Here is a 109,600-nt window from a genome sequence, read left to right as displayed (position 1 = left end):
TCCGACCGACGAACTGTTGAGTTAACACGCGAAATCAGACAAATAGTCGCCGACATAGCAGACCAAGTCCCAGCAGCATCCATTACAGTCGATATCCCCGAGTCGATCGACTATTTTGCACGGCCAACACTCCCACTCGCCATTCGAGAAATCATCGAGAACGCAGCCGAATACGCCGGAGAAACACCCGATATCTCTGTCAAGGTAACCGGAACCGACGAGGTCGTGACGGTCAGCATTCAGGATGATGGACCAGGGATCCCAGAAGAGGAACAGGCCGTCATCGCTGAAGGCACCGAAACACCACTCGTCCACAGTATGGGGTTAGGCCATTGGATCGCCCGCACGATTGTTACGAAACACGACGGCGACATCGATACTGACGTTTCCGCTGAAGGAACGACAGTGACCATCTCACTTCCCCGTACAACGCCGGACCTGACGACACCCGGTTCCGACGACCAATTCCAAACGGAGTACGACAAATTCAGACAGGTCTTCGATGCTGCATTCGAGGCGATCGTGGTCGTTGACGATGATGGCCGAATCATCGAACGTAACGAACGGGCTGCCGAAGTGGCCGGAATCGACCCGGAGGAACTCGTCGGACGCTACATACAGGATTTCATCACTACAGATACTGAGCAGACCGATTTACTCGATGAACTCCTGCAAGAGCAGCAAGAGATTATCAAGTTGAGTGACACGGAGGGGGACGAATACGTGATGGAATACTCGGCATCACCTGATGTCGTCCCTGGGCAGCATCTACTGATCGGACGGGACGTGACCGAGGAGCGCAGTCGCCAACGCGAACTCCAACAGACGAAAGAACGGATGGAGTTTGCGCTCGAGGCGACCGAGACTATCGTCTGGGAGTGGGACGTGGATGCAGATGAAGCGACGTTCTATCCAACCGAAACAGAGCTGTACGGGACGAGCGTCCAGACCAGTCAGGACTTTCTTGAGGTAATCCACCCCGAGGACCGTCAACAAGCCCGCGAATCGGTACGGCAGGCATTGGAATCTGGCGAGGACAAACACGAGGAACTCCGGATCATCGTCGACGACGAGGTGCGGTGGATCGAGGCGCCGGGAAAAACCGTCGTCGGTGCAGATGGAACCACGCGGATGATCGGCGTGGTGCACGACATTACCGATCGAAAGGAACGCGAACAGGAGCTCGAACGAATGCGTGAGTTCTTCAGAGAAGCCGAAGACCTCGGGAGCCTCGGTGCCTGGGAGTTCGACGCGGACGGCGCCCACGTGTGGACGGACGGCACCCGCCGTATTCACGAGGTCAACGACGGATTCACCCCAACTATCGAACAAGCTATCGAGTTCTACCACCCCGAGGATCGAGAGGCAATCGAGCAGGCAGTCGAAACCGCACTTGAGAATGGCGAGTCGTTCGATCAAGAACTTCGTCTGATTACTGCCCAGGACAACCAGCGATGGGTCCGAGTGCGGGGCAAGGTGCTTGGTAACGAGGAACCGCGGACGGTTCGGGGGTTCATTCAGGACATCACCGACCGCAAAGAGCGCGAACAGGAACTCGAGCGGACAGAAGAATTACTCGAACACACGGAGCGGATTGCTGACGTTGGGGGCTGGGAGATCGATACCGGAACGATGGACGTGTTCTGGAGCGAGAACCTCTTCGAGATCCTCGGAGTCGATACCGACGAAGAGCCATCGTTGGACGAGGCGCTGGCTGTCTACCACGAGGACGACCGTCAGATCGTCGAAAGAGCCGTCGAAGACGCACTCGATTCGGGGGAGCCATTCGACGTTGAAGTACGGATCCAGCGACCGGGCGGCGAGATCCGCTGGCTCCGTGTCCAAGGAACCCCGACCGTTGAGGGTGGTGAGGTTGCCACGCTCCGGGGCGCAGTCCAGGATATTACCGAGTACAAAGAGAACAAAAAAGAACTCCAACAGGAGCGGGATCTCGTCGAAGGAATCGTCGAAACCAGTCCGATCGGTATCACCGTCATCGATGCGGATGGGACGCTTGCATTCGTCAACGAGCGGGCCGAAGCGATCTATGGACGATCCAGCGAGGAAATCAACGACTTCACGCACGATGATTCCCGCTGGGGACTGGTCGATGAGGATGGAGAACCCCTCGAAACAGGTACCACACCGTTCGATCGGGTGATCTCCCAAGAGGAACCGATATACGATCAGGTTGTTGGCCTTCGCCAGCCATCTGGAGACCGTGTGTGGGCCTCAGTGAACGGAGCCCTACAGTGGGACGACGATGGAGATATACAGCAAGCGATCTTCGCGTTCGAGGATATCACTGAACAGCGCGAACTGGAGACGAGATTGTCAGAGATTCTCGGCCGGGTGACTGACGCGTTCTATGCACTTGATGACGACTTACGCTTCAGCCACGTAAACGACCGTGCTGAAGAGCTACTCCAGGCATCCGAAGAGGAACTTCTCGGTGAGAAGTTGTGGGAGCAGTATCCGGAGGCTGCCAACCTCGACAAGGTGCGGGATGCGTTTCATACAGCGATGGAGACCCAGGTTCCGCAGAGCTACGAGGTGTATTATGACCCCCTGGATTTCCGCGTTGAAGCGACGATTTATCCATCGACAAGCGGTGTCTCGGTGTACTTCAGGGACGTAACCGACCAGAGAGCGTATGAGCGGGAGATCGAACGGCAAAACGAACGGCTCGAAGAGTTTGCCCGTGTCGTCTCTCACGATCTTCGCAATCCGCTGAATATCGCTCGCGGGCGACTAACGCTCGCTCACGAGGAGTTCGAGAGTGAGAATCTGGACGTGGCCGACAGCGCACTCGACCGGATGGAGCGAATTATTGAGGATATGTTGTGGTTGCTTCGTGAAGGGCAGGTCATCGGATCGACAGCGTCTGTGGATTTGAACGAGGCTGTCGAGTCGGCTTGGACGATGATCGAAGACGAAAGTACTGATGCTGAATTTCGTATTCCAAAGCAGACTGGACTCCAAACGATTGAGGCGGACTATGACCGACTGTGTCAACTCTTGGAAAACCTATTTCGGAATGCCATCGAACACGGGGGAGAAGATGTAACCGTTCGTGTTGGGGATCTGGATAACGGATTCTATATCGAGGATGATGGACCCGGAATTCCAGAAGACGCTCGTGAAGAGGTCTTCGAGGTGGGCTACTCGACCTCACCGGACGGAACTGGGTTTGGTCTGAGTATCATCAAGGACGTCGCTGAAGCGCACGGATGGGAGATTACACTCACTGAGGGAACTGCTGGGGGGGCGCGCTTCGAGATTACGGGTGTCGAAACCGGTACTGAATAGACTCTCTGGCTCTGTTTAAACACCTACTACTTGACAAAACTGGTGTCCTGAATAGAGAGAGTGCAGTCAGCAAGCAGGTTTCATACGCCAGTGGCTACCAGTGCGAACCCATCGCTGGACGGGAAGACAGATCGACGGGTTCCTACCGTGAGTTCGGATCCATTTTTCCGCTCTCGGTGAACGTCGAAGTGGTGTCACTGGAGAGAGCAGCCTTTGCGGCGCGGTCATCTTGCCAGAGGAGCCAGAGGCCCATCACGCCGACGAACAGAATGAAGCCGAGTGTCGTGAGGGTGTAGGCTTGTGACTGGCCGGCACTGAGAAGCCCTGTTACGTCGACAGCGAAGTGCCAGACAATTAGTGGCCAGATGCTCTCGAGGCGGAATGCAACTGCCGCGAGTCCAATACCCAACGGAATGATGAGAATCATCGATGGCAACCACTCGGCGACGGAGCCCCCGAGAACGATCTTCGAGACGTGAGTGAGGCCGAACGCGGTGGCGGTGACGACGCCAGCAAAGAGGTGTCCTCGTGATTCGAGTGCCCGAAGCAAGACTCCCCGGTATAGGATCTCTTCGAACAGCGCCGCACCGAGCGCAACGCCGACAATGACCACGAGGAGGGTTGCCCAGTCCGGGAGAACTTCGCCCCGAACGAGCGACACCTCGGGGATGGTGAGTCCGAATACGACCGGAATGAACACGGCAATGGCGAACGGTAGCAGGTACACCAGTGCCCGGCGGTTAACGCGAGCGGTGAGGCGAATCTTCTCCGACCATCCTAACCACGCGACCAGTCCGAAGGTTACTCCGACGAACAGCCAATTCAGCAGGAGTCCAACCCCATCGAGCGTGAGTTGCGGCAGGAGTGGAGCAAGTACGAGCCGTCCAGCGACGGCCATCCCGATCAGTGCGATAGTTAGGCCGAGCGTGAACGCTATCGGGCGACGTTCGACAATCGTATTCATACCCTGGTAACGCTACCAGATCACTTATAGAAACACTGACATTTGTTAACATCGATATCCTCTGGATCCAGTTGGCATCAGATCGAACTCCCCAAGAGGGGCTCGAAATCGAACTTCCGGCTCGAACGCACTGTGTCGAAACGGATCTTCCCTCCGTCCCCGTCAAGATCGAACTCGGCGCCGTACTTGTCCATCCAGCGCTGGATCGCCGATCGGTTCGCCGCAGAGTGGACACCCGACGGTGTAGATTCGGACGGTGCCGCCGGCGTCGACGCTCCAGCGTCACGGCGACCACCCACCTGTGATTCGAACCGACAGACGGCAGAGGGGGCCGTCAGAAATTTCCTTCTGTTTCGAAGAAAGAGGCCTCTGTTTGTTTTCGTTATCGCACGAGATTAGGTGGCTGGGGAGTTGTGGCCCCGAATTTCGGTTGGCAAAAGGCCAACCGAATTGGGGATGGGCCAACACGGATTTGAACCGTGGACCTCCCGGTTATCAGCCGAGCGCTCAACCTGACTGAGCTATTGGCCCAGGCGAGCGCATCTACTCGTAGTTCGATGAGTAGTTTAAGAGTTTCCTTTCGACTGCAGTCAGGCACGGAGTCCCGGGGTTAGGATCGATCGGTCCCGCCCGAAATCAGGAGTTGTCGTCGCCCGAGCGGCCGTACTCCTCGGGGTCGAGATTCACCACGTCGTCGTCGCCGGGGAAGCCGCCGACCCAGACGTTGCCGGAGACGAAGCCGCCGGTCTGTCGGTCCAGATACGGGCGGACGACGTAGCGCTTCAGCACTTCCCGGATCGGATAGCGCGTGACCGGGAGCGCGAGCGCGAAGCCGAGCGCGTCCGTGACGATGCCGGGCGTCAAGAGGAACGCGCCGGCGGCGATCAGGAGACCACCGTCGAGCAGTTCGTTCGTCGGGGCCTCGCCCGTCGCGGCCTTCCGCTGGAGTTTCGAGAGGGTGTGGCGACCCTCCGCGCGGACGAGCAGCATCCCCACGAGGCCGGTGAGAACCACCAAGAGCACTGTCGGGACGAAGCCGATCCGCCCCGCGATCGGCAGCAACAGGAGCGTGTCGGCGAGCGGAATCGCCAACAGAAGCGCGATGACCCAGCGCGTTCGCATACGCCATCGTTTGCGACCACCGTTGATAGCCCTTGTGTCGCGCAGCCGACGCACGAGGGTCCGGAGAACCGCACCTCGAAGGCCTTACCCGCCGGCCCGTCCGAGTACGGGTATGAACGACGACCGGACGCACGTCGAGTGGCGCGAGTGGGGGCCCGCGCCGTTCGAGGAGGCCCGCGCCGCCGACCGCCCCGTGCTCCTCTCGCTCACCGCGACGTGGTGCGACAGCTGTCACGAGATGGACGCCGAGACCTACGCCGAACCCCGGATCGCCGCGAACGTCAACGACGGCTTCGTCCCGGTTCGCGTCGACGTCGACAGACGACCGCGCGTCCGCGAACGGTACAATATGGGCGGGTTTCCCTCGACGGTGTTCTGTACGCCCGAAGGAAGGGTAATCACCGGCGCGACGTACCTCGGCCCCGACGGGATGCGACAGGTGCTCGACTCCGTCCGCGACGTCTGGAGCGAGCGCGGCGCGGAGGCCGGACGGATCCCGCGCGCGCTTTCGGGCGATCCGACCCCCGCGGGCCCGGTCGACGAGCGGATCGAATCGCACCTCGCCGGCCAACTCGACGAGAAGTGGGACCCGCGGTTCGCCGGGTGGGGCACCGACGCGAAGTTCCCGCTCCCGCGGACCATCGAGTTCGCGCTCAAGCGCGCCCGCGAGCAGGCGACCGAGACGCTCGGCGTGATCGGGGAGTCGCTTTACGACGAGGAGTCGGGGGGATTCTACCGCTACGCGGAGGGTCGCGATTGGTCCGATCCGCATACCGAGAAAGTGCTCGACGCGAACGCGGCGCTCGTGCGCGCGTTCGCCAACGGCTACCTCTACACCGGCGACGACGATCTGCTGGCCCCCGCGTTCGGGACCCGCGACTTCCTGATCGACCGCCTCTGGAACGGCACGGCCTTCGGAGGGAGCGTCGCGCCCGAGGAGAAGGACGCCGGAGCGTCGGCCGACGGCGACGGTGCGGCGGTCGGTAGAGGCGGTTCGTCGGGAGGCGACGCGGCGACGGACTTCGGGCCGCGTCGCGACCTGACGGCGTACGCCGGTGGCAACGCCCTGGCCGCCGACGCCCTTCTGACGCTCGTCTCGTACACCGACGACGGCACGGCGCGGGAGTACGCCACGCGCGTCCTCGACGCGCTCGATGAGAGATTCGTCGCGGCGGACGGCAGCGTCGCACACTTCGAGACGGGCGCGGGGTCGGGCGACGGGAGCGGGCAGGATCCGAGCCGCGGCGGAGAACCGGCGGGAGCGCCGCAACTCCTGCTCGAAGACCACGCTCGGATCGTCGCCGCCTTCGCGCGCGCGAGACAGGTCCTCGGGCCGAACGCGCTCGCGTCGGGGCGTGATCCGCTGGAGGTCGCCCGCACCGTGGCCGACCGAGCGATCGAGGCCTTGCAGGAACCGGACGGCGCGTTCCGCGACGGTCCCGAGGCGGGCGTGGGTCTCCTCGACGAACCGCTCAGGCCGCTCGACGGGGGCGTCGAGATGGCGGCGGCGCTTCTGGACCTCGGCGCACTCATCGGCGAGCTGGAAGCCGAAAGCGCGGAGTCAGCGGCGGCGGAGCAGTACGTCGACGCGGCGCACGCGGGCGTCGCCGCCTTCGCCGGCGCGTGGGACCGCATCGGCGTCCAAGTCGCCGGCTACGGATCGGTCGCGGCGCGGCTCACCCGTCCGGACCTCACCGTCGCCGTCGGTGCCACCGCCGGGAGCGACCTCCATCGGGCCGCACTGCGCGTCGCCGACCACGAGGCCGTCGTGTTGCCCGAGGCCCCCGCAGTTTCGGCGGACGTCGCGACCGTCACTCGGGGAGCGGAAACTCGCGAAGTCACCACGCCCGAGGAGTTGATCGAGGCGGTCTCGGTGCTCACACGGGGGACGTGAGGGGGATCGCGGGAACCACCCACCCGTGTAAACCTCCGATTCGTTTTTATTCGTGGCCTCTCAGCGTGTGGTATGGCGAGTCTCAGGGATCTCGGACTGTCCGAATACGAAGCGCGAGCCTACCGGTCGTTGCTTCGAACGGGTCCGACAACGGCCAAGGAGTTGTCTCGTGCGAGCGACGTCCCGATGGGGCGGATCTACGACGTGCTGAACAGCCTCGAACAGCACAGCCTCGTCAGGAGTCAGGCCGCGAGTCGCCCGAAGAAGTACGTCGCGGTCGAGCCGGACACGGCGCTGGATCGGTTGCTGGAGAGCAAGCGGCGAGAGCTCCAGGAGAAGGCCGAGCAGTACGAGGGCGTCGTCGACGAACTCACCGAGGAGTTAGAGACCGCAGAGCCGGTGCAGAGCCAGTTCTGGACGGCCGCGGTCGGGACCGACGAGTGGATCGAACTCCTCGTCGAACGGCTCGCGGCGGCCGACGACTCCCTGATCGTGGTCGCCAGCGGCCTCTCCCCGCAGTTCGACCTGGGAACCGTCGGGGACAGGGTCGTCGCGGAACTGGAGGACGCGCTGGACCGCGGCGTCGACGTCTCCGTGCTGATGGCTCCGGATTTAGTGGAGTCGCTCCCGCGAAGCGTCGGCGAACGATACACCGAACGGCTCGCGGACCATCCCGCGTTCTCCGTCCGAACGGCTCCCGAACTCTCGGGAACCTTCGAACTCATCGACGACGTCGAGGTGTGCATCGAGGTCCCGAACCCGCTCGACCCCGGTGAGGCGTTCGCGATGATCGACCTGAAGGACCCCGAGTTCGCCGCGAACGTCCGGGAGATGTTCGACCCGCGGTGGGAGGCGGCGGCGCCGCTGTCGCTGTCCGCACTCACAGAGGAGTAGCGCGTCGGCGTCGGGTTCGACGTGCGGCCGGCGGTCGGAAGTGTCAGCGGTCGGGTCGCTGCCGGTCGATCAGTGCAGTTCTTTCCCGTTCAGTTCGGCGCGGAGTTGTTCGAGCGTGACCTCGCGCTCGGCGTGGGCGTTGTGCTGGTGGATCGACTCGTCGTTCGACTGCTTCATATGGACGACGGCGTCGTCAGCGAGGTGGTCGAACTCGTCGACGACCTGCTCGGCCATCGACCGGACGCAGTCCTCGACGAACTTCGCGTCCGCGTGGGCGTGGTAGGTCATGAAGTCCTCGTCGGGCCGCTTCGCGAGGTTGTAGATCCGCGCCGACATCGAGTCCCGGGCGATCTCGACGATGTCCATCAGGTCGACGTCGGGGGCGCCGTCGGCGGTGACCGTCAGAGTCGCGTGACCGCGCTGGGAGTGGCCCGGCTGGGGGACCTGATCCAGAAACTCCTCGATGGTCTCCTCGTCGACGTCGAGATCGCGCATCACGTCGCGTGCGCGGGAGGCGGACATCCCCTGCGAACACGGGCAGACCGTCATCCCGACGACCTCCGCACCGATCTCCTCGCGGGTCCCCTCGTCGGTGGCCGTCGCGCTGGCGACGATTTCGATCGTGCTCTGCGTGGAGAGTTCGCTCGCCGGCGTGTCCTCGCGGACCACGAAGTCCGCGGTCATTCTGACCTCGGCGGTCGAGGTGTACTCGTGCTTTTCGAGCAGGCGCTCGGCGACGTCGCCGCAGATGTCCTCGACGCGGTAGGCGGGCTCTGCGACGGCGGCTTCGAGCGTCTCGTCGATGACCTGCATATTCCGGCTCATATCGATCCCCTTGCGGCCGCTCGGCAGGTCGACGAACACCTCGAACTCCGCCGTCAGGATGAACGGTCGCTTGTCTTCCCGGGCGAGTTTGACGAGTTTCTCGACGCCGGTGACACCGACCTGACTCAACCCGACCGTGACGTCGGGTTGGCTGGCTTGTACGTCGGGAAGCTGGTGACTCATTGTCACTCGGGAAGGACGCAGTTTGATTAACGCTTTCGTTAGCCGAAGTCTGTCACGTTGACCCTCGCACACAGGCGAGTCACTGGTTCACCTTTCCAGAGTGCGTCACCCTCGACCTCGTCGTCTGAGACGAACAGTGAGAGATCGCCGACAGTGTCAGTCGGCCCGCCGAAGTTCGACGACGAAGACCGCTCCCTCCGGATCCGCTTCTTCGGGGCCGACGAGCACGCTCTCGGTCCCCTGTTCGACCCTGTCCTCGACCCACACGTCGCCGCCGTAGCCGTCGACGAGCGTTTCGACCAAGTAGAGACCGATCCCGGTTCCACCGCTCTCGAGACCCTTCTCGCCCTTCCCGAAGATCGCCTGCTTCTGACTGTCGGGGACGCCGGGGCCGTTGTCCGCAATGCGGACGGTGACGGTCTCTTCGTCGTCCGCGACGTCGACTCGCACGCTCGGGATCTCCTTGTCGTTGTGCTGGATCGCGTTCGAGAGCAGGTTCCGGAAGACGGAATCGAGCATCTCGTCGGCGTACACCGACACCGCCGGGATCGAGCCGGTGACGGTGACCACGGCCTCGGAGTGTTTCGACCGGATCTCGTCGATCTCGCCCTCGAGGGTACTTCTGAGGCCGATCGGCCGCTGTGTCGTTTCGGGCTCGAGCATCACGTCGGCCATATCTCGTGCCGTTCGCGTCAGTTCGACCGCGTGGGAGGCGCTCTCTCTGATCTTCGAGACGTACTCCGCACCGTCCTCGTCGACGTGGTCCGACAGGAAATCCGTGTACGCCGTCACGATCTGGAGGTCGTTCCGAATGTCGTGGCGGACCATCTGGTTCAGGATCTCGAGGCTGTCGCGCTGTTCTTCGAGCCGATTTTCGTACTCCTTGTGCTCGGTGACGTCCTGAACGACCTTGTGGACGCGCTCGGCTCCCGTCTCGTCGGTCGAGAGCGAGGCCGTGACGTTCACGTCTCGCGTCTCCCCGTCGAGCGTCTCGAGTCGTACCTCCCGGCTGACGTGGTCGTCGTCGGTGGCCCGGAGTGCCTCGACGAGCTCTTGGCGCTCGGAGGGCTCGACGTAGAAGTCGTCGACGGGGTGTTCGCGGAGCTCTTCGGCCGACCCCGCCCCCAGGAGCGACACGAGCGCGGGGTTGACGTATCCGAACTCGCCGTCGGGCGTCGGGTCGGTCGTAAAGACGCCGCTGCGGACGGTCTCGAGCAGGTTGTAGGCCAATTCCAGTTCCTTGCGGTTCCGCCGCTGCTCGGTGACGTCCTCCTGGAACCCGACGAAGTTGACGACCGTCCCGTCTTCGTCGCGAACGGGCGAGACGGTGACGCGGTTCCAGAACTCCGTCCCGTCTCGGCGGTAGTTCCGGAGTTCGACCGTGACCGGCTCTTCGGCGTCGATGGCCTCGCGTATTTCGGCGACGCGCGCGGAGTCGGTCCCCTCGCCCTGGAGGAACCGACAGTTCCGGCCGATCACCTCGTCGGTGTCGTACCCGGTCAGTTCTCGGAACCGCTCGTTCACGAACACGAGCGGGTTGTCTTCTCTGTCGGGATCGCTGATGCTGACGCCGAACGGCGCTTCGTCCATCGCGCGTGACTTCCGTTCGAGTTCCCGTTCGCGGTGCCTGCGGTCGGTGACGTCCGTCACGCGAACCAGGAACCGTTCCGCCTCGATCGCCCGCTCTTCGGACGGCGCTGTCCCGATGGTCCCGCTCTCGGCGGACCGCTCCACGGCACTGTCAACCGTCGAAACGCGCATCTCCACAGGGACAGAGACGCCCGGTCCCGTCCGGAGTCGAGACTCGACGGACCCCCCATTACCGGCCGCTTCGCGGAGCCTGTCGAGCAGATCGGCGTCGGCTCCGTCGGTCACGACGCGGGTCGAAAAGCCCCGGCCGACGAGGTCCCCACGGTCGACGCCGCACAGGTCGCAGTACCGCTGATTGCACTCTCCGATCCGTCCGGTCTCGGGATCGACGACGACGAGTGCGTCGGGGGCCGCATCGAAGAGCGCCCGATAGGAAGCCGATGACAGCGACATATCCGATCGAACCACCGTACGGAATTAACTATTCGGTCCGACCGCGACACGTCCGCTTCGGGAATCGGACCGCGTCCTAGGGCCAGTCGTCGCGGCCGCTCGACTCGAAGTGGTCCTCCGTCTCGGCGTCGCCGGCGAGGGTCCACCCTGCGGCCTCGGCCGCCTGCTCCAACGGGAGGTACTCCCAGTCGGCCGCCGCAGCGAGTTCGGCGTCCGCCTCGCTCGTCCCGACGAAGACGTGTCGATCGGTGTCGAACTGTGCTTTGACGTTCTTCAGGCTCTCTTCGACGCCGCGAGGGCCCGAGAAGAAGTCCTGTCTGACCCGGTGTTTCCGCGTGAAGTTGGTGACGACGTAGGTCGGTTTCTCGCTCACGACGCCGACGTATTCGGTCCACTGCCGCGCGTCGTTGAAGACCGCGTTCGGATCCGCCAGCGCCTGCAGCGCCGCCAACTCGAACGCCAGCGTCATATCGGCGTCGCCGCCGGGGCCGCTCGGGGACGAGGGGTCGTCGCTCATACCCGACTCTATCGCCTACCCGCCGAAAACTGCATCGGTCGCGCACGGCACCGCTGCCCGCGATCGGGAGGAACGAGAGTACTCCGTATCACACGACGCGGTAGTATTCGGTGAAGCGAACGACGTCGCCGGCCGCCAGCCCCGGGGCATCGATCAGCCGCGTGGTCCCGTCGACCGCGTCGAGGAAACTGCGGCGCTCCGACGGCGACAGTTGATCGAGGTCCCGGACTCGATCGCCCGAGTCGACCTCGGCCGGATCGCACTCGACGACGACGCGGCCGACGCTGGTATCCCCTCGCGTTCGAACGGATCTTGACATACGGTACCAAACAACAAGAAAGATCATAAAGATTTGGGCGAATCGGGGGACCGAATCGGCGCCGCAAACCGATGACGACGCACTCAGAGGACCAACCAAATCGTACACAGCCAACTCAGGCCGACGCTCAGTGCGGCCCCGGCGTGGGATACCGTCGGCTCGGTCGGCGGGTTCCGAAACAGCGCGTCGAAGAGAAACGCCGTCGCTGCCAGGCTCCCGATGCCGAGCCCTTGGTAGAGCGCTACCGCCTCGTGGACGCTCGCGAGCGCACCCAGCAGGATCGCTGCGGGGATGACGAGGAGAATCTTGTCGTAGTAGTTGACCATCTATCAAGGACCGATTCGCGGCCATCGCATAACCAATCTTTGCCGGTTCTCACCCGCTTCGAACGCTCACTCGCCCGTCGGCGGATCTCCCGATGTCATAGTGTCACTTCGGCACAGGGTGTTATCCGTGCCGAGCGCTGTCGGACCGACGCACAGGCGCCACAATCGCTGTCCCGTCGAGGTCTCAGTGAAGGGGGGAGAAAGAAACCCGCGGTCACCCGGCGAACGGCGTCCGTCTCACTCCGCCGGCGTCTCTTCGAGGTCGAGTTCGTCGAGTTCGAAGGTCTCCTGCATCAGGACGTCCTTCTGATCGGCGACGACGCGCTGTTCGCGCATCAGCTGCTTGAACTTCGTCTGCGGGGAGAGGTCGCCGATGAGGACGCCGCCGACGATGCGGCCGTCTTTAAACGCCAGCCGCCGCCACTCGGTGTCGGAGTACTTTGCCTCGGCCTCGTCGTCGCCGAGCGTCGGATGGCCGAAGGAGAGGAACGGGAAGTCGAAGTGCGTGATCGAGTACGAGGAGACCCACTCGAACGGCTCGGAGCCGTAGTCGACCATGTTCTGCGCCGCGATCGACCCCTGCTCCTTGGCCGATCCCCACGCGCCGTTCTGCGCGCGCTCGCCGAGGATGAGGTCCTCGAACTCCGTGATGTCGCCCGCGGCGAAGACGTCCTCGTGGTTCGTCCGCATGTACTCGTCGACGACGATCCCGGTGTCGGTCTCGATCGGCGTGTCCTGCAGGATTTCGGTGTTGAAGTTCAGCCCGATCGCGATGCCGACGAAGTCGGCGTCGTACTCGTCGCCGTTGGGGTCGACGGCGGTCGTCACGCGGCCGTCGCCGTCGGTCTCGAAGTGGTCGACGCCGGACTGGAACACCGGCTCGACGTCGCGTTCGCGCAGGGCCTCGTGGATGATCTCCGCGCCCTCCTCGGAGAGCGCGTAGCGCCACCAGCAGTCGCCGCGCATCAGGTATTTGCCCTCGACGTCCTGTGCCGCCGTGATGGCGGCGAGGTCGATGCCGAGCAGGCCCGCGCCGACGACGACGGAGCTGTCCGCCTCCTCGATATGGGACTTGATCGCGCGCGCGTCCTGGAACGTCCAGAAGTGGTGGACTCCCTCAGCGTCGGAGTTATCGACCGGGAGCTGTGTCGGCGTGCCACCCATCGCGAGGAGCAGTTTGTCCCACGAGACCACGTCGCCCTCGTGCGTCTCGATCGTGTGCTCGTCGACGTCGATGTCGACCACGAGCGTGTTGAGTTCGAGATCGATCTCTCTCTCCTGGTACCACGATTCGTCGTGGATCGAGATCGGCGCCTCCGGGAGCTTCCCCTTGGCGAACTCCTTGATCAGGATCCGATTGTAGAGGGCCTCACCCTCGTCCGTGATGACGGTAATATCGGCGTCGGGCTCCTCCTCGCGGAGGGTCTCGGCGGCGGAACTGCCGGCGACACCGTCGCCGATGATCACGTACGACTGAGTCATATTCGAGCGATTCGGCTTCGGGGTTAATGTGGATTGCTATCCGGTCGGCTGCTGGATCGTCACCGTTCCACGTCCAGTCTCGGACGCGTATTGTGAAATCCGTACAAGTAGTTGCCAGTCCGTCCAGCGGCCGTCGGACTCTCACGTCACTCTAGCTTTCCGAGCGCCTCGAAGAAGTCGGCGGTCGGCCCGGCCATCCGAACCGGTCGATCTGCCGTCTCGACGGTGACCGCCGCGGGGGTCTCGACCCGTTCGCGGATCCGGCCGTCGACGACGACGACCGCGTCCTCGGCGTCCGAGACCGTGACCGTGACGGTCGCGTCGCGGTCGACGACGAGCGGCGGCCTCCCGCCCGCGGCGGCCATCCCGGTGACGACGATGCCCGAGACGCCCGGATGAATCAGCGGCCCGTCCTCGCTGAGGTTGTACGCGGTGCTGCCCGTCGGCGTCGAGACGAGCACGCCGTCGGCGTGGCAGTCGGCGTACCGGGAGCCGTCGATCGACACCTCGACCGACGCGCCGCCGCCGTGGCCGCGGCGCGGCCCCTGCACGACGATCTCGTTGACGGCGGGCGGTAACGTCCACCCTTCGCCGCTCGCCGCGAGTCGGGGCATCGACCGCGTTGGGAGTTCCCCGTCGGCCCGGAAGCGTCGGACCTCCGTCAGGACCGCGTCGACGGCGTCGTCTGGGGAGACCGCGTTGAGAAAGCCGACTTCACCGAGGTTGACCCCGAGGATCGGCGTGGTTCCCGCGCCGTGGGCGGCGAAGAGGAACGTCCCGTCGCCGCCGATGCTCACCACGAGGTCGGCCGCGTCGAACTCGTCGATTTCGCGTCCCGCAACGTCCAGTTCGGCGGCCGTCGCCGCGTCGACCCACACCGTGACGCCCTCCGAAGCGAGTCGCTGCCGGATCTCGCCCGCCAGGCGGGTCGTTCGGTCGTTTCCCCACTGCGCGACGATGGCCACCTTCATCTCCGTCGCAGGGTTCGACGCGACGTCAAAAAAGGGCTCCGTCACGTGTCGTCGACGCGGAACGTGTCGGCGCTCGACCTCGATCCCAAGAGGGCCTCGACGACGCGGCCGACGGGCAACATTGATAGCCACCCCGGCCGAGGTGGAAACGACGGCGATGGAAGGGAGCCGCCAGGGCGCAGAGCGCCCGAGTCGGATGTCGAGTACAGCGCCACCGTCGCGTGGGGTGGCCCACCGTGAGTGACGACGACGATTGGTTCGAGCAGGCGCTGCGGGAGGACGCCGACGCGCCGGCCGACGAGGAGTCGGCGACGACGGAGTCGGAGTCCGACGATTCGAGGCTCGACGAGCAGGCGCGCGAGGAACGAGACGGAGACCCGGCACCCACGGATCCAGAGTCGGAACCGGACGCGGAGACGCCGGCGGACGTCGAGACGGCGAGAGACGTCGGGTCGTCAGCGGAACCCGCCGCCGACAACGTCGATCCCGCCTCCAGCACCGACGAACCAGCGCCCGATAGCGACGAAGGCCGCCCTGGCACCGACGAAGGCCGCCCTGGCACCGACGAAGCGCATCTCGGTGCAGACGAAGCGCCTCGCGATTCCGACGAGGGAGCCCCCGGCGAATCGACGCCCGACATCGGCGCAGACGCGGCCGACACCGCGTTCGGTTCCGACGAGACGACCGAATCGGAGCCAGCCTCGGGTTCCGAGGACGAGAATCCGTTCGACCAGGATTTCGCCACGGCGCTGGAGAACGCTCCGGACCCGGGCACCGATGGGCCGTCGGGGCCTGGCGACGGAGCGAACGGCGCGTCGTCCGCCGGGTCCGCGCCCGACGACCCGTTCGGCTTCGGCGGCGGGGAGTCCGGCGACGACGCGTTCGGCTTCGGTGGCGGGGGCGAGTTCGAGGGCGACGCGTTCGGCGGCGGCGCAGAGGAGGAGTTCGACGAGGCGGCGTTCGACTCCGATCTCGAACGGCTCGACGTCGGGATCGGGGGGCTGGACGATATGATTCTCGGTGGCGTGCCGCGCCGGTCACTGATGGTCGCGGTCGGCTCGGCCGGGACGGGGAAGACCACGTTCGGCCTCCAGTTCCTGAATCACGGCCTCGAAAACGGCGAATCGGCGGTCTACATCACGCTGGAGGAGAGCCACGACCGGATCCTCGACACCGCTGCCGAAAAGGGGTGGGACTTCGAGAACTACGTCGACGAGGACCGACTCGCCGTCGTCGACATCGACCCCATCGAGATGGCCAACAGCCTCGACAGCATCCAGAACGACCTGCCGGACCTGATCGAGGAGTTCGGCGCCGACCGGTTGGTGCTCGACTCCGTCTCGCTTCTGGAGATGATGTACGAGAGCGCGCCGAAGCGCCGCAGCCAGGTGTTCGGGTTCACGCGCGCGTTGAAGAACGCCGGCATCACGACGCTCCTGACCTCGGAGGCGAGCGAGGACAACCCCTACACCTCGCGGTTCGGGATCGTCGAGTACCTCGCCGACGCCGTGTTCGTTCTGCAGTACGTCAGGGGGAGCGACTTCCGGGAGACGCGCCTCGCTATCGAGATCCAGAAGATCCGGGACGCGAACCACTCGCGGGCGACGAAGCCCTACGAACTCACCGAGTCGGGCATCAGCGTCTACCGACAGGCGAATATCTTCTGACGGGGCGTGTCGTAATTCTTGTCTGTGACGACGCGATCAGTACAGAAGACGTCGTTACCAACCGAAGATACTTGACCGATCTTGAGTTATCCAAAAAAGTGGATCAAAACCTGTTCACGTATCTGAAGGGGGTTGGGTTGGTTCTCGCGCTGTTTCTCGCCCTGTATCCGGCGATCCTCATCGCTCAGTTACTAACCAACACAGTTACCGAATCCCTCGGACAAATAACGATCCTCTTGATTCTGTCTGGTATCGCGTGGATCTGGATACTTCGTCTGTATCGCGCGTATCGTTCCGTTGGATTGCGGATGAAAGCCTCTGAGTAACCGCACCAGTACGGAAGCGCCCGTTAGCGGTCAGTTCGGACGTCTATCGATCACCGAGTTCATTCAAGCTCTGCCCGTCGAATTGCTCTGATTGCTCAGTACAGCAGTTCGGCGTCGTCCTCGATCATATACAACGCGCGTGCGGCGATGTTGACCGCGTGGTCGCCGACGCGTTCGAGGTCCCGAACCGTGAGCAAGAGCCGCGAGATGTCCTGCAGGTACGACTCCGCGTCGGCGTCGTCCTCGCCGAACGGGTCGTGTTCGATGAGGTCCCGGACGACGGTCGAACTGGCGGCCTCGCACATCGCGTCGAGGTCGTCGTCGCGCTCGGCGACGGCGTAGCAGGCCTCGGGCTCCTCGTTCGCGTAGGCGGCCATCGCGGATTCGAGCATATCCAGCGTCTCGACGCCGATCTGCTGCACGTCGACCTCGGGGAAGACGTCGCGGTCGGCGTCCATCGCGTACTGCGCGAGGTTGACCGCGAGGTCGCCGATCCGTTCGAGGTCGGTGATGATCTTGAACGACGCCGCGATGAAGCGGAGGTCGGAGGCGACGGGTTGCTGGAGCGCGATCAGATCGACGCACTCGCCCTCCAGGTCGAGGTACATCTGGTTGATCTCGTCGTCGCCGCCGACGACCTCTCGCGCGATGTCGCGGTCCTTCTGTTCGAGCGCGTCGAGCCCCAATCGAAGCCGTTCGGCGACGAGTTCGCTCATGTAGAGGACGTCGTCGCGGAGGTTCGAGAGGGACTCCTGGTATTCTTGTCTTGGCATAGTGTGTTACCCGAACTTCCCGGTGATGTAGTCTTCGACCCGCTGGCTCTCGGGGTTCTCGAAGATCTTCTGGGTGTCGTCGAACTCGACGAGTTCGCCGCCGGTCAGGAAGACCGCGGTCTGATCGGAGATGCGGGCGGCCTGCTGCATATTGTGCGTGACGATGACGACCGTGTAGTCCTCCGCGAGTTCCTCGATGAGGTCCTCGATCTGCGAGGTCGCGACCGGGTCGAGCGCCGAGGCGGGTTCGTCCATCAGGAGGACCTCCGGGTCGGGCGCGATGGCGCGGGCGATGCAGAGTCGCTGCTGTTGGCCGCCGGAGAGTTCCAGTCCCGACTCGTCGAGTTGGTCTTTCACCTCGTCCCAGAGCGCGGCGCGCTTCAGCGACTCCTCGACGATCTCGTCGTAATCCCCCGCTTTGTCCTGGATCTTCAACCCGTACGTGACGTTGTCGCGGATGCTCTTCGGGAACGGGTTCGGCTTCTGGAACACCATCCCGACGCGGCGGCGCAGCGCCACGGGGTCGACGTCGTCGTCGTAGACGTTCTTCCCGCGGAGGTAGAGGTCGCCCTCGACGCGGGCGCTGTCGATGAGGTCGTTCATCCGGTTGATACAGCGGAGGAAAGTCGACTTCCCGCACCCCGAGGGGCCGACCATCGCGGTGACGCTTCGTTCGGGGATGTCCATCGTGATGTCCGAGAGCGCCTGGTCGTCGTCGTACCAGACGTCGATGTGCTCCGCGCGGACGACTGTGTCGCGCGTCCGCGACCCGCCGGCGGAAGCGCCGACGCTCTCGCTGACGTCCGTCTGGATGTTCATCCCGTCGGCGGTCGGATCCGCCGAGTCGTCTCGTTCCACCGGTTCGTTCCGCTCCCGTTTGCTCGTTGAATTCTGGCTCATTGGGTTCTGACTCACTGTGTTCGCTCGAATTTGTTCCGCAGTACGATCGCGACCGAGTTCATCGCCAGGAGGACGGCGAGGAGCACGACGACACCGGCGGGGACCGCCTTCGTGTAGAAGTCCTCACTGGCGAAGAGGCTGGACCACGCGTACACCTGCAGCGGCATCGCGCTGACCTTCGCGCCGAGCGCGTCCGGGAGACTGAACACGACGTTCGGCGCGCCGATCATGATGAGCGGCGCGGTCTCGCCGATCGCCCGCCCGAGCGCGAGGATCGTCCCGGTCAGGATGCCGGGGAACGCCTCCGGAAGGACGACGTTCTTCACCGTCTGCCAGCGCGTCGCGCCCATCCCGTAGGAGGCCTGCCGCATGTCCGAGGGCACCGAGCGGATCGCCTCTCGCGCGGAGATGATGACGATCGGGAGGATCAGAAGCGCCAGCGTCGCGCCCCCGACGAGGACCGTCCCGGCGGAGCGGCCGAGGTACGTCACGAACACGCCGAGGCCGAGCAGCCCGTACACCACCGAGGGGACGCCGGCGAGGTTCGAGATGTTGACGTCGACGAACCGCGTGAGGGCGTTGTCGGCGGCGTACTCTTCGAGATAGACCGCCGCGCCGACGCCCACCGGGAACGAGAGCGCCGCCACCGTCGACATCAGGAGGATCGAGCCACCGATCGCGGGGTACAGCCCGGCGCTCTCGGCGGTCCCGCTGTGGGCGCTCGTCAGGAACCCCCAGTCGACCCACGACTGCGGGCCGGCGAACCCGAGCGCGTCGACCGCGAACGCACCGAGTAGCGCGCCGCCGACGACCGTCGCGGCGAAGGCCAGGCCGGCCGGAGTGCCCTCCTCGGTGAACGCCCCGCGCCAGGCGTACGCGCCCGTCGGGACGAACGCGACGGCCGTGACGACGACTGCCGGAACCGAGCCGAGGCCGACGAACGGCCCGGCGACGCCGGCGACGACGACGGCCGCCAGAGCCGCGCCGGCCGCGTACAGACCCGCCGACGCGTCGCGAACGCCGGCGACGTACGCGCCGGTCGACGCCGCCGCCGCGCCGCCGACGACGGCCGCGATCATCATCCAGTCGACCGGAATCACGGGGATCGACTGGATCACGTCGACGAGGCTGGGGACGATCCGCGGCGCGCCGACCGCGTCGCCGATCGGCCCGGGGAGGCCGAACAGCGAGAGGTAGAAGACCGCCGTCGTCGCCGCGAGCCGAGCCGTGAACGAAACCCGGTGGGCGTAGCGGGTGAGGCCGACCGCCGCGGCGAGGGGCACGACGAGGCCGATCGCGAACGACAGCGCGACCAGCGGCGGGACGACGTCGATCACCAGGAGCGCCACGCCGCCGCTGAACATCAGCGAGACGACGAGCAGCCCCACGAGCATCGCCCCGAACGTGAACGCGTCGCGGTCGCGTCGGCGGACGGTCCAGCCCACGAGGGCCGTCGGTGCGACGAGCGCGAGGAAGAACGCGAGGTACCAGCCGGGATCCGCGGTCAACGGACGGATCGCGTCGTTCGCGACGTAGAGCAGCAGGACGGCCAGCATCACGATGCCGAACATCGTCGCCGCCAGCAGCAGGTAGCGGAAGACGGTGCCGACGGTCCGGCTGACCTGTCCGAACCCCTCGATCTCACCCGTGTCGGTGTTCGTCGCCATCTCAGTACTCCTCCCGGTACCGCTGGGCGACGAAGTCGCTGATGACGTTCATAACGAGCGTGATGACGAAGAGGACGAGCCCGATGGCGAACAGGCTGCGGTAGGCCAGTCCCCCGCCGGTGATGTCACCGAGGAGCAACTGGACCATCGCAGCCGTCATCGGGAGCGAGCCCTCGAGGAACGACGCGGGGTTGACCGGGTTCAGGAACTGCGCCCGCGACCCGGCGGCGATCGTGACGGCCATCGTCTCGCCGATCGCCCGCGAGAGCGCGAGGATGAACGAGGAGAAGATGCCCGAGAGCGCGGCGGGAACCACGACGCCCGTCGCCACGTCGAACTTCGTCGCGCCCATCCCGTAGCCCGCCTGCCGGAGTTCGTCCGGCACCGCACTCATCGCGTCCTCGCTGATCGAGGCGACCATCGGGATGATCATAATCCCGACGACGACGCTCGCAGACAGCATGTTGAACGTCCCGATACTCGGGAGGACGACGGAGAGCGCGGGCGTGATGTAGATGAGCGCGAAGAAGCCGTAGACGACCGTCGGGACGCCCGCGAGGATCTCCAGCGCCGGCTTGAGCAGCGACCGGGCGCGCTCGCTGGCGTACTCGCTGAGGTAGATGGCGGTGGCGACGCCCAGCGGCAGGGCGATGACGGCCGAGCCGAGCGTGATCATCACCGTCGCCGAGACGAGCGTGAGGACGCCGAACTCTCCGCTGTTGATGTTCCAGGTCGTCCCGGTGAGGAAGTCGACGATCGACGCCGTCGGGCCGGTGACCCCCAGGAGCGGTGCCGTGAGCGAGAAGAACTTCGCCGCCTCCGTCACCAGCAGGACGACGATGCTGATCGTCGTCACGATCGAGAGCGCGGCACACAGGAAGAAGAACGTCCGTGTCAGTAGCTCTCGCGGCGAGTTCTCCGTCTGTTTCGTGATATCTGTCGTCAGTTCGTCCGTACTCATATTGTGGGTGATCTCTCAGTCGAACGGGTTGATGGAGCGAGCGCGTCGGCGTCGACGGCTCTCAGGCCGACTCCTCGACGGCGTCGTCGATCGTGTCGAGCATCTCGTCGCGTTCGTCCTCGCTGAGCGGGACGTATCCGACCTCGTCGGCGACGATCGCTTCGTCGGTGGCGTTCTCGATCCAGAAGCGCGCGAACTCGGCGATGTGCTCCTCCGCGAGCGCCGACACCTTCGGGTAGGTGAAGAGCGGCCGCGACAGCGGCGTGTAGTCGCCGGACAGCGCGGTGTCGAGCGACGGTTCGACGTAGTCGCCCTCGCCGTCCTTGATCGGAACGGCCTGGACGGTGTCCTGATTCTGGCTGAAGTACGCGAAGCCGAGGTAGCCCATCGCGAACTCCGAGCCGGCGACGCCCTGGATGATCGTCCGATCCTGCTCAGTCGGCGCGTAGTCCTGGCGGTGCCCCGGACCTTCCTCGCCGAGCACGGCTTCGATGAAGTAGTCGTACGTCCCCGAGGCGTCCGAGGGGCCGTACAGCTCCAGCGGCTCGTCGGGCCACTCGGAATTGACGTCGGCCCACGTCTCCGGCGGCGACTCCGCCGACCAGATCTCGTGGAGCTGCTCGACGGTGAGTCCCTCGCCGAGGAAGTCGTTGCCGTTGTTGACGATCACGGTGAGCGCGTCGGTCGCGACCTTGAGTTCGACGGGCTCGACGTCGTTGCTCGCACACTGTTCTTCCTCCTCGGGCTGGATCGGCCGCGACGCGTTGTTGAAGTCGGTCTGCCCCGTGCAGAAGTAGTTCGCGAAGCCACCGCCCGACCCGGTCGACTGGAGGCTCGTGCTGACGCCGCTGTGCTGTTCCTCGAAGCGCTCGGCCATCGCGCTGGCGAGCGGGAACACCGTCGAGGATCCGGCGATCGAGATCTCTCCCGAGAGCGCTCCGGATCCGCCGTCGTCGCCGGAGCCGTCCGAGTCGGCTTCGGTGGGTTCGGCGGTCGATCTGTCGTTCGGATTGCTCTGCGTGCAGCCCGACAGACCGGCGATTCCGAGGCCACCGGCGGCGGCGAGGAACGTCCGACGTGAGAAACGACTGTTGCGCCCGAGTTCGCGCGTCATTACCTCTCCGTACCCGTAGGTAAAATAAAACCGCTACTAATATGACTATATAGAAGAAATAGCGTTCTATACTGAATAGTAGATGTGCGGTCCGAAGTCGCGTTCAGTTTCTCTGTCGCGGGATCAAAATCTGAATGCGTTTCTATCCCACGTTCTTCTGATTTATTCCGGAATAACCAGACATATCGAGCCTCTGTTCTCCGCCCTCCTCAACTGGAGAAAATACTCGGATCCGAATCAACCGTCAGGAGTACATACTTTTCGACGCCGCCCGGATCCGATCGGGACTCTGCAGAGCCAGCCAGTCTGCTATATAGTAATAGCCAAATTTATATTCCGATGATCGCTACGGGCACTTATGGTGGAAACGCGGAAAGTCCAGGTCACCGGGGGCTCGACGTTCACAGTCTCCATTCCGAAGGAGTGGGCGACCGAGAACGACGTCTCGGCCGGGAGCGTCGTCGAGTTCTATCCCGAGGGCGACTCGCTGTTTTTGGCGCCCACGAACGGTGAGGAGCGGACCGAGGGAAGTCTCGACGTGACAGACCTCGCGGGCGACGAACTCACGCGCGCGGTGATGACGATGTACGTCAGCGGCTTCGACATCATCACGCTGGAGAGTTCCCGGATCACGACCGACCAGCGGCGGACGATCCGACAGGCGACGCAGAGTCTCGTCGGGTTGGAGGTCCTAGAGGAGACCCGCGATACGGTGGTCATTCGAGACCTCCTCGATTCGGCGGAGCTGTCGATTCACACCGCCGTCCGACGGATGCGGCTCATCTCGCTGTCGATGCTCGCCGACGCCGTCGAGGCGCTCTCGGAACTCGACGACGACATGGCCCGTGACGTGATCCAGCGCGACGACGACGTCGACCGGCTGTGGATGGTCGTCTCGCGCATCTTCCGGTCGACGCTCCGAACCCCGAAGGCCGCCGAGGAACTCGGGTTACCCCGGGAAGTCTGCTTCGACTACCAGTCCGCCGCGCGCCAACTCGAACGCGTCGCCGACCACGCGACGAAGATCGCCCACCTCACTCTGGAGTTCGAGAAACCGATCCCCGAGGAGGTCGTCGACGCGCTCGACGAACTGCACGAGGAGGCCCGGCGGATCATCGACGACGGGATGGACGCCCTGCTCGCGGACGACAGCGACGAGGCCACCCGCCTGGCGAACGAGGCCCGCGAGGGCGTGCAGGTGATCGACGAGCGCGCCCGGAAGATCGACGAACTACTTCGCGACCTCGACCCCGCACGCGCGCAGCTCCTCGGACTCATCGTCGATTCGGTGTCGCGGAGCGCCGACTACGGGGGCAACATCGCCGAGACGGCGCTGCAGAAGGCCGCGCCGACGCCGTAAGTCGAGAGAGAAGGCGTTACTCGTCGTCGACGAGGACGGCGTTGACCTGGCCGGTCTGACCGGGGCGGGACGTCACGCGGGCGCGCCCCTCGCTCGTTTCGATGACCGCACCCTTCGTGATGATGTTCCGGCGGACGTAGTTGACGTTCGCGGGGTTCTCGACCACGTTCTCGATCGTCGCTTCGGCGACCTCACCGTCGATAGCGACCTGGGCGGTGTTCGCCGAGAGCGCGCGCACCTTCTCGTTGTTGCCGCGGGAGTCGATGACCTGGAACCGCGGTTCGCCGACGGTGGTCTCGGCGGGCTGTCGACCGAGCTGATGTCGGGTCTTCTTGTGCGAGCGCCGGCGTCGACCGCCGGTGCGCTTCCGCTTGGAACGTCCTTGGTCCTGCATACGGGACAACTGGCCGGGTGAGTACTTGAATCGCACGAAGTGACGGCGCGGCGGTCTCGAACCTGTCGATGCGGCGGTAGAGCGGACGTCGGCACGCGCGCGGCTCACGACGGTGACATCGCGGAAAAGGAAGCAGCCGTCCGGGAACAGCCCGGACGGCCGCTGCCGCCCTGAATTGGTCCCCGCTGACGCTTCGGCCCTCCAGACGAAGCGTCACTTACGCGAAGGGGTGGGATGCACTTAAACGTGCCGTACCCGCACAGAAGTTTCCGCAAAACCCGGACCAGTCGTCGCCGGCGATCCGCCACGCGAGACGTTTTTGTCGCCGTGGATCCTCCCATCCCACAATGAGTGAGTCCAGATGAGCGGGAGTGACGCTGCCGAGCGCGCACGACGCGCCGCCGACCGCCACGAATCGCTCGACGCGAGAGCGGACGACCGCTACGCGGTCACGACGACGGCGTTCGACGCGGACGTCGCGACTGGCGCGGCCGACGGCCACGCGACGTTCGCAGTCACGGCTCGGGTCCCGATGCTCGACGCGGTCACGGCCGACCGGGTCGCGCCGGTCGTCGAGGACGGCTGGTTCGACACCTTCGCCCTCCGCTTGGAAGACGTCGACGGCGTGCTTCGCGGCAGCGACGACGTCGACGTCGCGGTCGAGCGGGCCGGAGACGAGGCTGTGGTCCGCGTCGAACTGGCCGACCTCGACGCGGCGCGGGGCGCCGCCGACTCCGTCGCGGTCGTCGAGTACGTCGAGGGCACGTACGTCGAGGGCGTCATCCCCGGCTACGACTACACCGAACCGGTGACGAACCTGCTCCAGCAGGCCGCCGACGCGGCGGGCGGGAGCCGAGGCGGGACGCCGCTCTGATCGCCGAACCCCCCGCTGGTTCGCACGATCGAACGGACACGGACGTCGTCAGTCCATCGCGATGTACGTCTGGGTGTCCTCGATGTCGCCCATCTCGTGGATCGTCGTGGCGATGTCCTTGACGTCGGCCGGACTGTCGACGCGTACCTTCACGATGTAGTCGACGTCGCCCGCGACGACGCTGACCGACTCGACGCCGCCGTCGATGGCCGACATCTCCGACTTCAGCCGGTCGACGTCGCCGGTCGCGGCCTTCACCATCACGTAGGCGGTGACCATCAGGCCGCACCCTCCTCGGGGTCCGGAGCCAGCGTCTCGCCGACGATGAGCTGTCTGACCTCCTCGAGGACGTCGAAGTCGGCGAGGACGGCGAGGCGGTCACCGACCTCGAGGGAGTCGTCCGACAGCGGCAGCCCCATCGGCCTGTCGGCTTTCCCGAACGCGACGATCCGGGAGTCGCCCGGGAGTGCGACCTCCTCGATCGTGTAGCCGCGCATCGGCGACTGCTCGGTGACGGTCATCAGCACCACCTGGAGGTTCTGGGCGACGTCCGCGATCGCGCGTATCGACCCGCCGAGGAGCGCGTTCTTCGCGCCGATCGCACCCAACCGTTCGGGGTAGACAACCTCGTCGACCTCGTCGGCGTACTTCTCGTAGACCTCCTCGCGGTAGTCCTCGTCGACGCGGAGCACCGTCCACGTCCGGTGGTGCTTGGCGATCGAACACGCGGCGAAGTTCACGTTCAGGTCGCTCGTGAGCGCCCCCAGACCGTCGGCGTCCTCGATACCGGCCTCCGCGAGGACCGTCTCCAGGGAGCCGTCGCCGTGGACCACCTCGAACCCGGCCTCCCGAGCGCGTTCCACCCGATCGCGGTCCTGCTCGACGAACGTGATCTGGTGCCCCTCGTCTCTCAGGACCCGACCGGTCCGGAGCCCGACGCGACCTGCACCAATGATAACGAACCGCATACACAGCCGTACACCGGCGGGCGTGAATAATGTTTCTCCGGAACGTTCGTGTGGTATCTCTCGGCGACGGTATCCGAAACGTCCGTGGAGTGTTTCTCGACGTCCGTCTGCGGAACCTCCGTCTGTGTCTCCCGACGGCGGCCCCCGCCGACGGCACAAACGCTTTGGGACGGTATTGCGTACCGTGGTAGTATGGTTCGCGCATACATTATGGTGAAAACCGGGCCGGGGAAGTCAGAGCAACTCGTCGACTCCATCCGCGGGCTCGCGGACGTCGCCGAGGCGCACGTCGTCGCCGGCGCGTACGACATCATCGCCGAGACCGACGCCGAGGAGGTGTACGACCTCCTCAACGCGTCGTCGAGCGGAATCCAGGGGCTGACCGGCGTCACCGACACGAAAACGTACATCGCGATGGACTGATCGCCGTCGGGACGGGGCCGAGCCGAACCCGTAAAGGCCTCGGCGTCCCTACCGAACGTATGGTCTCGGTCGTCGGACTCGTCCTGTTCGGAGCGGTGCTCGTGGTCCACACCCTGTTTGCGGCCGTTCTCACCCGGTTCTTCCGGCTTCGGCTGAAGACCCAATGGGGCTACGTGATCTACTCGTTCGCGATCATCCCCGTGGTGCTCCTCGTCACGACCCTCGTGTTCTTCGGCGTCTTCCCGATCGGTGCCGGACTCGACCTCGGGGGAACGGCGCTGCTCGGCGCGGCCATCGGCCTCCCGCTGGCGCTCGGCTTCACGATCGATACGCTGTACGTTCCCCCGCCCGAGGAGATCGATCTCCCGGATCGGCAGTGAGGCCCGGACGACCCGCCATTCCCTGCTCTGCCCGGCGACGGCCGCTCACGACCGCCGTTCGTCGACGAGCCGCTCGAACTCGTCGCCGACGACGTCGACGACCTCGGTGAGCGGCCGCGTGGCGTCGACGCGGACGAAGCGGTCGGGATCGCCGTCGATGAGCCGTTCGTAGTTCTCTCGGACGCGTTCGAGGTACGCCGCGCGCTCGAACTTGTTGGTCGCGCCAGCTCTGTCGGCTGCCGTCTCCGGGTCGACGTCGAGGTAGATCGTCGCGTCCGGCGGGTGCGAGAAGGCCCCGTGAATCTCTTGGATGTATTCGAGCGGGTCCCGCGCGCCGCTGAGATACGACTCCGAGAGCGACGCCGCCTGGTAGGCGAACCGCGAGTCGGTGTAGCGGTCGGAGACGACCAGGTTCCCCTCGGCGAGCGCCGGCCGCACGACGCGCGAGAGGTGGTCGGCGTGGTCGGCGGTGAACAGGAAGAGTTCGGCGAGCGGGTCGGCGTCGTCGTCGTGCATCGAGCGCTCGACGGCGTCGCCGTACCACGAGTCGGTCGGCTCGCGGGTGAACACCGCCTCCGAGTACTCGTCTGCGAGCGCCTCCCAGGCGGTGGTCTTGCCGCTGCCGTCCAGTCCCTCAAGCGTGAGGAGCATAGTTCGAGGTGGCGGGCAGGAGCGTTAAAACCCCTCGGAGTCGGCGGCGTCGGTCGCCTCCGATTCCGCCGTCCCCGACGACCCGCTATCGACGACGTCCGTCCGCGACGACGCCCCGGCCTTGCGCGTCTGATTACCGCGACGAACCCGCACCGCGGCCTTCGCGACCCCGTAGACGCCGATCGCGACGAGGACGATCGTGCCCCCGGCGGCGACGTCGTACCAGTACGACAGCGTGACGCCGGCGACCGTCGCGAGGAGCCCGGCCCCGACCGCCGCGGCGATCGAGCGCTTGAACCCGCGGACCGGCGTCGCCGCGGCGACCGGGATCACGAGCATCGCGGCGACGAGGATGACGCCCATGATCTGCATCGCGGCGACGACGACGACGGCGGTCAGGACCGCGAGCAACTGGGTGTAGCGGGTGACGCCGAGGCCGGCGGCCCGAGCGCCGACCTCGTCGAACGTCACGTAGACGAGCGGGCGGTAGGCGACGGCGACGACGCCGCCGACGGCGACGCTCATCGCCAACAGTACCGCGGCGTTCACCCTGGAGACGGTCGCGAGGGACCCGAAGAGGTACGCGTTGATGCCGACCGCGATCCCGCCGTCGGTCGCCGTCACGAGCACGCTCCCGACCGCGAACGAGCCGGTCAGGACGATCGCGAGCGACGTGTCTCGGTACGTGCCGGCGTGATCGACGAGCGCCTGAACGGCCAGCGCGGCGGCGGCAGCGACGACGAGCGCGGTCACGAGCGGCGGGATCGTCAGCGCGAAGACGCCGTTGACGAACAGGCCGGCCGCGACGCCGGCGAACGCCGAGTGCGCCAGCGTGTCGCCGATCATCGCCATCTCGCGGTGGACCAGGAAGCTCCCGACGAGCGGCCCGATGACGGCGATGCAGACCGCCGCCAGGTAGGCCCGCTGCATGAACGGCGAGGCGAGGATCTCGATTCCGGTCGCCGCGGCGAGCAGGTCCAGCGCCGCTCCCCAGACGTCGTCGAGGACGAGGTCGACCGCTCGGTCGAAGGAGATCGCGAGCGGGACGTGCGCGTCTGCGGAACTCGCGAGCGCGTCGCCGGTGAGAAGTGCGGATCCGGACATCAGTGATCGTGGTGGACGACGTGCTGTCTCCCGCCGTAGGCGTCGGCTAAGGCGTCGGTCTCGACGAACGATTCGGGGCTGCCGTGGAAGTAGAGCTCGCGGTTGAGACACGCGATCTCGGTGGCGTGGGTCGTGACGACGCCGATGTCGTGTTCGATCAGGACGACCGTGATCCCCTCGTCGTTCAGTTCGTGGAGCAGTTCGTAGAACGACTCGCGGGACTCGGCGTCGACGCCGGTGGTCGGTTCGTCGAGCGCCAGGAGGTCGGCCTCCCCGGCGAGTGCGCGGGCGATGAACACGCGTTGACGCTGGCCGCCCGAGAGGCGGCCGACGCGTCGGTCCGCCAGGTCAGCGATCCCGACCCGCGCCATCGCGTCGTCGACGGCGCGGCGATCCGCCTCGGAGAACCGACCGACGAGTCGACGCGGGTACCGCCCCATCCGGACGACCTCCGAGACGGTGATCGGCATCGCCTCGTCGGCGTTCGCCACGTCCTGTGGCACGTAACCGACCCGCTCGCCGTCGCCGAACTCGCTGGCGGGCTCGCCGAACAGCGACACGGTTCCACTGTCGGGTCGCCGGAGCCCGATCATCAGTTCCAGAAGCGTCGTCTTCCCCGATCCGTTCGGCCCGACCAGTCCCAGGAACGCGCCCTCCTCGACCTCGAACGAGACGCCTTCGATTACCGACCGTCCCGAGTACCCGAACGTGAGGTCCTGGACTTCGATCGCGGCCATCACGCCTCCAGCGCTCGTTCCAACGTCGGGAGGTTCACGTTGCGCATCACGTCGAGATAGCCCCACTCCTCGGCCTCCCACTCGTCTGTCAACCCGGGCATCGAGGTCAGCGGCAGCACCGCCTCGGCGTCGGTCTCCGCGACGAGCTGCTCGGCCGCCCGCTGGGACTCTAACGGGTCCGCGCAGACGTACCGCAAGTCGTGTCGATCGACGACCGTCTGCGCGCGCTCGATGTCTCTGGGCGTCGGACGGTCGTCGGGAGAGACGTTCGTCAGCGCCTCGATCTCGACGCCGTACCGCTCGCCGAAGTACCGGAGGGCGTTGTGGCCGGCCACGAGGACGACGCCTTTCGATGCCTCAGCGACCGTCGATTCGAGCCGTCCGTGGAGGTCGTCGACGTCGGCCCGGAACGAGGCGGCGTTCTCGGCGTACGTCTCGGCGTTGTCCGGATCGACCCTCGACAGCGCGTCGCGGACGTTTTCGATCGCGGCCCCGAGCCGGAGCGGATCCATCCAGAAGTGCGGGTCGGTTCCGCGGTCGTGCTCGTGCTGGTCCTCGTCGTGGTGGTCAGTGGTGTGTTCGTCGTGGTGGTCAGTGGTGTGTTCGTCGTGGTGGTCAGTGGTGTGTTCGTCGTGGTGGTCCGTCCCGTGCTCGTGCTGATCCGAGTGGTCGTGGGAGTCGTCGGCCGGCAGCAGCTCGACCCCGGAAGCCACGTCGACGGTCGCCACGTCCGAGCCGTCGTCGTCGAGGTCACCCAGGATGTCGTCGACCCACGGCTGGAAGCCGACCGGCCCGTGGACGAACAGCGCCGCGTCGTGGACCGCTTCGCGAACCCGCGGCCCGGGCTCCCACCCGTGTCCGTGCTGTCCGACCGGAACGAGCAGTTCGGTCGCCGCGGCGTCGGCCGCGACGTTCGCCGCCACGTCACCGAACACGAAAAACGGGGACTGCGCGGTGGCCCGTCCGGACTCCGAGCCGTCGCCGTTCGTCGCTCCGCCGACGCATCCGGCGCTTGCACCCACCGCGGCTACCCCTGCCGCCGTCACGAGCAGTTGGCGTCTGGTTGTCTCCATCTAATTAATAATATAGAAGTTCAATATAATAACTTTACCATTGAAGAAGACACCAACATAATAAATCCGAATGAGACCGACAGCCCCGAGGGAGGTCGTCTCGGCAGTTAGCTTTACGTCGGCACGGAGAGATATCACGGGTATGAAAGTACTTGTCGTCGGCGGAAGCGGGTTTATCGGAACCAACCTCTGTGCCGAACTGAAGCGCCGGGGACACGACGTGACGGCGCTTTCGCGGAGCCCGAGCAGCGACGACTTACCCAAAGGCGTCAATAAAGTGATGGGAAACGTCAGGGAGTACGGATCCATCCGCGAGGCGTTCGAGGGGAAAGACGCCGTGTTCAACCTCGTCGCGCTCTCCCCGCTCTTCAAACCGAGCGGCGGCGACAAGATGCACGACGAGATCCACCGGAAAGGAACCGAACACGTCGTCCGCGCCGCGGAAAAGCACGAGGTCGACCGGTTCGTTCAGATGAGCGCGCTGGGGGCCGATCCGGACGGGCCGACGGCGTACATCCGCTCGAAGGGTGCGGCCGAGGAGATCGTCACCGAGTCAGTCCTCGACTACACGATCTTCCGTCCCTCGGTGGTCTTCGGCGAGGGCGGCGAGTTCGTCTCCTTCACGAAACTGCTCGCTCCGCCGTACGTCAGCGCGCTTCCCGGCGGCGGGAAGACCCGTTTCCAGCCGATCTGGGTCGGCGACCTCGCGCCGATGCTGGCGGACGCGATCGAAGACGAGAAACACGTCGGACAGATCTACGAGATCGGCGGCCCCGACAAGCTCACCCTGGCGGAGATCGCGCGGTTGATCCACGATTCCGACGGCCGGTCGACGACGGTCGTCCCGGTGCCGATGGGGCTGGCCAAGATCGGACTCAGCATCGGCGGCCTCGTTCCGGGGTTCCCGATGGGCAAAGACCAGTATCGATCGCTGCAGTTCGACAACGTGACTGACGACAACGACGTCGACGCCTTCGGTGTTGGCGTGGGTGAACTGACGACGTTAAAGGCCTACCTGAACGGCCGAGCCGGCGACGTGGGGGGCGGAAGCGCGGCGGCGACGTCTGATTGACCAGTCCCCGACCAGCGCGAGCCGAGCCACCGACCCGCCGCTCCCGAATATAAATCCTGAGAAATGGAGCGTCACACCGCGCGAATCGAGTCATAATGACTCATTAATCACCCGTCGCCGTCGGGCACTTTTCCCATTATAGAGGTCGTTACGGGCGTTTCACACCATCACAAGGTTTATGTCCGCGTTTGCACTGGGTTACACGCAATGGCGAGGGGACCCGATACATGAAGCTTGCAATGATCGGTTTCGGGCAGGCCGGGGGAAAGATCGTCGACAAATTCGTCGAATACGACAAACGCCACGACTCGGGGATCGTCCGCGCGGCAGTGGCGGTCAACACGGCGAAGGCAGACCTGATGGGATTGGAACATATCCCGAAGGACCAGCGGGTCCTCATCGGTCAGTCTCGCGTGAAGGGCCACGGCGTCGGGGCCGACAACGAACTCGGCGCCGAGGTGGCCGAAGAAGACATCGACGAGGTCCAAGGGGCGATCGACAGCATCCCGGTTCACGAGATCGACGCGTTCCTGGTCGTCGCCGGCCTCGGCGGCGGTACCGGGAGCGGCGGTTCGCCCGTGCTCGCGAAACACCTTCAGCGGATCTACACGGAGCCGGTGTACGGACTGGGGGTCCTGCCGGGGAGCGACGAGGGCGGCATCTACACGCTGAACGCCGCGCGGTCGTTCCAGACGTTCGTTCGGGAGGTCGACAACCTCCTCGTCTTCGACAACGACGCCTGGCGGAAGACCGGCGAGTCGGTGCAGGGTGGCTACGACGAGATCAACGAGGAGATCGTCACCCGCTTCGGCGTCCTGTTCGGTGCGGGTGAGATCGGTCAGGGCGGCGAGGTCGCAGAGAGCGTCGTCGACTCCTCGGAGATCATCAACACGCTCGCCGGCGGCGGCGTCTCGACGGTCGGATACGCGTCCGAAAGCGTCGAAAACGACTCCTCCGGCGGCGGCCTGCTCTCGCGCATCACCGGCGGTAACGAGGAAACCGAACTCGACACCGCCCACACGACCAACCGGATCACCTCGCTCGTCCGCAAGGCCGCGCTCGGCCGACTCACGCTCCCCTGTGAAATCGAAGGAGCCGAACGCGCGCTGCTCGTGATGGCCGGGCCCTCCCAGCATCTCAACCGGAAGGGAATAGAGCGCGGTCGCAAGTGGATCGAAGAGCAGACCGGGAGTATGGAAGTCCGCGGCGGCGACTACCCGATCAGGGACTCCGGGAAGGTTGCGTCCGTCATTCTCCTCTCTGGCGTGACGAACGTGCCCCGGATCAAGGAGCTACAGCAGGTCGCCATCGAGGCGCAAGAGAACATCGACGACATCCGAGAGGAGAGCGAAGACAATCTGGAGAACCTAGTAAACGATGACGAAGACGAGCTGGAGTCGCTTTTCTAAGCTCGCGCTGGCCTGTCTTTTCGTCCTCTCCGTCGCAACGGTCCCCGCCGCCGCCGTCTCGGTCGGCGACTCGACCGTCACCAGTGACGCCGAGGTCGGAACCGAGGTCACCGCAACAGCCACGCTGACCGAGCTGTATCAGAACCCCTCGCTCGAGGAGTGGACACTCGCGGGGAGCACTGAACTCACGAACGTGACGTGGACGGTCGTCTACTACGACCAGACCGGTGCGAAGGTCGGCCAGGAGTCCTACGACGGGCAGTCGTTCTCCGGCGCGAGCGTCGTCGCCGACGACGGCACCAGCGAGGTCGAAGTCCGCGTGACGGGGACGGTCCCGCGGGTCGGCGATTACACGTACGATCCGCCGCAGTCGTTCACGGTGATGGCGCTCGAACAGACCCGGGAGGGCGGCTCGACCAACGAGATCGACACCTGGACCGCCACCCACTACACCCAGGAGAGTCGTGAGGCCCGGAACGCGATCGACGACGCCGCGTCGACCGTCGAATCGGTCGACGACGAGGAGGCCGAACGTCGGCTCGCGAACGCGATCGAGGCGTACGACGGCGAGGAGTTCACCCTCGCGATCGATCTCGCCGGGCAGGCCGAAGAGCGGGCCCAGCAGACCCAGCAGTCGAACCAACGGATGCAGCTCATCCTCTACGCCGTGGGCGGGCTGGTCGTCGTCGGCCTCGTCGTCGGCGGGTTCCTCTACTGGCGCTCTCAGCAGTCCGGCCACGACAAACTCGGCTGACGTTCGACTCGCACCCTTCGATGCGCGTCCTCGTACCCTTCGCGAACGACGAACCGAAGAGCCGTCTCGCGCCCGTTCTCTCGGCCGCCGAACGCCGCGAGTTCTCGGTGGCGATGCTGTGTGACGTCGTCGACGCCATCGAGCGCGTCGGCTACGACCCCGAACTGCTCGTCCCAGAACCGCTCGATTGCCGCGCGGAAGGCGCGGACTCCGCCGCCGCCGCCGACGTCGGAGAACGGCTCGGGTCGCTTCCCGCGACGGTGGACGACCGACCGCTTTCGGCCGCCGTGAACGCCGCGCTCGACGAGCGAACGGGCGCAGGAGTCGAGCAGGCGGTCGTGATGGCGGACCTCGCGCTCGCGACGCCGACGGCGCTCCGACGGCTGTTCGCCGCCGGCGGCGACGTGGCCGTCGCGCCGGGACGCGGCGGCGGCACGAACGCCCTCGTAGTTCGAGATTCCGGTTTCTCTGTCGACTATCACGGCGCGTCGTACCGCGATCACCGCCGAATCGCGGCCGAGGCGGGACTGTCCGTGGCTGTCGTCGACTCGATGCGACTGGCGACCGACGTCGACGAGCCGTCGGACCTCCTCGAAGTGCTGTTACACGGCGACGGACGGGCGCGGCAGTGGCTGATCGACGCCGGGTTCGCTGTCGACGACGAAGACGACGGGCGGGTCGGCGTCCGTCGATCGTAAATCGCAAACGAGTCGATGCAAATCTCTGGCGAGCAGTCGGCACACCGTCGGCGACGACGTCCTCACAGCGCCGTCACTCCAATCCCGCGTCGACGTGCCGAGCAACCGCGGCCCGACGCGGGGCGAGTCTCACGTCACGGGGCGAGTGGCTGCCCTCTCGTATATAAATTCACGTCCGACTGGGAACGGAAGCACGACGGTTTTTGTACGTCCGCGACTCAGATCGCGTACGATGTTCCCCGCGGCCGAGGAGTACGGCGTCGACGTCGAAATCGAGCAGTCGGCCGTCGACGACCTGCTCACGGTGACACCCAACGACGTTGACGCCGCGGCCGAACTCACCTTCTCGCGGAACGTCTTCCTGCCGCTGACGACGGCCTGTCGGTACACCTGCACGTACTGCACCTACTACGACGTGCCGGGCGAAGCGACGGTGCTCGCTCCCGACGAGGTCAGAGAACGCCTCCGAGTCGGCGCGGACGCCGGCTGCACGGAGGCGCTTTTCACCTTCGGCGACGAACCCGACGACCGCTACACGGCGATCGACGACCAACTGGCCGACTGGGGGTACGACGACGTGCTCGGCTACCTCCGGGACTGCTGTGAGATGGCGCTCGAAGAGGGACTGCTCCCGCACTCGAACCCCGGAGACTTGACCGAAGCCGATTTCGAGCGACTCGCGCCGGTGAACGCGAGTATGGGCGTGATGTTGGAGACGACCGCGGACGTTCGCGCGCACTCGGGGACGCGCCGGAAGACCCCGGGCCAGCGGTTGAACACGATCCGAGCGGCCGGTGAGGTCGGCGTCCCGTTTACCACCGGCATCCTCGTCGGCATCGGCGAGACGTGGCGCGACCGCGCGGAGAGCCTGCTCGCGATCCGCGCGCTCCACGAGCGCTACGACCACGTCCAGGAGGTCATCGTCCAGAACGTCGTGCCCAACGAGCGCTCCGACTTCGAGCGACCGTCAGTCGAGACGATGCGGCGGGTCGTCGCGATGGCCCGCGCGGCGCTCCCCGCGGAGGTGTCGGTACAGGTGCCGCCGAACCTCTCGCCGACGCGGGACCTGCTGGACTGCGGCGTCGACGACCTCGGCGGCGTCTCCCCCGTCACCGACGATTACATCAACCCCGAGTACGCCTGGCCCGCGCTCAGGGAACTGGAGGCGTTGGCCGACGACGCCGGCGCGCCGCTGCACGAGCGACTGCCGGTGTACGATCGGTTTCTCCCGGCCGAACTCCGACGCGCGGACTTCGAGGGGCGAGCGGCCGAGGGCACGTGGTTGTCCGCCCCGATCGCCGACGCGATCGACGCCGACGGCGTCCACGGCGAACGGTTTCGCCGGGTCGCGAACAGAGACGGGACGATTCGCGACGCACGCAGCGAGGCGGCCGGTCGCGTGCCGAGCGAGTAGGGTCGCGTGTCGAGTGAAGCGAGCCCCACCGCTCAGACGCCGAGCCACTCGGGCACTCGTTTCCGGAAGAGCGTGTACACCGCCGCGAGCAGGACGCCGGCGACGACGAGCGCCCGGAGCCAGCCGTCGAACGTCGCCGCCGCGGGGATCGCGAGTCCGATCGTGAGGAGGAGGTCCTCAGGTGCGCCGTCGTAGCGAACGACGTATCGCGGGCGAAGCCACCGGCGGCGGGGGTGGAGGTACACCGCGCGGTCCGACGTCCGCTCCCAGGGGCGGAGTTCCTCGCCCGCGCCGAACCAATCCGAGACCGAGTGTAGCCCCGCCGCGAGGAAGAAGAGCGCGGCGGCGACGGTGACCGGGGAGGGGACGAACACCGCGGCGACGCCGACGGCGACGCCGACGACCGAGTAATACACCGGAAAGTGGAGGCTCTTGCGGTGGACGCCCGCGAGGAGATCGAGGTCGGGAACGACGCCGCCGAGGACGGCACCCGCTGCCGCGGGCACGGCGAAGTGGGGCGTGGCCGCCGCCACCGGCACCGCGAGGAGGAGGCCGGCGGCCACGTGCGTGGTGACCATCATCGGACGAGTGAACGGGCCAGACGGATTTGAGTCTGTGCCTCGATCCCGTCGGATCGCGGGGCTAAAACAGCGGGTCGATCTCGCCGTCGCCGTCCCACACGAGGTCTCGAAGCGCCTCGGGTCGCTGCGCCGCGCGCTCGGCGAGGTTCCGCTGCGTCTCCGCGCCGATCTGCTGCAGTTCCTTGATCCGCGGCACGTCCGTGACGCCCGAGAGGACCACGAGCGCCGAGACGTAATCGGAGTCGGGGACCGGGTAGTCGCCGCCGCGGACCTCCATCGTGCCGGTCTCCTCTTCGAGCCACCGCCGCGAGCCCTCGACTCCCTTCCGGCTGAGATACTTCGGCGGACCGCTGACGACGACGAGCGCGCGCTCGGTGCTCTTGACGTTCGCCGGGAGCGTCAGGTTCCCGAGCGTCGCCCGCCGGACGGTGGCTGTGATCCGGTTCACCACGTCGGTCTCGTCGGGGTCCTGCTCCCTCCGGCCGAAGAGGCCACGAGGCGGTCGGTCGAGTCGGGAGTTGGCGTACCCGATCGTCGTCACGCCGCCGCCGGCGAGCGTGTTGATGATCTCGGAGGCGTCGACGACCGATTCGGGAACCGGCGGCTCCGACACCTCGCCGGCGCTGAGGAGCACGCCGAGGCGTCTGGCGATCTCTTCGTTGATGCTCGCGTAGCCGCCCTGGAGGCTCTCGCCCGAGCGCCGCCAGGCGTCGTTGTCGAAGACGAGGAGGTTGTCGACCTCCCGAACGAACGTCTGGAACGACCGCGCGGCGTTCAGCGTGTAGATACCGCCCTCGTCGCTCCCCGGCAGGACCCCCAGTCCGTACACCGGCTCCGTGTAGAGCCGCGAAAGTTCGCGGGCGATGACCGGGCTGGCCCCCGACCCCGTCCCGCCGCCGAGGCCGGCGACGACCAGGAACGCGTCGACCTCGTGGACCGGAAGGTCGTCGACGGCCCCTCGAATCTCGTCGATGTCCTCCTCGGCGACGGTCACCCCCAGTTCGTTGTCGGCCCCGCACCCGTGCCCTTTCACGCGCGATTGACCGATGAGCACGCGCCTCTCAGCGGGAATCCGCCTGAGTCCGAGCAAGTCGGCTCGCGCGGAGTTGATGGCGACGGCGTCGGTGACGAAGTCGGTCCGACTGGCCGCCTCGTAGTCCAGGATTGCGTCGGCGACCTTCCCGCCCGCCTGCCCGACGCCCAGAAGTGCGATCTTCATTGATACAGGTAGATTCACCGCCGAGACCAATATACTGTCGCCCGTGCGGGCGGCTGACGGCGACACGTCGGCGTCGCGCCCGCGGTGCGTCTCGCTCCCGTCGAGCGCGACTTCGCCGCTGACCGGGCGCACATCTCGTGCCGGCCGGCCGCACATCTTGTGCCCACCGACCGCTCACCCCGCCGTCGATTATTCACTCACCCCGCCGCCGACTGTCCGCTCGTTTCGTCGCCGACTGTCAATTCAGGATCAATCGTCCGCGGGCGCGGGATCACCGCGGGCTGCGGACCGACCGTCGAGCACGGGTGTCCCGTCCGCTCGCGGCCCGAGCCGCGGACCGTACGGTGGGTCGTCGGGGTCGATCCGGCGGCGAGTCCGGTAGTCGGTCGACCGCTCGACCGCGGGTCGGCCGATCGCCGAGATCATCTCGACGTAGTCCTCAAACGAGCGGAACTCGCCGTAGGAGCCGCCGGCGCGACTCGTGATCTCCTCGGAGAGGATCGTCCCCATGAAGTCGTTCGCGCCGCAGTTGAGCAGTTTCAGCGCCTTCGGGTCGCCGAACTTCACCCAGGAGGACTGGACGTTCTCGACGTTGTCCAGAAAGAGCCGGGAGACGGCGACGAGCAGTTCGTCCTCGGCGTCGCTCGCGCCGCCGTCGACGACGCCGCGCTCGTACAGCGGCGTGTTCTCGTGGACGAACGACAGCGGCACGAACTCGGTGATGCCGCCCGTCCTGTCCTGGAGGTCCCGGAGTACCTTCAGATGGCGAACCCGGTGGGCCTCGTTCTCGACGTGGCCGTACATCATCGTCGACGTGACGTCGAGGCCGGCGTCGATCGCGCCCTCCATCGCCGCGACCCACTCGCCGGTCGATATCTTCCCCGGGCAGATGACGTCGCGGACCTCCTCGACCAGGATCTCCGCGGCCGTGCCGGGCGCGGAGTCGAGGCCGGCGGCCCTCAGCTCTCGATACACCTCCTCGTAAGACCACTCGGTCCCGCGACGCGCGTGGTCGGCCTCCTCGGGCGTCATCGAGTGAAGGTGGACGCCGTCGACGGACATCGCGCGCAGCTGTTCGAGGTAGGTCCCCGGATCGGTCTCGTAGACCGCCGGCGGCCGGTAGTCGACCTCGCTGGCGGGGTCGTCGTGGGCGGCGAGGATCTCGTGGTGTTCCGCGTTCAGCGCGAACGCCGGGTGGAGCCCAGAAACGGAGGTGACCTCGTAGATGCCCATCTCCAGGGCGTCCTCGACGACCGCGCGCGACTCCGCGGGCGTCTTCGTGAAGCCCGCGTGCTCGCCGTCGTGGTCGGCCTCGAACCGGTGGGCGGTGTCCTTGAAGTTGCAGAACAGGCAGCCGGTGTTGCAAGCGGTGGTGACGTTGTTGTTCAGGTTCGCGACGAACGTCACGTCCTCGCCGACGACCTCGGCGCGTCGCCTGTCGGCCGCTTCGAGGACCTGCTCCTTCCGAACCGGGTCGATTCCAGCCTCGTCGGTCCCGGTCGTCAGCAGTTCGATCCCGTCGTCGACCGTCAGGCGGTCGCCCGCGCGGGCCTTCGCCAGCGCGTTCTCGAACGACTGGTCCGTCTCGGGGACGACGTCGAAGTCGAAGCCGGACCGATCGTTCGCGGGTACCGCTGGCTCTCGCATACCGTCTATCCAGTGGGCCGAACCCAAAAGTCTGGGCCTCCCGGCGGTCCGCACGCACGGCCGTCGGAACTGCGAAACCGACGCCGCATCTGTACGCGAACGTGGATAGGCGATTGCTCTCTCGCGCTGAAGTACGCATAGGAGTGGAAGCCTTCTTGTGCGCTCCCGAGACAGTTCGCCGTATGACGAGCGTCAAGGAGTTCCGCGTCGAGGCGGAACCGACCGCGACGGAACTCGGTCGGGGCCGGTTCGTCTTCACCGACCAGTACTCCGTCTTCGACTGGGGCGAGATGCCCGATCGGGTCCCGAAAAAGGGCGCGTCGCTGTGTACGATGGGCGCGTACAACTTCGAGCGACTGGCCGAGTCGGACGTGCCGACGCACTACCGCGGCGTGTACCGGGCGTCCGACGCCGCCGGCGACTCGGACGACGGCGCGGCCGGCCCCGTCGCCCTCGGCGACTGCGACGAGCCACCGACGGAGATGGCGATCGAACTCACGCAGGTCCCCGACCTCCCGTACCTCGGCGACGGCGCGTACGACTACGACGCCTACCACGACGCCGCGGGCGAGAACTACCTGATCCCTCTGGAGATCGTCTTCCGCAACACCGTCCCCGTGGGATCGAGCCTCCGATCGCGGGGGTCGCCCGGGGCGTACGGCCTCGACGCCGACGAATGGCCCGACGAGGTCGTCGACCTCCCGGAACCGGTCGTCGAGTTCTCGACGAAGTACGAGGAGCAGGACCGCTACCTCTCGCGACCCGAGGCCGACCGGATCGCCGGCGTCGCCGACTTAGGGGCACTGGAGGACCTCGCGCTCGCGGTGAACGACGTGCTCAACCGCCGCGCCGAGGAACGCGGGTTCGTCCACGAGGACGGCAAGATCGAGTGCCTGTACCACGCTGGCGAGATCAAGGTCGGCGACGTCGTCGGCACGTTCGACGAGAACCGCTTCTCGTACGGGGGACAGGAACTCTCCAAAGAGGTCGTCAGGCAGTACTACAGGCGGACCGATCCCGAGTGGGTCGAGGCCGTCTCCGAGGCCAAGGAGCGGTCCCGCGAGACGGGCGTCGCCGACTGGCGGACGCTCTGCGATCGCTCCCCGGAGTCGCTGCCGGCGGACGTCCTCGACGCCGTTTCGGACCTCTACGCCGCGGGGACGAACGCCTACACGGGGACCGCGTGGTTCGACGCGCCCGCCGTCGACGACGCGGTCGACGCCGTTCGCGACCTCTGATCGGTCTCGTTTCGGGGGCCTCGTCGCCGCGAAACCGACGCTCACCACGGCGCGTTCCGTACCACCGCCTCGATCAACGAAAAGTAGTCCAGAACGAGCCACAGGAGTAGTGCGCCCCCGGCGAGAACGAGAGCCAAATAGAGGAAGTACTCGATCCCTTTGGCTCGGAGTGGGGAGCGGATCATCAGGCGGTGCGTGTCGATTACCGTCGGGCAAAAAGAATCTTGTCGCCTGCTCGTCGCCGACGGCGGGGGACACTGGCTCACAAGTGAGCGGGGGACAATCACGTTCGTGTATAACCGAATCAGTCCAAAACGACTTTTACGCACGACCGCGCACTTCGACTCGATGACGACGTACACCGCGACGGTGACGGTCCGCCTCAAGCGGGGCGTGTTGGACCCCGAAGCCGAGACGACCAAGCGCGCGCTCGAACGCCTCGGCTTCGAGCTCGACGCCCTCCGATCGGCGGACCAGTTCGAGGTCGACCTCGACGCCGAGTCGGCGGCGGCCGCCGCCGACCGGGCCGACGAGATGGCCGAGCGACTGCTCGCGAACCCGACCATCCACGACTACGACGTCGAGGTGGCCGAAGCCTGATGTCGGTCGCAGTGGTACAATTCGGCGGGTCGAACTGCGACCGCGACGCCGTCCGGGCGCTCGCGCACGTCGGCGTCGACGCCGAGCGCGTCTGGCACGAGGACGGCCTGCCGTCGGACGTCGACGGCGTCGTCCTCCCCGGCGGCTTCTCCTACGGCGACTACCTCCGCGCGGGCGCGATGGCCGCGCACTCGCCGATTATGAACGACGTCCGCGACGCCGCCGAGGACGGCGTTCCGGTCCTGGGCGTCTGCAACGGCGCACAGATCGGCTGCGAGTCGAAGCTGACCCCCGGCGCGTTCACGACGAACGCCAGCGCGCGCTTCCAGTGCGAGTCCGTCCACCTGCGGGTCGAGAACGCCGACACGCCTTGGACCGCCGCCTACGACGCCGGCGACGTGATCGAGGTCCCCATCGCCCACGGCGAGGGCCGCTTCGAGATCAGCGACGAGCGCTACGACGACCTCGTCGCCGAGGACCGGATCCTCTTCCGGTACTGCGACGCCGCCGGGAACATAACTGAAACGGCGAACCCGAACGGCTCCCGCGGCAACGTCGCCGGGATTCTCGGCGACCGCGAGACCGTCGCGGTGATGATGCCCCACCCCGAGCGCGCGTCGCTGCCCGACCTCGGCCGCAGCGTCGACGGGCAGGGCGTGCTCTCGGCATTCGTCTGAGCCGTCTGGAGGTATTTCAGCCGGAACGACCAACCAGCTACGCCTCGCCGAACGATTCGGTGAGCGGAGTCGGATCGAGCCCGGGTTCAGGCGACAGCGGGTTCTTCGACCGCCGCCTCCGCCTCGATGAGATCCTTCGAGTTCTGCAGGTGCATCCTGAACTGGCGGTTGGTGTAGCGCGTCGCGACCGGCTCGAACAGGCTTTCGAGGAGCGAATCACCGAACTCGTACGTCGCCTCGTGAACGACCTCCGTCCCGACGTCTGTCTCCGAGTAGTGGATGTTGATCTCGCCACCCATTCCGGACCCGTCGACCAGAATTCGCAGGTGCTCGTTCGGGTCGACGATGCTCAGTTCCATCTCGACGTCCTGGGAGATCCCCAGTAGCTTGTAGACCGCGCGAATCCGAGCACCGGTCTCGGTCTCCTCGACGACTTCGAGGTCCCGCAGGCTGGACATCGTTCGCGGCCAGTTCTCGGGGTCGCTGTCGAAGGCGAAGACGGTGTCGACGGGCGCTGCAATCTCGATCGTGTGTTCGAATGTGGACATTGTGTTACACTCCGGTCAAACCCTCACGCGTTCGCCTCCCGCAACCGCGGAAAACTGCGTCGTCTGACTGGGTATATAAAAGCCCGCCGAGGAGATATAGTCGTAGTGAACCGTGTTCGCGTGGCGCTCGCCGAGAGAACCGCCATCGAGGCGGTCGGAAGCGGCGCTCGGGCTACCGCGCCAGCGGCATCCCGTAACTCGTCTCCGCTTCGAGCACGTACTCCCAGGTCGCCTCACACTCGCAGGTGACCTGCGAGAACACCGAGGGGTCCTGCCGCTTGTCGAAGTCCTTGATCGCCGTCTGGACTCTGTCGTCGCACTCGCCGCAGTTGTGCGGGCCGCGGTCGGAGCCGTGGCCGACGGGGTCGGAGACGACGATGGCGTCGACGTCGGCCGTCGCTTCGAGCACCTCGGCGACCGACCAGAGCCACGGCGGGCGGTAGCCGCCGCGGAAGAACAGTTCGTCGACCATCGTGTACCGCTGGACGTTCGTGGGGTTCATCGAGACCGTGTGACAGCCGTCGACGGCGGCGCAGCGGCGGACCGAGGAGATCATATCGTCGACCGCTTCGGACTCCGAGAGGAACGGCGGCTTCATCAGGAGGTACGCCTTGACGCCGGCGTCGACGCCGTCGGCGTCGAGGTCGGCCTCGCGGGCCTCCGTGCAGGCGGCCTCGAAGTCGGCGAAGTCGAAGTACTTGTTCACGCAGTCGTGGCGGATGCGGTCGGTGGCGGTCTCCAGACCGATCGCGACGTCCGTCGACAGGCCGACGTCGGTGAAGTCGGCGATCTTCTCGCGGTCGACGAAATCGGGCAGGGACTCGACGACGATCCGCTCGCGGTCGGCGAACGTCTCGGCGATGGCGGTTCTGGTTTCGGCACCGACCTCGCGCTCGTCGAGGAACGATCCGGAGGTGTAGATCTTGATCAGCTCGGCGGGCTCCTCGACGTTCTCGGCCTCGTGTTCGAGGCAGACGTCGATCTGGTCCATCAGGGCGTCGTGGGCGACGCTGCCGCCCTCGACGGACTCGGCGACGTAGCCGCACATCGTACAGCCTCCCGCGCGGGCCCACCGGCAGCCGCCGGTGTTGAGAATGATCGTCAGCGACCGGACCACGCCGTCGGGCGTGTTGTCCTCGTCGAGCCAGACCCGGGTCGGCTCGTGGGGGTCGTAGTGCTTCTCCTTCTCCGATCGGATCTCCCGCATCACCTGGTTGTGGGCGTCCATCCCCTTCCCCCGCTCGTAGACCTCCGGACTCGGCTGGCTCATTGCGTACCGCTACTCGACGAACCGGTAAATCTCCGTCGTCTGTGCGGCGCTGCTGTTCGCCCTAGACGCCGAGCCGAGGGCTCACCGGATCCGACCGGATGTAACGTATTCCAATTACCCTAAAGTGGTAACGACTAACAGAATTCGGCCCCAAGGTAAGGACGGACATTAACTATGACAGATCTAGGTGGATTCAACGACCACGTCGCCCGTGTCGACCTCACGAACGGGGACGTGCAGTACGAGGGAATCGACGAGGAGGACGCCCGCAAGTATATCGGCGGGCGCGGCCTCGGCGTGAAGTACGTGTTCGACAACGGCACGGACGTGGACCCGGAGGGTCCGGAGAACCTGCTCGCGTTTATGAACGGCCCGCTCACGGGGACACAAGCGCCGATGAGCGGCCGAATCGCGGTCTGTACGAAATCGCCGCTGACCGGAACCGTCACCGACTCCCACCACGGCGGCTGGTCGGGCGCTCGGCTCAAGTGGTCCGGCTTCGACGGCCTGCTCTTCGAGGGCCGGGCCGACGACCCGGTCTACGCCTACGTGGAAGACGGCGAAGTCGAACTGCGCGACGCCTCCGACCTGTGGGGGATGGGCGTCCACGACACGATGGACGCCATCGAGGAGGGTCACGACGGCCAGTTCGGCAAGAACCTCTCGGCGATGGCGATCGGTCCGGGCGGCGAGAACGGCACGAAGTACGCCTGCATCATCAACGAGGACGACCGCGCCTCGGGCCGCGGCGGCACCGGCTGCGTGATGGGCTCGAAGAACCTGAAAGCGGTCGTCGTCAAGTCCGGAACGAAGATGCCGAAGCCCGCCGACCCCGAGACCTTCACCGAGGGCTACCAGCAGGCGATGCAGCTCATCCGCGAGTCCGACGTCACCGGTCCCAACGAGGGCGGACTGTCGCTGTACGGCACGAACGTCCTGATGAACCTCGCCGAGGAGATGGACGGGCTCCCGACGAGGAACGGAAAGTACACCTCGACGCACTCGGAGGCCGAAGACGATCCGAGCGAGCCCAACATCGACGCCGAGAAAGTCTCCGGCGAGAACGTCCGCGAGAACATCCTCGTCGACGAGCCGACGTGTCACTCCTGTCCGGTCGCCTGCAAGAAGGAGACCGAGGTCACCTACGAGCACAAGGGCGAGGAGATGAACGTCCGCGGGGAGTCCTACGAGTACGAGTCGGCGTACGCGCTCGGCCCGAACTCGATGAACGACGACCGCGACAGCATCGCCGTGATGATCAACCGGTGTAACGACCTCGGCATCGACACCATCGAGACCGGGAATATGCTGGCGATGGCGATGGAGATGACAGAGCAGGGCAAACTCGACGACCTCGACGACGATCTCGAGTGGGGCGACAAAGAGCACATGATCGACCTGCTCGAGGAGATCGCCCACCACGACTCCGATCTCGGAGAACTGCTCGCGAAAGGCCCGCGCCGCGTGGCAGAGGCGCGGGACGCACACGACAACTCGCTTGCGGTCAAGGGGCAGACGATCGCCGCCTACGACCCCCGTGCGATGAAGGGGATGGGAATCGGCTACGCCACCTCGAACCGCGGCGCGTGTCACCTCCGCGGGTACACGCCGTCGGCGGAGATCCTCGGCATCCCGGAGAAGGTCGACCCCTCCGAGTGGGAGGGCAAGGGCGAGCTGTGCGCGCTCTTCCAGGACCTCCACGCGATCTCGGACTCCTTCGACATCTGCAAGTTCAACGCCTTCGCGGAGGGCATCGACGAGTACGTCGACCAGTACAACGGGATGACCGGCCGCGACGTCACCGAGGACGAACTGATGGAGGCCGGCGACCGAATCTACACCCTCGAACGCTACTACAACAACCTCGTCGGGTTCGACGGCGAGGACGACTCGCTGCCGGGTCGGTTCGTCGAGGGCGACGAGGCGATCCCCGGCCAGGGCGGCGCCGAGGGGCAGCTCTGCGAACTCGACAAGATGAAAGAGGAGTACTACGAGCGCCGCCAGTGGGTCGACGGCGTCGTGCCCGACGACCGGCTCGACGACCTCGGCATCGAGGTCGGCCCCGGCACGGGCGTCTCCAGCGGCGACAGCCCGGCACCGGCGGACGACTGATCCCCGACCGACGACTGACTCGCGCGGTCACGACGGGGATCGACACGGCAACGCTGATGACGGTCCGGTCCTGAGGGCGAGACGCGGACGCCGCCTCGGCACCGCCGAACGCGACGCGGCCGGTCGGGGCCGCGCGGCCGACGCACGGGCGAGGGTCGAACCACGCGGACCCGCCTTTTCGTCACCGAGATACGACGGAGAAACAGCTACGCGTCCTCGGCCTGCCTGTCAAGCGAGGCGAGCACGCCGCGGACGTTCAGTCGTTCCTCCGCGCGGGCCTTCCGCTCGCCCCACACCTCGACCATCTCGGAGTGCTCTTGGAAGTGCGCGATGACGGCCTCGTCGTCGCCGAGTTCCGCCCGTTTCTGTCTGACGGCTTCGACCCACTCGACGAGCGTCCGCTTGTAGCCCGCCATCAGCGCCGAATCGTACTCGACGTCGCCGTGGTGGCCGAAACAGAGGGTCTCGGGCGCGAGGTCTTCGATCGTGCGGACGTCGTCGAGGCAGCCTTCGAGATCGAACTGCGGGGGCGGCGACGTCTCTCTGATCTCGTCGCGCTCGGGGACGTAGATCCCGGTCGCGTCGCCGGTGTACAGCAGTCCGTCGTCGGGCTCGAAGAACACGACGTGATGCGGCGCGTGCCCGGGCGTGTGGCTCACTGAGAGCCGCCGGTCGCCGAGGTCGATCTCGTCGCCGTCGGCGAGCGGCTCGATTCGCGCTTCTGGGATCGGTTTCGGGTCGACGTAGAAGTCCCAGTTGTCGCCGACGGCGTCTTTCGTGCCTTCGACGAGCCGTTCGGGATCGACGAGGTGGGGCGCGCCGATCTCGTGGGTCCGCACCGTCGCGTTCGGGCAGGCCTCGACGAGGTAGCCCGCACCGCCGGCGTGATCGAGGTGGACGTGGGTCAGGAGGAGATGCTCGAGGGCCGCGCGGTCGATGTCGAGTTCCGCCAGCGCGTCGAAGACGTACTCGCGGTTCCACCCGGTCCCCGAGTCGACGATCGCGGGTTCCTCGCCGTCGACGATGTACACCGAGCCGTGCCGCGGCGTGTCGTGCATCCCGACGTCGACGTAGTGGACGTCGTCCGTTCCTTCGACGGCGGAGAGGTCGCCGATGGCCATAGCTGAAGGGCGTCGCGCTGGGAAAAAAGCGTTCCCGTCGTGAGGAGCGTGCGTCGCGGGCGACGTCCCGACGCACGAGCGATTTTCTCGGTGCTCCCGGTTCGACGAAGCGGTTCCGACCGGACGCCGAAACCGCCATCCGTTTATTCCGCGCGGTCGACGTTCGGGTATGAGCGAGACACTCGAAGCGGACCTCTATCAGCGGACGCTCGGACTGCTCGAACCCGGCGAGATCGAACTCGTGGGCGCGATCGTCCACACGACTCTCGAAAGCCAGGAGGACCTGGAGATGCACGAACTCACCGTCGAGATCAACGACGTCCTCGCCGAGCACGCCGAGAAGGGCGAGACGTACATCTACGCCGGCAACGACACCGACGAGTTCGCCTCGAACCAGTTTCAGGGGCTCACCCTGGCGGACGACGCGTTCGTCTGGGAGTGCCAGCAGTTGCTCCGGGAGGGCACCTTCGACATCGTCTTCTACTACGAGGCCGGGCCCGACCAGGACGCCCTCACTGACGACCTGGCGGCGCTGGACCACGTCGACCGCGTTACGGCTGTTCCCTGAGTCGCGCACTCGGAACTCGAGCCGAGCGGACCGGCCGGTCCCCTCGCTCGAAGGGGCTCTCTCACTCCGTCCGGTGAACGGTTCGTCCACCCCTTCGAGACGCTTATCCTTCCGGCAGCCTGAGCGTGAACTATGAGCGAGGCAGACGCGACAGAGCCGGCACTGTCGGAACTCGACCGCGCCGTCATCAACGCGTTCCAGGGCGGGTTCCCCGTTGTCGAGCGCCCGTTCGAACCGGCGGCGGCCGCACTGCGCGAACGCGGCGTCGACGTGAGCGCGGGCGAACTGCTCGAACGGGTTTCGGAACTCGACGAGGCCGGCACGCTGAGTCGTTTCGGGGCGCTCGTCAACGCCGAGGAGATCGGCGGCACGGCCACGCTGGTCGCGATGCACGCGCCCGAGGAGCGGTTCGACGAGGTCGCCGAGACGGTCAACGCCCACCGGGAGGTCGCGCACAACTACGAGCGCGAGCACCCGCATCTCAATATGTGGTTCGTCGTCAGCGTCGCCGACGAGGACCGCGTCGGCGAGGTGCTCGCCGACATCGAGGCCGAAACCGGCCAGGAGACGTACAATATGCCGAAACGGCGGGAGTTCCGCGTGGAAGCGAAGTTCCTCGTCGACGGCCCGATCCCCGACGGCGACGTCGACCTGTCGGGTCTCGGGCCCGACGTGACGCCGACGGAGTCGAAGACGCTGACGCCGGCGGAGCGCGACCTCGTCGTGGAGATCCAGGGCGGCCTGCCGATCACCGAGACGCCCTACGCGGACGTCGCCGACGCGGTCGGCCGCGACACCGAGTGGGTCGTCGAGACGATCAAGCGATTCGAGCGGGAGGGGAAGGTCCGACGCGTCGGCGTCGTGCCGAACCACTACGCGCTCGGCTACACCGAGAACGGGATGACGGTCTGGAACGTGCCCGACGAGGTCGTCGAGGAGGTCGGCCCGGCGGTGGCGTCGCTGCCGTTCGTCACCCACTGCTACCAGCGCCCCCGTCACGAGGGCGTCTGGCCGTACAACTTCTTCGCGATGACCCACGGGCGCTCCGAGGCGGAGAGCGACCGCCGGATCGAGCAGGTTCGCGAGGCGATGAACGAGTACTGGGACGTCGGCGAGGCCGACTGGGACTCGCTGTTCTCGACGGGTATTCTGAAGAAGACGGGAATCAGGCTCGACGAGCGCGCCGCGGCGAACACCGAGTGACCGGAACGGCAGAACGAACGGGCAGACCGAGTGACTGGGAACTCCGGGCGGACGGGACCCCCGAGCGAACTGGAACCTCAGATGGACGGAAGCATCGAACGACCGACCGAAAAAATCTAGATTGACACAAAAATGATCCCGCTGTACCACGACTTTACCGGGGAGACGGTGCTCGTCTTCGGCGGCGGCCCCGTCGGGGCGCGGAAGGCGCGCCGCTTCGCGGCGGAGGCGCACGTCGTCGTCGTCAGTCCCGACTTCGTCGACCGGGAGGACGATTGGGAGGCTGACGAGAGCGCTGACGGGGCGGTGGCGCTGGTTCGGGCGCGACCGGCCCCCGCCGACGTCGAAGCGTGGCTCGATCGGACGGCTCCCGCGCTCGTCGTGGCCGCCACCGACGACGACGCGGTGAACGACGCCGTCGCGGCCGCGGCGCGGCGACGGGGGCTGCTCCTCAACCGCGCCGACAGCAGTTCGATCGAGACGAGCGAGACGCCCGAGGAGACCGGCGAGGCCGCGTCTCCGAACGGGGAGACCGACGGCGACGCGGGCGATGACGCGAGTACGGCCCGCGGAGGCGGCGCGCGCGACGTCGTCGTCCCCGCGACCGTCGCCGAGGGCGACGTGCGGGTCGCGATCTCGACGGGCGGCCGGAGCCCGGCGCTGGCGAAGTATCTGCGCGAGCGGATCGAAGCGGAGATCGAGGGCGCCGAGGGGATGGCCGAGTTGACCGGCGAGTTACGGGCCGAACTGCGGGCCGCTGACCTCGACGCGTCGGCGCGTCGTGATGCGATCCGGGCGGTCGTTCGCGACCCGCTGGTTTGGAAGGCTTTACGTACGGGGGCGTCCAATCCCCGTCGAGAGGCGACACGCGTGATACGGAACACGACAGGGGGTGACCGATGGACGTGGGAGTGATCTGCGGGTCCCGTGTGTCGCACCACTGCGCGGATGTCGACGAGATCGAGGACGCGGCCGGCGAGGACGTCCGAGCGGTCGTCGAGACGCTCCTCGACAGCGAGGGCGTCTGCGAGGCGTTCGCCATCCAGACCTGCAACCGAGCGGAGGCGTACGTCGTCGCCGAGACCACCGAACTCGGTCGGCGCGCGCTCGGAACGGTTCACGGAGCGGCCAGCGATGACGTCGTCGTCGAGACGGGCCACGAAGAGAGCCTCCGACACCTGATCCGCGTCGCCGCGGGGCTCGAATCGCTCGTTCTCGGCGAGGACCAGATCCTCGGACAGTTCAAGCGCGCGATCGAGATCGCCCGCAACGCCGGCGCGCTCGGTCCGACGCTGGAGACCGGGCTCACGAAGGCGATCCACGTCGGCGAGCGCGCACGGACCGAGACGGAGATCAACGAGGGGGCGATTTCGATCGGCTCGGCGGCCGCGCGGCTCGCCGAGACGGAGATCGACCTCGACGGGGCGACAGCGCTCGTGATCGGGGCCGGCGAGATGGGCAAACTCGCGGCCGAGGCACTCGCGGAGGCGGGCGTCGTCGAACTGACCGTCGCGAACCGGACGGTTCCCCACGCCGAACACATCGCCGAGACGGTCGATACCGCCGGTCGGGCGATTTCGCTCGACTCGGTCGCCGAGGCCCTGGGCGACGCCGACGTCGTCGTCACCGCGACGAGCCGTCCGGAGTACCTCCTCGACCCCGAAGACGTCGACGAGGCGGGCGAGACGCTCGTGATCGACCTCGCACAGCCGCGCGACGTCCACCCAGACGCCGCCGAGGTCGACGCGGTCGTCGTCCACGACATCGACGCCCTGGAGTCGGTCACCGAGGAGACGAAGGCCGCCCGACAGGCCGCCGCCGAGGAGGTCGAAGCGATGGTCGATGCGGAGTTCGACCGGCTGCTCGACGCCTACAAGCGGCGACAGGCCGACGAGGCGATCAGCACGATGTACGAGGCGGCCGAACAGGTGAAGTCCCGGGAGGTCGAGACCGCGATCTCGCGGCTGGAGGCCCAGGGCGGACTGACCGACGAGCAGCGCGAGACCGTCGAGTCGATGGCGGACGCGCTCGTCGGGCAGTTGCTCGCCGCGCCGACCAAGAGCCTCCGCGACGCCGCCACCGAGGACGACTGGTCGACGATCCGGACGGCGATGACGCTGTTCGATCCGGAGTTCGGCGAGTCGCGGACGGCGCTCTCGGAGGACGACCGAACGGAGCGAGCCGCGGGGGATCCTCGGGCCGAGCGGGACGGCGAGACGGCGTCCCCGAGCGCCGCCGGTGACTGCGAGCGAAAGACGGGCGACGAGGAGCTGCCGCAGTACGTTCTCGAAAGCGCCTCCGACGACTGATCCGGGCCGGTTCCGCCGCGTTTCGCCGTCCGTTCGAGCGGGAGGGGAGAAACGTTATGCGCCCGGCGAGTGACGTCATCCGTATGGCCGAACTACTCACCGACGACGAGATCCGAACGCAACTCCCCAACGGGTGGGAACGCGACGGCGACGAGATCACGCGGACCTACGGGTTCGACGACTACCTCGCCGGCATCGCCTTCGTCACGCAGGTCGGCGAGGTCGCCGAGGAGGAGTTCCACCACCCCGAGATCCGCGTCGGGTACGAGGAGGTCGAGGTGCGACTCACCAGCCACGAGGAGGGCGGCATCACCGAGAAGGACATCCGCCTGGCGAACCTCTTCGACGCGGAGTACTGAGACCGACGGGCCGTGGACGCCGCCTACGTATTCCGCGTGCGGGTCCGGTTCGAGACGCCGCCGGGCGTCAGCGTCTCGCCCCAGACGGTCGAGACGACCGTCGAGGTCGACGCCGACCCGCCCGGCGAGGGAGCGTGGCTGTTCTTCCGCGACACGCTCTGGCGGGGCGAGGTCGGGGACGAGCGCCACGCGCGGGAGCTCGCGGAGTCGTGGCTGTCGGTGCCGGTCGAGGCGGTGCGGTTCAGCGAACTGCGCCTCGATCCGGCGTACCGCGAGGCGCTCGAAGCCGCCATCGAGGCCAGTCCGGACGAGTTCGACGGCGACAGCGCCCGCGACGTCCTTCACAGGCACCTCGGCTCCAGCATCCGCGTCGTCGAGGACTGATACTGATTACTCTCGTCTCTTCCCGCCGAGCGCCGTCAGCGGGGTGGCGCTCGGCGGTACACAGTGGGAGTACTCATCGAACGAGTCACGGGTCGCTCCGGCAGCGGTCGACAGCGACAGCGCGTGGTCGCCGAAATACACTTACGGGGGCGCGGCGTAGCGTCTGCCCGATGCACGCCGACCCGAACACCGCCTACGACTTCTGGCTCTTCGACCTCGACGGCACGCTCGTCGACGCCGAGTGGTCCTACACCCGCGAGGTGTTCGATCGCGTCGGCGACAGGGTCGGCCGGGAGTTCACCGACCGCGAGGCGGAAGTCATCTGGCACGGACTCGGCGGCGCGCGCGACCCGCAACTCCGGGAGTGGGGAATCGATCCCGAGACGTTCTGGCCGGCGTTTCACGCGGTCGAAGATCCCCAGGCCCGCGCGGAGGCGACGTACCTCCACGACGACGCCGCCGACCTCGTCTCCGCGCTCGTCGCCGCCGACGTCCCGGTCGGCGTCGTGACGCACTGCCAGTCGTTCCTCGCCGAACCGGTCGTCGACCACCTCGACGTCGGCGACTGGTTCGACGCGTTCGTCTCCTGCACGGCCGAGACCGGGTGGAAACCGGATCCAGACCCGGTTCACCGCGCGATCGAACGACTCGGTCGGGATCCCGCGCAACCCGGCCGCGGCGTCCTCGCGGGCGACGGCGCGAGCGACGTCGGCGCGGCCTGGAATGCCGGACTCGACGGCATCCACGTCGAGCGACACGCCCCGGAGCACCGGGGGCGCTGCGTCCTCGCGGACCACCGCGTCTCCTCGTTCGACGAGCTGCCGCTGGACGGCTTCGGCTTCGACGTGGCCGCCGACGGCGGGCAGGTCAGATAGCCCGACGCGCAGCGGAAGTACGGAACGGCCCCTTCACTCGCTCTCGTAGCCCGCGAGCGACGCGAACAGCCCCGTTTCGGCCGCGCCTTCGAGTTCCGCGGCCAGTTCCTCGACGCCGGGCTTCGCCGCTCGGTCCGGGTTCGCGCGGATCCTGACCGACTCGGTCCCGAGCGGGACGAACCCGAGCCCGAGTTTCTCGGCGGTCGCGCGGAGGCCGAGGCCCGCGTCTGCGTTCCCCCGAGCGACCGCGCGGGCGGGGCTCTCGAACCCCTTCGAGCCGATCTCGTAGCCGCGGATCGACTCCGTGAGCGCCGGCCGCGACGCGCCTCGCTCGGCGGCCAACTCCTCGATGGCGGCGTCGAGGCTCGCGCGGATTCCCGCGTCGCGGCCGCGGTTGACGAAGGCGAGGTCGCGATCCGCGAGGTCCGCGAGTCCGTCGATACCCAGGGGGTTGCCGGCGGCGACGACGAGTCCCCACTCGCGGGTCCACCCGCCGAGGTCGACGCTCTCGACGTCGCGGTCGACGGGCCCCGCGACGACGGCCGCGTCCGGGACGCCGCCGCCGAGCCGTCGGAGCCCCTCCCGGCTCCCGACGGGGAGGAACCGGGGATTGTCCAGCCGATCGAGCAACCGCGAGAGCGCCGGATCGTCCTCGCCAGCGACCAGCAGCGTCGGCGCGCGGACGTCCGGCGAGAACAGTCGAACGTCGACGGCCTCGCCCGCGTCGAGGTACTCCGTGTCGGGATCGACCGCGACGATCCCGTCGGCCTCGACGAGCGAGGTCGTCGCCCCGGAACCCTTGTCGACCGGGTAGACGAGCGTCTCCCCCACCTCGTCGGTCAGGAGTCCGACGGGCATCAGTCGCAGTCGACCCTCGGCGTAGCGCTCGCGGACGGCCATTTCTCCGCGCACGGTCGCGGTCTGCGGCTCCGGGAGGCCCGCGGCGTCGCGGATCGCGGGCGCGACGAACGTCTGGAAGATGGTGAGCGCGGAGACCGGGTAGCCGGGCAGCCCGACGTACGCGCTGTCTTCGAGTTCCCCGATCAGCATCGGCTTGCCGGGCTTGACGGCGACGCCGTGCAGGAGGAGGTCGCCGCGCTCCTCGATCACGCGGTAGATGACGTCGACCGCGGAGGCCGAGGTCGACCCCGAGGAGAGCACGAGGTCGCACTCCTCGGCGGCCTCGACGAGCAGCCGCTCCATCTGCTCGTAGTCGTCGCCCGCGTGCGGGTACAGTTCCGCCTCGCCGCCCGCCTCCTCGACGCCCGCGGCGATGGTGTAGCTATTGACGTCGTAGATCTCGCCGCGCTCGCTGTGGAGGGCCTCGCCCGGACGGACGAGTTCGTCGCCCGTCGAGACGATGCCGACCGTCGGCCGGCCGCGGACGGGCACCTCGTCGAGTCCGAGCGCCGAGAGGAGGCCGATCTCCCGCGGCGTGAGCCGCGTTCCGGGGCCGAGCGCGCGCGCGCCGGCGGCGACGTCGGTGCCGGCGAGCATCACGTTGTCACCGGGCGCGACGGCCGTGCGGACGGCGACGGCGGACTCGCCCACTTCCTCGGTGCGCTCGACCATCACGACGGCGTCCGCGCCGTCGGGCATCACCGCGCCGGTGGAGATCTCCGCGGCCTCGCCCTCGCCGACTTCCACCTCGGGTTCCGTGCCCGCGTGGACCGAGCCGACGAGGTCGAGTTCGACCGGGTCGGCCTCGTCCGCGCCGAACGTGTCGCGGCCGCGGACGGCGTAGCCGTCCATACTCGCGCGGTCGAACCCCGGCACGTCGAGGTCGGCGTCGATCCGCTCGGCCAGGACGCGCCCGCGGGCCTCCGCGAGCGGGACCGTCTCGGGGGCCGGGGCGAGCTCCAGCGACTCGATCGCGTCGTGGGCCACGTCGGGGTCGACGAGGTCGTGGAACTCCTTGCGGTCGCTCACGCGGACCACTCCCAGTGCTCGACGGCGACGCGTTCGCCCGCGTCGTAGCCCTCGCGCCCCTCGGGAACGGCGACCCAGCCGTCCGCAAGGGCGACCGAGGAGAGGACGCCCGACCCGGACGCGCGGGTCGGCGTCGCCTCGGGGAGGTCGCCGCCCTCCGGTTCGCTGCCGGTGTCAGAGCCTCCGGCGTCCGCCAGTCGAACCCGCGCGAACGTCCGCACGCCGGGTTCGCTCGGGATTTTCCGCGCGAGTCGCGCGTCGGTGGTCGGCTGGGGATCGTCCGGGAGATGGCCCACGCGTTTCACGAGCGGCCGCAGGAACTGCACGGCGTTGACGATGGCCGCGACGGGGTAACCGGGGAGCATCACGACAGGCGTCTCCTCGACGATCCCGAGCGCGACGGGGTGCCCCGGCTTGAGCGCGACGCCGTGGACGAGCACTTCGCCGAGGTCGTCGACGACCTCCGGGAGGAGGTCGCGCGCGCCCACCGAGGAGCCGCCGGTCGTCACCACGACGTCTTTCGTCAGGTCACGCTGGATCGCCGCCCGCAGTGCCGACTCGTCGTCGGTGACGACGTTGCGGTAGGTGGGGAGGCCGCCCCAGCGCTCGACGAGTCGGGAGACGGTGAGCCCGTTGGTCTCGATCACCTCGCCCGGCTTGGGGTCCTCCTGGACCAACTCCTCGCCGGTCGGGATCACGCCGACCGTGGGCCGTTCGTAGACGCTCACGCGGTCGACGCCGACGGACTTCAAGAGGCCGAGGTCGGAGGGCCGGAGGCGGTGGCCCGGCTCGAACAGCTCCTGGCCCTCGGCGACGTCCTCGCCGACGGGCGCGACGTTCTCGCCCTCGGTGACGGCGTCGAAGACTTCGAGGTCGTCGCCGACGCGCTCGGCGTGTTCGATCATCACGACGGCGTCGGCCCCCTCGGGGAGTTCGCTGCCGGTGTGAACCCGGACGGCGGTCTCGGGGCCGACGGGCGTCTCGGGGACGGACTCGGCCTCCCCGTCCGCGACGCGCAGGACGCCCGGGGAGCGGTCCGACGCGCCGAAGGTGTCGCGGGCGCGGACCGCCCAGCCGTCCATCGCCGCGCGCTCGTAGTCCGGGACGGCGCGCGCGGAGGCGATCGGCTCCGCGAGCGCGCGGCCGTCCGCGGGGACGAGCGAGAGTCGGTCGGTTCGGTCGTGTGGCGTCGCCGCGTCCAGCAGCGTCCGCCGGGCGGCGTCGACCCGGGTTCGGTCCTTGAACCCGGCCGACTGACGCTCGGGCGACGTGTCGTCGGTGTCCGCAGAATCCATACGAGACGTTGCGGCCGCGAGTACAAAAAGAGCCGCGGCACGCGCCGCCCGACGGAGGACGTCCCGTCGCATCCGGCGACGTTCGGAGACGACCGAATGGCGGTTCAGAGACGTCGAGTCGGTTCGCACGGACCGACGGAAATCGGCACTTGTAGCTCTTGTGGCCCACGTCCCGCGGGACAACCGCGGGGTTTTTCGACCCGCCGTTCCTAGCGGAGGCTATGACAACACTGCGGGACGCGCTTCGGGAACTCCCGGAGTCGGTGTTCGCCGACCTGCTCGAGTCCGAGGACGCCTACCGGATCGTGCTCGATCTCCCCGGAGTGACGGCCGAGACCGCCGAGTTACGCGTCGAACGCGGACGGCTCGTCGTCGAAGCGAGACGGGAGAAGGCCATCCCCGCGTCGTTCGCCTACGTCGACGAGGGGCGCTCGCTGTTCATCGACGCCGAACTGCCGCTGCCGCCGGACGCGACCGGCGCCGGCGCGTCCGCGGAAGTCGAACGCGGCGTCTTCACGATCACGCTTCCGAAGCGAGACGCCGCGGCGGGTGAGACGATTCCGATCACGTCGGCCGGAGACGACGCGTAACCGCCGGGTGGTCACGCTGGTGAACCTCCGCGCGTACTGGCGATTCCTCGTCGTCGTCCGACAGTTCTTCCCGCTGATCGTCGCGTACACCCGGGATCGACGGAAGTACGTCCTGTTCGGCGGGAGCCGACGCGTCGACACCGAGACCCGCATCGAACGCGCAGAAATCCTCCTGGACTCCCTGCTGACGCTGGGACCGACGTTCATCAAACTGGGGCAACTGCTCTCGACTCGCCCGGACATCCTGCCGGCGGAGTACATCGACGTGCTGTCGAGCCTCCAGGACGACGTTCCGCCGGCCCCCTGGGAGGAGTCGCGGCAGGTCCTCGAAGCGGAACTCGGTCCCGTGGACGACGCGTTCGAGGACTTCGACCGCGACCCGATCAGCGGCGCGAGCCTGGGCCAGGTGTACACCGCGCGGTACGACGATGAGCCGGTCGCAGTGAAGGTCCGCCGCCCGGGGATCGAGGACCTCGTCGAGGCCGACCTCCGCGTGGTCCGGTGGTCGCTGCCGCTCATCCGGCGCTTCATCGGGCAGGGACGGGCGTTCTCGCTGGAGAACCTCGCCGACGAGTTCGCGAAGACGATCCGCCAGGAGATGGACTACAGCCGGGAAAAGCGTATTCTCGAAGAGATCAAGGCGAACTTCGCCGACAGCCCGGAGATCCGGATCCCGCGACCCATCGACGCGCGTTCCGGACCGCGCGTGCTCACGATGGAGTACCTCCCGGGAACGAAGATCAACGACGTCGAGACGCTCGACGAGAAGGGGATCGACCGCACACAGCTGGCGACGACGCTCCAGCGCGTCTACCTCCAGATGATCGTCGACGACGGCGTCTTCCACGCCGACCCCCACCCGGGGAACCTCGCAGTCACCGACGACGGCGAGGTCATCTTCTACGACTTCGGGATGTCCGGGCGGGTCGAACCGTTCATCCAGGAGAAGATCATCGACTTCTACGTCGCCGTCGCGAACCAGAACATCGACGCCATCCTCGACACGCTCATCGAGATGGGGACGCTCTCGCCGGAGGCCGACAGGCAGGTGATGGGCGACGTGATGGAACTGGCCATCGCCGACGCCCGCGGGGAGGACATCGAGCAGTACCGCGTCCAGCAGATCATCGAACAGGTGGAGTCGACCATCTACGAGTTCCCGCTGCGACTGCCGCAGGACCTGGCGTTGGTGCTCCGGGTCGCGACCGTCGTCGAAGGCGTCTGCGTGACGCTCGACCCCGACTTCGACTTCATCTCCGTCGCGACCGACTACCTCGAAGAGGAGGGCTACTACGAGGAGACGGCCCGGCAGTTGATTCAGAAGGGCGGGAAACAGGTTCAGGAGACCTCTCGGGCCCTGTTCGAGGTGCCACCGAAACTGAACCGAGCCCTCGACCGCGTCGAGAACGAGAACCTCGCGGTCAACGTCCGTCTGGAGGACGAGAACGACGTGCTGGACCGACTCGCCCGCCGGATCGTCTACGGCCTCTTCGTCGCCGTCGGGGCGCTCTCGACGGCGATTCTCTACGCGTTCGAGGGGGCGAGCGTGGTTCCGGCGGCCGTGGCCGCGGTGCTGACGCTGCCGGCGTTGGTGGCGCTGTACCGTTCGTTCCGTCGGAAAAAGGGTATTCGAGCGAAACCGCAGTTCACGCGGCAGAGTATGCGCGAGCGACGCGGCCGAAAGTAACCCACGCCCTCGCTGCTTCCACCGTTCCGTCACTCGATTTCGACGGTGTCTCGCTACCCGAATTTGCCGCCGGTCCGCCGGTCCGTTATCACCATTGAATATTTGACACGTAGTTTTATCCGGGGGAGCGACCACAGCGCGAGTATGACGCGATGGCGGGCCGTCGCGGGCGGGTTCGCACTCGCGGCCTGCAGCGAGGCGCTCGTCTTCGCCGCGACCGGGCGAGTGACGCTCGTCGGCGGGCTCGCCGGGAGCGCGCTCGCGGGGTACCTCGCGGGCGACGAGCCCGCCGAAGGGGCGTGGCACGGACTGCTGACCGCGATGGCGTGGGGAATCGTCCTCATCCCCGGGCTAGTCGTGCTCTCGGTCGTCACCGACGCGCCGCTGCCGTTCCCCATCGAGTTCCTGCTGCCGCTCTTAGACACCGCGGGAGAGGCGACGACGGCGATTCTCCTGAGCGCGAGCCTCCCGAACGTGGCGGCCGGCGCGCTCGGGAGCCTCGCTCGCCGACGGGACGATCGAAGCGATCGATCGAACGGCCAGCCGCAGCCTCGGCCGACGGACGGCGAACCGGACGACGCCTGATACCGGTTACTCTCGTTTCTGACCGCTGAGCACCGCCAGCGGGGGTGGCGCTCGGCGATAAAAAGTGAGAGTCATCATTGTGAGAAGCCGAGTGAGTTCCGGGGTCTCACCGAAGCCACGCGGCGTTTCCAAACCGTTTATACCGACCACACGTCAATCCCGACGTATGCCGAAAGAGCAGAAGCAGGTCCGCGAACTGCAGGAAGGCAGCTACGTGATGATGGAAGACTCGCCTTGTAAGATCAACGCCTACAGCACCGCCAAGCCCGGGAAGCACGGCAGCGCCAAGGCGCGTGTCGAGGGGAAGGGAGTCTTCGACGACAAGAAGCGATCGCTGAGCCAGCCGGTCGACGCGAAGGTGTGGGTGCCGATCATCGAGCGCAAGCAGGGCCAGATCGTCTCCGTGACCGACGACGACGCCCAGATTATGGACCTCGAGACCTACCAGACGTTCACGATGCGCATCCCCGAGGACGAGGACCTCTCGCCCGACGACGAGATCGAGTACCTCGAGTACGAGGGCCAGCGGAAGATCATCTGATCGGCGATGTTCCCAGGGGCGACCGCATCGCGTGCCGACGCCGCGTACGTCGTCGTGGGCGCCCCGCTGGATATCTCGACAACGTTTCGACCCGGGACCCGCTTCGGTCCCGAGAGAATCCGGCGGTTCGCCCGGCCGTTCGACGACTACGACCGGCGAACCGACCTGCGTTTTTCGGACTGTTCGGTCCACGACTACGGCGACGTCCGCGCCTGGGACGATGCCGCGGAGTACCTCGCGTGGCTCTCGGGCGAACTCCGGGACGTCGTCCGCGACGATGCCGTGCCGCTCCTGCTGGGCGGCGAGCACACCGTGACGGCGGCGGGCGTTGAGGCCGTCTCGCCGGAGGTGTTCGTCTGCCTCGACGCACACCTCGACCTGCGCGAGGCGTACGACGGCAACGAGTACAGCCACGCGACCGTCACCCGGCGAATCCTCGACGGGACGGGCGGGGAAGACGGCGACCACGCGGGCGGGGCAGATGACGACGGCGCGGCCAACGAAGCGGACGCCGCCGTCGCCGCCGTCGACGAGGCGGTCGTCCTCGGCGCGCGGACCGGCTCGCCGGCGGAGTGGGACCGCGCCGAAGCCGACGACGTGACCGTCGTCGCCCCCGAGGACGTCGCCGACTTCGACCTGGCGGCCCACCTCGACGGGCGCAGCGCGTACCTGAGCGTCGACGTCGACGCCGCTGATCCGGGGTTCGCACCGGGGACCGGCACGCCGGAACCGTTCGGGCTGGAGCCGCGCGAGATGCGCGACGTGGTCCGGACCGTCGCCCCGCGCGCCGCGGGCTTCGACGTGGTGGAGGTCAACGACCGCGACGACGGCCAGGCGGCGTCGCTGGCGGCGAAGCTCTGCCGGGAGTTCGTGTTCGCCCACGCCGACAGCTAGCGCACGTCGCGCCGAGCCGTCTATACAGATACAAGCGCCCGGCGGTCGTCGGCCGACGTATGGAACTTCCGACGCTCACCGACAGACTCGACGAGAGACTCGACACCGACGCCTACGCCGACGTCGACGCCAGCGCGAACGGCCTCCAGGTCGGCCCCGGCGACCTCTCCCGCACCGAGCGCGACTCGTCGCCGGCGGTCGATCGCGTCGCGTTCGCCGTCGACGCCGCCGCGGCGACCATCGAAGACGCGGCCGCGGCGGGCGCGGACCTGCTCGTGACGCATCACGGCCTCGTCTGGGGCGGTCTCGACCGCGTGACCGGTCGCGAGTACGAGAACGTCGCCGCGCTCGTCGAGAACGACTTTTCCCTCTACGTCTCGCACCTCCCGCTCGACGGGCATCAGGAACTCGGGAACGCCGCCGGCCTCGCGGACTACCTGGATCTCGACGCTGATACTCGGGAGCCGTTCGGAAGTCTGGGCCCCGTCACGATCGGCCAGCGCGGCCGCGCGTCGGACGCCTACGGCGTGGCGGAACTGCGAGAGCGACTCGCCGGCCTCGACACCGGCGGTCGGGCGCCGCAGGTCCTCGACTTCGGCCCCGACGAGATCCGGGACATCGCTATCGTCACCGGGTCCGGCGCGGACTGGCTCGGTGAGGCGGCCGACGCCGGCGTCGACGCCCTCATCACCGGGGAAGGGAAGCAACAGGCGTACCACGAGGCCCGCGAAGCGGGCGTGCACGTCTTCCTCGCCGGCCACTACGCGACGGAGACCTTCGGCGTCGAGTCGCTCGCCGACCTCGTCTCGGAGTGGGGGCTCGCGACGACCGTGCTCGAACACCCGACCGGGCTGTAGGCGGCGAACGTCGGCCACAGCACTGATATAGGCGTTATCACGCCGGATAATCGGCGGGTCGGACTTTTATGCGGAGTCTCGTTACGTGCGGTAGATGACACGGTCAGGTATGTTCGAGTCCGTCCGATCGAGTTTCGGGGCGAAGCTCGGGGTCGCCCTGCTCGCGGTCGTGGCGCTCGTCGTCGGGTTCGGCTTCGTCGTGCAGGAGGAGACGTCGGCCGCGCTCGAAGACGAGGTCAGAACCGAACTGAGCACGTCGGCCGAGACCCGGGCGGCCGAACTCGACACGTGGATCAGTGGGATCGAAGGACAGGTGCGGCTGCATTCGACGCGGTCGGTGATCCAGTCGGGTGATACGGGGGCGATATCGAGACACCTGAAAGACACCGCAGAGCGCGACGCCCTCCCCGACGGCGTCGTTGCCGTCCACTACTACAGTATGGACGAGGGGACGATTCAGGCCAGTTCGATGCCGCGGATGGAGGGCGTGAACCCGGCCGAGGAGGGCGCGCCGTTCGCCACCGATCCGCCGACGTTCGAGGGGACCGACGACACCTACGTCACCGCGCCGTTCACCGTTCCGGTCGTCGACTTCCCGGTGGTGTCGGTGATCTCGCCGGTCGAGGGCGCAAACGGAAAGGCGCTCATCTATATGATCGACCTCCGGTCGCACACCGAATCGTTCGCCCAGACCGCGGGTCAGGGCTCGACGGTCGTCGTCGACGGTGAGGGTCGGATCGTCGCCCACCCGGACAGCGAGATGCTCCTGCGCAGCTACGAGCGGGACGTCGCCGCGCTGTCCGAGGGCGGCTTCGCGCAGCGGGAGAATATGCTCGTCGCCGGCGCTCAGATGGAGACGCTGGAGTGGACGGTGCTCGCGAGGTCCGACCGAGCGACGGCGTACGCGCTGGGCGATCAGATCACCTCCTTCGTGGTCGGGCTGATCCTGCTCGCGCTCGTGAGCCTGGCGTTCGTCGGCGTCGTCGTCGGGTCGAACACCATCGTCTCGCTCCGGCGACTCGCCGACCGCGCCGACGCGATGGCGAAGGGCGATCTGGACGTCGACCTCTCGACGACTCGGAGCGACGAGTTCGGGACGCTGTATCGCTCCTTCGACGAGATGCGCGAGGAACTGCGTTCGCAGATCCGCGCGACCGAGGAGAAGAAGGCGGCGATCGAGGAGAAGAACCGGACGCTGGAGGCGACCGCCGCCGAGTACGGCACCGTGATGGACGCCGTCGCCGACGGAGACCTGACCCGACGGCTCGACACCGACACGGAACACGAGGCGATGGCGGACATCGCCGCCTCGTTCAACCAGATGCTCGATGCGGTCTCGGAGACGATGGGAGAGGTCAAGGCGTTCTCGAAGCACGTCGTCACCGCGGCCGAGCGGGTCGACGACGGCGCCGACGAGGTGATGGACGCCTCCTCGCAGGTGACGACCGCGACGACGGAGATCTCCGACGGCGCGGAGCGGCAGACCGAGGCCCTCCACGAGGTCTCGACGGAGATGGACGCGCTCTCCTCCTCGGCCGAGGAGATCGCCGCCACCGTCGACGAGGTGGCGCAGGCCTCCGAGCGCGCCGCCGAAGTCGGCGAGGAGGGGCAGGAACACGCCGAACGCGCCATCGAGGAGATGGACGCGGTCGAACAGACCACTGCCGAGACGGCCGAAGAAGTCACCGCGCTGGCCGAGGAGTTGGACGCGGTCAGCGAGGTCGTCGACGTGATCTCAGACATCGCCGCGGAGACGAACCTGCTGGCGCTCAACGCGTCGATCGAGGCGGCCCGAACGGGCGAAGAGGGCGACGGCTTCGCGGTCGTCGCCGACGAAGTCAAGCAACTCGCCGAGGAGACCGCCGAGTCGGCCGCGGAGATCGAAGAGCGGATCGACCGCATCCAGGCGCGTGCGGGCGAGACGACGACGGCGATGACGGAGACGCAGGCGCGGATCGAGAGCGGCGTCGAGACGGTCGAGGCCGCGATCGACGCGCTCGACAACGTCGCGACGGCCGTCGACGAGACCGACAGCTCCATCCAGGAGATCCGCGATGCGACCGCACAGCAGGCGTCGTCGGCGACGTCGGTCGTCGATCGGGTCGACGACGTCGCGGCCATCGGCGATCAGACGGCCGAAGAGGCGACCGACGCGGCGGCGGCGGCCCAACAACAGACCAGCACGATGACGACAGTGAGCGACGCGGCAGAGCAGTTGACGGCACAGGCGCGCGAACTCCGAACGGTGCTCGAAGACTTCACGGTCGCCGAGAGCGCCGGGTCGAACGCGTTCACGACGGAGAGCCGCCCCGATCTCGCGGCCAACGGAGCCGATCCGGCGGGCAACGGACGCGGTTCCGACTCGGGACTGCGGGCCGACGGCTTCGATCCGGCTGATCCGCGCGCTCGCAACGGCGACGGAGCGGGGGGTGACTGAGATGGAGTTCACCACCACGCTGTGGCTGTGGGTCGGCGTCGCGGGGATGACCGTCGGAACGGTCCCCACGGCGTACCGGCTCCTCGTCGGCGGTGCGAACCGCGACCTCTCGGCCGTCCTGTTCGGCATCACCGGCATCGCGGCCGTCGCGTACCTGATAATGGCGTTCGGCTACGGGACGGTGACGATCGCCGGATCGAGCGTCGAGATCGTCCGCTACACCGACTGGCTGCTGACGACGCCGCTGATGGTGCTGTACCTCGCGCTGCTCTCGCAACCGGGCCGCCGCGCGATCGGCGCGCTCGTGGCCGTGGACGTGGTCGTCATCGTCGCCGGCGTCGCCGCGACCGCGACCGGCGGCATCGCGCAGTACCTGCTGTTCGGCGTCGGATCGTTGGCCTACCTCGTGTTGGTCTGGCTGCTGGTCCGGACGCTCCCGCGACGGGCCTCGTTCCCGTCGTCGCAGCAGGCGTCGGCGTTCGTCACGCTCCGGAACCTCACGGTCATCGTCTGGACGCTCTACCCCGTCGTGTGGCTGCTCGCGCCCACGGGCGTCGGCCTCCTGCTCTCGGAGACACAGGTCCTCGTGTTCACCTATCTCGACATCGTCTCGAAGGTCGGCTTCGTCGCCGTGGCGCTGCGAGGGATGCAGGACCTCGCGACCGCGGAGACGGAACTGGGCGTCGGCGCGGACTGAGCACCACACTGCGTCCATCCCTTTTCGGGGCGGCTGCCGTTCTCACGACGGATCGCGACACATAACCGGGCGGATCGCACAGAACGGGGTATGAGCGACGACGGCGGCGAAGACGGGTCCGAGGAGGTCGAACCGACAACCGAGGACGCCGGGGCGTCTCACGACCCCCACCGCGAGGAGTTCCACGACGCGCCGATCGGCCACGCGCAGGTCCGCGGCGGGATGACCGTCGGAGAACTCGCGGCCGAGTACGGCAAGGCGGGAATCGGCGCGGCGAGCGTCGACCGCGCGGTCGACGTGTACGCGGAGATGCTCGCCCGCGACGACGTGACGAACTTCTTCGGTCTCGCCGGGGCGATGGTGCCGACGGGGATGCGGCAGATCGTCGTCGACCTGATCCGCGACGGGCACATCGACGCGCTGGTGACGACCGGCGCGAACCTCACGCACGACGCCATCGAGGCGATCGGCGGGAAGCACCACCACGGTCGGGCGGAACCGCACGACCCTCATCCGGCCGCGCCCGACGCCGAACCGACCGGCGAGACGCCGCGCGATCACGACGAGCGCCTCCGCGACGAGGGCGTCGACCGGATCTACAACGTCTATCTCCCCCAGGAACACTTCGCGCTGTTCGAGTCGCACCTCCGCGAGAACGTCTTCCCCGCCGTCGAGCGCCGGGTGTCGATCCAGGAGTTCACCGCCGAGTTGGGCCGCGCGAACGCCGAGCAGAACCGCGAACGGGGCGTCGCGGAGGACGCCGGCATCGCCGCCGCCGCGTACGAACACGACGTCCCGATCTACTGTCCGGCGATTCAGGACTCCGTCCTGGGGATTCAGGCGTGGATCTACTCGCAGACCTCCGAGTTCGGACTCGACGCGCTGGGCGATATGACGCACCTCTCGGATCTCGCCTTCGACGCCGAGCGGGCCGGCGCGATGGTCGTCGGCGGCGGCGTCCCGAAGAACTACGTCCTGCAGACGATGCTGACGATCCCCGACGCCTACGACTACGCCGTGCAGTTGACGATGGACCCCGACCACACCGGCGGGCTCTCGGGGGCGACGCTCGACGAGGCGCGCTCGTGGGGCAAACTCGAGAAGTCCGCGCGGAACGTGACCGTCGTCGGCGACGCCACGGTCACGCTGCCGCTCGTCGTCGCCGCCGCGCGGGAGCGAGCGGGAGAAACCCCGGATCGCTGAGTCGCTGCCCGGTCATCGAGCGTGGAACCGTGGTACTGTTCAGATACGAAGGAAACTGGCGGGATAGCCGGGAGCAGATTCTCGGCTGGCATCGTTTGTCTGAACACTGCCACCGCCCTCGCCGAAGACAAACACGAACTTTTATTATAGATACGGTCCTCGCTGGTGGTATGCCTCTCGTACGCGTACGCGAGTGACTCCTTTCCGGTCCGCGTACCGCCGTACGAACGTCCGCCGACGCCGACACCAGTGAGCACAAACGTCCAACACGCACGCCAGAATCGACGGGATCGAACGACAGACGACGCGACGACTGCGGCCGAAGAACCTTCCACGGATGCGCAGCCGTCCGAAACGGGCCAGGAGGCGTCCACCGACCGAACGGGCGGTGGACGGACCGCTGCGGCGTCCGCCGGGGCGGATACATCCTCGGGTGCAGCGTCCGATCCGTGGACGCGTCGCTGCCAGCGGCAGTTCGATCCGGGGAACCGGGACCGGTTGACCAACCTGGTCGACGCGGAGAACCTCGTGGTCATCTCGCCCGGCGCGGAGTAACCCGGCGGCCCGACCGTCCCGAGCGAACGCGGCACACGGAACGGCTATACGGCCCCGTCCATTTTTGAGCAGTATGAACTACGCCGACTCACTCGACAGGGCGCTCGACGCGCTCCCGGAGCGGAACGAAGAGCAGTCACGGCTCAGCATCCCCGACCCCGAGGGCGAGACAGACGGGGCGTTCACCCGACTGACGAACATCGGCGAGATCGCCGACGCGCTCGGCCGCGACGTCGAACACGTCCACCGGAACGTCCAGCGCGAACTGGGGACGAACGGGCAGCTCGACGACGACCGTGCGCGCTACAACGGGTCGTTCAACGTCTCCGACTTCGAGGCCGCCATCGACGAGTACGTCGCCGAGTACGTCACCTGCACGGAGTGCGGCCTGCCGGACACCCGCCTCGTCACCGAGGACGGCGTCGATATGCTCCGGTGTGAGGCCTGCGGCGCGTTCCGCCCGGTCGCGAAGCGCGCGGCGAAGACGCAGTCCTCCTCGGGCCCCGCCGTCGAGGAAGGTACCACCTACGAACTGGAGATCACCGGGACGGGCCGCAAGGGCGACGGCGTCGCCGAGAAGGGCAAGTTCACCATCTTCGTCTCCGGCGCGCGCGAGGGGCAGACCGTCCGCGCGATCGTCGAGCGGACGAGCGGGACGCTCGCGTTCGCCCGCGTCGTCTGATACTGATTACTCTCACTTTTCACCGCCGAGCGCGGCCCCCGCTGCCGGCGATCGGCGGTAAGAGACGAGAGTAATCAGTATGAACTCGGCACCGACGTCTCCGAACGTTCTTTGGATTTCCGTCCGTAACGCCGAGCGGCCGATGACGACGGCACCGTTCCGAGCCGGGGTGGCGCTCGGCGACGACGAACCCTATGAGTACCGAGGCCGCCACTTTTCACGATAGACGGGGTCTCTGAGGGCATCCGGATACGGCCACAGTAGACAGACGCCCCGGTCAGGATCTCGTCGGAACGGCGGACACGGATTTATGAACGTAGCCGAGCAATCGTCCCGTATGGCCGCCGAAATTTCCGACCGGGTCCGTGAGATCGCCGAAGCCCGCGGCCTTCCGGAATCTGAAGTACTCGAACGGGCACTCGAACGCGGTCTCGAAGACCTGTGGGAGGACCTCGTACTCGCTCGGTACATCGACGGCGAACTCGACCGCGAGGAGGCCGTCGAGCGCGTCGGCCGGACGAAAGTCGAACGAGTGGAACGAGAGCGTGACCTCGTCGAGGAAGACGTGGACTGGGGCCTGAACGCGTGACGCTTGCGGCTGTTTCTGATGCGGGACCGCTCATTCACCTCGCCGAAATCGATTCGATCGAACTGTTGTCGGCGTTTGATTCGCTACTGATCCCTGAGACGGTCTACGAGGAAATCGAAAGCGGAGGTCTTCCGGATGGGATTGCAGACCTCTCGTACGAACGTGTCGAAGCCGAAGAAACAGGAGTCGAGTTCGAGGAACTGGACGCGGGAGAGCGTGCCGCGATAGCAGTCGCAAGGGAACGGGAAGTCGTTCTTCTGACAGACGATCTCGACGCTCGGGAGTCAGCGTCAGCCGATGGAATCGAAGTACACGGCTCGATCGGTGTCATCGCACTCGGTTACGGTCGCGGATTACTCGACAGGGACGAAGCGGCATCGCGTATGCGAGCACTCCAGCGGGAGACGAGTCTTTTCGTCACCGAGGCTGTCGTGGAGCGCGGCATTCGGATGCTGGACAAACAGTAACGATACGAGCACGGCCCATAGATGCTCTAAGCACATTCACTATGGATAGATTGTGAGTCGTGAGTGCCGAGGCCGTTATTCGAGATCGAAGCCGGGTGGTTCTGCGTCGACGGGAGACTCGTCCCCGACCGACCGAGCGCGGGCGGTCACTCGACCTTTTTAGTGAGCAGGCGGGCAGAGGGGAGTATGGACACAGCACGAACGACCGGCGGTATGGGTCGAACGCAACGATGGTAAACGTCGCGCTCTCCGTGGGACAGCTCTTCGTGGCGCTGTTTCTCGTCGTATTGAACGGGTTCTTCGTCGCCGCCGAGTTCGCCTTCGTCCGGGTGCGCGGGACGTCGGTCGAACAGCTCGCCGCCGACGGACGGGCTGGGGCGGGCTCCCTCCAGGCTGTGATGGCCGATCTCGACAATTACCTCGCGGTGACGCAACTCGGGATCACGCTCGCCTCGCTCGGCCTGGGGTGGGTCGGCGAGCCCGCCGTGGCGTCGCTCATCGAGCCCGTGCTGGAGCCGGTCCTCCCGGCGGGGCTCATCCACCTCGTCGCGTTCGCGATCGGCTTCAGTATCATCACGTTCCTCCACGTCGTCTTCGGCGAACTCGCGCCGAAGACGCTCGCGATCGCGCAGACGGAGAAGCTCTCGCTGTTTCTCGCGCCGCCGATGAAGCTCTTCTATTACGCCTTCTACCCCGGAATCGTCGTCTTCAACGGGGCGGCCAACGCGTTCACGCGACTGCTCGGCGTCCCGCCGGCCTCCGAGAGCGACGAGACGCTCGGCGAGCGGGAGATCCGCCGGGTGCTCGCACAGTCCGGCGAAGAGGGCGCTATCGACGTGGGCGAGGTCGCGATGATCGAGCGCGTGTTCGACCTCGACGACACCCACGTCCGCGAGGTGATGGTTCCGCGGCCGGACGTGGTGAGCCTCCCGGCGGACGCCACGCTGGCGGAGATTCGGACTGTCGTCTTCGAGGCGGGTCACACGCGCTATCCGGTGCTCGACGCCGACGACAGCGATCAGGTGGTCGGCTTCGTCGACGTCAAGGACGTGTTGCGCGCGAGCGAAACGGACGACGAATCGACGACCGCCGGCGACATCGCCCGCGAGGTCCTGGTCGTCCCGGAGACGACGGCGACCGACGACCTCCTGATGCAGTTCAGCGACGAACGCCTACAGATGGCCGCCGTCATCGACGAGTGGGGCTCGTTCGAGGGGGTCGCCACGGTCGAAGACGTCGTCGAGGCCGTCGTGGGCGACCTCCGAGACGGGTTCGACGTCGACGCGCGGGAGCCCTCGATCAGGGACCACGGCGACGAGGGGTACGACGTCGACGGGGGCGTCCCGCTCTCGGCGATCAACGACGCTCTCGACGCCGGCTTCGAGAGCGACCAGGTCGAGACGATCGGCGGCCTCGTGCTCAGTCGGCTCGATCGCGCGCCGGAAGTCGGCGACGCGGTCGAGGTCGACGGTCACGTCGTCGAGGTGACCGGCGTCGAGGGGACCCGCATCTCGACGGTGCGGATCCGCGACGTCGACGACGCGGGGAGCGAGCAGGCGGGCGAGGAGTAGGCGAACGGGTCACCAGACTCGGAAGAGTATCGTGAACGTGACGTAGGCGCCGGCGGTCGAGAGGATCGGGACGACGTTCTGCATCACGATCACGCGGCCGGTCGTCGTCGGATCGAACAGGTCCGAGGCCGAGGGGATCGCGTCGTCGGCTTCCTCGCCGATCGGCGGCGCGTCCTCGCCTGGCTCTTCGGCCGCGAGCGCGCCGACCGAGACGTTCGGCGACTGCTCGCCGCGGGCGACGTCGACGAGCGTGGCGGTCCGGGTCGCTCGCCCCCAGCCGAGGCCGACGATCGACGTCGTCGCGATGATGACGAACGAGGCCGGGATGCCGATCGCCGAGAGTCCGACGACGATCACCGAGGAGACGATCGCGACGATGATCGCGGCCGTGAGCGGGAGGTCCGTGATGTCGTTGCCGAGCGTGTCGAGCGTCCGTCGGGCGATGGTGAACGCACCGACGGCGACCGCGACGCAGCCGAGAACGATCAGGACGTTGATGTCGACGCCGACGCCGACCAGCGGCGCGATGGCGTTTGCGATGTTCGACGTGCCCGAGGAGAAGGCCATCAGACAGCCGATCGCGACGACGACGACCGCGCCGGTGAGTTCTCTGCGCGTGGTGTTCGGACCGGGCGCCGGCCGCGGAACGAGCCCGGACCGATCGAATTCGAGCAACGGACCGGGCGTGCTGACGATCGCGACCCAACGGTTGATCCGCGGGTAGAGATAGCGGCCGATCATCCCGGAGGTCCAGAAGCCGACGATCGGGGCGACGATCCACCAGATCGCGATCTCACCCATCACCGCCCAGTTCAGTTCGCCGGCCGCGACGCCGAGCCCGGCGATGGCACCGACGGCGGTCATCGACGTCGACGCGGGTACGCCGAAGTAGTTGCCGACGAACAGCGCGCCGCCGATGAAAAAGAGCACGACGATGCTCGATTCGATGCTGAACACCGCGGGGTCGGTGACGAGTTCGGTCCCCAGCGTGTCGACGACCCGACGACCGATCGTCCAGGCCCCGACGAAGAAGAACACCGCCATCAGCGCTGCTGCACCGGTTTTAGAGATTGCGTCCGATCCGACTGCGGGTCCGAACGCGGGCCCGGTCGTCGATCCCCCGATGTTGAACCCGACGAACAACGCGACGACGACACCGACGAGAAGAAGAACTTCGACCATACGGAGTGGATGCAGCGCAGTCGGTTAAGCGGTTGGACATTGGCCGCTGATGGGCGGTCGGATCCCGACCGAACGGCGTCAGGGTCCACGCCGGCCCGAAAGTCGTCGGAGGAACGGACGGTATTCCCGTCTGGAGTTCGAGTGGACACGTATGGATTCCACGAAGGTACGACTCGAGGTGGGGAACCGATGAATCCGGCCCGCGCCGACTTCATTACGGATCTCGCGTACGGTGTCACGATCTTCGTCGCGATCGGACTGATCCTCTTGGTGGAGACCGCCGTCGGGGTCGCGTTCGGCCTCGGAGTACTGGTTTCGTACGTCATCCACATCGGCTGGAAGATGTCGCGGTTCGACCCCGACTGGATGACCCGGGAAGTGGCCGAGCGGATCGAAGAGACCGTCGGCGACACGGTGACCAAGGAAGTCGAGAAGAGCGTCGGCGAGACCGTCAGCGAAGAGGTCGAAAAGACCGTCGACGAGACGGTGGAAAAGACGGTCGGGGAAACGGTCGAAAAGACGGTTGGCGAAACGGTCGAGAAAACGGTCGGTGAAACCGTCAGCGAGGAAGTGGAGAAAACGGTCGGCGAAACCGTCAGCGAAGAGGTCGAGAAAACGGTCGGCGAGACGGTCAGTGAGAAGGTCGAGGAAACGGTCGGCGAGACGGTCAGCGAAACGGTCGAGAAGACGGTGGAAGACACGGTCAGTGAAGAGGTGGAGAAGACCGTCGAGGACACCGTCAGCGAGAAGGTCGAGAAAACGGTCGAGGACACCGTCAGCAAGGAGGTCGACGAGGTCGCCGAAAAGGTGGGTGAAACCGTCAGCGAAGAAGTAACCGAGGAGGTGACCGAAACCGTCGAAGAGACCGTCAGCAAAGAAATCGACGAGGTGATCGACGGCGATAGCGACGAGGCCGACGGAGACGAAGACAGCGGAGACGGCGATAGCGACGAAGCCAAGGGAGACGACGACACCGACGAGAGCGGCGACGACAGCGTCAGGCGACAGGGGTTCCGGGACTGACCGGCAGTCTTCACGGCGAGTGGGCCCGTGACCGTCCCGGATCGACGCATCCCTCTCGATCGGTCGCGGGGGGACGTCCGACTAGCGGCGATGAGACCCGTTTTCGCGCGATTATCTTGCTCGCGATGGGTATCATCCGTTCGCGCTGTTCGCCATTTTAATAACCATAAGGCATAATTGAGAATAATATAGTACCGCAATTCATATTAACGCCGACGTGGATTGTTCCGGTAACGAATGACCGACGACCGCATCCTGACGACGCACATCGGAAGCCTGCCGCGAACGCCGGAACTGCTCGAACTTCTGAAACGCCGCCAAGACGGGGAATCTGTCGACGAGGAGGTCTGGCACGAGACCGTCGTGGACGCCACCGAGGCCGTCATCCAGAAACAGGCGGACGTGGGCCTCGACATCGTGAACAACGGCGAGCAGCCGCGCGTCTCGTTCAACTGGTACGTCGCCAACAGGCTCTCCGGAATCGGTGACACGCGTGAGGCCCCCCTGTGGGACGACCTCGCCGATTACCCCGAATACGCCGAGGACGCCTTCCACGCCGAGGGGATCGATCTCACCAAGCAGCCGTCCGTCACCGGTCCCGTCGAGTACGCGGGCGAAGACGCCGCGCGCGAGGAGATCGACACGTTCTACGAGTTGCTCGACGCCGGCGACTTCGACTTCGAGGGAACGTTCATCACCGCGGCCTCGCCCGGCGTCGCCGCCGCGACGCTCGTCAACGACTACTACGACTCCCACGAGGAGTTCCTCTCGGTCGTCGGCGACGCGCTCAAACGGGAGTACGAACTCATCGCCGAGACGGGCGCGACGCTCCAGCTCGACGCCCCGGACCTGCTGACGACCGGCCACCGCGGGTTCGGCGACCGGCCCATCGAGAAGCTCAAGCCCGTCGTCCGGATGCACGTCGAGGCGCTGAACGAGGCGACGAAGGACATCCCCGACGAGCAGATCCGCGTGCACACCTGCTGGGGGAGCTACGAGGGACCGCACCACCGCGACAAGCCGCTGGAGGCAGTGCTGCCGATCCTCTACGACCTCGACATCGGCGGTCTCTCGATCGAGGAGGCGAACCCCCGGCACCAGCACGAGTACCGCGTCTTCCGCGAGCACCCCCTGCCCGACGACTGGACGCTCATCCCGGGCGTCGTCGACGTGAAGACGAACGTCGTCGAACACCCCGAGGTCGTCGCCGACCGACTCGAACGCGTCGCCGACGCCGTCGGCGACCCCACGCGGATCGTCGCCGCCCCCGACTGCGGGTTCGACACCCAGGCCGGGCTGGCGATGGTCCACCCCGAGATCGCCTGGGCGAAACTGGAGGCCCTCGTCGAGGGGACCGAGGTCGCCACCGAGCGACTCTTCTGACGTCGGGAACGGCGCTCGCCGATTCGCACACGGCCGTCGCTCACTCGCGGGAATCCGTCTGCTGGTAGATCACGTGGCCGCAGGCCTTGCAGTGAGACGCATCGGATTCGTGATACTCCAGGCCGCACTCCGGGCACGTGACGTTCACTTTGTCCCGGGACGTCCACTCCTTGAGGATCTTACTCGCCTGCCGGGGGATCAGGACGATGGCCGCCAGAATCGATCCCACGGTGATCCACCGCCCCGCCGACGTCGTCGGCGTGATGTCGCCGAACCCGACGGTCGAGAGCGAGACGACGGTGTAGTAGAAGGAGTCGCCGAACGTCGCAACGTCCGGGTTCGTTCCGCTCTCGGCGCTGTAAAACAGGCCCGCGGAGGTGAAAAGAAGCACCAGAATCGTCAGCAGGAGCTTCATCGCACGGAGCGTGTTGTCGGAGACGGTCCCGAAGAAGAACTCCGCGTCGGCGGTGAAGCGATAGAACCGAAGCACGCGAATGACCCGGATCACCCGCAGAAACCCGACGTTCAACACGCTGACCGAGGCCGGCAGCAACACCACCGAGAGCGTCGGCAAAATCGAGAGGAGATCCACCATCGTGTACCCGTTGAAGAACTCCGTGACTCGGTCGCGCGCGCCGTACAACCGGAGGAGATATTCCACGGCGAAGACGAGCGCGATGCCGATTTCGAGCTGCCAGAGCGTCGACCGAAACTCGGCGGCGATCGGATAGGTTTCGACCACGAAGATCCCGACGAAGACCAAATTCAGTCCCAACAGGGCGAGGTCGATTCCCTTCCCAAGCGGCGTCTGGTGATCCAGGAGATAGAACTGAATCAGATCGCGGGCCGTCCGGTCCTCCGACGCGGAGAGACTGCGTCCCATCAGCGATCCCTACACGGCCGACCGTAATGAGTCTCGGTGACGGGCGGCCGTTCCTGCCCCATCGAGCGGTGGGGCAACGGGGCTATTCTGACTCCCGCGTCGACGACACGTCGAGCGGCACGACGCGAAACACGTACCCTTCGTAGGCGCCGTCGAGATTCGTCGGGCTCTCTTCGGCGGTGTGCGTTCGGCAGAGAGCGGCCGTCGCCTCGACCGCCCCCTGTCCCGTTTCCTCCTGGTACCGTTCGAGCACGAGGAACTCCGCGGGTTCCTCGCAGTTTCGACGGTGGCACGCGGGCGGAAATGTCACCGCGTCGTCGTCGACCATTTCCGTTATCCGTTCCTCGTCGACGGGAGGTTCAGCCTCGTCGGCGCGAGTCAGCGCCTCTTTCACCGCACGCCGCAGTTGTCGCCGCTCCTCGTCGGCTGCTTGCTTCTCCCGTCCCTCTTTCGTGTCGGCCATGTCTGTCATTACCGTATCGGGCCCTATAAATCCAGAGCGCGCGGACCAGACGGGGTCAGCACCGACTACCAGCCGCCCGAATCGACGCCGAACGTAGGTAGCTCCGGCGTATACGAGCCGTCGAGCCGTTGTCGAACGTCTTCTCGGTCCCACCCCAGCGGCGAGAGAACGCTCTCGGCCGCCCGCACGAGCCGCGTCTCGTAGTACGAGGCGTCGTACGAGTCGGGCTCCTCGTGGGCGAGCGCGACCCGATCGCGCGAGCGCTTCTCGTCGTCGACGACGACGTACTCGATCGACTGGCCGGGATGGACGCCCAGACCGTCGTCGCTGGCGCGTTCGAGCGCCGCGACGTTTTTCGTGTACTGCGTGTAGGCGTCTCGCGGCTTGGACACGCGGTTCCGTTCGACGAGCCGTCCGGGGTCGACTCCCCCGGCGCGGAGCTCTCGGATCGCCTCCCGAAGCGTGCACAGCACGTCGTCGGGGTCTCGCGAGTCGTCGAACCGTTCGAGGAGGGCGCGCTGCGTCGCTTCCACGAAGGAGGCCGTCGAGCGCTGTCGGGCTTCGATGCCGCGGATTTTGAACTCGGCTTCGCCGGCGCGCTTGCCGAAGTACTTCGTCAGCGCGCCGGTGTCGCTCCCCCGCTGCGGCACGAACGCGACCCAGTCGTACTCGGCTTCGTATTCGAGTCGGACGTCGACCGCCTCGGAGATCTCGGCCGCCAGCGCGTCGAGGCCCCGCCTCTCGGCGCCGTCGACGTCGGGGTCCGGCGTCACCCAGATCGAGTCGACGATGCCGTGCACGACGCGCCACCCGCCCGCTTCGAGGCGGTCCTTCGCCGTCAGCAGGATCTCGCGGGCGAAGGCGTTGATCGCCTCGTGGCATTCGATTCGCCCGAACTTCGCGTTGCTGAACCCCTGATAGCCGAAACAGGCCACGAGGATCCACTTGAGCGCGGCCGATCGTCCCGCCAGCGCCTCCAGCCGGTCGGAATCCGGATCCGATCGGCGTCGCTCGCGGCGAATTTCGGCCTTGATCCCGTCGCGGGCGTCGACGATCGGCTGGAGGACGTCGACGAGATACCCCCGCTCGTCACAGATGGCGTACCCCAGTTCGGGCACGTCTTCGCGGTCGCCGTGACACGAACAGCGGATGGTGTCGGGGGAGACGTTTCGACTGCAGATGATGTTCGGGTAGAGGCTCGAAAAGTCGAGTTCGTGGACGTCGTCGTGAACCCCGACCTCCGGCGCGAAGACGAACCCGCCGCGGTCCGCGTCGTGGAGCGTGCCCATCGGCTTGAAGAACTCGTGTCGCCAGGAGTTCCACGGCACCAATACGCCGCGGCTGTGTGCCTCGCAGATCTGAATGGCCGTGAGCACGTTTCCGATCGAAGCCCACGCGAGTTCCTGTATCGGCTTCTTCGACCGTGAGACCAGGTCGAGGATCCCGTCGAGGTTCGTCTCGCCGTAGAAGAACGTGTTCGACTCGTCGACGATCGCGCGCCCGGGGACGTTGTACCGCGCGGGCGAGTGGCCGACGCGGCCGTAACTGGCGTAGGTGGAACGACCGGCGAGCCGCTGGTAGTCGACGTCGGGCCGCCGGCTCAGCGTGAAGTCGTCGAGGCCGGCGTCGGCGGCCATCTCGGAGAGCGTCGGGACGATCTCGCTCGTCGAGCAGACGAGCACGTCGGGATTGCGGGCGTCGAGTGCCGCCCGGACCGCGGCGAGGACGTCCGTCGACGACCCCGAAACGACCTCGCCGTCGACGGTCAGTTCTGTGTACGCACCCTCGGCCGTTTCGGTCACCGGGACACCGAGTCGGAGCGTCGACAGCGCCGTCGCCGGGGTCGGATCGAGGTCGTTCTCCAGGCAGTAGCGAAACTCGCGCGAGAAGTCGACGTTGAAACAGGCGAGGTCGCCGACCGGCGGCGCCGAGAGCTGGCGTACCTGACGGGCGAGGGGCGCGACTCGGTCGACGTGGGCGACGTCGACGGCGAGGACCGCCTCGTCGTCGCGGCGGAAGCCGGGCCGTCGGGAGCGGATCCCGGTCGCGACGACGTCCGGGTGACGCTCGTACTGCGTGCGGACCGCTTCGAGGTCGACGTCGGCGTCGGGTGCGCGCGAGCCGACGTAGAACCGCGGCGTGTAGTCCTCGCGGGCGGTCGCGACGGCACCGTCGGCCGTCACCTCCCATTCGAGGACGCGGCCGTCGTCGAGGAAGTCGATCGTGAACGGCATTCCACAGGTACCCTCCGTATCCGCGGCGACGGTGGGCTGACTGATAACCGGTGGCGTGTCGGTTCCGGATTTCCGGAAACGAGCCCGTTCCCGACACCGTCCGGCGGGTCTGCGCTTTCAGAGCCGGTTTCCGGGCCGCGAGGCCTGCGAGCCGCCCTCCCGAGACCGACCGGACGATCGCTAGTCGCTCACGACGGGATCGAGCGACTTCATCGAGAAATCGGACTTCGAACAGTATCGCTCCGCGAGGTCCGCCAACGCGCGCGTTCGACGGACGTCGGCGACGTTGTGTAAGAGCAGTCGTTCGAAGTCACCGGTCTCCCACGCCTCGACCGCCTCCGCGCTGTCGTCGAACGGATCGAGAGCGCTCAGTTCGTCGCCGACGAGTTCGTCGTAGACGCCGACGAGCGTGTTCCCGCGCGTATTGAAGCGCGCCTCGAAGACGGCCATCACGTCGACGTACGGGAGATCCGCGAACGGCCAGTCGACTTCGTGATGGCTGAGTCGCGTCCGGAGAAACGGCAGGTCGAACCCCCCGTTCCACGTCTCGCCGTTGAAAGCGACGAGTTTGACGTCGCGCTTCGACATCGTCGAATCGGCGAACGCCGCGACCGCTTCGAGCAGTTCGCGCTCGGTTTCGTGCGTGGAGATCGTCACCGGCGAACTCGTGACGCCGTCGAAGTGCGGTTCGAGTTCGGGCGGGGACGCCGTCCCGCCGGTGTTGAGAAACACGCGCGATCCGACTGCCGAGTCGAAGCCGGCGACGGTCAGCCGATCGTCGGCTCCGAACCCGGTCGTTTCGATGTCGAACGCGATCGTATCGAGGACGGTCATCGCGGTCCGTCCTCCGCTGCATCGTCCCGCGAGCGTCGGCGGTCGCCCGTTGCGTCGAGGGCGGCTTCGAGTTCGTCGAGGCGCTCTTCGTGTGCATCGAGCCGCGCCTCCTGCTCGAGATCGATGCCGAGAAGCGCCGGCAGCAGCGGGTTCCGGTGGTTCAACAGCCCGGCCGCGTCGGCGTGTTCGCGAGCGTAGGCGAACAGCCGATCGAACCGCGATCTGTCGCGCCGGCGGAGCGCCCGCCGGAAGTCCGTCCAGCGATCCTCGATGGCCCGCAACGCGTCCCGATAGGTCGGGTTGGTCCGCCCCATCCTACTGCCCCCCAGCGTCCCCGGAACCGCCCCGCGCGTCGAGCAGCGGGTCCGCCACGAGCGTGGCGGTCTCGCCGGTCGCCGTCACGCCGGTTCCGACGGGTGTCGCGGCGGCGTCCCATTCGGGGGCCGCAGACGGCTCCAGCCCCACCTGCTCGGCGCGGATTCCGAGGACCTGCCGCCAGTAGGCGAACGTCGTCTGGTACGTGTCCTCGGCGACGGGGTACACCAGCGTCTCGAACTCCTCGCCGACGAAGCGTGGGCCGAGGCGGGTCCGTTCGCACTGCAGGCGTCGCTCGGCGGCGGTCTCGATGGGACCGGTGAACGCGTCGGTCGCGGTGCGCGTCACGAGCACCGGCACGTCGTAAGCGTCGGCGCAGGCACGTAGCCGGGCGATCGCGCGGGTCTGCAGCGTCCGAGCGTGCGGTTTCGAAAGCGTGTCGGCCGCGCGGTACTGCGCGTCGAACGCGGGGGCGACGACGAGCGACGGCGTCCGTGGCGATGCGGCCGCGCGCGCGCCGGAACGGTCCGGCCCCGACGCTGCGGCCCGGATCTGCCGGTTGACCTCCTCCGAGAGGTCGCAGACGGCGCTGTAGTGCTGGTAGGGCGTGAAGCCGCGGGCGACGTGGACCCGATCGAGGAGGCGCTGGCTCGGCGCGAGACGGGCGAGTCGCGTCGTCGTCGCGTGGCCGTCGGCGTCGACCCAGAATGCGGGACCCTCGTTCAGCAGCAAGTGATCCAAGACGAGGGCCTGGAGCACGGAGACGCCGCGGCCCTCCGCGACATCCAGGAGGGTGATCCCGTCGTCGAGAGATGGGAGTAGCCCACCTTCGGACGCTGATTCGTCTCGATCGACGAGGTCGCGGTTCCGCTCGGCAGCGCGGGTCGGGTGCCCCGCCGACTGCGCGGTATCGGTCGACCTCGGTTCCGTCTCGTGGCGCATACCCGCATCGATGCACCGGGATCCGATAAGCCGCGGCGTGTGGTTTCCGGGGTTCCGGAGTGGGACGTAGCGGGACCCCGTTCGCCGATCCGTCCGGTGCTTTGCCTCGAGTCCGGAGCGTTTCCGCGAACGTTTCCAAGAACGGTATCGACCGCGACCTTCCGTCTCCGGTCGGCCGAGCCACATACACGGCTCCGTTGAAATCCGTCGGAACTGGTAGAAACCGCCCGCGTCACACCGGGGATGTCGTCCTCGAATCGGGGAGAACGCATAGACTCTCGTACGCCGAACGAGAACGGTATATACGTGGTAACAATGACCAAACCGAACGCAGTCCTACGAGGGGCGGTGGATCCCCCTCGCCGTGACGGACAGGTCCTCCCGATCACCCGATGGGTCGCGCGCTTCATCATCCCGTTTCTGGCCGCGGCGTTTCTGGTCCTCTACGGGTTGCCCGGTCAGACCACGACGTACTTCGCGTGGACGATCAGGCCCGAAATGACGCCGATACTTATGGGCGCAGGCTACGGGGCCGGGGTGTATTTCTTCCATCGCGTTTCCACCGTCGACGAGTGGCACACGGTCGCGCCGGTCTTCCTCGGAATCGCTACCTTCACCTGGTTGATGGCTATCGCCACCGTCCTCCACTGGGGAAACTTCAACCACGGTCACTTCACGTTCGACCTCTGGGTCTTCCTCTACGCAGTCACCCCCGTCCTCATCCCGGCAATTTGGGCGCTCAACCGACGGACGGCCACTGGAGGACTGACGGGCAGTGAGCCCCGCGTTCCGCGAACCGTGCGGGTGCTCGGCGGCGGTCTCGGCGTGCTCCTCGCAGTCAGCGCTATCGGTCTGTTTCTCGCCCCGCAACCGATGATCGATTCGTGGCCGTGGACCGTCTCCCCCTTCACGGCGCGGATTCTGGCGGGGTGGTTCGCGCTCTTCGGTGTCGTCAACGGCGCGGTCGTCCTCGATCCGCGCTGGAGCGCCGCACGAATACTGGTCCAAAGTCAGATACTCGGCTTCACACTTGTTCTGATCGGTGCCGTCCGTTTCTGGGCCAACTTCGACCCGTCGAACGTTCTGACGTGGGGCGTCGTCGGCGGGATGGCGGTGTATCTGATCGCTATCCTCCTGCTGTACATCCGGATGGAAACTCGCAGATAGAACCGCAGCGATAGGATCCACGTCCGCTGAGAACGACCCGTCTTTTGAGCGAGCGAAAGTGTGCTGACCCGAATCGTTCGCTTCCGACGCACCCGAGATCGAACCGACCGAAGGTAGCGACGCGGTGCTTCCGCCTCACATCTCCCTCACTGGGAGGGACGTGTCGCTCCAAAAGCGGTCTGCAAGGCGGTCTCGGCGCTACTTGCGCCGCGTTCGCCGACTCTCGTCTCGATCGGACCCGCTTCCCCTGCGACTCCTGATCCGTGTCCGGTCGCGCTCGTCTCGGTCCCGCCGGCGGTCGTCCGTTCGGTGATCCCGTCGCCGTGGTGACGGTTCGTCCCGGCGGTCCCGGCTCCTTCGATCGTCTCGGCTCCTTCGATCGTCCCGACGTTCGCGATCCCCCCGATCGCGCCGTCGGTCGCGACTACCGAACACCAAGGAACCAACGCCTTTCCCGAGTTTTTTTGCTGCCCGAAACGGGTTAGGTAGTATCACAGCGTATCACCCGTCCCGTTCGCCGTTTCGCTGCTCTCTATCATAGTGCCTCCTCGCGGTGCGTACGGTGACGAGGTAGTTAATTATTATTGATGATAATATCTGGTAATATTTCTGCCACCACAGTTGTTTCGTGGCGATCGATATCCAGTGGACTTCACTCCGTCTCGCACTGCTTGCTGGGAAAATAGCGCGGCGACACCGCTGCAGTGGCTCCGGAGCGCGACCCCATCTCTCAGTCGAGGTCACCGTCGACGGCGGCGTACTCCCGATCGCGACTCGTCCCCTCGGCCTCCAGGAGGTTGTACTGCTCCATCTTCGAGAGGTACGTTCGAACGGTGCGTTTCGTTCGCGGGTCCTCGACGACGTCCACGTAGCGGTCGTAGATCTCGGTCGGGGCCAGCGGGCCGTGCTCGCCTAGGATCTCGTAGACCGCTCGTTGGTGCGGCGTGAGCGATTCGAGGCTCTTCTGGCGGATTCGGGCGCGGCTGTCCTCGGCAGCGTCGAAGAGCATTTCGTCGGTGATCTGATCCCGATTCTCTCGGTCGGCGTGACTCGCGGCTGTACGGAGGATGCCGATCGCCAGCCTGGCGTCGCCGGCGGCCGCGTCGGCGATCCGAAACAGTTGATCGTCGGTGATCACGTCCGGTTCGAGGCCCCACCTGACCCGAGCCTTCAGGATGTCGAAGAGCTGCTCGTCGTGGTAGTTGTCCATCCGGACGCGTTCGCTGGCGCGGAGACGGCTCACGAGGCGGTCGTCGACGCGGCTGAACAGTTCCGCTTCCTCGTTGGCGATGCAGACCACGGCGAACTGCGGAAGGCTGTGCAGGTCGTAGATGAGACCGGGATCTTCGAGCTGGTCGGCCTCGTCGAGGATCACGACCGTCCGGGAATCGTCGAACCGCTGGAGCCGATCGACGAGTTCGTCGTGGGGCGTCGACTGCCGGTGGATGTCGATCGTCCGCCCGAGGTCGTCGAGGATCTGATACAGCGTCCGAAACCGGGTGTAGTTCCGCCAGCAGTTCACGTAGGTCGCTTCGACGTCCAGCGCCTCCTCGCGAAGGCGCTCGATGACGAACTTCGCGATGCAGGTCTTGCCCGCGCCGCTCGGTCCGGTGACGACGGCGGTGTCGGCCGGCTCGCCGTTCGTGATCGGTTCGAGGACGCTGGAGAGGTGATTCACTTCGGCGTCGCGATGCTCGACCTCGCGAGGGACGAAGCCGGCGCGGAGCACTCGAGCATCGCGGATCATCGCTTCGGGACGGTGGTTTCGGGTGCGTTCACTAAAGGATGACTGCGACGTTTCCGGAAATCGACGCCTCGAGGAGTCGGGAGTCGTCTCCGTCCAGCGGTTTCTTCGTTGAAGCGGGCCGTCTCCGGAAACTTCCGGAAACGCGGCGCGGCCGATAGCCGTCAGCGCTCGGCGATCTGCGCAGCGAGATCTCGGGCCCGTGCCACGTACTCGTCCGCGTCCGGATGTCCGGTCTCGTCGATCTCCGCGAGCAGGTCGCTGACGATTTCGGCCCGTTTGGCGACGACTGCGGGATCGTCGATGTCGCGGACGTCCGCGGCGACCGCCTGGGCCTCACCCAACAGGCGACTCGCGGTCCGCTCGACGGGGAGTTCGGCCGTCGCCGCGAGGCACTCGTACAGTTCTGTCTGCGGATCACTGGTCATACGTCGTAGGCGTGGGTTTCGAGCGTCTCCAGTTCCACCGAATCCAACACCGCCTCGTTCGTCGCTTCGAGGACGACGGGCGGGACGGTCGTTTCGGGGAGGCGTTCGGTCCGTGTTGCGTCGAGCGCCTCGACCCACCGTCCGAGACAGAGACACCAGCGATCGCCCGGCGTCAGTCCGGGAAACTGGAACTCCGGACGCGGCGTCACGAGGTCGTTGCCCCGCGCCTCGCTGAACGTCAGAAACTCCTCGGTCATCACCGCACAGAGTTCGTGTCGCCCCCGATCGTCGGGATGCGTTCCACAGCACCCGTCTCGCTCGAAGCCGGTCGTCGGGTCGGCGCTACAGGTGGCGAGTTCCCCGCCGAGCACGTTCCGTTCGGACATACCTGGTGCACGTCCCGTGTGAATAAAATCCCCCGTGTGCGATCGCCTCGTACGGACCGCAACCGAGCACCGCGATCGAGGTGCACCACGTACGTGGCGGCGCCGCGCGGCTACGGCGTGGTCACTCCGTCACTCGGACGACTTGCTTCCCGATGTTGTCGCCGGAGAAGAGCCCGAGAAACGCGTCCGGCGCGTTCTCCAGCCCTTCGACGACCGTTTCACGGTGATCGATCTCGCCGCTCGCGACCCACGTTGCGAGCCGTTCGCTCGCCTCTCCGAACCGGGTCGCGTAATCCGCGACGAGGAGGCCCTGGACTTTCGCGCGCGGAGCGATGAGCAGCGGCAGCTTTCGAGGCCCCGTCGGGACGCTTTCGTCGTTGTAGTGAGCGATTTGGCCGCAGACGGCCACGCGAGCGTCGAGATTCAATTTCGTGAAGACTGCGTCCGTGATCGGGCCGCCGACGTTGTCGAAGTAGACGTCGACGCCCTCCGGTGCGACGTCGTCGAGCGCAGCCCCGTAGTCGTCGGTCGCGTTGTAATTGACCGCAGCGTCGAATCCGAGATCCGTCGTGAGCCAGCGCGTCTTCTCGTCGGACCCGGCGAATCCGACGACGCGACAGCCGTTTAGCTTCGCAATCTGTCCGACGACCGACCCGACCGCGCCCGCCGCCCCGGAAACGACGACGGTGTCGCCGGGGTTGGGGTCGCCGACGTCGAGCAATCCGAAGTACGCCGTTCGCCCCGGCATCCCGAGAACGCCGAGATAGGCCGGCAGATCGGCGACTTCGGGATCGACAGGGGCGACGTCGTCCGCCTGGAGGACACTGTAGTCGGCCCACGTCCCCTGCCCAGTGACGTAGTCGCCGGCGTCGTACCGCTCGCTGTTGCTCTCGACGACTTCGCCGACGACGCCGCCCTTCAGTACGTCCCCGACGTCCCACGGCTCCGCGTACGACTCGCTGTCTCGCATTCGTCCGCGCATATACGGGTCGACAGAGAGATACGCCACCCGGACGAGAAGTTCACCGTCGTCGGGTTCCGGCACGTCCTCGGTTCTCAGATCGAAGCTGTCCGCGTCCGGTTCACCTGCTGGCCGCTCGACGAAGTACCAGCGACGGTTTGTATCTTCCACGCACCGTCTCGGCTCGTGGCGGCAATGAGGCTTCGGGTACCAGGGGGCGTCTCTTTCACCTTCGCCTCGCAGGTGGGTGATCTCGGCACTTCGCTCGAAGCGTTTCAGGAGGTATCCAATTACACGAGTGGCCTGCGGCCACCGAGGGCGTCGACGATTGGTGTGCTCTCGGGGCCCCACTCCATCGAGGCGGAGAGCCGCTTCGACGGGGTGAGTTCGTCGTCGAGCCGACACATCTGTGCGTGTCGGCGGGTTCGAGGCGAGAGGTCCCGCCCGACGGGAATCGGTGGAGCCAGGTACCCGAGCGGTCAGCGCTCCTCGTCGTCCTCGTCTGACAAGCGACGGATCGACTTCATCCACCGCTGTTTGGCCGCTTGCCCGGGATCCGCACTCGGGTCGTACGTGATGTCGTACGGGAGGTCCCGCTTCGTAGCCGCGTTGAGGTGCTCGCGAAGTTTGCCGCTCCGCCAGTACCACAGGTCGGCGACCGCCACGACGACCAAAGCCGTCAGGAGGACGGCCACGAGAACGCTGGTACGGGTATCGAGCGGCCACACCACGAAGTAAGCCGCGAGTGGAACTATCGCCAACGAGGACGCATAAAAGAGGTAGACGACTGACTTGCCAGATATCTCGATGGATCGTCCCATCTTCGATCAGACGGTACAGTGACGGACGCATAACGGTCTTCTGCCTGAGACAGACACGCAACGTCACGCGACGGACGACGAAGCACCGCTCAGGTCCCGCGGTGATCGTTCACAGGAGCGTCGCCGAACCGCCGACGAGCGGGGCGAGCACGAGCAGGTAAACCGCCGCCTCGACGCTCCAGGCGCGCCGGATCGCGGACAGTCGCTGGCGGGACAGCCCCCGAGAGCGCGGGAGGACGACCAGCGCGAAGAATCCGACCATCAGCGGGTAGCAGGCGACGGCGGCAGCGACGACCGCGACGGCACCCGCGCCGAGAGGGACGGACGCCGTGAGGTACAGCCAGACGAACAGCGGGCCGGTGAGCGTCCCGGCGACGTAGTGGACGACCGCCGCCAGTCGCTCCGGCGCCCGGTCGGGCCGCGTGTCGGTCAACACTCCGCTGGCGATTTTCGGGGGCGTCTCGCCCTCGTCGATGCGTGCCATCACGACGTCCATCACGAGCGTCGCGACGATGCCAGCGCCGATCCCGATCAGAAACAGCGACGGGACGGCCAACGGAGCGGACACCTGCAAGAGCTGCATACCGACGTGTGTGATCGTATCGACCTATCAGTTCTGGCCGCGTGCGGTGATGTCGGACTGCGGGCGGGCCGCGGACGGGGTTCTTCTCCGCTGAACGGCCGGCGAGCGGGTCGGCGGTGCCGCCGCGCCGACCTTGCCGTTCGAGCCCGCAAACGGGATGTCGATTTCGAGACCGTCGGAAGTCGACTTGGGCCTTTTCGCCCGGACCGGGACTGTCGAATTGATCCGGTCTACGAGTCCGTTTCGCACTCCTTCGGAAGGTCCCGTCGCTTCGAGAAGTAGTACAGAATCACGACGAAGCCAGCTGTGGGGACGACGACGCCGAGCCAGTACAGTTCGGGATCTTTCAGGTTGAGTCGTTTCGCGTCGAAATACATCACGACACCGAGCGGAAGCTGGACGAGCAGGGCGCCGACCAACAGCAGCACCACCGGCTCGGTCATCGACTGTGTGTACACGCCTCCGGCGGATTACGCTTCCGTCGGACGCCGACCGCGTGCTCGTGGCCTCCCCACTGCGAGGTGAGACACCGAGGGTATCAACCCCCGACCGACTCAGTTCGCCTGCCTGTCCGCGTGGGACTGTGGCCGTCGCGTCCCCGATTCGAGCCTTCCTCGGAATCGAACTTTCCCCCGCGGAACTGGTCGCTCGCTTCCCCGCTGGCCGGGAGACTGATGCAAATTACTATCCCCATACCGGTGCTACTCGGGCACCGGATGGTCGAACGTGCTTCAGCGCGCTTGCGACGCCGGCAGGCCCTCTCGATGATCGCGACGGCTGGGACTGCAGCCCTCGCCGGGTGTTCGACGCTGTGGGATCAAACGGGTGCAACGGACGTCATCGTCCACAACGCTGCCAGTGAGGCGAAAACGGTCGAGGTCAGCATCACGCCGAGTGACGCCGACGAGCCCCACACGGCACGGACGCTCGAACTGGCCCCACACGAGCAGATCGATCCGGTGAACGACTCGAAACTCCCGACGAATACCGACTATACGGTTGCGGTGGCGATCGAGAACGGACCGAGTGAAACGTTCGAGTGGACGGATCCGACAGTCGAGCGTGCTCCGCTCTGGATCGTTGTGGACGACTCACAAAACATCAAATTCCTCCTGCAGTCGGGCTGACGGAAGGAGACGTCCCGCTGCCGCTGGCTCCCGATGTCGGAACACAGTTCTCTTTCACCCGGGTTGAAGTGGTTCTTCGCCATCGACTCGGCTATATGAACACCACCCAGAACGGGATGCTCGGGATTCAGGTCACGCTCGTCGGCGTGCTCCTCGGAACGCTGTTTGGCGGCGTGTCTCCGTTCGATCTCGTCGCATTCGTGCTCGGTATTCTCGGGACGACCCTCGTTCTGATCGCCGTAGTCGATATCTGAGGCGGCTGAGACCGAGAAAGCGAGGGGTGCCACGATGGGTCGGGGCCGTCTGAACGGCTTTGACCCCCTCACGGCCGTCTGGAACAGTATAAGTCGGGGGCGGACGCAGTACGCTACTTCTGCAGTCTCTTCGCTCGGGATTTCGGCAATACCACGCTCTCTCGACGAGACTCGTGAGAGCCTATGACAGCAGACTGAGACGGCACCGGGACCGATTCAGTCCGCTGCAAACGACGATCGAAGCATATCACACCGCTCGTCTCAGTTACGTCTCGCTCTCGGCTTCGAGTTCCAATCGCTGCTTCAGATTCTCCAAGGCGGCGCGGAGCTCTCGTTCGTTGTACTTGACGGCGAACGGTTTGACCACCTTACTCATAACGCGGCCGGGGATGTCGTATTCGGCGCTGTACGTCACCTCGGTACCGCCGTTTACATCCGCAAACCGGAGTTCCAGCTCACCGTCGATGCCGCTGCGCATATCGAAGACCATCCGCCTGTTCGGTTCGTGAACCGTCTGTTCGAGTTCCGTCTTCAAGCCGACCCCCGCCATCGTGTACGTGCAGTCCAACCGCTTGCCGCCGTTGTCGAGCCCTTCGACGTTCCGGACGTTCGTCACGCTCGGGGTGACTTCGGCGTGGTTGTACGGGTCGTCGAGGTATTCGAAGACGGGTTCGACTGGGGAATCGATCCAGATCGACTCGCTGACCGAAACCATCGCCTGTGACTACGCGTTTCGGCCATTTTATTCTCACCCCCAAACATCATCGGACGGTTCCGCAGCCGCGCTCCGTAGAGTCACAACGGAACGAGGCGGAAACGCACTCCTCACCAGTCCTCGCCGAATCTCGTCCGCATTCGAATCGGGAGTATCAACACAGTAATCCTGCGTATCGGGCTGTTCACACGCGTACCGAATTGGGTTGTTCCAGAGCGAGTACGACAGTCGAACCGACGCCTGATTCAGCGTCGAACGATGACGCCCCGTGATACTGGGCACAGACCCACTTGACCAACCAGAGGCCGATCCCGCTCCCGTGCGCCAACGGCGTTTCCTGTCCGCGCTCCAACGCGTCGAGTTCGTCCTCGGGAATTCCGGGGCCGTTATCCCGGATTTCGATGTGCACCTCCTCGCTCTCGTCAACGACGATGGTTATTTCCAGCGTCTCCAAGGCTTCATCGTAATGTTCTACGGAATTCTCCAACACCTCGGTACACGCATATTTCAGAGAGGGACCTGCCATAGCCATACATCGCTCGGGAATGTCCGTCTCGATCGAAATAGACGGATACTCCTCCGTGATCTGGTCGATAGCACTGTTCACGAGTGGGACCACGTCCACCGGTTCGGGGACCGTCTCGTCCAACTGGATCCCTTCCAGAGTTCGCACTTTCTCGCTCATTACGAGCAAATCAGCCGCCGTTTCTTGGGCCGTACGCAACCGTTCCGTGGCCTCTGTATCCGTAATCGACTCGTCCGCCAGTTCGAGGTTACCGGAGATGATGTTCAGGTCGTTCCGGATATTGTGTCTCAGAATCCGCTGTAACACCTGACTTTCCTGCGACTTGGTCTCCATCTTGTTTCGCGTTTCCACCAGTTGCCGCTCGCGGTACCGCAAGAGCACGTACACGAGACTCCCAGAGAGAAGAACGAATACACCACCCTTGACTGATTGAATGAGAGTCGAGGCTGGATCAGGGTTGGCGACGATGGCGACGAGCTGATCCGAGACCAGTATCCAAACCACGCCAAAGAGCAAATAGATAGCCACGATCCGACGGGCCGGCAGTCGCGGAATCCGACTCTGGTCGTCCATCAAACGATCTCTGATCTATGTCTCTGAAGAACTGACATAAAATATTTTGTCAGTGAGTAGTGCATATCGGGGCGGTAGCCGACTCGCATATCCAATGCGCACGCAAGTCCTCGCGATCGTGACCTCGTATAATAAATACCGTGACAAGAGTTCGATGGCCCCGTCTCCGTGTGGCGGGAATATACACCACCGTACACGCTCTGTGTGACAGGCCGTTCGCGTCGCCGGCTGCGGATTTCGATAGAGACTGTGCTTTCGAAGGCCGAAATGGCGAACGTCTCGCTGTAGAAGTACTGAACGCGCTTCTCGGGCCGAGCAGAGACACAGAGTACGACTACTGCAAAAGCCCACAGTGCTCGACGTGCGTCCGATTCGATGGAACGCTCGCGTTCGACGTCTCTGGGCCGGGACGGATGGTCACCCGAGAGGCCGAGGAACATCCGCGTATCGGAAGACGAGAGACACGTCGATACTGCAGTGCACCGAGAACCTCGGGAATCGGAGTCGATCAGTCTTGTTCGGACGGCGCGGGGTCAGACTGGACCGGAGTATCGTCTTTCCCCCGCCAGGTCAGCCGACTCGGTGGCTCGACTGCCGACCAACTCTCGCTCCACGTAAACCGGTTGCTTCGAACCACCGTTTGGGCCGTGGGCTGCCGGGGCAGCCCTCGTCTACGACGCGCCCAGCGCGCCGTACGGCCAGCGAGACGATAAATCCGTCTCGCGCTGGCCAAAACCTGGGGCAAAAGCATACGAGCCTCCCGCTGGCCGGCTCTTGGCCTCGCCATCGGCGAGCGAATCGGCGTTTTGGCGAGCGGTAGCGAGCAAAGGCTCGGGGGACGACCGAAGGGAGTCACCCGGCGGCCGTCTGGGTCCTTCGGACCACCCGGTCGCCGAACGTTGGATCCGTAGATTGTTCGATAGAAACCCTCTACTGCGTGGTCCCTGTTGGGTGTGTGAACCCGTCTATGATACTCTCCAAAATTCCAATTTATTTATATCATTTCGAGTCTATTCCGCCGTAAACTCCAGATAAGTTGACAAGAGTTTCCCCACTATTATTAGAACCTTTGTCGGAAATTGCCTATGGAATCTACGTTGGGTACTGGAGAACCAACGTCACTCGCGGTCGAGATCGTACAGAAAGTCGCACAGGTGGAAGGCGAAGACGCGATTGACTTGCCACCCCTCAGTGAGGCAGTCGACATCGACGCAGTTGAGCGATTAGCACAGACGGAAGGCGCGCGTATCGAGTTTCGGTATTTAACGTACGAGGTCGTGGTGGAAGCGGGGACCGTAACCGTCAACGAGCGGTAGGCCCTCCAGCGAATCCGCCGGAGTGAGCGATTCGCGGTAGGGCCTCGGCTGAAGCGCGAGCAGACGACGTCGGACCTCGATGACAGCCGCAGGCACGGATCGACAGGAGTAGCCGACGTACGTCGCGATGAGTCGGGTTTCGTGAACGTCTCCGACGTGGGTGGGGACACAATAATTTACGCATCAAAATCATACGTGCCCCTATGGCTACCGACGCCACCGGAAGTGGTGAGTGCACCGAAAGATGGGACCAGTTGTACGAAGCGCTGGCGGCCCAACCACGTCGGACGATCATCTTTTCGCTACTGAAGGCACCCGAAGACGAGTGGCTCTCGTTGCCCGATGCCGCGGACTCACCGATGCAACCGATGGATTCCCAGGATCCGTGCATTCACTTGCGACATCATCACCTCCCCAAGCTCGCTGATTCGGGATACATCCGCTGGGAGAGTGATCCGTTCCGTGTCCGGCGTGGCCCACATTTCGAGGAACCCGGATTCGTCGTGAGCGAAATGATCGAGTCGGACCGGGAATATCCGGAACGCTTGCGGAACGAATGTGTCGTCATTGGGAGCGTGGAGGGATGACGCGAACTGATCTCCTCACCGAAGTCGTCAAAGCAGTGGCCGCTGCGGAGGGGGTAGCGCCGGGACAAATCGAGCCGCTGCACGACTACATCGACCCCGACGTGTTGAACAAATTGGACGGAATGAAGAACGAACACGAGTGGCGGTTTACGTTTCAGTACGGGGACCACCAGATCACGATCGGTCACGACTCGCGGGTGCTCGTCGATGGGGAATTTTATCGCTCTGAGCGATCAGTGTAGCACCGAGTCGTGTCGATACCCCAGCCGCCGGTTCGACTATTCTGGAGCGAGGGGTCTCATAGAAAGCTTCGCACGGCCGAATAGGACGTGCGCACGACGGACGAGGCCTCGATCGATTCATTCCTGACGCCGAGCACCACGCTATCAGAACGAGCGCCTGATGTACTCGTTGAGCGCGTCGGTCTCGTCGGTATCGAACGTCCAAAACCCCTCCCATTCGTTGGGGCTCCGCTCCCGAGCGAGCATCCCGACACTCTCTCCGTCGTTCGTGCGGTGAACGACGAACCAACTCTGACGCAGTTCGTCATTTCGGAGTCCGTGAATGGTTACGGGGAAGTCCTCCGGTGGGTCCCGATCGGGAGCGCCATATGCGTGGACATCGAGGTCGGGCAGTCCCCCGAGGCGCTCATATACCCTCCGGGTGCCCTTCTCGTCGTACAGACGCGATAGACGCTGAAAGGACGCGCGAATGACGCCGGTTTCGTGATGCCACGCCTGCTTTTCAATGTAGCGTGCCATCAACGTCAGGACCAGCTTCTCCGTATTCGAGTCCGGATAGCCGGCAAGCTCGAATATCGTCTCGGACAACTCCTTCAGTATCTCAGGGACGGTAACATCCTCAAGCGGATTGAGTCCCGTCCGGTACAGATCGGTGTTGACCATCAGCAACGCCTCTCGGATCCTCCTCATAGGCGTCGACGCGATGACTGTCCCGTCGTCCACCAGCACGAACATATCCTCGACCTCGCTGCTCTGCCGGGCTTTCGAGACCTCAACCGACATACTCCCGAACAGTTGCTTGGTCATTCTTTCGATCGGGTCCGGTTGCGTCGAATTGATCACCTGCCCCGACAACTCCGACGAGGAATGCCTCTGAATGAAAGACTCAAGTGACGAGGCATCGCCGTCATTCATACGATTACCGTAGGCCTACAAACAGTTAAACTGATTCCAGGTTTCGAGTTCACTACCTTTGCTTTGCGGGCGAGTCGGTGCTGGAGACGTACGGCGAATTAGAGACCGTACGAACCGCGTATGGGTCGGGGCGGATTCCGAACCTCGGTCGGACGTGCTCACTCACTTCGTTCGCTGCGCGCGACCTCCCTGGCTCGAATCCGCGTGTCCACTTCGACGAACGGACTCCTCACTGCCGTTCGTCGTTTCGGTTCGTCAGAAATGGGTCGGGGCGGATTCGAACCGCCGGCCTGCTCCGTGTGAAGGAGCCGTCATAACCGGACTAGACCACCGACCCGCGCACCGATGATTCCCCGTCGCCGGACTTAAGCGTTCTTCTTCGGCGCGTCAGTCCCGCCCGGCGATGCGACCGGACGAGCAGTCAGTACGACGGCGACTCCTCGGGGACGCCGTCGCGGGCGTTCACCAGTCGCCCGAGGACGAACAGCGCGTCGGAGAGCCGGTTGAGATACCGGATCGCTTCCGCATTAACTGGTTCGTCGGCCGCGAGGTCGACCGCGCGGCGTTCCGCCCGCCGGACGACCGCCCGCGCGTGGTGCAGCGTCGCCCCCGCCTCGCTCCCGCCCGGAAGAATGAACGACGTCAGCGGGTCGAGTTCCGCGTCGGCCTCGTCGATGGCGTCCTCCAGTTCCTCGACGTGAGCCTCGGTCACGACCGGATCGTCGTCGTCCGGAGCGGGATTCGCGAAGTCCGCCTGCACGATGTGGAGGTGGTTCTGGATCCGTTCGAGCGTCTCGTCGATGTCGTCGTACCCCGTCGGACGCGCGGTCCCGACGAGGGCGTTCGCCTCGTCGACCGTCCCGTAGGCCTCGATCCGGGCGCTCGTCTTCGAGACCCGCGACATGTCCCGCAGGTCCGTCATCCCCTCGTCGCCGCGGCCGGTGTAGATCTTCATTGCGCCGCGAGCGTCGTCCCGACGTACGTCAGGATGTTCTCGCTCTCGTTCATCGTGACGCCGCGCTCGTCGTCGACCAGCACGGGCACGGCGCGCTGGCCGCTCACGCGCTTGACCTCGTCGCGCTCGGAGTGCAAGCCGTCGACCCAGACGGTCTCGTAGTCGATACCGTGTTCCTCGAGCGCGTCGTGGACGGCCTCGCAGTACGGACACCCGTCGAGCGCGTACAACGTGATGCTCATACGCGTCGTTGGGAGCGCCGGGGCAAAGAGCGTTGCTCGTCGATCGCCCGCCGTTCGGGCGACGCGCCCGCCGGAACGGATCGATCGGGCGAGCGACTTGATTACCAACACGACCCCCTGACTGAAGTGGCGGCCGCGCGTACACGTGAGTATGAGCGTGACGGGTGTCTGTCAGGTGTGCGAGCGCCGCGAGGCCGAGTACGCCTGCCACCGCTGCGGGGCGGCCGTCTGCTCGGTTCACTTCGAAACCGAGCAGGGCGTCTGCGTCCACTGTGCGGATCCCGAGGGGCGCGAGGACGTCTTCGCCGAGAGCGACGCCGAGGGCGAGGTGCCGGAGTTCCGGTAGCCGCCGGTTCGGGCTCGACCGGGTCCGGGACGACGAAGCGACCTACGCGTCGCGGTACTGGTTCAGCCGCCGCTTCAGTCGCCGCGCCGCGTCGCCGGCGGCCTTCGCGAACGCCTCGCCCTGATCCTCGCCGGCGAAGATGATCCCGCGGGAGGAGTTGACGAGGCCGACTCCGTGGGCCAGTCCGTTCTCGACGGCGGCTTCGGCGTCGCCGCCCTGCGCGCCGATGCCCGGGACGAGGAACGGGAGGTCCGGCACCTGTTCGCGGATCGATTCGAGTTCGTCGGGCGCGGTCGCGCCGACGACGAGGCCCACGTTGCCGTGTTCGTTCCAGAGGTCCGCGAGCGCGGCGACCCGCTCGTAGACGGTCTCGCCGGATTCCAGTTCGAGGTCCTGGAGGTCGGCACCGCCGGGGTTCGAGGTCCGACAGAGCACGAAGACGCCCTTCTCGGATCGATCGAGAAACGGCTGGAGGGAGTCCCAGCCCATATACGGGTTGACCGTGATCGCGTCGACGTCGTCGAGCAGCTTCGCGTACTGCCGGGTGGTGTTGCCGATGTCGGCGCGCTTGGCGTCCAAGAGGACGGGCACGTCCTTGCCGTCGGCGTAGGCGATGGTCTCCCGGAGCGACCGCCACCCCTCCTCGCTCTCGTAGAACGCCGCGTTCGGCTTGTAGCAGGCGGCGTGTTCGTGCGTCGCGTCGATGATCCGGCGGTTGAACGCCCACTGCGGGAGGTCCTTTTCGAGGAGGTGCTCGGGGAGTCGCGAGCGGTCGGCGTCGAGACCGACGGAGACGACGCTGTCGACCCGTTCGATGCGGTCGCCGAGTCGCTCGAAGAACGGTGCGGTCATAGTCGATGCTCCCCGCGGGGGGACGAGTAGGTTTCCCTTCCGGGCGCGGGCCCTCCGTCCCCGGGCTGCGACACCGACCCTCGGCGCGCCCCATCCGGCCCGCGTCGGGAAAACCGGAAACCGTTAGGGTCGTCCCGGGAAATGGGGCGGTATGACAGACGCCGCCGACCTCGCCGCGCGCGTCCGCGAGGGCGACCTCCGGCTTCACGAACTGGACGATCACGCCGACGCCGACGTCGCCGCCGCGGCGCGTCGACTGCTCGTCGAATCGGAGACCGGCGCGACGCTTTCCGCCGTCGGCGACTACGGCTTCCCGGCCGAGCGCGCGGAGTCGAACATCGAGAACATGCTCGGGGCGGTCCAGGTGCCGATGGGCGTCGCCGGGCCGGTGCCCGTCGACGGTGGCGCCGCGGACGGCGGCGACGGCGACGAGGGCGCGTACCTCCCGCTGGCGACGACCGAGGGCGCGCTGCTGGCGAGCGTCAACCGCGGCTGTTCGGCGCTCTCCGCCGCGGGCGGCGCGAACGCGCGGGTACTCAAGTCCGGGATGACTCGCGCACCCGTGTTCCGCGTCGCGGACGTGATCGAGGCCGAAGCGCTCGTCTCGTGGGTCCGCGACAACACCGACCGACTGATCGAGGCGGCCGAGTCGACGACGAGCCACGGCGAACTCCTGGACGTGACCCCGTACGTCGTCGGCAACTCCGTCTACCTCCGGTTCCGCTACGATACGAAGGACGCGATGGGGATGAATATGGCCACTATCGCGACAGAGGCCGCCTGCGACGTCGTCGAGGAGGAGACCGAGGCGGACCTCGTCGCGCTCTCTGGCAACCTCTGTACGGACAAAAAGCCCGCCGCGATCAACGCCATCGAGGGGCGCGGCCGCTCCGTCACGGCGGACGTGACGATTCCCCGCGAGGTCGTCGAAGAGCGGTTGCACACGACGCCCGAGGACATCGCGGAGCTCAACACCCGGAAGAACCTCGTCGGGTCGGCGAAAGCGGGCAGTCTCGGTTTCAACGCCCACGTCGCGAACGTCGTCGCCGCGATGTTCCTCGCGACCGGGCAGGACGAGGCGCAGGTCGTCGAGGGCGCGAACGCGATCACGACCGCCGAAGTGCGGGAAGATGACCTCTACCTCTCGGTCTCGCTGGCGTCGCTGGAAGTCGGCACCGTCGGCGGCGGCACCAAACTCCCCACGCAGGCGGAGGGACTCGACGTCCTGGGCGTCCGCGGCGGCGGCGATCCGGCCGGATCCAACGCCGACGCGCTCGCCGAGTACATCGCCGTCGGCGCGCTCGCCGGCGAACTGTCGCTCCTGTCGGCGCTCGCCTCGCGACACCTCTCCAGCGCGCACGCCGAGTTGGGTCGATAGGCCGCAGACGGCTCCCGGTCGGCGCGAGGGACTACTTCTCCGCCTCGACCGGCGGCTCGGGGTCGCCCCCGCCGAGCGCCCCGACCACCAGAAGGGTTCCCACGGTGACGAGCGCGATTCCGACGGCGAGAAGCGGCGTTTCGGGAACGGTGGTGCCGCCCGCAGACGTCCCGCCTGCCCCGAGACCGACCGAGAGCGCGAACCACCCGACGCCCGACAGCGACAGGCCGGCACCGCGGCGTCGCTGTCGCTGCACCATCGCCGCCGTGGCGAGGAACGTGTGGCCGACGAGGAACGCGACGCCGGCGACGACGAGTCGACCCGTGACCGCCAGGACCGCGCCGCCGACGAAGCAGAGGGCGACGACGCCGCGGGCGATCCAGCCGACGATTCCGGTCCCAGACGCACCCGACATCGACACTCAGAGCAGGCGGTACGTGCCGCCCGACTCCGTCACCTCGCCGCGTCGGGACAGTTTCGTCAGTATCTCGCGGGCCTTTTCGGCCGGCACGCCGCGATCCGCGGCGTAGCTCGCGACGTCGTCGGCGGTCGGGGCATCGCCCTCGCGGAGCGCCTCGCGGACGACGTCGATACGGCTGCCGGCGGACTCCCCCGACCCCCGCTCCGCTCGTTCGCCGGCGGCCGCGACCTCCTCGGCGTCGAGGCCGGAGCCGTCGAGGTACTCGCGGTCGTCGACCGCCGCCCCGCGCTCGTCGATCTCGCGTTCCATCTCCGCGACGTGGGCCGTCTCCGCGAACGCCTCGCTGTTGCCGCCGCGCTTCGCGAGCAGCGCCGCGCGCCCCTGCCTGGCGGCCTCCCGGTTCTCGTCCTCGACGAAGCGTCTGAGCTGCTTCGTCCGATGCGTCCGGCCGCAGCGCGGACACATCGCGGTCTCCGCTGCCCGCGGATCCTTCAGGATCCAGAGGTGCTCGCAGTCGGTGCAGCCGACGACGGCGTACATATCTCTCCCTTACTCCGCTACCGGATTTGAACCTTCGGCTCGGGAGTGAACTAAAAGAGACTCGAACGGTCGTCTCAGGCGAGGTCGTGGATGTTCTCGACGACCGCCTCGGCGAACTCGCTCGTCGCGAGCTTGTTGCCGCCCTCGATCTGCCGTTCGAGGTCGTAGGTAACGTCGCCCGCGGAGATGGTCTTCTCGACGGCGTCGCGGATTAGTTGCCCGGCGTCCTTCCAGCCCATATACTCGAACATCTCGCGACCCGAGAGGATCATCGCGGTCGGGTTCACCTTGTCCTGCCCGGCGTACTTGGGCGCGGAGCCGTGAACCGGTTCGGCGAGACAGAGGCCCTCACCGAAGTTCGCGCCCGGCGCGATGCCGAGCCCGCCGATCTGTGCGCCGGCGGCGTCGGACATATAGTCCCCGTTGAGGTTCATCGTCGCGATGACCTCGTACTCGTCCGTCCGGGTGAGGAGCTGCTGGAGCATGTTGTCCGCGATTCGGTCGTTGACGACCAGCGTCCCCTCGGGCGCCTCGCCGTCGTGCTCCTCCCAGAGTTCGTCCTCGGTGATGACGTCCGCGCCGTACTCCTCCTCGGCGACCTCGTAGCCCCAGTCGCGGAACGCGCCCTCGGTGAACTTCATTATGTTGCCCTTGTGGACCAGCGTGACAGTGTCGCGGTCGTTCTCAAGGGCGTAGTCGATGGCCTCGCGGACCAGCCGCTTCGTGCCGAACTCCGTGATGGGCTTGATGCCGATGCCGATCGGACCGTCGTGCATCATCTCGTCGTAGCCCATCTCGTCCTCGACGAAGGCCTTCACCTGCTCGACCTCGTCGGTGCCGGCCTCCCACTCGATGCCGGCGTACACGTCCTCGGTGTTCTCCCGGAACGTGATCATATCCATCTCCTCGGGGTTCTTGACGGGCGAGGGGACGCCGTCGATGTGGTAGGTCGGGCGGACGTTCGCGTAGAGGTCGAGCTTCTGCCGGAGCGCGACGTTCAGCGAGCGGTAGCCCGCGCCGACGGGCGTCGTCAGCGGGCCCTTGATCGCGACGCGGTGATCGCGGATCGCGTTCACCGTGTCGTCGGGCAGGTTCTCGCCGTACTTCTCGCGGGCGGACTCGCCGGCGTAGACGCGCATCCACTCCACGGAGCGGCCGGTTGCCTCCGCGGCGGCGTCGAGGACCTTCTGCGCCGCCGGTCCGACGTCGGTTCCGATCCCGTCGCCGTGGATGATCGGGATGATCGGCGTGTCCGGAACGTTCAGTTCCCCGGTCTCCTCGTCGGCGAGCGTGATCTTCTCCCCGGAATCGGGGACCTCGATCTGGTCGTAGCTCATAAACATCCGGCTCTTTCCGCACCGTGCGTAAATTACTGCCGTTATCGCTGCGACGCTCGAAACTGCTCGTGTGAGTCCGTCTAGCAATTACTCGACGACGAGCCACGGAACGTCGACGAGCGGCGGGATGTGCGTCTCGATGTGGTGCTCCCAGACGCCCTCCTCGCCGAACGCCTCGCCGTGATCGGCGGTGACGACCACCGTGCCGTCGAGCTTGGGAATCAGGTCGGCGATCGATTCGAGCGCGATGCGCAGGTTCTCCTCGTGGAGTTCGAAGGCGGTCTCCCGCGTCCCGTTCTGGACGAGGTCGACGGGGTCGAGTTCGAGCCACAACCCCGCCTTCTGGGCGAGTTCGCTGCCTTCGAGCGCGCTTTCGATCCGCGGCCTGACGGTCTGTCCGAGCGCGGCGATGGCCCCGCCGCCGTCCGCGGCCGCCTCCTGGCTGTCTTCCTGTCTGCGGATCCCCTTCTGGATCTGCTTGAGCTTCTGTCCCGCACCACGAGAGAGATACGGCGCGTGCGGTTGCATATAGTGGAGGACCGTCCGCTCGTTCCGCTCGACGAGGTCGAATCGTTCCGTCAGCGACGCTTCGAGGCTCTCTGGGGGGACCGTGCCGAGGTCGTCGTCCCAGCCGTGTTTCCAGACGTCGACGACGTCGCTGATGTGTTCGTTCGCCGTCCACTCGTAGTCGCAGCTCGCGCCCCACTTGAGTTCGTTCAGCGGGATTCCCAGGTCGTTGATGAAGGGGTTCCCGGAGAAGTACGCGATGTCGTGGTGGTCGGTGAACGTCCGGGAGGCCCACTCGGGCGTCGACGACCCCACGCTCCGTCGCTTTTCGACCGTTCCGTCGAGATACTCGTCGTAGACGTCACAGAACACGTCGTAGCGGCACGCATCGAGGACCAGACAGTAATCCCAATCTGATTCGAGGAAGTCCTGCGCTTTCATCACCGGTCCCCGGTTGTGACTCCGGCACCGTATGTGTACTGTTTCTCGACACCTTCGCGCGAGAGCCGGTACTGCGCGTCTTGCTCGGCGATACCCGGAACGGCTCCCCGCGTGTACCGCCGCGCACAGACGGGACGGCTTCTTATGTGCGACGCGCCTCCCTCCGAGCGATGTCAGACGCCACCACCGGATCCGAAACGGCGACGACAGACGACCGAATCACCGTCTACTCGGACTACGTCTGCCCGTTCTGCTACCTCGGGCGACGGTCGCTGTCGGAGTACCAGTCCGAACGCGAGGAGCGACTGGAGATAGACTGGCGGCCCTTCGACCTTCGCTCGGGCAAGCGGAACCCCGACGGAACGATCGACCACGACGCCGACGACGGCAAGGACGACGCCTACTACGAACAGGCCAAAACCAACGTCCGAAAGCTCCGCGAGAAGTACGGGGCCGACCAGATGGAGGTCGAGTTGGCGACCGACGTCGACTCGCTGCCCGCACAGCTCGTCTCCGTCGCGGTCCGGGACCAGTCCGACTACGAGACGTGGCTCGACTTCGACGAGCGCGTCTTCGAGGCGCTGTGGCACGACGGACGCGACATCGGCTCGGCGGACGTCCTCGTCGACATCGCGACTGCGGTCGGCGTCGACGCCGACTTCGTCCGCGAGGTGCTCGACGACGAGGAACGCCGCTCGGCCCTCGAAGCGCAGTTCCGCGAGGCTCAACAGCAGGGTATCACCGGCGTTCCGACGTTCGCCTACGAGGGCCACGCCGCCCGCGGAGCCGTGCCGCCGGAACAACTCAAACGACTCGTCGAAGGCGCCTGAAGCGGCCGGATCGGCCGAATCACTCGGCCGCTTCGGATTCCGTCGCCTCGCCGTCCGCGGCCCCCTCGTCGGTCGAACCGCCGTCGGCCGCCACGGTCGCGGGATCCTCGCCGGTCGGCGTCGCGTGCAGCCACTCGTCGGCCCACGCCTCGATCTCGTCGAACACCGGACACAGCGACCGACCCTTCGGCGTCAGCGAGTAGTACGTCGCCACCGGCGCGTCCTCCTCCAGCCGCCGGTTGACGAACCCCAGCTCCTGGAGGTCGTCGAGGACGCGAGAGAGCGTCCGAGAACTGGCGTCCGTCGAGCGCTTGAGCTCGTTGAAGCGTTTCTCGCCCTCCTGGAGGTCGTGCAGGACGATGAGTCGCCACTGCGAGCCGATCTGTTCGAGCGAGTCGATCACCGAGCACGCGTCCTCGTCGTATTTGTCCTGGGAGTCTGGGGACACAGGCGTCACCTGGTCACCCCTTCGTCCGCGAAGATACAAATGGTTTCGCTTCTTTAGTAGGTAACAGAGCGATACCGGATTGGGACGGGGACGCGGACGATCCGCTTCCCGCGACTCCCTCCGGGACCCGCGAGGAGACCCAGACTATGCAAACGAACGGTATCCACCACGTCACGGCCGTCGCGGGCGATCCGCAGGAGAACCTCCGGTTCTACACGGCGGTCCTCGGACTGCGGCTGGTCAAGCGGACGGTCAATTTCGACGACAGGACGACCTATCACCTCTACTACGGCGACGAGACGGGCGCTCCCGGCACGGCGCTCACCTTCTTCCCCTTCGAGGGTGCGCGACCGGGCCGTCCCGGCCGCGGACAGGCAGTCGCCACGGCCTTCGCCGTTCCCGAGGGCAGCCTCGACTACTGGGCGGACCGACTCGGCGACGCCGACGCGTCCGTCGACGAGCGCCGCACGCGCTTCGGCGCGGACGTTCTCCCCCTTGCGGACCTCGACGGACAACCGCTCGAACTCGTCGAGACGGATCTCTCGGACTCGCCGATCGAGCCGTGGAACGGCGGTCCCGTCCCCGACGAGCACGCGATCCGAGGGTTCTTCGGTGTCACGCTGCACTCCGCCGAACCCGACGCCACGGCGAACGTCTTGGACCTGCTCGGCTTCGAACGCGTCGGAGCCGAGACCGACCCCGACGACGGAGCCGAGCGCGTCCGCTACGCCGCGGCGGGCGATCGCGCGACGGTCGTCGACGTGCTCCATCGCGGACCGCCGCGTGGCCGCCCCGGCGTCGGGACCGTCCACCACGTCGCGTTCCGCGCCGCCGACGAGGACGAGCAACTGGCCTGGCGCGAGCGGCTTTCCGACGCCGGACAGTTCGTGACGCCGCAGAAGGACCGCCAGTACTTCCGGTCGATCTACTTCCGCGAACCCGGCGGCATCCTCTTCGAGATCGCGACCGACGGACCCGGCTTCACGCTCGACGAGCCCGTCGAAGCGTTGGGCTCGGAACTCAAACTCCCCCCGTGGCTGGCGGACGAGCGCGAGGAGATCGAGTCGGCGTTGCCGCCGCTGGACGTTCCCGACGACGGCTTCCCCTCCGGAGAGACGAAGGCGACGGCCCCAGCGGAAAGCGAAAAGGCCCCGGCGGACGGAGGGGCGAGCGAATGAACCGACGCACCCCGAACGGCGACGAGGATCCGAACATCGACGCGGGCCCGCACGCCGAGCAGCCGATCCGAACCGCCGGCGCATCGCCCGAAGACGCCGACGCCGCGGTCGTCCTCGTGCACGGGCGGGGCGCGCGGGCCGACGGGATGCTCCAGTTCGCCCGGGAGTTCGGCCGGGAGGGGCTGCACTACGTCGCCCCGCAGGCCCAGCGAGGGACCTGGTATCCCAACCGCTTCCTCGCGCCGATCGAGCGGAACCAGCCGCACCTCGATTCGGCGCTGGCTCACCTCCGGCGAGCGGTCGAGGAAGCCCAGTCCGGGGGGCTCCCGACCGAGAGGGTCGTCCTCGTCGGCTTCTCGCAGGGGGCGTGTCTCGTCTCGGAGTTCGTCGCGCGCGAGCCGAAACGCTACGGCGGCCTCGTCCTCCTCTCGGGCGGCCTGATCGGCGAGGAGGGGACCGAGTTCGACCACACGGGCGACGTCGAGAGAATGCCCTTCTTCCTGGGCGTCAGCGACGACGACCCCCACATCCCGATGTCGCGCGCCGAGGAGACCGTCGCGGTCTTCGAGCGCCTGAACGCCGACGTCCGCTTCGACCGCTACGAGGGCCGCGGCCACGGCATCTTCGAAGAGGAGATCGCATACCTCGACGACCTCGTCGCGTCCGTCGTCGGGTGACGGACCGCGCCGGTGCGGCCGAATCGAGTGAGATCACCCTGACCTGACGACGACTTCGGGAACGAATACGGTGAGCGCCAGGACACCCAGCAAGACGAGAATCGCCGTTATACGTAGCGCTCCGGCGATCCGCCGCCGATCCTTCGGAAGGGACTCGGCGATCCCCGACAGCGCGGAGCCGACGACCATAACGAGCAGCCACCCGACCGCGGCGGAATCGCGGAGAACCCCGTAGTACACGTAGACGCTCGTGAAGATGGCCACCCCGGCGAACATCACGAGCGCGTGACGGCGGCCGGAGGGCTCGCTGAACAACGCTTCGGTGACCGCGGAGGGCATACGGCGGACGACCCGCTCCGGGCGTAAGTAGGTACGTGTAACTGAGACGCCCGTTTCATCCACTCCCGTGAATTCCCACCAGCGTCGGCTTCGGAACCTCTTTGGGTCGCTCGTCCGATGACTCCGGTATGAGCGACGGACCCCTCGACGAGGAGACGCTGACAAAGTACAGGGAGGCCGGAACGGTGCTTCGGGACGTGCTCGACGAGGCCGCCGAGATGATCGAGCCGGGCGTCACACAGCTCGAAGTGGCCGAGTTCGCCGAAGCGGAGATCCGAGAGCGCGCCGACGGCTGCGCGTTCCCCGCGAACATCAGCGTCGACGAGGAGGCCTCCCACGCCTCGCCGGGACGCGACGACGACACCGAGTTCGGCGAGGAGATGGTCTGTCTGGACTGCGGCGTCCACGTCGACGGCTACATCGCCGACGCCGCGGTGACGGTCGATCTGTCGGGGACTCCCGAACTCGTCGAGGCCGCCGAAGAGGCGCTCGACGCCGCGCTCGACGCGGTCGCACCGGGCGTCGAGACGGGCGAGGTCGGCGCGGAGATCGAGGACGTCATCCGCGGCTACGGCTACACGCCCGTGCTGAACCTCTCGGGCCACGGCGTCGCGCAGTGGGACGCCCACACCGGGCCGACGATCCCGAACCGCGGGACCGACCGCGGCATCGAACTCGAAGTCGGCGACGTCGTCGCCATCGAGCCCTTCGCGACGACCGGGCGCGGGAAAGTCTCCGAGGGGTCCAAAGAGGAGATCTACAGCCTCGAACGCGACCGGTCGGTTCGGAACAGGACTGCCCGGCAGATCCTCGAACAGGTCAAAGACGAGTACAGGACCCTGCCCTTCGCCGCCCGGTGGCTCGACGAACCGCGCGCGGAGATGGCCATCCAGCGGTTGGAACAGCAGGGCGTCTTCCACGGGTACCCCGTCCTGAAAGAGGACGACGGCGAACTCGTCAGCCAGGCCGAACACACCGTCGTCGTCACCGAAGACGGCTGCGAGATCCTGACCGCGTGAGCGAGCGAACGATGGAGCAGGTCTTCGCCCCCTGGCGGATCGACTGGGTCGAACGCGACTCCGAAGAAAAGAACGTCGAGGGCTGTCCGTTCTGCGTGCTGCCCGAGCGCGAGGAAGACCGAGCGAGCCGGATCGTCGCCCGCAGCGAGCACGCGTTCGTCATCCTGAACAACTACCCGTACAACCCCGGCCACGTGATGATCGTCCCGTACCGCCACACCGGCGAGTGGGGCGACCTCACGGACGCCGAACTACTCGATCACGCGCGGCTGAAGGTCGCGGCCATCGACGCCCTCGACGAGGCGTTTCACCCCGACGGCGTGAACGCGGGCGAGAACCTCGGCGGCGACGCCGCCGGCGGGTCGATCGAGGACCACGTCCACACGCATCTCGTGCCGCGCTGGAGCGGCGACACGAACTTTATGCCCGTGATCGGCGAGACGAAGGTGATCGTCGAGGCGCTTGAGGAGACCTACGACCGCCTGCACGAGGCGTTCGCGTCGCTGCCGGCGGCGACGGGCGAGGCCGAGAGCGAGCACGAGACCGACGGCGAAACCGACGAACCGACCCGCGCCGTCAGACTCGACTTCGAGGAGTGAGGTATCGGCACGAGCGGTCCCCTCGCACGACGTCTCGAAAAGCACGTTCCGCGGTCAGAGGAGACCACGTATGTCGGACCACACCGGAACCACCGCGCTCGTCGCGGCGCTGCGCGACCGGCGTCGTAATCTCGGAGCCGCCGGTTTCGTAATCGCGGTGCTCGGCGTCGCGATGGTCGTCGACACGAGGATCGGATACTACACCGCGTCGCTCTTTGTTTTCGTGACGTGGATGGTCTGGTTCGTGCTGGTCGCCATCGAGTGGATCAAACGCGCCGAGTTCTGAGCCCTGGAACAGGACTGATTGGATCGGCGTCCCTGAGAGGACCGCCCGACCGGCCGATCGTGCAGCCGAGAGCGCCGAAGACGCTTCCGGTCGAACGACTGTGTCCACTCTCGGTCGGAAGTCGCACCCTCGACCGAAGCGACTTAGCCCCGCGATGAGTACGCTCGGACGATGAGCGACGACCGGAGGCGCGTCGTCCGCCGCGTGGGACTGGTCGTCCTCGCGGTGAACCTCGCTCTCGTGCTCGCGAAGGGCGGCGTCTGGGGGCTCACCGGCAGCCTCGCCGTCGGCTCGGAGGCCGTCAACAGCCTCGCAGACAGCGTCTACAGCCTCGTCATCGTCGCGGGGCTGTACCTGACCACCCAACCGCCGGACTTCGAACATCCCCACGGCCACGAGCGCATCGAGCCGTTCGTCTCGCTGTTCGTCGCCGTCGGCGTCTTCGCCGCCGGCGGGGCCGTGCTCTGGAACGCCACCACGTCGGTGCTGAACGGCACCTACGGCGTCGAGGCCGGGACGGCGGGCGTCGCCGTGCTGCTCGGGACCGCCGGCGCGAAGTACGGGCTCTATCGCTACTGCCTCCGCGTCGGCGAGGAGCGCCACTCGCCGGCGGTCGTCGCCGCCGCGCTCGACAACCGAAACGACATCCTCACCGCGGGCGCGGCGCTCGTCGGCGTGCTCGGGGCGTCGTTCGGCGCGCCCGTCCTCGATCCGATCGCCGCCGGCGTCGTCTCGCTCGGCATCTTCTACACGGGTTACGAGATCGTCCGCGACAACGTGAACTACCTCGTCGGCGCGGCCCCGCCCGAGGAACTCCGCCGTGAGATCCTCGAGCGCGCGCTCGAACACCCACAGGTTCGGGGCGCGCACGACGTCGTTGCCCACTACGTCGGCCCGGAAGTCGACGTGAGCCTCCACATCGAGGTCGAGGGCCATATGACGCTCTTCGAGGCCCACGACATCGAATCGGCCGTCGTCGAATCGATTCGCGCGATGCCGGAGGTCGACGACGTGTTCGTCCACGTCGATCCGAAGGAACTCGGCGAGTGGAAGGAAGACGCCGAAGCGGACCGGCTCGTCGGAACGGCGATCGCTCGCGGGAACGACGGGACGATCACCGGCGGAGGCGCCGACGGTGGCGAAGGGTACAGCATCGTCGATGGCGATGAGCTGTCCGAGGGCGGCGGCGAGAACAGTGGATAGCGGCAGCAACGAACGAATCGAGCGGCAGCGAGAGCGCCGATCAGACCGGTTCGCCGAACGCGTAGACCGTCTGGTGGCTCGTCACCTCGACGTCGAGGAAGTCGCCCGGTTCGATCCCCCGCTCCGCGGCGTCGCGGACGATGATCTGCCGGTAGGCCTCGTCTCGGCACTTCATCGAGTCGCCCGTCCCCTCACGGACGGCCATCACGCGGTGCGTCTCACCGATCATCGACTCGTAGGCCTCGGCGACGACGTCCCGTTTCAGTTCGGACATCTCCTTCGAACGCTCCTTCTTCACCGTGCCGCCAAGGCCCTTCATCTCCGCGGCGTCGGTGCCGGGCCGTTTCGAGAACCGGGTGACGTTCACCTTTTCAGGTCGGACCTCCCGGAACAACGCCATACTCTGGGCGTGGTCGTCGTCGGTCTCGGTCGGGAAGCCGACGATAAAGTCCGTCGAGAGCGTCCAGTAGTCGAGTTTCGAATCGAACGTCTCGACGATCTCGACGAACTTCTCGACGCGGTGTTGCCGCCGCATATCCTCTAGGACGGTGTCGGACCCCGACTGTACCGGGAGGTGGATGAAGTTGTACAGCTTCTCGTGCCGATCGAAGACGTCGGCGAGCTCCTCGCGGATCCCGTGGATCCCGCCGGGGTTGGCCATCCCCAGCCGAACCCGAAAGTCGCCGTCGATCTCCGTGCAGATCCGATCGAGCAGCTCCGGTAGCTTTCGATCGCCCGTATCCCAGCCGTAGACGCCCGTATCCTGGCCGGTGATCCGGAGTTCCTTCGCGCCGGCGTGGACCAGCGCGCGGGCCTTCTCGACGTTCTCCTCGACGGGCGGGGAGTCGACGCGGCCGGTCGCGAACTTCGTGATGCAGTACGAGCAGTTCGACAGACACCCGCGAGCGATCGGAAGGATACCGACGACGCCGTCGAGGACGGGTTCGGTTCCCGGCCCGGGATTCGGACACTCGCCGTTCGTGACCGCTGTGGGAACGTCGTCCCAGTGGAGGATCTGCGCGTCGACGCCCTCCTCGCGGAACTCCTCGCCCTGTGCGAGCGCCATACAGCCCGTGATGATGAGGTCAGCCGTCTCCGACTCCAGTTCTTTGGCCCGACGGAGCATATTGCGCTCCGTCTTCTCGACCACCGTACAGGTGTTCATAATGGCGACGTCGGCCGCCTCCGGACCGTCGACGGGGTAGTGGCCGGCGTCGCGGAGCGCGCTCTCGATCTGCCGGCTCTCACCGCGGTTGGAGGTACAACCGTACGTCTCGATGTGGTATCGGGCCATTCAGTCGGTGCAGTATACCGGATCCGCGGGCAAAAACACGACGGTTCTCGGATGCACGTGGAGATGTTCCGCGTGTCCTCCCCGATTTCGACGTCGGCTCCCTCGACACCGGTCAGGAATGTCGTATATTCCAACGAGCCCGTATCGGCCCATCTGTTGTGATTCCAAGTTGTCGGATTCATCCTGCGGCTCAAGCCGCGGGTATTCTCCTTGATTCTATATAAAGCGGGATCCTGCCGATGGTTCGTACCTAATATCGTTTACTTGTCACTATTGGTTCGTCGAATCGAAGTATTCTCACCGGCCGGATCGGCTCGCTGTTCGTTCCTGGCCCGAGAGCGGACGATGCGTCCGACGGCGGTTGGCGCTCGCCCACCGACCACGCTCACGCGGTGCTCCGTGGAGGGTCAGCCGAAGGGGAGGCTCGGACGGTACGACGTCGCCACCTCGACCAGCGTTTCGGCACCTATCTCCCCGGCTCCGAAGTCCTCCGCTGCATCGAACAGTCCGCCGGTGTCGACGACACCATCCTCCCCGGCGTAGTCGTCGACTGTCGCCCTGTCGCCGTTCGCTGACTCGCCCTCCTCGGCGGTGCTTACCGACTCGCCCTCCTCGGCGGTGCTTACCGACTCGTCGACCGAGGTGCCGTCGGGTCTAGCCGGGGTCAGCTCGAAGACCTCGCCGAAAGTCACTCGCCCAGTGGTGTGTAACCACTCGGCGTGCGCGGCCGCCCGGGGACTGCCGTCACCTTTGAGCGCCATCGGAACCATCATAACGACCGACCCAGCTCCGGTATTCGAGAGGGTCTCCTCGGGGGCGTTCCAGCCGAGCAACGCCGACGTGTGGGTGTTCGGATCCGCGACCGTTGCCAGCTCGTCCGGGTCCGTCGGATCGGGGAATCCCACGTCTGCGTCGCCCAACGACGCCTCCCTCCGGAGCTGTTTCCCGACGGCGAACCCGACGGTGTCGACGACCGAGAGCACCGTCCCGATTCCGGGAAGGCCGTGCACGATTCGCCCGACGCCTTCGACGACCGTTTCGGGACCACTGTCCGCGCTGGGGTCGGAACTCGATACGTCGAGGTAACCCGATCCGATTCCAAAAAGCGGAACTCCGGTTCGAATCGGATGCCAATCGGCGAGTTCGGGGTTCTCGGAGCCGGTTTCGAGTGCGAGTACCTTCGCCGGCGGGCTGTCGTCGTCGAACTCCGTCTGTGGCCCGAAATTGATCCGGACCTCACCGCGGGGAACGGTAACCGAAAACGCCCCCGTGTCAAGATCTGTCGAGTCCGTGAGAATCTCGAACGGCTCGCGGTCCACGGCTCCCCGGACGTTCGTCACTTCGAGAAAGAGCGTCTCTATCCCCGTACCGTCGATCTGTCGCCAGCACGTCATCAGGCTCAGTTCGTCCCGTTGGTCGTTCCCGTCCGCTGCGACTTCGGGGCCGAACAGAAGTTGATTCCGGAGCGTGATTTCGAGCGCCGACGTCGACGCCGACTCGAAGTCTCCGGAAGTTGTCCAAAACCAGTCACCATCGCGGGCGATCAACACCGTCTCGTCCGGTTCGACAACGTACTCTTCGCGCGCGGCCGCCTCGGCCAACGCCTCGAATCGGAACGTACCGTCCGATTCCGTCCGAGTTTGGAGCGGCTCGGCATCGGCTCCGTTGCCGAACGGATAGAGTTCGAGGGTGACGCCAGCCACCCCTTCCCCGTCGGGATCGGTGACGCGTCCCGAAACCATCGTACGACTTTCGCCGGATTCACTCGACATAGTTCTGTGGTAGTCAGCCCTCCTCGCCGTTTCGTCCGCCGACCGGTCCGATCTCGAAGGATCCGCCGAAGGAGGCGTGAGCGTTCGGATGCGTCCACTCCGCCTCCACGGTCACGACAGTCGTCCGTTCCTTCTCGTACTGGAATTCAAGGGGCACGGCCATAACCACCGCACCCTCTTCGTCGCCGGGCGTCTCGTTATCCGACCGCCAGGCGAGCTGTGCAGTCGTGTGGTCGTTCGGATCGACCCGTGTCTGGGTCGCGGACGGGTCGTTCGGATCGGGGAAACTCACCGAGTCCGCGCCCACCCTCGCCTCGGATTCGAGGCGCTCGCCGAACGCCCACTCGACCGTGTCCAGCCACGTTAGGAGTTCTGAGACACCGGGGATGATCCCCGCTATCGCTCCGAATCCCTCGTCAATTCTGTCGGCCACGTCGGCGTCGGCGGTCGAGATTCGCTCGAACGCCGCACCGACCTCGCCGCCGATCGGATACAGCGGAACCCCCGTCCGAACCGGATGCCAGTCCCCGAGTTCGGCGTTATCCGTCGACGTATCGAGGCCGACGACCTCGACGCTTCCCGGAACCGTCCCCTCGACGTCGCTTTGGCTACCGAAGTTTATCCAGACGTCGTCCGCGAGCACCGTCGCGGCAAAAGCGCCGCCGGTCAGATCGGTGGCGTCGGCCGTGATCTCGTGTCGCGCTCCGCGCTGGGCGACGTTCACCGCCTCGACGAAGACGGTCTGACGCCGCGGCTCGATGATGCGGCGCCAGCAGGTCAGCACGCTCAGTTCTCGGCCATCGGCGGCGATCTCGGGACCGAACAGCAGCTGGCCGTCCAGTTCGATGTCGTACTCCAAGGGTAGCTGGTCGGCGAATCCGTCTATTTCGACCGAGCCGAACCACTTTCCCTCGCGAGCGACGAGCAGGACCCGGTCGGGTGTCTTCCCGTCGTCTGTTTCGAGGTCCGGGAACGCGTACGTCCCGGCGTCCTCCCCGTCGTCCGCCGTCGTGCGAGCGAGCACCGCGTCCGCGTCCCCGCTCGCGTCGTAGATCGAGACGGCCGCTCCCTCGCGCGGACGCCCGTCTACGTCCCTAACCGTACCGGTCAGTTCGCCGTCCGGATCGGGGTCCGGGGCGTCGGGGTCGTCCGGTTCGGGCGGCTCTCTGTCGGCGAACGTGTGGTGGTGGCCCAGCGTACCGAGGGAGACGCGTGAGCCCTCACTCGAGCCATCAATACCAGCGTTCAGTGCATACACTGTGCCCTCTCCATCGCCCGGTTCGCAGCATCGACCTATCCCGCTCCCGACGTAGAGCGTACCGTCAGAAACGATCGGCGAGGAAAGATAACTAGTCTCTGTGTCGTATGTCCATAGTTTTGATCCATCGCTCCTATCTAACGCATACAAGACGCCATCCGTACTACCTATGTAGACCACATCACCGGCGACGGTAGGCGATGAGACCCTTCTCCCGTTCGTTTCGTACGTCCATTGGCTGGAGCCGTCGTCTATATCCACTGCATAGATTCGTCCTGGTAGGAAGCTACCGATATAGAGAGTTCCGTCGATCACAGTTGGAGAAGAGTCAATACCGCCCTTGTTGACTTTCCACTGAACTGAACCGGTCTTGGCATCCAGCGCGTAGAGACTGTCTCCATCGCGTTCGGCAAGGCCGACATACACGGTTTCGTTAACGACTGTTGGCGAGGATCTGACGCTCATATACTGGCTGAGACTGGTAGACCACTGTTCTGTACCGTCGGTTGCACTCACTGCGTACACGCTACTATCGTCAGAACCGACGTAGACCGTCCCGTCAACTACAGTCGGAGACGATTGGATATTACCATTGGTCTGAAACTGCCATATTTTGGATCCATCATCCGCATCTAAAGCATAGAGATTCGGAGAAGGATCATTCGGGGTGCCGCCGTGGTTACAGACGAACACTGTCTCATCAACGACTGTCGGCGACGTCCGAACACGAGCGCCAGTCTTGTATCGCCATTCTTTCGATCCATCAGTGGCGTCTACGGCGTAGACACGACCGAACCCGCGCATATCGGTACCGAAATACACCGTATCATCAACGACCGCCGGTGCCGCTCTAATCTGTGCCATAATGCTTGAGCTCGTACTGTACGACCATCGTTTTGTACCGTCCGCGGTATTTATTGCATACAGATTTTCGTCGTCGCTTCCAGCAAAGACTGTCTCGCCGACGACGGTTGGCGAGCCTCTTACCACATCGTTGGCCTCGAACTCCCAGACTTTGTCGCCACCCGAAGATGCCTCAGCAACATCCACTTGGCTCAACCCGGCAGTTCCGAGTACCCCTGCGCCCGTCGCCTGGAGCAAATCACGACGGTTCATTGGAAACTCACTCATCGTTCCACCACGACTTGACCGATGCCCTCGACCGGAACCATTTGCTCGTTAATGGCGATTGCGTCGGGTTCGAACGAATATTCGC

General features: G+C 66.2%; 117 protein-coding genes and 2 tRNA genes (2 of these 119 cut by a window edge). 56 read left to right on the top strand and 63 right to left on the bottom strand.

Annotated elements, in window-relative coordinates:
- A protein-coding gene (locus tag NO360_RS04575; RefSeq protein WP_256306323.1) for a PAS domain S-box protein crosses the window boundary here: on the top strand, window positions 1-3,309 show its 3' portion. It extends 720 nt beyond the left edge of the window; only the last 3,309 of its 4,029 coding nucleotides appear in the window; its start codon lies off the left edge, out of view; its stop codon occupies window positions 3,307-3,309.
- Between the two features lie 142 nt (window positions 3,310-3,451).
- Here the strand turns inward: NO360_RS04575 and NO360_RS04570 are convergent, their stop codons facing one another.
- From NO360_RS04570 to NO360_RS04560, 3 genes are all read right to left on the bottom strand, one after another.
- The gene (locus NO360_RS04570; RefSeq protein ID WP_256306322.1) at window positions 3,452-4,273 is read right to left on the bottom strand and encodes a CPBP family intramembrane glutamic endopeptidase; all 822 of its coding nucleotides are present in this window, start codon (window positions 4,271-4,273) and stop codon (window positions 3,452-3,454) included.
- A 457-nt stretch (window positions 4,274-4,730) separates the two neighbouring features.
- Window positions 4,731-4,804: transfer RNA gene (locus NO360_RS04565), tRNA-Ile, on the bottom strand.
- 105 nt (window positions 4,805-4,909) lie between these two features.
- Window positions 4,910-5,395, bottom strand: coding sequence for an FxsA family protein (locus tag NO360_RS04560; protein ID WP_256306321.1), 486 nt, complete (start codon window positions 5,393-5,395; stop codon window positions 4,910-4,912).
- Between the two features lie 112 nt (window positions 5,396-5,507).
- Here NO360_RS04560 and NO360_RS04555 point away from each other — a divergent pair, with 112 nt between their 5' ends.
- Window positions 5,508-7,289 (top strand): DUF255 domain-containing protein, encoded by a 1,782-nt coding sequence (locus tag NO360_RS04555; RefSeq protein WP_256306320.1) that lies wholly within the window; start codon window positions 5,508-5,510, stop codon window positions 7,287-7,289.
- 72 nt (window positions 7,290-7,361) lie between these two features.
- Window positions 7,362-8,183, top strand: a complete 822-nt coding sequence (locus NO360_RS04550; protein WP_256306319.1) for a TrmB family transcriptional regulator — start codon at window positions 7,362-7,364, stop codon at window positions 8,181-8,183.
- Between the two features lie 69 nt (window positions 8,184-8,252).
- Here the strand turns inward: NO360_RS04550 and mptA are convergent, their stop codons facing one another.
- The 7 genes from mptA to NO360_RS04515 form a co-directional block, all read right to left on the bottom strand.
- Window positions 8,253-9,191 (bottom strand): GTP cyclohydrolase MptA, encoded by a 939-nt coding sequence (gene mptA, locus NO360_RS04545; RefSeq protein ID WP_256306318.1) that lies wholly within the window; start codon window positions 9,189-9,191, stop codon window positions 8,253-8,255.
- Window positions 9,192-9,347: 156 nt separating this feature from the next.
- Window positions 9,348-11,234 (bottom strand): PAS domain S-box protein, encoded by a 1,887-nt coding sequence (locus NO360_RS04540; protein ID WP_256306317.1) that lies wholly within the window; start codon window positions 11,232-11,234, stop codon window positions 9,348-9,350.
- A gap of 76 nt (window positions 11,235-11,310) precedes the next feature.
- Window positions 11,311-11,751 (bottom strand): DUF7124 domain-containing protein, encoded by a 441-nt coding sequence (locus NO360_RS04535; RefSeq protein WP_256306316.1) that lies wholly within the window; start codon window positions 11,749-11,751, stop codon window positions 11,311-11,313.
- 88 nt (window positions 11,752-11,839) lie between these two features.
- Window positions 11,840-12,070, bottom strand: coding sequence for a DUF7979 domain-containing protein (locus NO360_RS04530; protein WP_256306314.1), 231 nt, complete (start codon window positions 12,068-12,070; stop codon window positions 11,840-11,842).
- A gap of 83 nt (window positions 12,071-12,153) precedes the next feature.
- Window positions 12,154-12,396 (bottom strand): DUF8015 family protein, encoded by a 243-nt coding sequence (locus NO360_RS04525; protein ID WP_256306312.1) that lies wholly within the window; start codon window positions 12,394-12,396, stop codon window positions 12,154-12,156.
- A 237-nt stretch (window positions 12,397-12,633) separates the two neighbouring features.
- Window positions 12,634-13,878 (bottom strand): NAD(P)/FAD-dependent oxidoreductase, encoded by a 1,245-nt coding sequence (locus NO360_RS04520; protein WP_256306311.1) that lies wholly within the window; start codon window positions 13,876-13,878, stop codon window positions 12,634-12,636.
- Window positions 13,879-14,024: 146 nt separating this feature from the next.
- The gene (locus NO360_RS04515; protein ID WP_256306309.1) at window positions 14,025-14,849 is read right to left on the bottom strand and encodes an NAD(+)/NADH kinase; all 825 of its coding nucleotides are present in this window, start codon (window positions 14,847-14,849) and stop codon (window positions 14,025-14,027) included.
- Window positions 14,850-15,085: 236 nt separating this feature from the next.
- On the opposite strand from NO360_RS04515, the gene NO360_RS04510 reads away from it, so the two are divergent.
- The gene (locus NO360_RS04510) at window positions 15,086-16,516 is read left to right on the top strand and encodes a KaiC domain-containing protein (protein ID WP_256306308.1); all 1,431 of its coding nucleotides are present in this window, start codon (window positions 15,086-15,088) and stop codon (window positions 16,514-16,516) included.
- A gap of 98 nt (window positions 16,517-16,614) precedes the next feature.
- Complete coding sequence (locus tag NO360_RS04505) at window positions 16,615-16,842, top strand: hypothetical protein (RefSeq protein ID WP_256306307.1); 228 nt, start codon at window positions 16,615-16,617, stop codon at window positions 16,840-16,842.
- 95 nt (window positions 16,843-16,937) lie between these two features.
- Here the strand turns inward: NO360_RS04505 and phoU are convergent, their stop codons facing one another.
- The 5 genes from phoU to NO360_RS04480 form a co-directional block, all read right to left on the bottom strand.
- Complete coding sequence (gene phoU, locus NO360_RS04500) at window positions 16,938-17,615, bottom strand: phosphate signaling complex protein PhoU (RefSeq protein WP_256306305.1); 678 nt, start codon at window positions 17,613-17,615, stop codon at window positions 16,938-16,940.
- 6 nt (window positions 17,616-17,621) lie between these two features.
- Window positions 17,622-18,434 (bottom strand): phosphate ABC transporter ATP-binding protein PstB, encoded by an 813-nt coding sequence (pstB, locus tag NO360_RS04495; RefSeq protein WP_390282118.1) that lies wholly within the window; start codon window positions 18,432-18,434, stop codon window positions 17,622-17,624.
- Between the two features lie 92 nt (window positions 18,435-18,526).
- A complete protein-coding gene (pstA, locus tag NO360_RS04490; RefSeq protein ID WP_256306302.1) occupies window positions 18,527-20,182 on the bottom strand; it encodes a phosphate ABC transporter permease PstA in 1,656 nt (551 codons plus the stop codon).
- Between the two features lies 1 nt (window position 20,183).
- Window positions 20,184-21,143: a phosphate ABC transporter permease subunit PstC gene (pstC, locus tag NO360_RS04485; protein ID WP_256306301.1), complete on the bottom strand. Its 960-nt coding sequence runs from the start codon at window positions 21,141-21,143 to the stop codon at window positions 20,184-20,186.
- Between the two features lie 61 nt (window positions 21,144-21,204).
- Window positions 21,205-22,257, bottom strand: a complete 1,053-nt coding sequence (locus NO360_RS04480; RefSeq protein WP_256306300.1) for a PstS family phosphate ABC transporter substrate-binding protein — start codon at window positions 22,255-22,257, stop codon at window positions 21,205-21,207.
- Between the two features lie 358 nt (window positions 22,258-22,615).
- On the opposite strand from NO360_RS04480, the gene NO360_RS04475 reads away from it, so the two are divergent.
- Window positions 22,616-23,617, top strand: a complete 1,002-nt coding sequence (locus NO360_RS04475; RefSeq protein ID WP_256306298.1) for a phosphate signaling complex PhoU family protein — start codon at window positions 22,616-22,618, stop codon at window positions 23,615-23,617.
- 16 nt (window positions 23,618-23,633) lie between these two features.
- Here the strand turns inward: NO360_RS04475 and NO360_RS04470 are convergent, their stop codons facing one another.
- A complete protein-coding gene (locus NO360_RS04470) occupies window positions 23,634-24,011 on the bottom strand; it encodes a 30S ribosomal protein S8e (RefSeq protein ID WP_256306297.1) in 378 nt (125 codons plus the stop codon).
- Between the two features lie 361 nt (window positions 24,012-24,372).
- On the opposite strand from NO360_RS04470, the gene NO360_RS04465 reads away from it, so the two are divergent.
- Window positions 24,373-24,885, top strand: a complete 513-nt coding sequence (locus NO360_RS04465) for a DUF5813 family protein (protein ID WP_256306296.1) — start codon at window positions 24,373-24,375, stop codon at window positions 24,883-24,885.
- 48 nt (window positions 24,886-24,933) lie between these two features.
- Here NO360_RS04465 and NO360_RS04460 read toward each other — a convergent pair whose 3' ends face one another.
- Window positions 24,934-25,164 (bottom strand): Lrp/AsnC family transcriptional regulator, encoded by a 231-nt coding sequence (locus NO360_RS04460; RefSeq protein ID WP_256306295.1) that lies wholly within the window; start codon window positions 25,162-25,164, stop codon window positions 24,934-24,936.
- Complete coding sequence (locus NO360_RS04455) at window positions 25,164-25,853, bottom strand: potassium channel family protein (protein ID WP_256306294.1); 690 nt, start codon at window positions 25,851-25,853, stop codon at window positions 25,164-25,166. Before NO360_RS04455 ends, NO360_RS04460 begins: the two co-directional genes overlap by 1 nt.
- 192 nt (window positions 25,854-26,045) lie before the next feature.
- Here NO360_RS04455 and NO360_RS04450 point away from each other — a divergent pair, with 192 nt between their 5' ends.
- Both NO360_RS04450 and NO360_RS04445 read left to right on the top strand, forming a co-directional pair.
- Window positions 26,046-26,276, top strand: a complete 231-nt coding sequence (locus tag NO360_RS04450; RefSeq protein WP_256306293.1) for an Lrp/AsnC ligand binding domain-containing protein — start codon at window positions 26,046-26,048, stop codon at window positions 26,274-26,276.
- 59 nt (window positions 26,277-26,335) lie between these two features.
- Entirely contained in the window at window positions 26,336-26,656 is a 321-nt protein-coding gene (locus NO360_RS04445; protein WP_256306292.1) for a DUF7991 family protein, read from the top strand.
- Between the two features lie 45 nt (window positions 26,657-26,701).
- Here NO360_RS04445 and tmk read toward each other — a convergent pair whose 3' ends face one another.
- From tmk to NO360_RS04425, 4 genes are read right to left on the bottom strand one after another with little or no spacing between them, the layout of a single operon-like run.
- Window positions 26,702-27,307 (bottom strand): dTMP kinase, encoded by a 606-nt coding sequence (tmk, locus tag NO360_RS04440; RefSeq protein WP_256306290.1) that lies wholly within the window; start codon window positions 27,305-27,307, stop codon window positions 26,702-26,704.
- Window positions 27,308-27,331: 24 nt separating this feature from the next.
- Window positions 27,332-28,411: a metal ABC transporter permease gene (locus NO360_RS04435; protein WP_256306289.1), complete on the bottom strand. Its 1,080-nt coding sequence runs from the start codon at window positions 28,409-28,411 to the stop codon at window positions 27,332-27,334.
- On the bottom strand, window positions 28,411-29,148 hold the full coding sequence (locus NO360_RS04430) for a metal ABC transporter ATP-binding protein (RefSeq protein WP_256306288.1): 738 nt from the start codon (window positions 29,146-29,148) through the stop codon (window positions 28,411-28,413). The genes NO360_RS04435 and NO360_RS04430 overlap by 1 nt, the downstream gene beginning before the upstream one ends.
- Window positions 29,148-30,221, bottom strand: a complete 1,074-nt coding sequence (locus tag NO360_RS04425) for a metal ABC transporter substrate-binding protein (RefSeq protein WP_256306287.1) — start codon at window positions 30,219-30,221, stop codon at window positions 29,148-29,150. The genes NO360_RS04430 and NO360_RS04425 overlap by 1 nt, the downstream gene beginning before the upstream one ends.
- 142 nt (window positions 30,222-30,363) lie before the next feature.
- Here NO360_RS04425 and NO360_RS04420 point away from each other — a divergent pair, with 142 nt between their 5' ends.
- The 5 genes from NO360_RS04420 to cofG all read left to right on the top strand — a co-directional run bounded on the left by NO360_RS04420 (window position 30,364) and on the right by cofG (window position 35,568).
- On the top strand, window positions 30,364-31,293 hold the full coding sequence (locus NO360_RS04420) for a complex I NDUFA9 subunit family protein (RefSeq protein ID WP_256306286.1): 930 nt from the start codon (window positions 30,364-30,366) through the stop codon (window positions 31,291-31,293).
- Window positions 31,294-31,520: 227 nt separating this feature from the next.
- On the top strand, window positions 31,521-32,702 hold the full coding sequence (locus tag NO360_RS04415) for a tubulin/FtsZ family protein (protein ID WP_256306285.1): 1,182 nt from the start codon (window positions 31,521-31,523) through the stop codon (window positions 32,700-32,702).
- Entirely contained in the window at window positions 32,671-33,456 is a 786-nt protein-coding gene (locus NO360_RS04410) for a hypothetical protein (RefSeq protein WP_256306283.1), read from the top strand. The genes NO360_RS04415 and NO360_RS04410 overlap by 32 nt, the downstream gene beginning before the upstream one ends.
- Before the next feature lie 20 nt (window positions 33,457-33,476).
- On the top strand, window positions 33,477-34,154 hold the full coding sequence (gene cofC / locus NO360_RS04405; protein ID WP_256306282.1) for a 2-phospho-L-lactate guanylyltransferase: 678 nt from the start codon (window positions 33,477-33,479) through the stop codon (window positions 34,152-34,154).
- A gap of 232 nt (window positions 34,155-34,386) precedes the next feature.
- Window positions 34,387-35,568: a 7,8-didemethyl-8-hydroxy-5-deazariboflavin synthase subunit CofG gene (cofG, locus tag NO360_RS04400; protein ID WP_256306281.1), complete on the top strand. Its 1,182-nt coding sequence runs from the start codon at window positions 34,387-34,389 to the stop codon at window positions 35,566-35,568.
- A gap of 32 nt (window positions 35,569-35,600) precedes the next feature.
- Here cofG and NO360_RS04395 read toward each other — a convergent pair whose 3' ends face one another.
- The 3 genes from NO360_RS04395 to cofH form a co-directional block, all read right to left on the bottom strand.
- Window positions 35,601-36,149 (bottom strand): metal-dependent hydrolase, encoded by a 549-nt coding sequence (locus NO360_RS04395; protein WP_256306280.1) that lies wholly within the window; start codon window positions 36,147-36,149, stop codon window positions 35,601-35,603.
- 61 nt (window positions 36,150-36,210) lie between these two features.
- Window positions 36,211-37,368: a tubulin/FtsZ family protein gene (locus tag NO360_RS04390; protein WP_256306279.1), complete on the bottom strand. Its 1,158-nt coding sequence runs from the start codon at window positions 37,366-37,368 to the stop codon at window positions 36,211-36,213.
- A gap of 249 nt (window positions 37,369-37,617) precedes the next feature.
- Window positions 37,618-39,015 carry a 7,8-didemethyl-8-hydroxy-5-deazariboflavin synthase subunit CofH gene (gene cofH / locus NO360_RS04385; protein WP_256306278.1) on the bottom strand — a complete coding sequence of 466 codons (1,398 nt, stop codon included), beginning with the start codon at window positions 39,013-39,015 and terminating at the stop codon, window positions 37,618-37,620.
- Window positions 39,016-39,197: 182 nt separating this feature from the next.
- Between cofH and NO360_RS04380 the strand changes: the two genes are divergently transcribed.
- On the top strand, window positions 39,198-40,253 hold the full coding sequence (locus NO360_RS04380; RefSeq protein ID WP_256306277.1) for a phosphoribosylaminoimidazolesuccinocarboxamide synthase: 1,056 nt from the start codon (window positions 39,198-39,200) through the stop codon (window positions 40,251-40,253).
- Window positions 40,254-40,294: 41 nt separating this feature from the next.
- Here the strand turns inward: NO360_RS04380 and NO360_RS04375 are convergent, their stop codons facing one another.
- Entirely contained in the window at window positions 40,295-40,438 is a 144-nt protein-coding gene (locus tag NO360_RS04375; RefSeq protein ID WP_256306276.1) for a hypothetical protein, read from the bottom strand.
- A gap of 163 nt (window positions 40,439-40,601) precedes the next feature.
- Here NO360_RS04375 and purS point away from each other — a divergent pair, with 163 nt between their 5' ends.
- Both purS and purQ read left to right on the top strand, forming a co-directional pair.
- Complete coding sequence (gene purS / locus NO360_RS04370) at window positions 40,602-40,853, top strand: phosphoribosylformylglycinamidine synthase subunit PurS (protein WP_256306275.1); 252 nt, start codon at window positions 40,602-40,604, stop codon at window positions 40,851-40,853.
- Window positions 40,853-41,530, top strand: a complete 678-nt coding sequence (purQ, locus tag NO360_RS04365) for a phosphoribosylformylglycinamidine synthase I (RefSeq protein WP_256306274.1) — start codon at window positions 40,853-40,855, stop codon at window positions 41,528-41,530. Before purS ends, purQ begins: the two co-directional genes overlap by 1 nt.
- Before the next feature lie 86 nt (window positions 41,531-41,616).
- Here purQ and NO360_RS04360 read toward each other — a convergent pair whose 3' ends face one another.
- On the bottom strand, window positions 41,617-42,078 hold the full coding sequence (locus NO360_RS04360; RefSeq protein ID WP_256306273.1) for an SRPBCC family protein: 462 nt from the start codon (window positions 42,076-42,078) through the stop codon (window positions 41,617-41,619).
- 172 nt (window positions 42,079-42,250) lie between these two features.
- A complete protein-coding gene (locus NO360_RS04355) occupies window positions 42,251-43,348 on the bottom strand; it encodes an archaeosine biosynthesis radical SAM protein RaSEA (protein ID WP_256306272.1) in 1,098 nt (365 codons plus the stop codon).
- A 174-nt stretch (window positions 43,349-43,522) separates the two neighbouring features.
- Between NO360_RS04355 and NO360_RS04350 the strand changes: the two genes are divergently transcribed.
- The gene (locus tag NO360_RS04350) at window positions 43,523-45,460 is read left to right on the top strand and encodes an aldehyde ferredoxin oxidoreductase family protein (RefSeq protein WP_256306271.1); all 1,938 of its coding nucleotides are present in this window, start codon (window positions 43,523-43,525) and stop codon (window positions 45,458-45,460) included.
- A 206-nt stretch (window positions 45,461-45,666) separates the two neighbouring features.
- On the opposite strand, the gene NO360_RS04345 is transcribed toward NO360_RS04350, so the two are convergent.
- Complete coding sequence (locus tag NO360_RS04345) at window positions 45,667-46,581, bottom strand: MBL fold metallo-hydrolase (protein WP_256306270.1); 915 nt, start codon at window positions 46,579-46,581, stop codon at window positions 45,667-45,669.
- Between the two features lie 169 nt (window positions 46,582-46,750).
- Between NO360_RS04345 and NO360_RS04340 the strand changes: the two genes are divergently transcribed.
- The 7 genes from NO360_RS04340 (at window position 46,751) to NO360_RS04310 (ending at window position 52,279) form a co-directional block, all read left to right on the top strand.
- Window positions 46,751-47,149: a DUF5778 family protein gene (locus NO360_RS04340; protein ID WP_256306269.1), complete on the top strand. Its 399-nt coding sequence runs from the start codon at window positions 46,751-46,753 to the stop codon at window positions 47,147-47,149.
- Window positions 47,150-47,281: 132 nt separating this feature from the next.
- Complete coding sequence (gene ahbB / locus NO360_RS04335; RefSeq protein ID WP_256306268.1) at window positions 47,282-48,352, top strand: siroheme decarboxylase subunit beta; 1,071 nt, start codon at window positions 47,282-47,284, stop codon at window positions 48,350-48,352.
- A 132-nt stretch (window positions 48,353-48,484) separates the two neighbouring features.
- Window positions 48,485-49,267: a precorrin-2 dehydrogenase/sirohydrochlorin ferrochelatase family protein gene (locus NO360_RS04330; RefSeq protein WP_256306267.1), complete on the top strand. Its 783-nt coding sequence runs from the start codon at window positions 48,485-48,487 to the stop codon at window positions 49,265-49,267.
- Window positions 49,252-50,661 (top strand): glutamyl-tRNA reductase, encoded by a 1,410-nt coding sequence (gene hemA / locus NO360_RS04325; protein ID WP_256306266.1) that lies wholly within the window; start codon window positions 49,252-49,254, stop codon window positions 50,659-50,661. The genes NO360_RS04330 and hemA overlap by 16 nt, the downstream gene beginning before the upstream one ends.
- Window positions 50,662-50,744: 83 nt before the next feature.
- A complete protein-coding gene (locus tag NO360_RS04320) occupies window positions 50,745-51,020 on the top strand; it encodes a 4a-hydroxytetrahydrobiopterin dehydratase (RefSeq protein ID WP_256306265.1) in 276 nt (91 codons plus the stop codon).
- 12 nt (window positions 51,021-51,032) lie between these two features.
- A complete protein-coding gene (gene lwrS / locus NO360_RS04315; protein ID WP_256306264.1) occupies window positions 51,033-51,404 on the top strand; it encodes an LWR-salt protein in 372 nt (123 codons plus the stop codon).
- 170 nt (window positions 51,405-51,574) lie between these two features.
- Window positions 51,575-52,279: an HAD family hydrolase gene (locus NO360_RS04310; protein WP_256306263.1), complete on the top strand. Its 705-nt coding sequence runs from the start codon at window positions 51,575-51,577 to the stop codon at window positions 52,277-52,279.
- 33 nt (window positions 52,280-52,312) lie between these two features.
- Here the strand turns inward: NO360_RS04310 and NO360_RS04305 are convergent, their stop codons facing one another.
- Window positions 52,313-54,208, bottom strand: coding sequence for a molybdopterin biosynthesis protein (locus tag NO360_RS04305; protein WP_256306261.1), 1,896 nt, complete (start codon window positions 54,206-54,208; stop codon window positions 52,313-52,315).
- The gene (locus NO360_RS04300; protein WP_256306260.1) at window positions 54,205-55,503 is read right to left on the bottom strand and encodes a molybdopterin molybdotransferase MoeA; all 1,299 of its coding nucleotides are present in this window, start codon (window positions 55,501-55,503) and stop codon (window positions 54,205-54,207) included. Before NO360_RS04300 ends, NO360_RS04305 begins: the two co-directional genes overlap by 4 nt.
- 221 nt (window positions 55,504-55,724) lie before the next feature.
- Between NO360_RS04300 and NO360_RS04295 the strand changes: the two genes are divergently transcribed.
- From NO360_RS04295 to NO360_RS04230, 14 genes are all read left to right on the top strand, one after another.
- Window positions 55,725-56,093 carry an Hsp20/alpha crystallin family protein gene (locus NO360_RS04295; RefSeq protein ID WP_256306258.1) on the top strand — a complete coding sequence of 123 codons (369 nt, stop codon included), beginning with the start codon at window positions 55,725-55,727 and terminating at the stop codon, window positions 56,091-56,093.
- Window positions 56,094-56,100: 7 nt separating this feature from the next.
- A complete protein-coding gene (locus NO360_RS04290) occupies window positions 56,101-57,780 on the top strand; it encodes an ABC1 kinase family protein (RefSeq protein WP_256306257.1) in 1,680 nt (559 codons plus the stop codon).
- Window positions 57,781-57,924: 144 nt separating this feature from the next.
- Window positions 57,925-58,365, top strand: coding sequence for a DUF5518 domain-containing protein (locus NO360_RS04285; RefSeq protein WP_256306256.1), 441 nt, complete (start codon window positions 57,925-57,927; stop codon window positions 58,363-58,365).
- Between the two features lie 166 nt (window positions 58,366-58,531).
- A complete protein-coding gene (locus NO360_RS04280) occupies window positions 58,532-58,906 on the top strand; it encodes a translation initiation factor IF-5A (protein ID WP_256306255.1) in 375 nt (124 codons plus the stop codon).
- A 6-nt stretch (window positions 58,907-58,912) separates the two neighbouring features.
- A complete protein-coding gene (locus tag NO360_RS04275) occupies window positions 58,913-59,800 on the top strand; it encodes an arginase family protein (RefSeq protein WP_256306254.1) in 888 nt (295 codons plus the stop codon).
- A 59-nt stretch (window positions 59,801-59,859) separates the two neighbouring features.
- Window positions 59,860-60,657 (top strand): Nif3-like dinuclear metal center hexameric protein, encoded by a 798-nt coding sequence (locus NO360_RS04270; protein WP_256306252.1) that lies wholly within the window; start codon window positions 59,860-59,862, stop codon window positions 60,655-60,657.
- A gap of 94 nt (window positions 60,658-60,751) precedes the next feature.
- Window positions 60,752-63,094, top strand: coding sequence for a methyl-accepting chemotaxis protein (locus NO360_RS04265; protein WP_256306251.1), 2,343 nt, complete (start codon window positions 60,752-60,754; stop codon window positions 63,092-63,094).
- 1 nt (window position 63,095) lies between these two features.
- On the top strand, window positions 63,096-63,791 hold the full coding sequence (locus NO360_RS04260; protein WP_256306249.1) for a bacteriorhodopsin: 696 nt from the start codon (window positions 63,096-63,098) through the stop codon (window positions 63,789-63,791).
- A 90-nt stretch (window positions 63,792-63,881) separates the two neighbouring features.
- Window positions 63,882-64,994, top strand: a complete 1,113-nt coding sequence (locus tag NO360_RS04255; protein ID WP_256306248.1) for a deoxyhypusine synthase — start codon at window positions 63,882-63,884, stop codon at window positions 64,992-64,994.
- A 249-nt stretch (window positions 64,995-65,243) separates the two neighbouring features.
- Window positions 65,244-65,549, top strand: a complete 306-nt coding sequence (locus NO360_RS04250) for a hypothetical protein (RefSeq protein ID WP_256306246.1) — start codon at window positions 65,244-65,246, stop codon at window positions 65,547-65,549.
- Window positions 65,550-65,622: 73 nt separating this feature from the next.
- Window positions 65,623-66,231, top strand: a complete 609-nt coding sequence (locus NO360_RS04245; RefSeq protein ID WP_256306245.1) for a translation initiation factor IF-2 subunit beta — start codon at window positions 65,623-65,625, stop codon at window positions 66,229-66,231.
- Window positions 66,232-66,568: 337 nt separating this feature from the next.
- Window positions 66,569-66,820, top strand: a complete 252-nt coding sequence (locus NO360_RS04240; protein WP_256306244.1) for a hypothetical protein — start codon at window positions 66,569-66,571, stop codon at window positions 66,818-66,820.
- On the top strand, window positions 66,817-67,287 hold the full coding sequence (locus NO360_RS04235; RefSeq protein WP_256306242.1) for a PIN domain-containing protein: 471 nt from the start codon (window positions 66,817-66,819) through the stop codon (window positions 67,285-67,287). The genes NO360_RS04240 and NO360_RS04235 overlap by 4 nt, the downstream gene beginning before the upstream one ends.
- Before the next feature lie 230 nt (window positions 67,288-67,517).
- A complete protein-coding gene (locus tag NO360_RS04230) occupies window positions 67,518-68,858 on the top strand; it encodes a hemolysin family protein (protein ID WP_256306241.1) in 1,341 nt (446 codons plus the stop codon).
- A gap of 9 nt (window positions 68,859-68,867) precedes the next feature.
- Here NO360_RS04230 and NO360_RS04225 read toward each other — a convergent pair whose 3' ends face one another.
- Window positions 68,868-70,040, bottom strand: coding sequence for an inorganic phosphate transporter (locus NO360_RS04225; protein WP_256306240.1), 1,173 nt, complete (start codon window positions 70,038-70,040; stop codon window positions 68,868-68,870).
- A 189-nt stretch (window positions 70,041-70,229) separates the two neighbouring features.
- On the opposite strand from NO360_RS04225, the gene NO360_RS04220 reads away from it, so the two are divergent.
- Together NO360_RS04220 and NO360_RS04215 are read left to right on the top strand one after the other, a co-directional pair.
- Window positions 70,230-71,063 (top strand): hypothetical protein, encoded by an 834-nt coding sequence (locus NO360_RS04220; RefSeq protein WP_256306239.1) that lies wholly within the window; start codon window positions 70,230-70,232, stop codon window positions 71,061-71,063.
- A gap of 237 nt (window positions 71,064-71,300) precedes the next feature.
- Window positions 71,301-72,446 carry a cobalamin-independent methionine synthase II family protein gene (locus NO360_RS04215; protein WP_256306237.1) on the top strand — a complete coding sequence of 382 codons (1,146 nt, stop codon included), beginning with the start codon at window positions 71,301-71,303 and terminating at the stop codon, window positions 72,444-72,446.
- 40 nt (window positions 72,447-72,486) lie between these two features.
- On the opposite strand, the gene NO360_RS04210 is transcribed toward NO360_RS04215, so the two are convergent.
- From NO360_RS04210 to NO360_RS04185, 6 genes are all read right to left on the bottom strand, one after another.
- The gene (locus tag NO360_RS04210) at window positions 72,487-73,329 is read right to left on the bottom strand and encodes an ion transporter (protein WP_256306235.1); all 843 of its coding nucleotides are present in this window, start codon (window positions 73,327-73,329) and stop codon (window positions 72,487-72,489) included.
- An 82-nt stretch (window positions 73,330-73,411) separates the two neighbouring features.
- Complete coding sequence (locus NO360_RS04205) at window positions 73,412-73,792, bottom strand: hypothetical protein (RefSeq protein ID WP_256306233.1); 381 nt, start codon at window positions 73,790-73,792, stop codon at window positions 73,412-73,414.
- A gap of 65 nt (window positions 73,793-73,857) precedes the next feature.
- The gene (locus NO360_RS04200) at window positions 73,858-76,026 is read right to left on the bottom strand and encodes a type B DNA-directed DNA polymerase (RefSeq protein ID WP_256306232.1); all 2,169 of its coding nucleotides are present in this window, start codon (window positions 76,024-76,026) and stop codon (window positions 73,858-73,860) included.
- A gap of 180 nt (window positions 76,027-76,206) precedes the next feature.
- Window positions 76,207-76,860 (bottom strand): ribonuclease H-like domain-containing protein, encoded by a 654-nt coding sequence (locus tag NO360_RS04195; protein WP_256306231.1) that lies wholly within the window; start codon window positions 76,858-76,860, stop codon window positions 76,207-76,209.
- Entirely contained in the window at window positions 76,857-77,174 is a 318-nt protein-coding gene (locus NO360_RS04190; protein ID WP_256306230.1) for a DUF8156 family protein, read from the bottom strand. The genes NO360_RS04195 and NO360_RS04190 overlap by 4 nt, the downstream gene beginning before the upstream one ends.
- Window position 77,175: 1 nt before the next feature.
- A complete protein-coding gene (locus NO360_RS04185) occupies window positions 77,176-78,117 on the bottom strand; it encodes a hypothetical protein (protein ID WP_256306229.1) in 942 nt (313 codons plus the stop codon).
- Window positions 78,118-78,465: 348 nt separating this feature from the next.
- Here NO360_RS04185 and NO360_RS04180 point away from each other — a divergent pair, with 348 nt between their 5' ends.
- Window positions 78,466-79,284, top strand: a complete 819-nt coding sequence (locus NO360_RS04180) for a hypothetical protein (protein WP_256306228.1) — start codon at window positions 78,466-78,468, stop codon at window positions 79,282-79,284.
- 146 nt (window positions 79,285-79,430) lie between these two features.
- On the opposite strand, the gene NO360_RS04175 is transcribed toward NO360_RS04180, so the two are convergent.
- From NO360_RS04175 to NO360_RS04140, 8 genes are all read right to left on the bottom strand, one after another.
- Complete coding sequence (locus tag NO360_RS04175; protein ID WP_256306226.1) at window positions 79,431-79,730, bottom strand: hypothetical protein; 300 nt, start codon at window positions 79,728-79,730, stop codon at window positions 79,431-79,433.
- A 284-nt stretch (window positions 79,731-80,014) separates the two neighbouring features.
- Entirely contained in the window at window positions 80,015-81,031 is a 1,017-nt protein-coding gene (locus NO360_RS04170; protein WP_256306224.1) for a Cdc6/Cdc18 family protein, read from the bottom strand.
- Between the two features lie 161 nt (window positions 81,032-81,192).
- Complete coding sequence (locus NO360_RS04165; protein ID WP_256306223.1) at window positions 81,193-81,456, bottom strand: DUF8152 family protein; 264 nt, start codon at window positions 81,454-81,456, stop codon at window positions 81,193-81,195.
- Window positions 81,453-81,842 (bottom strand): DUF2237 family protein, encoded by a 390-nt coding sequence (locus NO360_RS04160; RefSeq protein ID WP_256306222.1) that lies wholly within the window; start codon window positions 81,840-81,842, stop codon window positions 81,453-81,455. The genes NO360_RS04165 and NO360_RS04160 overlap by 4 nt, the downstream gene beginning before the upstream one ends.
- A 121-nt stretch (window positions 81,843-81,963) precedes the next feature.
- The gene (locus NO360_RS04155; protein WP_256306221.1) at window positions 81,964-82,974 is read right to left on the bottom strand and encodes an NADP-dependent oxidoreductase; all 1,011 of its coding nucleotides are present in this window, start codon (window positions 82,972-82,974) and stop codon (window positions 81,964-81,966) included.
- Between the two features lie 308 nt (window positions 82,975-83,282).
- Window positions 83,283-83,624, bottom strand: coding sequence for a DUF8000 family membrane protein (locus NO360_RS04150; protein ID WP_256306220.1), 342 nt, complete (start codon window positions 83,622-83,624; stop codon window positions 83,283-83,285).
- Window positions 83,625-83,733: 109 nt separating this feature from the next.
- Window positions 83,734-84,207 (bottom strand): hypothetical protein, encoded by a 474-nt coding sequence (locus NO360_RS04145; protein WP_256306219.1) that lies wholly within the window; start codon window positions 84,205-84,207, stop codon window positions 83,734-83,736.
- 230 nt (window positions 84,208-84,437) lie between these two features.
- The gene (locus tag NO360_RS04140) at window positions 84,438-84,650 is read right to left on the bottom strand and encodes a hypothetical protein (RefSeq protein WP_256306217.1); all 213 of its coding nucleotides are present in this window, start codon (window positions 84,648-84,650) and stop codon (window positions 84,438-84,440) included.
- A gap of 273 nt (window positions 84,651-84,923) precedes the next feature.
- Here NO360_RS04140 and NO360_RS04135 point away from each other — a divergent pair, with 273 nt between their 5' ends.
- Both NO360_RS04135 and NO360_RS04130 read left to right on the top strand, forming a co-directional pair.
- On the top strand, window positions 84,924-85,334 hold the full coding sequence (locus tag NO360_RS04135; protein WP_256306216.1) for an Ig-like domain-containing protein: 411 nt from the start codon (window positions 84,924-84,926) through the stop codon (window positions 85,332-85,334).
- 95 nt (window positions 85,335-85,429) lie between these two features.
- Window positions 85,430-85,588: a hypothetical protein gene (locus NO360_RS04130; protein WP_256306214.1), complete on the top strand. Its 159-nt coding sequence runs from the start codon at window positions 85,430-85,432 to the stop codon at window positions 85,586-85,588.
- A gap of 265 nt (window positions 85,589-85,853) precedes the next feature.
- On the opposite strand, the gene NO360_RS04125 is transcribed toward NO360_RS04130, so the two are convergent.
- Together NO360_RS04125 and NO360_RS04120 are read right to left on the bottom strand one after the other, a co-directional pair.
- The gene (locus NO360_RS04125; protein ID WP_256306212.1) at window positions 85,854-86,303 is read right to left on the bottom strand and encodes an SRPBCC family protein; all 450 of its coding nucleotides are present in this window, start codon (window positions 86,301-86,303) and stop codon (window positions 85,854-85,856) included.
- A 184-nt stretch (window positions 86,304-86,487) separates the two neighbouring features.
- Entirely contained in the window at window positions 86,488-87,402 is a 915-nt protein-coding gene (locus NO360_RS04120) for a sensor histidine kinase (RefSeq protein ID WP_256306210.1), read from the bottom strand.
- A gap of 1,085 nt (window positions 87,403-88,487) precedes the next feature.
- Here NO360_RS04120 and NO360_RS04115 point away from each other — a divergent pair.
- From NO360_RS04115 to NO360_RS04105, 3 genes are all read left to right on the top strand, one after another.
- Window positions 88,488-88,718 carry a HalOD1 output domain-containing protein gene (locus NO360_RS04115; RefSeq protein ID WP_256306209.1) on the top strand — a complete coding sequence of 77 codons (231 nt, stop codon included), beginning with the start codon at window positions 88,488-88,490 and terminating at the stop codon, window positions 88,716-88,718.
- Window positions 88,719-88,921: 203 nt separating this feature from the next.
- On the top strand, window positions 88,922-89,305 hold the full coding sequence (locus tag NO360_RS04110) for a hypothetical protein (protein ID WP_256306208.1): 384 nt from the start codon (window positions 88,922-88,924) through the stop codon (window positions 89,303-89,305).
- Window positions 89,302-89,547, top strand: a complete 246-nt coding sequence (locus NO360_RS04105; protein ID WP_256306207.1) for a HalOD1 output domain-containing protein — start codon at window positions 89,302-89,304, stop codon at window positions 89,545-89,547. Before NO360_RS04110 ends, NO360_RS04105 begins: the two co-directional genes overlap by 4 nt.
- A 144-nt stretch (window positions 89,548-89,691) precedes the next feature.
- On the opposite strand, the gene NO360_RS04100 is transcribed toward NO360_RS04105, so the two are convergent.
- The 4 genes from NO360_RS04100 to NO360_RS04085 all read right to left on the bottom strand — a co-directional run bounded on the left by NO360_RS04100 (window position 89,692) and on the right by NO360_RS04085 (window position 91,659).
- Window positions 89,692-90,462, bottom strand: a complete 771-nt coding sequence (locus NO360_RS04100) for a DICT sensory domain-containing protein (RefSeq protein WP_256306205.1) — start codon at window positions 90,460-90,462, stop codon at window positions 89,692-89,694.
- A gap of 262 nt (window positions 90,463-90,724) precedes the next feature.
- Window positions 90,725-90,799, bottom strand: a tRNA-Val gene (locus tag NO360_RS04095).
- An 84-nt stretch (window positions 90,800-90,883) separates the two neighbouring features.
- Complete coding sequence (locus tag NO360_RS04090; protein WP_256306204.1) at window positions 90,884-91,417, bottom strand: cob(I)yrinic acid a,c-diamide adenosyltransferase; 534 nt, start codon at window positions 91,415-91,417, stop codon at window positions 90,884-90,886.
- Window positions 91,414-91,659 (bottom strand): glutaredoxin family protein, encoded by a 246-nt coding sequence (locus tag NO360_RS04085; RefSeq protein ID WP_256306203.1) that lies wholly within the window; start codon window positions 91,657-91,659, stop codon window positions 91,414-91,416. Before NO360_RS04085 ends, NO360_RS04090 begins: the two co-directional genes overlap by 4 nt.
- A gap of 151 nt (window positions 91,660-91,810) precedes the next feature.
- Between NO360_RS04085 and NO360_RS04080 the strand changes: the two genes are divergently transcribed.
- Entirely contained in the window at window positions 91,811-92,005 is a 195-nt protein-coding gene (locus NO360_RS04080) for a zinc finger HIT domain-containing protein (protein ID WP_256306202.1), read from the top strand.
- A 42-nt stretch (window positions 92,006-92,047) separates the two neighbouring features.
- Here NO360_RS04080 and pyrF read toward each other — a convergent pair whose 3' ends face one another.
- A complete protein-coding gene (gene pyrF, locus NO360_RS04075; protein WP_256306200.1) occupies window positions 92,048-92,857 on the bottom strand; it encodes an orotidine-5'-phosphate decarboxylase in 810 nt (269 codons plus the stop codon).
- Window positions 92,858-93,008: 151 nt separating this feature from the next.
- Between pyrF and hmgA the strand changes: the two genes are divergently transcribed.
- Window positions 93,009-94,235, top strand: a complete 1,227-nt coding sequence (gene hmgA, locus NO360_RS04070; protein WP_256306198.1) for a hydroxymethylglutaryl-CoA reductase (NADPH) — start codon at window positions 93,009-93,011, stop codon at window positions 94,233-94,235.
- A gap of 31 nt (window positions 94,236-94,266) precedes the next feature.
- Here hmgA and NO360_RS04065 read toward each other — a convergent pair whose 3' ends face one another.
- From NO360_RS04065 to NO360_RS04050, 4 genes are all read right to left on the bottom strand, one after another.
- Window positions 94,267-94,650 (bottom strand): hypothetical protein, encoded by a 384-nt coding sequence (locus tag NO360_RS04065; RefSeq protein ID WP_256306197.1) that lies wholly within the window; start codon window positions 94,648-94,650, stop codon window positions 94,267-94,269.
- A gap of 6 nt (window positions 94,651-94,656) precedes the next feature.
- Window positions 94,657-95,196 (bottom strand): DUF5817 domain-containing protein, encoded by a 540-nt coding sequence (locus tag NO360_RS04060; protein WP_256306196.1) that lies wholly within the window; start codon window positions 95,194-95,196, stop codon window positions 94,657-94,659.
- Between the two features lie 74 nt (window positions 95,197-95,270).
- Complete coding sequence (icd, locus tag NO360_RS04055; protein ID WP_256306195.1) at window positions 95,271-96,533, bottom strand: isocitrate dehydrogenase (NADP(+)); 1,263 nt, start codon at window positions 96,531-96,533, stop codon at window positions 95,271-95,273.
- Window positions 96,534-96,620: 87 nt separating this feature from the next.
- The gene (locus NO360_RS04050) at window positions 96,621-97,481 is read right to left on the bottom strand and encodes a hypothetical protein (RefSeq protein ID WP_256306194.1); all 861 of its coding nucleotides are present in this window, start codon (window positions 97,479-97,481) and stop codon (window positions 96,621-96,623) included.
- A gap of 170 nt (window positions 97,482-97,651) precedes the next feature.
- Here NO360_RS04050 and NO360_RS04045 point away from each other — a divergent pair, with 170 nt between their 5' ends.
- On the top strand, window positions 97,652-98,311 hold the full coding sequence (locus tag NO360_RS04045) for a DsbA family oxidoreductase (RefSeq protein WP_256306193.1): 660 nt from the start codon (window positions 97,652-97,654) through the stop codon (window positions 98,309-98,311).
- A gap of 19 nt (window positions 98,312-98,330) precedes the next feature.
- Here the strand turns inward: NO360_RS04045 and NO360_RS04040 are convergent, their stop codons facing one another.
- Window positions 98,331-98,759 carry a winged helix-turn-helix transcriptional regulator gene (locus NO360_RS04040; RefSeq protein WP_256307093.1) on the bottom strand — a complete coding sequence of 143 codons (429 nt, stop codon included), beginning with the start codon at window positions 98,757-98,759 and terminating at the stop codon, window positions 98,331-98,333.
- A gap of 146 nt (window positions 98,760-98,905) precedes the next feature.
- Between NO360_RS04040 and NO360_RS04035 the strand changes: the two genes are divergently transcribed.
- Complete coding sequence (locus NO360_RS04035) at window positions 98,906-99,937, top strand: ring-cleaving dioxygenase (RefSeq protein WP_256306192.1); 1,032 nt, start codon at window positions 98,906-98,908, stop codon at window positions 99,935-99,937.
- Window positions 99,934-100,614 (top strand): alpha/beta hydrolase, encoded by a 681-nt coding sequence (locus NO360_RS04030; protein WP_256306191.1) that lies wholly within the window; start codon window positions 99,934-99,936, stop codon window positions 100,612-100,614. Before NO360_RS04035 ends, NO360_RS04030 begins: the two co-directional genes overlap by 4 nt.
- A 33-nt stretch (window positions 100,615-100,647) precedes the next feature.
- Here NO360_RS04030 and NO360_RS04025 read toward each other — a convergent pair whose 3' ends face one another.
- Entirely contained in the window at window positions 100,648-100,953 is a 306-nt protein-coding gene (locus NO360_RS04025; RefSeq protein ID WP_256306189.1) for a DUF8011 family protein, read from the bottom strand.
- A 128-nt stretch (window positions 100,954-101,081) separates the two neighbouring features.
- On the opposite strand from NO360_RS04025, the gene map reads away from it, so the two are divergent.
- The 4 genes from map to NO360_RS04005 all read left to right on the top strand — a co-directional run bounded on the left by map (window position 101,082) and on the right by NO360_RS04005 (window position 104,060).
- Window positions 101,082-101,972, top strand: coding sequence for a type II methionyl aminopeptidase (gene map / locus NO360_RS04020; protein ID WP_256306188.1), 891 nt, complete (start codon window positions 101,082-101,084; stop codon window positions 101,970-101,972).
- Window positions 101,973-101,983: 11 nt separating this feature from the next.
- Window positions 101,984-102,571: an HIT family protein gene (locus tag NO360_RS04015; RefSeq protein WP_256307092.1), complete on the top strand. Its 588-nt coding sequence runs from the start codon at window positions 101,984-101,986 to the stop codon at window positions 102,569-102,571.
- Window positions 102,572-102,641: 70 nt separating this feature from the next.
- Complete coding sequence (locus tag NO360_RS04010; RefSeq protein ID WP_256306187.1) at window positions 102,642-102,857, top strand: hypothetical protein; 216 nt, start codon at window positions 102,642-102,644, stop codon at window positions 102,855-102,857.
- A 171-nt stretch (window positions 102,858-103,028) separates the two neighbouring features.
- On the top strand, window positions 103,029-104,060 hold the full coding sequence (locus NO360_RS04005) for a cation diffusion facilitator family transporter (protein WP_256306186.1): 1,032 nt from the start codon (window positions 103,029-103,031) through the stop codon (window positions 104,058-104,060).
- Between the two features lie 40 nt (window positions 104,061-104,100).
- Here the strand turns inward: NO360_RS04005 and NO360_RS04000 are convergent, their stop codons facing one another.
- From NO360_RS04000 to NO360_RS03985, 4 genes are all read right to left on the bottom strand, one after another.
- Window positions 104,101-105,354: a tRNA (N(6)-L-threonylcarbamoyladenosine(37)-C(2))-methylthiotransferase gene (locus tag NO360_RS04000; protein ID WP_256306184.1), complete on the bottom strand. Its 1,254-nt coding sequence runs from the start codon at window positions 105,352-105,354 to the stop codon at window positions 104,101-104,103.
- Window positions 105,355-105,761: 407 nt separating this feature from the next.
- Complete coding sequence (locus NO360_RS03995) at window positions 105,762-107,096, bottom strand: carboxypeptidase-like regulatory domain-containing protein (RefSeq protein WP_256306183.1); 1,335 nt, start codon at window positions 107,094-107,096, stop codon at window positions 105,762-105,764.
- Between the two features lie 43 nt (window positions 107,097-107,139).
- Window positions 107,140-109,515: an outer membrane protein assembly factor BamB family protein gene (locus NO360_RS03990; protein ID WP_256306182.1), complete on the bottom strand. Its 2,376-nt coding sequence runs from the start codon at window positions 109,513-109,515 to the stop codon at window positions 107,140-107,142.
- On the bottom strand, window positions 109,512-109,600 hold the 3' end of the coding sequence (locus NO360_RS03985) for a hypothetical protein (RefSeq protein WP_256306180.1). The gene runs 118 nt beyond the window's last position; only the last 89 of its 207 coding nucleotides appear in the window; its start codon lies beyond the right edge, outside the window; it ends in the stop codon at window positions 109,512-109,514. The genes NO360_RS03990 and NO360_RS03985 overlap by 4 nt, the downstream gene beginning before the upstream one ends.

This window comes from Halobellus litoreus, from assembly GCF_024464595.1.
GTDB lineage: Archaea > Halobacteriota > Halobacteria > Halobacteriales > Haloferacaceae > Haloquadratum > Haloquadratum litoreum.
Note: the sequence above shows the minus strand (reverse complement) of the source record. Positions and strands in the feature narration are given on the sequence as shown.

What these genes read in the sequence shown, in the direction of transcription:
- cofH (WP_256306278.1), bottom strand. Translation starts at nt 39,015, where the DNA reads ATGCGAGAGCCAGCGGTACCCGCGAACGATCGGTCCGGCTTCGACTTC.
- NO360_RS04085 (WP_256306203.1), bottom strand. Translation starts at nt 91,659, where the DNA reads ATGAGCATCACGTTGTACGCGCTCGACGGGTGTCCGTACTGCGAGGCC.
- NO360_RS04090 (WP_256306204.1), bottom strand. Translation starts at nt 91,417, where the DNA reads ATGAAGATCTACACCGGCCGCGGCGACGAGGGGATGACGGACCTGCGG.
- NO360_RS04350 (WP_256306271.1), top strand. Translation starts at nt 43,523, where the DNA reads ATGACAGATCTAGGTGGATTCAACGACCACGTCGCCCGTGTCGACCTC.
- NO360_RS04390 (WP_256306279.1), bottom strand. Translation starts at nt 37,368, where the DNA reads ATGAAGATCGCACTTCTGGGCGTCGGGCAGGCGGGCGGGAAGGTCGCC.
- NO360_RS04525 (WP_256306312.1), bottom strand. Translation starts at nt 12,396, where the DNA reads ATGGTCAACTACTACGACAAGATTCTCCTCGTCATCCCCGCAGCGATC.
- NO360_RS04425 (WP_256306287.1), bottom strand. Translation starts at nt 30,221, where the DNA reads ATGGAGACAACCAGACGCCAACTGCTCGTGACGGCGGCAGGGGTAGCC.
- NO360_RS04480 (WP_256306300.1), bottom strand. Translation starts at nt 22,257, where the DNA reads ATGACGCGCGAACTCGGGCGCAACAGTCGTTTCTCACGTCGGACGTTC.
- NO360_RS04380 (WP_256306277.1), top strand. Translation starts at nt 39,198, where the DNA reads ATGACGAGCGTCAAGGAGTTCCGCGTCGAGGCGGAACCGACCGCGACG.
- NO360_RS04135 (WP_256306216.1), top strand. Translation starts at nt 84,924, where the DNA reads ATGGTCGAACGTGCTTCAGCGCGCTTGCGACGCCGGCAGGCCCTCTCG.
- NO360_RS04265 (WP_256306251.1), top strand. Translation starts at nt 60,752, where the DNA reads ATGACACGGTCAGGTATGTTCGAGTCCGTCCGATCGAGTTTCGGGGCG.
- NO360_RS04300 (WP_256306260.1), bottom strand. Translation starts at nt 55,503, where the DNA reads ATGGATTCTGCGGACACCGACGACACGTCGCCCGAGCGTCAGTCGGCC.
- NO360_RS04395 (WP_256306280.1), bottom strand. Translation starts at nt 36,149, where the DNA reads ATGATGGTCACCACGCACGTGGCCGCCGGCCTCCTCCTCGCGGTGCCG.
- NO360_RS04570 (WP_256306322.1), bottom strand. Translation starts at nt 4,273, where the DNA reads ATGAATACGATTGTCGAACGTCGCCCGATAGCGTTCACGCTCGGCCTA.
- NO360_RS04145 (WP_256306219.1), bottom strand. Translation starts at nt 84,207, where the DNA reads ATGCAGCTCTTGCAGGTGTCCGCTCCGTTGGCCGTCCCGTCGCTGTTT.
- NO360_RS04005 (WP_256306186.1), top strand. Translation starts at nt 103,029, where the DNA reads ATGAGCGACGACCGGAGGCGCGTCGTCCGCCGCGTGGGACTGGTCGTC.
- NO360_RS04110 (WP_256306208.1), top strand. Translation starts at nt 88,922, where the DNA reads ATGGCTACCGACGCCACCGGAAGTGGTGAGTGCACCGAAAGATGGGAC.
- NO360_RS04360 (WP_256306273.1), bottom strand. Translation starts at nt 42,078, where the DNA reads ATGTCCACATTCGAACACACGATCGAGATTGCAGCGCCCGTCGACACC.
- NO360_RS04520 (WP_256306311.1), bottom strand. Translation starts at nt 13,878, where the DNA reads ATGACTCAGTCGTACGTGATCATCGGCGACGGTGTCGCCGGCAGTTCC.
- NO360_RS04210 (WP_256306235.1), bottom strand. Translation starts at nt 73,329, where the DNA reads ATGGGACGCAGTCTCTCCGCGTCGGAGGACCGGACGGCCCGCGATCTG.
- pyrF (WP_256306200.1), bottom strand. Translation starts at nt 92,857, where the DNA reads ATGACCGCACCGTTCTTCGAGCGACTCGGCGACCGCATCGAACGGGTC.
- purS (WP_256306275.1), top strand. Translation starts at nt 40,602, where the DNA reads ATGACGACGTACACCGCGACGGTGACGGTCCGCCTCAAGCGGGGCGTG.
- NO360_RS04460 (WP_256306295.1), bottom strand. Translation starts at nt 25,164, where the DNA reads ATGGTCACCGCCTACGTGATGGTGAAGGCCGCGACCGGCGACGTCGAC.
- NO360_RS04140 (WP_256306217.1), bottom strand. Translation starts at nt 84,650, where the DNA reads ATGACCGAGCCGGTGGTGCTGCTGTTGGTCGGCGCCCTGCTCGTCCAG.
- pstB (WP_390282118.1), bottom strand. Translation starts at nt 18,434, where the DNA reads ATGAACATCCAGACGGACGTCAGCGAGAGCGTCGGCGCTTCCGCCGGC.
- pstA (WP_256306302.1), bottom strand. Translation starts at nt 20,182, where the DNA reads ATGGCGACGAACACCGACACGGGTGAGATCGAGGGGTTCGGACAGGTC.
- NO360_RS04555 (WP_256306320.1), top strand. Translation starts at nt 5,508, where the DNA reads ATGAACGACGACCGGACGCACGTCGAGTGGCGCGAGTGGGGGCCCGCG.
- NO360_RS04470 (WP_256306297.1), bottom strand. Translation starts at nt 24,011, where the DNA reads ATGCAGGACCAAGGACGTTCCAAGCGGAAGCGCACCGGCGGTCGACGC.
- NO360_RS04435 (WP_256306289.1), bottom strand. Translation starts at nt 28,411, where the DNA reads ATGTCCGGATCCGCACTTCTCACCGGCGACGCGCTCGCGAGTTCCGCA.
- phoU (WP_256306305.1), bottom strand. Translation starts at nt 17,615, where the DNA reads ATGCCAAGACAAGAATACCAGGAGTCCCTCTCGAACCTCCGCGACGAC.
- NO360_RS04065 (WP_256306197.1), bottom strand. Translation starts at nt 94,650, where the DNA reads ATGTCGGGTGCGTCTGGGACCGGAATCGTCGGCTGGATCGCCCGCGGC.
- NO360_RS04285 (WP_256306256.1), top strand. Translation starts at nt 57,925, where the DNA reads ATGACGCGATGGCGGGCCGTCGCGGGCGGGTTCGCACTCGCGGCCTGC.
- NO360_RS04310 (WP_256306263.1), top strand. Translation starts at nt 51,575, where the DNA reads ATGCACGCCGACCCGAACACCGCCTACGACTTCTGGCTCTTCGACCTC.
- NO360_RS04060 (WP_256306196.1), bottom strand. Translation starts at nt 95,196, where the DNA reads ATGTACGCCGTCGTCGGCTGCACCGACTGCGAGCACCTCTGGATCCTG.
- NO360_RS04045 (WP_256306193.1), top strand. Translation starts at nt 97,652, where the DNA reads ATGTCAGACGCCACCACCGGATCCGAAACGGCGACGACAGACGACCGA.
- NO360_RS04410 (WP_256306283.1), top strand. Translation starts at nt 32,671, where the DNA reads ATGACGAAGACGAGCTGGAGTCGCTTTTCTAAGCTCGCGCTGGCCTGT.
- tmk (WP_256306290.1), bottom strand. Translation starts at nt 27,307, where the DNA reads ATGCTCCTCACGCTTGAGGGACTGGACGGCAGCGGCAAGACCACCGCC.
- NO360_RS04415 (WP_256306285.1), top strand. Translation starts at nt 31,521, where the DNA reads ATGAAGCTTGCAATGATCGGTTTCGGGCAGGCCGGGGGAAAGATCGTC.
- NO360_RS04255 (WP_256306248.1), top strand. Translation starts at nt 63,882, where the DNA reads ATGAGCGACGACGGCGGCGAAGACGGGTCCGAGGAGGTCGAACCGACA.
- NO360_RS04185 (WP_256306229.1), bottom strand. Translation starts at nt 78,117, where the DNA reads ATGCGCCACGAGACGGAACCGAGGTCGACCGATACCGCGCAGTCGGCG.
- NO360_RS04030 (WP_256306191.1), top strand. Translation starts at nt 99,934, where the DNA reads ATGAACCGACGCACCCCGAACGGCGACGAGGATCCGAACATCGACGCG.
- map (WP_256306188.1), top strand. Translation starts at nt 101,082, where the DNA reads ATGAGCGACGGACCCCTCGACGAGGAGACGCTGACAAAGTACAGGGAG.
- NO360_RS04240 (WP_256306244.1), top strand. Translation starts at nt 66,569, where the DNA reads ATGGCCGCCGAAATTTCCGACCGGGTCCGTGAGATCGCCGAAGCCCGC.
- NO360_RS03990 (WP_256306182.1), bottom strand. Translation starts at nt 109,515, where the DNA reads ATGAGTGAGTTTCCAATGAACCGTCGTGATTTGCTCCAGGCGACGGGC.
- NO360_RS04260 (WP_256306249.1), top strand. Translation starts at nt 63,096, where the DNA reads ATGGAGTTCACCACCACGCTGTGGCTGTGGGTCGGCGTCGCGGGGATG.
- NO360_RS04340 (WP_256306269.1), top strand. Translation starts at nt 46,751, where the DNA reads ATGAGCGAGACACTCGAAGCGGACCTCTATCAGCGGACGCTCGGACTG.
- NO360_RS04230 (WP_256306241.1), top strand. Translation starts at nt 67,518, where the DNA reads ATGGTAAACGTCGCGCTCTCCGTGGGACAGCTCTTCGTGGCGCTGTTT.
- NO360_RS04195 (WP_256306231.1), bottom strand. Translation starts at nt 76,860, where the DNA reads ATGACCGTCCTCGATACGATCGCGTTCGACATCGAAACGACCGGGTTC.
- mptA (WP_256306318.1), bottom strand. Translation starts at nt 9,191, where the DNA reads ATGAGTCACCAGCTTCCCGACGTACAAGCCAGCCAACCCGACGTCACG.
- NO360_RS04080 (WP_256306202.1), top strand. Translation starts at nt 91,811, where the DNA reads ATGAGCGTGACGGGTGTCTGTCAGGTGTGCGAGCGCCGCGAGGCCGAG.
- NO360_RS04125 (WP_256306212.1), bottom strand. Translation starts at nt 86,303, where the DNA reads ATGGTTTCGGTCAGCGAGTCGATCTGGATCGATTCCCCAGTCGAACCC.
- NO360_RS04280 (WP_256306255.1), top strand. Translation starts at nt 58,532, where the DNA reads ATGCCGAAAGAGCAGAAGCAGGTCCGCGAACTGCAGGAAGGCAGCTAC.
- NO360_RS04190 (WP_256306230.1), bottom strand. Translation starts at nt 77,174, where the DNA reads ATGGGGCGGACCAACCCGACCTATCGGGACGCGTTGCGGGCCATCGAG.
- NO360_RS04010 (WP_256306187.1), top strand. Translation starts at nt 102,642, where the DNA reads ATGTCGGACCACACCGGAACCACCGCGCTCGTCGCGGCGCTGCGCGAC.
- pstC (WP_256306301.1), bottom strand. Translation starts at nt 21,143, where the DNA reads ATGAGTACGGACGAACTGACGACAGATATCACGAAACAGACGGAGAAC.
- NO360_RS04170 (WP_256306224.1), bottom strand. Translation starts at nt 81,031, where the DNA reads ATGATCCGCGATGCTCGAGTGCTCCGCGCCGGCTTCGTCCCTCGCGAG.
- NO360_RS04225 (WP_256306240.1), bottom strand. Translation starts at nt 70,040, where the DNA reads ATGGTCGAAGTTCTTCTTCTCGTCGGTGTCGTCGTCGCGTTGTTCGTC.
- NO360_RS04015 (WP_256307092.1), top strand. Translation starts at nt 101,984, where the DNA reads ATGGAGCAGGTCTTCGCCCCCTGGCGGATCGACTGGGTCGAACGCGAC.
- hemA (WP_256306266.1), top strand. Translation starts at nt 49,252, where the DNA reads ATGGACGTGGGAGTGATCTGCGGGTCCCGTGTGTCGCACCACTGCGCG.
- NO360_RS04450 (WP_256306293.1), top strand. Translation starts at nt 26,046, where the DNA reads ATGGTTCGCGCATACATTATGGTGAAAACCGGGCCGGGGAAGTCAGAG.
- NO360_RS04530 (WP_256306314.1), bottom strand. Translation starts at nt 12,070, where the DNA reads ATGTCAAGATCCGTTCGAACGCGAGGGGATACCAGCGTCGGCCGCGTC.
- NO360_RS04475 (WP_256306298.1), top strand. Translation starts at nt 22,616, where the DNA reads ATGGTGGAAACGCGGAAAGTCCAGGTCACCGGGGGCTCGACGTTCACA.
- NO360_RS04025 (WP_256306189.1), bottom strand. Translation starts at nt 100,953, where the DNA reads ATGCCCTCCGCGGTCACCGAAGCGTTGTTCAGCGAGCCCTCCGGCCGC.
- NO360_RS04540 (WP_256306317.1), bottom strand. Translation starts at nt 11,234, where the DNA reads ATGTCGCTGTCATCGGCTTCCTATCGGGCGCTCTTCGATGCGGCCCCC.
- NO360_RS04430 (WP_256306288.1), bottom strand. Translation starts at nt 29,148, where the DNA reads ATGGCCGCGATCGAAGTCCAGGACCTCACGTTCGGGTACTCGGGACGG.
- NO360_RS04270 (WP_256306252.1), top strand. Translation starts at nt 59,860, where the DNA reads ATGGAACTTCCGACGCTCACCGACAGACTCGACGAGAGACTCGACACC.
- NO360_RS04375 (WP_256306276.1), bottom strand. Translation starts at nt 40,438, where the DNA reads ATGATCCGCTCCCCACTCCGAGCCAAAGGGATCGAGTACTTCCTCTAT.
- NO360_RS03995 (WP_256306183.1), bottom strand. Translation starts at nt 107,096, where the DNA reads ATGGTTTCGGGACGCGTCACCGATCCCGACGGGGAAGGGGTGGCTGGC.
- NO360_RS04275 (WP_256306254.1), top strand. Translation starts at nt 58,913, where the DNA reads ATGTTCCCAGGGGCGACCGCATCGCGTGCCGACGCCGCGTACGTCGTC.
- NO360_RS04535 (WP_256306316.1), bottom strand. Translation starts at nt 11,751, where the DNA reads ATGAGCGACGACCCCTCGTCCCCGAGCGGCCCCGGCGGCGACGCCGAT.
- NO360_RS04105 (WP_256306207.1), top strand. Translation starts at nt 89,302, where the DNA reads ATGACGCGAACTGATCTCCTCACCGAAGTCGTCAAAGCAGTGGCCGCT.
- NO360_RS04115 (WP_256306209.1), top strand. Translation starts at nt 88,488, where the DNA reads ATGGAATCTACGTTGGGTACTGGAGAACCAACGTCACTCGCGGTCGAG.
- NO360_RS04120 (WP_256306210.1), bottom strand. Translation starts at nt 87,402, where the DNA reads ATGGACGACCAGAGTCGGATTCCGCGACTGCCGGCCCGTCGGATCGTG.
- purQ (WP_256306274.1), top strand. Translation starts at nt 40,853, where the DNA reads ATGTCGGTCGCAGTGGTACAATTCGGCGGGTCGAACTGCGACCGCGAC.
- NO360_RS04445 (WP_256306292.1), top strand. Translation starts at nt 26,336, where the DNA reads ATGGTCTCGGTCGTCGGACTCGTCCTGTTCGGAGCGGTGCTCGTGGTC.
- NO360_RS04150 (WP_256306220.1), bottom strand. Translation starts at nt 83,624, where the DNA reads ATGGGACGATCCATCGAGATATCTGGCAAGTCAGTCGTCTACCTCTTT.
- NO360_RS04320 (WP_256306265.1), top strand. Translation starts at nt 50,745, where the DNA reads ATGGCCGAACTACTCACCGACGACGAGATCCGAACGCAACTCCCCAAC.
- hmgA (WP_256306198.1), top strand. Translation starts at nt 93,009, where the DNA reads ATGACAGACGCCGCCGACCTCGCCGCGCGCGTCCGCGAGGGCGACCTC.
- NO360_RS04355 (WP_256306272.1), bottom strand. Translation starts at nt 43,348, where the DNA reads ATGAGCCAGCCGAGTCCGGAGGTCTACGAGCGGGGGAAGGGGATGGAC.
- ahbB (WP_256306268.1), top strand. Translation starts at nt 47,282, where the DNA reads ATGAGCGAGGCAGACGCGACAGAGCCGGCACTGTCGGAACTCGACCGC.
- NO360_RS04160 (WP_256306222.1), bottom strand. Translation starts at nt 81,842, where the DNA reads ATGTCCGAACGGAACGTGCTCGGCGGGGAACTCGCCACCTGTAGCGCC.
- icd (WP_256306195.1), bottom strand. Translation starts at nt 96,533, where the DNA reads ATGAGCTACGACCAGATCGAGGTCCCCGATTCCGGGGAGAAGATCACG.
- NO360_RS04165 (WP_256306223.1), bottom strand. Translation starts at nt 81,456, where the DNA reads ATGACCAGTGATCCGCAGACAGAACTGTACGAGTGCCTCGCGGCGACG.
- NO360_RS04420 (WP_256306286.1), top strand. Translation starts at nt 30,364, where the DNA reads ATGAAAGTACTTGTCGTCGGCGGAAGCGGGTTTATCGGAACCAACCTC.
- NO360_RS04245 (WP_256306245.1), top strand. Translation starts at nt 65,623, where the DNA reads ATGAACTACGCCGACTCACTCGACAGGGCGCTCGACGCGCTCCCGGAG.
- NO360_RS04050 (WP_256306194.1), bottom strand. Translation starts at nt 97,481, where the DNA reads ATGAAAGCGCAGGACTTCCTCGAATCAGATTGGGATTACTGTCTGGTC.
- NO360_RS04220 (WP_256306239.1), top strand. Translation starts at nt 70,230, where the DNA reads ATGAATCCGGCCCGCGCCGACTTCATTACGGATCTCGCGTACGGTGTC.
- NO360_RS04330 (WP_256306267.1), top strand. Translation starts at nt 48,485, where the DNA reads ATGATCCCGCTGTACCACGACTTTACCGGGGAGACGGTGCTCGTCTTC.
- NO360_RS04515 (WP_256306309.1), bottom strand. Translation starts at nt 14,849, where the DNA reads ATGAAGGTGGCCATCGTCGCGCAGTGGGGAAACGACCGAACGACCCGC.
- NO360_RS04465 (WP_256306296.1), top strand. Translation starts at nt 24,373, where the DNA reads ATGAGCGGGAGTGACGCTGCCGAGCGCGCACGACGCGCCGCCGACCGC.
- NO360_RS04560 (WP_256306321.1), bottom strand. Translation starts at nt 5,395, where the DNA reads ATGCGAACGCGCTGGGTCATCGCGCTTCTGTTGGCGATTCCGCTCGCC.
- NO360_RS04295 (WP_256306258.1), top strand. Translation starts at nt 55,725, where the DNA reads ATGACAACACTGCGGGACGCGCTTCGGGAACTCCCGGAGTCGGTGTTC.
- NO360_RS04000 (WP_256306184.1), bottom strand. Translation starts at nt 105,354, where the DNA reads ATGGCCCGATACCACATCGAGACGTACGGTTGTACCTCCAACCGCGGT.
- NO360_RS04215 (WP_256306237.1), top strand. Translation starts at nt 71,301, where the DNA reads ATGACCGACGACCGCATCCTGACGACGCACATCGGAAGCCTGCCGCGA.
- cofG (WP_256306281.1), top strand. Translation starts at nt 34,387, where the DNA reads ATGTTCCCCGCGGCCGAGGAGTACGGCGTCGACGTCGAAATCGAGCAG.
- cofC (WP_256306282.1), top strand. Translation starts at nt 33,477, where the DNA reads ATGCGCGTCCTCGTACCCTTCGCGAACGACGAACCGAAGAGCCGTCTC.
- NO360_RS04200 (WP_256306232.1), bottom strand. Translation starts at nt 76,026, where the DNA reads ATGCCGTTCACGATCGACTTCCTCGACGACGGCCGCGTCCTCGAATGG.
- NO360_RS04100 (WP_256306205.1), bottom strand. Translation starts at nt 90,462, where the DNA reads ATGAATGACGGCGATGCCTCGTCACTTGAGTCTTTCATTCAGAGGCAT.
- NO360_RS04130 (WP_256306214.1), top strand. Translation starts at nt 85,430, where the DNA reads ATGAACACCACCCAGAACGGGATGCTCGGGATTCAGGTCACGCTCGTC.
- NO360_RS04205 (WP_256306233.1), bottom strand. Translation starts at nt 73,792, where the DNA reads ATGGCCGACACGAAAGAGGGACGGGAGAAGCAAGCAGCCGACGAGGAG.
- NO360_RS04455 (WP_256306294.1), bottom strand. Translation starts at nt 25,853, where the DNA reads ATGCGGTTCGTTATCATTGGTGCAGGTCGCGTCGGGCTCCGGACCGGT.
- NO360_RS04345 (WP_256306270.1), bottom strand. Translation starts at nt 46,581, where the DNA reads ATGGCCATCGGCGACCTCTCCGCCGTCGAAGGAACGGACGACGTCCAC.
- NO360_RS04035 (WP_256306192.1), top strand. Translation starts at nt 98,906, where the DNA reads ATGCAAACGAACGGTATCCACCACGTCACGGCCGTCGCGGGCGATCCG.
- NO360_RS04550 (WP_256306319.1), top strand. Translation starts at nt 7,362, where the DNA reads ATGGCGAGTCTCAGGGATCTCGGACTGTCCGAATACGAAGCGCGAGCC.